99 protein-coding genes (1 of these 99 running past the window's edge) are annotated in these 115343 nt (G+C 59.1%); 58 read left to right on the top strand and 41 right to left on the bottom strand.

What is annotated here, in order from left to right:
* Positions 1-1805, top strand: partial view of a histidine kinase N-terminal 7TM domain-containing protein gene (locus ACYBHZ_RS16160; RefSeq protein ID WP_460275324.1) — the 3' portion only. It extends 13 nt beyond the left edge of the window; the window shows 1805 of its 1818 coding nt (coding positions 14-1818); its start codon lies off the left edge, out of view; the stop codon is at positions 1803-1805.
* A gap of 125 nt (positions 1806-1930) precedes the next feature.
* Here the strand turns inward: ACYBHZ_RS16160 and ACYBHZ_RS16155 are convergent, their stop codons facing one another.
* Positions 1931-2314, bottom strand: a complete 384-nt coding sequence (locus ACYBHZ_RS16155; RefSeq protein ID WP_460275323.1) for a response regulator — start codon at positions 2312-2314, stop codon at positions 1931-1933.
* Positions 2315-2570: 256 nt separating this feature from the next.
* Between ACYBHZ_RS16155 and ACYBHZ_RS16150 the strand changes: the two genes are divergently transcribed.
* Together ACYBHZ_RS16150 and ACYBHZ_RS16145 are read left to right on the top strand one after the other, a co-directional pair.
* Positions 2571-3557, top strand: coding sequence for a response regulator (locus ACYBHZ_RS16150; RefSeq protein ID WP_460275322.1), 987 nt, complete (start codon positions 2571-2573; stop codon positions 3555-3557).
* Positions 3558-3609: 52 nt separating this feature from the next.
* The gene (locus tag ACYBHZ_RS16145) at positions 3610-3969 is read left to right on the top strand and encodes an Hpt domain-containing protein (RefSeq protein WP_460275321.1); all 360 of its coding nucleotides are present in this window, start codon (positions 3610-3612) and stop codon (positions 3967-3969) included.
* Positions 3970-4027: 58 nt separating this feature from the next.
* Here the strand turns inward: ACYBHZ_RS16145 and ACYBHZ_RS16140 are convergent, their stop codons facing one another.
* Both ACYBHZ_RS16140 and ACYBHZ_RS16135 read right to left on the bottom strand, forming a co-directional pair.
* Positions 4028-5125, bottom strand: coding sequence for a sensor histidine kinase (locus ACYBHZ_RS16140; protein WP_460275320.1), 1098 nt, complete (start codon positions 5123-5125; stop codon positions 4028-4030).
* Between the two features lie 164 nt (positions 5126-5289).
* Positions 5290-8148 (bottom strand): sensor histidine kinase, encoded by a 2859-nt coding sequence (locus ACYBHZ_RS16135; protein ID WP_460275319.1) that lies wholly within the window; start codon positions 8146-8148, stop codon positions 5290-5292.
* Between the two features lie 1191 nt (positions 8149-9339).
* On the opposite strand from ACYBHZ_RS16135, the gene ACYBHZ_RS16130 reads away from it, so the two are divergent.
* From ACYBHZ_RS16130 to ACYBHZ_RS16100, 7 genes are all read left to right on the top strand, one after another.
* Positions 9340-11061, top strand: coding sequence for a dynamin family protein (locus ACYBHZ_RS16130; RefSeq protein ID WP_460275318.1), 1722 nt, complete (start codon positions 9340-9342; stop codon positions 11059-11061).
* Positions 11062-11224: 163 nt separating this feature from the next.
* A complete protein-coding gene (locus ACYBHZ_RS16125; RefSeq protein WP_460275317.1) occupies positions 11225-13411 on the top strand; it encodes a dynamin family protein in 2187 nt (728 codons plus the stop codon).
* A 27-nt stretch (positions 13412-13438) separates the two neighbouring features.
* Positions 13439-14596, top strand: coding sequence for a dynamin family protein (locus tag ACYBHZ_RS16120; protein WP_460275316.1), 1158 nt, complete (start codon positions 13439-13441; stop codon positions 14594-14596).
* Entirely contained in the window at positions 14583-14987 is a 405-nt protein-coding gene (locus tag ACYBHZ_RS16115) for a hypothetical protein (protein WP_460275315.1), read from the top strand. Before ACYBHZ_RS16120 ends, ACYBHZ_RS16115 begins: the two co-directional genes overlap by 14 nt.
* Before the next feature lie 142 nt (positions 14988-15129).
* Complete coding sequence (locus ACYBHZ_RS16110) at positions 15130-15834, top strand: hypothetical protein (protein WP_460275314.1); 705 nt, start codon at positions 15130-15132, stop codon at positions 15832-15834.
* 24 nt (positions 15835-15858) lie between these two features.
* Complete coding sequence (locus tag ACYBHZ_RS16105; protein WP_460275313.1) at positions 15859-16956, top strand: ATP-binding cassette domain-containing protein; 1098 nt, start codon at positions 15859-15861, stop codon at positions 16954-16956.
* Positions 16957-16978: 22 nt separating this feature from the next.
* Positions 16979-17497, top strand: coding sequence for a protein-tyrosine phosphatase family protein (locus tag ACYBHZ_RS16100; RefSeq protein WP_460275312.1), 519 nt, complete (start codon positions 16979-16981; stop codon positions 17495-17497).
* A gap of 95 nt (positions 17498-17592) precedes the next feature.
* Here ACYBHZ_RS16100 and ACYBHZ_RS16095 read toward each other — a convergent pair whose 3' ends face one another.
* From ACYBHZ_RS16095 to ACYBHZ_RS16060, 8 genes are all read right to left on the bottom strand, one after another.
* Positions 17593-18762: a M20 aminoacylase family protein gene (locus ACYBHZ_RS16095; protein WP_460275311.1), complete on the bottom strand. Its 1170-nt coding sequence runs from the start codon at positions 18760-18762 to the stop codon at positions 17593-17595.
* 1 nt (position 18763) lies between these two features.
* Complete coding sequence (locus ACYBHZ_RS16090; RefSeq protein WP_460275310.1) at positions 18764-19273, bottom strand: L-2-amino-thiazoline-4-carboxylic acid hydrolase; 510 nt, start codon at positions 19271-19273, stop codon at positions 18764-18766.
* Complete coding sequence (locus ACYBHZ_RS16085; RefSeq protein ID WP_460275309.1) at positions 19270-20568, bottom strand: NAD(P)/FAD-dependent oxidoreductase; 1299 nt, start codon at positions 20566-20568, stop codon at positions 19270-19272. Before ACYBHZ_RS16085 ends, ACYBHZ_RS16090 begins: the two co-directional genes overlap by 4 nt.
* Positions 20568-22193 carry an aminotransferase class V-fold PLP-dependent enzyme gene (locus tag ACYBHZ_RS16080; protein ID WP_460275308.1) on the bottom strand — a complete coding sequence of 542 codons (1626 nt, stop codon included), beginning with the start codon at positions 22191-22193 and terminating at the stop codon, positions 20568-20570. The genes ACYBHZ_RS16085 and ACYBHZ_RS16080 overlap by 1 nt, the downstream gene beginning before the upstream one ends.
* A gap of 9 nt (positions 22194-22202) precedes the next feature.
* Entirely contained in the window at positions 22203-23849 is a 1647-nt protein-coding gene (locus ACYBHZ_RS16075; protein ID WP_460275307.1) for an ABC transporter ATP-binding protein, read from the bottom strand.
* Positions 23846-24721 (bottom strand): ABC transporter permease, encoded by an 876-nt coding sequence (locus tag ACYBHZ_RS16070; protein ID WP_460275306.1) that lies wholly within the window; start codon positions 24719-24721, stop codon positions 23846-23848. Before ACYBHZ_RS16070 ends, ACYBHZ_RS16075 begins: the two co-directional genes overlap by 4 nt.
* On the bottom strand, positions 24718-25707 hold the full coding sequence (locus tag ACYBHZ_RS16065) for an ABC transporter permease (RefSeq protein WP_460275305.1): 990 nt from the start codon (positions 25705-25707) through the stop codon (positions 24718-24720). The genes ACYBHZ_RS16070 and ACYBHZ_RS16065 overlap by 4 nt, the downstream gene beginning before the upstream one ends.
* 89 nt (positions 25708-25796) lie before the next feature.
* The gene (locus ACYBHZ_RS16060; protein WP_460275304.1) at positions 25797-27392 is read right to left on the bottom strand and encodes an ABC transporter substrate-binding protein; all 1596 of its coding nucleotides are present in this window, start codon (positions 27390-27392) and stop codon (positions 25797-25799) included.
* A gap of 197 nt (positions 27393-27589) precedes the next feature.
* On the opposite strand from ACYBHZ_RS16060, the gene ACYBHZ_RS16055 reads away from it, so the two are divergent.
* The 10 genes from ACYBHZ_RS16055 (at position 27590) to ACYBHZ_RS16010 (ending at position 43173) form a co-directional block, all read left to right on the top strand.
* Positions 27590-28300, top strand: a complete 711-nt coding sequence (locus ACYBHZ_RS16055; protein ID WP_460275303.1) for an SDR family oxidoreductase — start codon at positions 27590-27592, stop codon at positions 28298-28300.
* Positions 28301-28319: 19 nt separating this feature from the next.
* Entirely contained in the window at positions 28320-29180 is an 861-nt protein-coding gene (locus tag ACYBHZ_RS16050; protein ID WP_460275302.1) for a VOC family protein, read from the top strand.
* Positions 29177-29689, top strand: coding sequence for an Lrp/AsnC family transcriptional regulator (locus tag ACYBHZ_RS16045; protein WP_460275301.1), 513 nt, complete (start codon positions 29177-29179; stop codon positions 29687-29689). The genes ACYBHZ_RS16050 and ACYBHZ_RS16045 overlap by 4 nt, the downstream gene beginning before the upstream one ends.
* Positions 29690-30121: 432 nt before the next feature.
* Entirely contained in the window at positions 30122-32512 is a 2391-nt protein-coding gene (locus ACYBHZ_RS16040) for a glycogen/starch/alpha-glucan phosphorylase (protein WP_460275300.1), read from the top strand.
* Between the two features lie 66 nt (positions 32513-32578).
* Positions 32579-34783: a 1,4-alpha-glucan branching protein GlgB gene (gene glgB, locus ACYBHZ_RS16035; protein WP_460275299.1), complete on the top strand. Its 2205-nt coding sequence runs from the start codon at positions 32579-32581 to the stop codon at positions 34781-34783.
* Positions 34784-34844: 61 nt separating this feature from the next.
* Positions 34845-36107: a glucose-1-phosphate adenylyltransferase gene (glgC, locus tag ACYBHZ_RS16030; RefSeq protein ID WP_460275298.1), complete on the top strand. Its 1263-nt coding sequence runs from the start codon at positions 34845-34847 to the stop codon at positions 36105-36107.
* 11 nt (positions 36108-36118) lie between these two features.
* A complete protein-coding gene (glgA, locus tag ACYBHZ_RS16025) occupies positions 36119-37582 on the top strand; it encodes a glycogen synthase GlgA (RefSeq protein WP_460275297.1) in 1464 nt (487 codons plus the stop codon).
* Positions 37579-39669 (top strand): glycogen debranching protein GlgX, encoded by a 2091-nt coding sequence (gene glgX, locus ACYBHZ_RS16020; protein WP_460275296.1) that lies wholly within the window; start codon positions 37579-37581, stop codon positions 39667-39669. Before glgA ends, glgX begins: the two co-directional genes overlap by 4 nt.
* Positions 39662-41524 carry a 4-alpha-glucanotransferase gene (malQ, locus tag ACYBHZ_RS16015; protein WP_460275295.1) on the top strand — a complete coding sequence of 621 codons (1863 nt, stop codon included), beginning with the start codon at positions 39662-39664 and terminating at the stop codon, positions 41522-41524. Before glgX ends, malQ begins: the two co-directional genes overlap by 8 nt.
* A gap of 17 nt (positions 41525-41541) precedes the next feature.
* On the top strand, positions 41542-43173 hold the full coding sequence (locus ACYBHZ_RS16010; protein WP_460275294.1) for an alpha-D-glucose phosphate-specific phosphoglucomutase: 1632 nt from the start codon (positions 41542-41544) through the stop codon (positions 43171-43173).
* Positions 43174-43280: 107 nt separating this feature from the next.
* Here the strand turns inward: ACYBHZ_RS16010 and ACYBHZ_RS16005 are convergent, their stop codons facing one another.
* Positions 43281-44570, bottom strand: a complete 1290-nt coding sequence (locus tag ACYBHZ_RS16005; RefSeq protein ID WP_460275293.1) for an Nramp family divalent metal transporter — start codon at positions 44568-44570, stop codon at positions 43281-43283.
* Between the two features lie 152 nt (positions 44571-44722).
* On the opposite strand from ACYBHZ_RS16005, the gene mntR reads away from it, so the two are divergent.
* Positions 44723-45166 (top strand): manganese-binding transcriptional regulator MntR, encoded by a 444-nt coding sequence (gene mntR / locus ACYBHZ_RS16000; protein ID WP_460275407.1) that lies wholly within the window; start codon positions 44723-44725, stop codon positions 45164-45166.
* 83 nt (positions 45167-45249) lie between these two features.
* Here the strand turns inward: mntR and ACYBHZ_RS15995 are convergent, their stop codons facing one another.
* Entirely contained in the window at positions 45250-48357 is a 3108-nt protein-coding gene (locus tag ACYBHZ_RS15995; RefSeq protein WP_460275292.1) for an efflux RND transporter permease subunit, read from the bottom strand.
* A gap of 20 nt (positions 48358-48377) precedes the next feature.
* Positions 48378-49541: an efflux RND transporter periplasmic adaptor subunit gene (locus ACYBHZ_RS15990; RefSeq protein ID WP_460275291.1), complete on the bottom strand. Its 1164-nt coding sequence runs from the start codon at positions 49539-49541 to the stop codon at positions 48378-48380.
* Between the two features lie 195 nt (positions 49542-49736).
* Between ACYBHZ_RS15990 and ACYBHZ_RS15985 the strand changes: the two genes are divergently transcribed.
* The 3 genes from ACYBHZ_RS15985 to eutC all read left to right on the top strand — a co-directional run bounded on the left by ACYBHZ_RS15985 (position 49737) and on the right by eutC (position 52701).
* A complete protein-coding gene (locus ACYBHZ_RS15985; protein ID WP_460275290.1) occupies positions 49737-50456 on the top strand; it encodes a TetR/AcrR family transcriptional regulator in 720 nt (239 codons plus the stop codon).
* Positions 50457-50560: 104 nt separating this feature from the next.
* On the top strand, positions 50561-51943 hold the full coding sequence (locus ACYBHZ_RS15980; protein ID WP_460275289.1) for an ethanolamine ammonia-lyase subunit EutB: 1383 nt from the start codon (positions 50561-50563) through the stop codon (positions 51941-51943).
* Positions 51940-52701 (top strand): ethanolamine ammonia-lyase subunit EutC, encoded by a 762-nt coding sequence (gene eutC, locus ACYBHZ_RS15975; protein WP_460275288.1) that lies wholly within the window; start codon positions 51940-51942, stop codon positions 52699-52701. Before ACYBHZ_RS15980 ends, eutC begins: the two co-directional genes overlap by 4 nt.
* Before the next feature lie 31 nt (positions 52702-52732).
* Here the strand turns inward: eutC and ACYBHZ_RS15970 are convergent, their stop codons facing one another.
* A complete protein-coding gene (locus ACYBHZ_RS15970; RefSeq protein ID WP_460275287.1) occupies positions 52733-54106 on the bottom strand; it encodes an aminotransferase family protein in 1374 nt (457 codons plus the stop codon).
* Positions 54107-54299: 193 nt separating this feature from the next.
* On the opposite strand from ACYBHZ_RS15970, the gene ACYBHZ_RS15965 reads away from it, so the two are divergent.
* Together ACYBHZ_RS15965 and ACYBHZ_RS15960 are read left to right on the top strand one after the other, a co-directional pair.
* Positions 54300-55790, top strand: coding sequence for an aldehyde dehydrogenase family protein (locus ACYBHZ_RS15965; RefSeq protein ID WP_460275286.1), 1491 nt, complete (start codon positions 54300-54302; stop codon positions 55788-55790).
* Positions 55791-55910: 120 nt separating this feature from the next.
* Positions 55911-56711, top strand: coding sequence for a PhzF family phenazine biosynthesis protein (locus tag ACYBHZ_RS15960; RefSeq protein WP_460275285.1), 801 nt, complete (start codon positions 55911-55913; stop codon positions 56709-56711).
* 159 nt (positions 56712-56870) lie between these two features.
* Here the strand turns inward: ACYBHZ_RS15960 and ACYBHZ_RS15955 are convergent, their stop codons facing one another.
* The gene (locus tag ACYBHZ_RS15955) at positions 56871-58355 is read right to left on the bottom strand and encodes an aminotransferase-like domain-containing protein (RefSeq protein ID WP_460275284.1); all 1485 of its coding nucleotides are present in this window, start codon (positions 58353-58355) and stop codon (positions 56871-56873) included.
* A 288-nt stretch (positions 58356-58643) separates the two neighbouring features.
* On the opposite strand from ACYBHZ_RS15955, the gene ACYBHZ_RS15950 reads away from it, so the two are divergent.
* The 4 genes from ACYBHZ_RS15950 (at position 58644) to ACYBHZ_RS15935 (ending at position 63052) form a co-directional block, all read left to right on the top strand.
* Positions 58644-59777 (top strand): extracellular solute-binding protein, encoded by a 1134-nt coding sequence (locus ACYBHZ_RS15950; protein WP_460275283.1) that lies wholly within the window; start codon positions 58644-58646, stop codon positions 59775-59777.
* A gap of 70 nt (positions 59778-59847) precedes the next feature.
* Positions 59848-60951 carry an ABC transporter ATP-binding protein gene (locus ACYBHZ_RS15945; RefSeq protein ID WP_460275282.1) on the top strand — a complete coding sequence of 368 codons (1104 nt, stop codon included), beginning with the start codon at positions 59848-59850 and terminating at the stop codon, positions 60949-60951.
* Complete coding sequence (locus tag ACYBHZ_RS15940; RefSeq protein WP_460275281.1) at positions 60948-61871, top strand: ABC transporter permease; 924 nt, start codon at positions 60948-60950, stop codon at positions 61869-61871. The genes ACYBHZ_RS15945 and ACYBHZ_RS15940 overlap by 4 nt, the downstream gene beginning before the upstream one ends.
* A complete protein-coding gene (locus tag ACYBHZ_RS15935; RefSeq protein ID WP_460275280.1) occupies positions 61868-63052 on the top strand; it encodes an ABC transporter permease in 1185 nt (394 codons plus the stop codon). Before ACYBHZ_RS15940 ends, ACYBHZ_RS15935 begins: the two co-directional genes overlap by 4 nt.
* 188 nt (positions 63053-63240) lie before the next feature.
* Here ACYBHZ_RS15935 and ACYBHZ_RS15930 read toward each other — a convergent pair whose 3' ends face one another.
* The 9 genes from ACYBHZ_RS15930 to ACYBHZ_RS15890 form a co-directional block, all read right to left on the bottom strand.
* Positions 63241-64029 carry a creatininase family protein gene (locus tag ACYBHZ_RS15930; protein ID WP_460275279.1) on the bottom strand — a complete coding sequence of 263 codons (789 nt, stop codon included), beginning with the start codon at positions 64027-64029 and terminating at the stop codon, positions 63241-63243.
* Positions 64026-64952, bottom strand: a complete 927-nt coding sequence (locus tag ACYBHZ_RS15925; RefSeq protein WP_460275278.1) for an isopenicillin N synthase family dioxygenase — start codon at positions 64950-64952, stop codon at positions 64026-64028. Before ACYBHZ_RS15925 ends, ACYBHZ_RS15930 begins: the two co-directional genes overlap by 4 nt.
* Before the next feature lie 3 nt (positions 64953-64955).
* Positions 64956-65576: an NAD(P)H-dependent oxidoreductase gene (locus ACYBHZ_RS15920; protein WP_460275277.1), complete on the bottom strand. Its 621-nt coding sequence runs from the start codon at positions 65574-65576 to the stop codon at positions 64956-64958.
* 196 nt (positions 65577-65772) lie between these two features.
* A complete protein-coding gene (locus tag ACYBHZ_RS15915) occupies positions 65773-66363 on the bottom strand; it encodes an NAD(P)H-dependent oxidoreductase (protein ID WP_460275276.1) in 591 nt (196 codons plus the stop codon).
* Positions 66360-67781, bottom strand: a complete 1422-nt coding sequence (locus tag ACYBHZ_RS15910; protein ID WP_460275275.1) for an FAD-binding oxidoreductase — start codon at positions 67779-67781, stop codon at positions 66360-66362. The genes ACYBHZ_RS15915 and ACYBHZ_RS15910 overlap by 4 nt, the downstream gene beginning before the upstream one ends.
* A 4-nt stretch (positions 67782-67785) precedes the next feature.
* A complete protein-coding gene (locus ACYBHZ_RS15905) occupies positions 67786-69060 on the bottom strand; it encodes a cytosine deaminase (protein WP_460275274.1) in 1275 nt (424 codons plus the stop codon).
* Positions 69061-69068: 8 nt separating this feature from the next.
* Positions 69069-69923: an ABC transporter permease gene (locus ACYBHZ_RS15900; protein ID WP_460275273.1), complete on the bottom strand. Its 855-nt coding sequence runs from the start codon at positions 69921-69923 to the stop codon at positions 69069-69071.
* Positions 69920-70699, bottom strand: a complete 780-nt coding sequence (locus tag ACYBHZ_RS15895) for an ABC transporter ATP-binding protein (protein ID WP_460275406.1) — start codon at positions 70697-70699, stop codon at positions 69920-69922. The genes ACYBHZ_RS15900 and ACYBHZ_RS15895 overlap by 4 nt, the downstream gene beginning before the upstream one ends.
* Positions 70700-70795: 96 nt before the next feature.
* Complete coding sequence (locus tag ACYBHZ_RS15890) at positions 70796-71791, bottom strand: ABC transporter substrate-binding protein (RefSeq protein ID WP_460275272.1); 996 nt, start codon at positions 71789-71791, stop codon at positions 70796-70798.
* A gap of 254 nt (positions 71792-72045) precedes the next feature.
* Between ACYBHZ_RS15890 and ACYBHZ_RS15885 the strand changes: the two genes are divergently transcribed.
* On the top strand, positions 72046-72441 hold the full coding sequence (locus ACYBHZ_RS15885) for a RidA family protein (protein ID WP_460275270.1): 396 nt from the start codon (positions 72046-72048) through the stop codon (positions 72439-72441).
* Positions 72442-72489: 48 nt separating this feature from the next.
* On the opposite strand, the gene ACYBHZ_RS15880 is transcribed toward ACYBHZ_RS15885, so the two are convergent.
* The 3 genes from ACYBHZ_RS15880 to ACYBHZ_RS15870 all read right to left on the bottom strand — a co-directional run bounded on the left by ACYBHZ_RS15880 (position 72490) and on the right by ACYBHZ_RS15870 (position 74361).
* A complete protein-coding gene (locus ACYBHZ_RS15880) occupies positions 72490-73431 on the bottom strand; it encodes a PHP domain-containing protein (RefSeq protein ID WP_460275269.1) in 942 nt (313 codons plus the stop codon).
* Positions 73432-73563: 132 nt separating this feature from the next.
* Positions 73564-74193 carry a nucleotide-binding protein gene (locus ACYBHZ_RS15875; protein ID WP_460275268.1) on the bottom strand — a complete coding sequence of 210 codons (630 nt, stop codon included), beginning with the start codon at positions 74191-74193 and terminating at the stop codon, positions 73564-73566.
* 3 nt (positions 74194-74196) lie between these two features.
* Entirely contained in the window at positions 74197-74361 is a 165-nt protein-coding gene (locus ACYBHZ_RS15870) for a hypothetical protein (protein WP_460275267.1), read from the bottom strand.
* 279 nt (positions 74362-74640) lie between these two features.
* Here ACYBHZ_RS15870 and ACYBHZ_RS15865 point away from each other — a divergent pair, with 279 nt between their 5' ends.
* The 3 genes from ACYBHZ_RS15865 to ACYBHZ_RS15855 all read left to right on the top strand — a co-directional run bounded on the left by ACYBHZ_RS15865 (position 74641) and on the right by ACYBHZ_RS15855 (position 77462).
* Positions 74641-75594 (top strand): 2-hydroxyacid dehydrogenase, encoded by a 954-nt coding sequence (locus ACYBHZ_RS15865; protein WP_460275266.1) that lies wholly within the window; start codon positions 74641-74643, stop codon positions 75592-75594.
* 181 nt (positions 75595-75775) lie between these two features.
* Complete coding sequence (locus tag ACYBHZ_RS15860; RefSeq protein WP_460275265.1) at positions 75776-76987, top strand: MFS transporter; 1212 nt, start codon at positions 75776-75778, stop codon at positions 76985-76987.
* Between the two features lie 193 nt (positions 76988-77180).
* Positions 77181-77462, top strand: coding sequence for a hypothetical protein (locus ACYBHZ_RS15855; RefSeq protein WP_460275264.1), 282 nt, complete (start codon positions 77181-77183; stop codon positions 77460-77462).
* Positions 77463-77558: 96 nt separating this feature from the next.
* Here ACYBHZ_RS15855 and ACYBHZ_RS15850 read toward each other — a convergent pair whose 3' ends face one another.
* The 5 genes from ACYBHZ_RS15850 to ACYBHZ_RS15830 form a co-directional block, all read right to left on the bottom strand.
* A complete protein-coding gene (locus tag ACYBHZ_RS15850; RefSeq protein WP_460275263.1) occupies positions 77559-78230 on the bottom strand; it encodes a L,D-transpeptidase in 672 nt (223 codons plus the stop codon).
* A gap of 139 nt (positions 78231-78369) precedes the next feature.
* The gene (locus ACYBHZ_RS15845; RefSeq protein ID WP_460275262.1) at positions 78370-78750 is read right to left on the bottom strand and encodes a helix-turn-helix domain-containing protein; all 381 of its coding nucleotides are present in this window, start codon (positions 78748-78750) and stop codon (positions 78370-78372) included.
* Entirely contained in the window at positions 78747-79040 is a 294-nt protein-coding gene (locus tag ACYBHZ_RS15840) for a type II toxin-antitoxin system HigB family toxin (RefSeq protein ID WP_460275261.1), read from the bottom strand. Before ACYBHZ_RS15840 ends, ACYBHZ_RS15845 begins: the two co-directional genes overlap by 4 nt.
* A 137-nt stretch (positions 79041-79177) precedes the next feature.
* A complete protein-coding gene (nifJ, locus tag ACYBHZ_RS15835; RefSeq protein ID WP_460275260.1) occupies positions 79178-82795 on the bottom strand; it encodes a pyruvate:ferredoxin (flavodoxin) oxidoreductase in 3618 nt (1205 codons plus the stop codon).
* Positions 82788-84446 carry an NAD(P)-binding protein gene (locus ACYBHZ_RS15830; RefSeq protein WP_460275259.1) on the bottom strand — a complete coding sequence of 553 codons (1659 nt, stop codon included), beginning with the start codon at positions 84444-84446 and terminating at the stop codon, positions 82788-82790. The genes nifJ and ACYBHZ_RS15830 overlap by 8 nt, the downstream gene beginning before the upstream one ends.
* A gap of 305 nt (positions 84447-84751) precedes the next feature.
* On the opposite strand from ACYBHZ_RS15830, the gene ACYBHZ_RS15825 reads away from it, so the two are divergent.
* The 15 genes from ACYBHZ_RS15825 to ACYBHZ_RS15755 all read left to right on the top strand — a co-directional run bounded on the left by ACYBHZ_RS15825 (position 84752) and on the right by ACYBHZ_RS15755 (position 98627).
* Positions 84752-85438: a TetR/AcrR family transcriptional regulator gene (locus ACYBHZ_RS15825; protein WP_460275258.1), complete on the top strand. Its 687-nt coding sequence runs from the start codon at positions 84752-84754 to the stop codon at positions 85436-85438.
* Positions 85431-86399 (top strand): HlyD family secretion protein, encoded by a 969-nt coding sequence (locus ACYBHZ_RS15820; protein WP_460275257.1) that lies wholly within the window; start codon positions 85431-85433, stop codon positions 86397-86399. The genes ACYBHZ_RS15825 and ACYBHZ_RS15820 overlap by 8 nt, the downstream gene beginning before the upstream one ends.
* A gap of 15 nt (positions 86400-86414) precedes the next feature.
* Positions 86415-87359 (top strand): ABC transporter ATP-binding protein, encoded by a 945-nt coding sequence (locus tag ACYBHZ_RS15815; protein WP_460275256.1) that lies wholly within the window; start codon positions 86415-86417, stop codon positions 87357-87359.
* Complete coding sequence (locus ACYBHZ_RS15810; protein WP_460275255.1) at positions 87356-88501, top strand: ABC transporter permease; 1146 nt, start codon at positions 87356-87358, stop codon at positions 88499-88501. Before ACYBHZ_RS15815 ends, ACYBHZ_RS15810 begins: the two co-directional genes overlap by 4 nt.
* 199 nt (positions 88502-88700) lie before the next feature.
* On the top strand, positions 88701-89954 hold the full coding sequence (locus ACYBHZ_RS15805; RefSeq protein ID WP_460275254.1) for an imelysin family protein: 1254 nt from the start codon (positions 88701-88703) through the stop codon (positions 89952-89954).
* A 103-nt stretch (positions 89955-90057) separates the two neighbouring features.
* Entirely contained in the window at positions 90058-90297 is a 240-nt protein-coding gene (locus ACYBHZ_RS15800; protein WP_460275405.1) for a (2Fe-2S)-binding protein, read from the top strand.
* A gap of 4 nt (positions 90298-90301) precedes the next feature.
* Positions 90302-90787, top strand: a complete 486-nt coding sequence (gene bfr / locus ACYBHZ_RS15795) for a bacterioferritin (protein WP_460275253.1) — start codon at positions 90302-90304, stop codon at positions 90785-90787.
* A gap of 10 nt (positions 90788-90797) precedes the next feature.
* Complete coding sequence (locus ACYBHZ_RS15790) at positions 90798-92345, top strand: di-heme oxidoreductase family protein (protein WP_460275252.1); 1548 nt, start codon at positions 90798-90800, stop codon at positions 92343-92345.
* Positions 92346-92356: 11 nt separating this feature from the next.
* Positions 92357-93373 (top strand): imelysin family protein, encoded by a 1017-nt coding sequence (locus ACYBHZ_RS15785; protein ID WP_460275251.1) that lies wholly within the window; start codon positions 92357-92359, stop codon positions 93371-93373.
* A gap of 48 nt (positions 93374-93421) precedes the next feature.
* Complete coding sequence (locus ACYBHZ_RS15780; RefSeq protein WP_460275250.1) at positions 93422-94513, top strand: DUF1513 domain-containing protein; 1092 nt, start codon at positions 93422-93424, stop codon at positions 94511-94513.
* 326 nt (positions 94514-94839) lie between these two features.
* Positions 94840-95463: an ATP-dependent Clp protease proteolytic subunit gene (locus tag ACYBHZ_RS15775; protein WP_460275249.1), complete on the top strand. Its 624-nt coding sequence runs from the start codon at positions 94840-94842 to the stop codon at positions 95461-95463.
* Between the two features lie 303 nt (positions 95464-95766).
* On the top strand, positions 95767-97035 hold the full coding sequence (gene clpX / locus ACYBHZ_RS15770; RefSeq protein ID WP_460275248.1) for an ATP-dependent Clp protease ATP-binding subunit ClpX: 1269 nt from the start codon (positions 95767-95769) through the stop codon (positions 97033-97035).
* A gap of 187 nt (positions 97036-97222) precedes the next feature.
* Entirely contained in the window at positions 97223-97606 is a 384-nt protein-coding gene (locus ACYBHZ_RS15765; RefSeq protein WP_460275247.1) for an NADH:ubiquinone oxidoreductase subunit NDUFA12, read from the top strand.
* Positions 97606-98067, top strand: coding sequence for an outer membrane lipid asymmetry maintenance protein MlaD (mlaD, locus tag ACYBHZ_RS15760; protein ID WP_460275404.1), 462 nt, complete (start codon positions 97606-97608; stop codon positions 98065-98067). The genes ACYBHZ_RS15765 and mlaD overlap by 1 nt, the downstream gene beginning before the upstream one ends.
* The gene (locus ACYBHZ_RS15755; protein WP_460275246.1) at positions 98064-98627 is read left to right on the top strand and encodes a DUF2155 domain-containing protein; all 564 of its coding nucleotides are present in this window, start codon (positions 98064-98066) and stop codon (positions 98625-98627) included. Before mlaD ends, ACYBHZ_RS15755 begins: the two co-directional genes overlap by 4 nt.
* Here ACYBHZ_RS15755 and aat read toward each other — a convergent pair.
* From aat to accB, 3 genes are all read right to left on the bottom strand, one after another.
* The gene (gene aat, locus ACYBHZ_RS15750) at positions 98590-99228 is read right to left on the bottom strand and encodes a leucyl/phenylalanyl-tRNA--protein transferase (RefSeq protein ID WP_460275245.1); all 639 of its coding nucleotides are present in this window, start codon (positions 99226-99228) and stop codon (positions 98590-98592) included. The two genes, ACYBHZ_RS15755 and aat, sit on opposite strands and share 38 nt — an antisense overlap.
* A 77-nt stretch (positions 99229-99305) precedes the next feature.
* Entirely contained in the window at positions 99306-100652 is a 1347-nt protein-coding gene (gene accC, locus ACYBHZ_RS15745; protein ID WP_460275244.1) for an acetyl-CoA carboxylase biotin carboxylase subunit, read from the bottom strand.
* A gap of 11 nt (positions 100653-100663) precedes the next feature.
* A complete protein-coding gene (accB, locus tag ACYBHZ_RS15740; protein ID WP_460275243.1) occupies positions 100664-101152 on the bottom strand; it encodes an acetyl-CoA carboxylase biotin carboxyl carrier protein in 489 nt (162 codons plus the stop codon).
* Positions 101153-101451: 299 nt separating this feature from the next.
* Here accB and ACYBHZ_RS15735 point away from each other — a divergent pair, with 299 nt between their 5' ends.
* Positions 101452-102789: an NAD(P)-dependent oxidoreductase gene (locus ACYBHZ_RS15735; protein ID WP_460275242.1), complete on the top strand. Its 1338-nt coding sequence runs from the start codon at positions 101452-101454 to the stop codon at positions 102787-102789.
* A 3-nt stretch (positions 102790-102792) separates the two neighbouring features.
* Positions 102793-104094, top strand: coding sequence for an NAD-dependent dihydropyrimidine dehydrogenase subunit PreA (gene preA / locus ACYBHZ_RS15730; protein ID WP_460275241.1), 1302 nt, complete (start codon positions 102793-102795; stop codon positions 104092-104094).
* Between the two features lie 202 nt (positions 104095-104296).
* Here preA and ACYBHZ_RS15725 read toward each other — a convergent pair whose 3' ends face one another.
* Positions 104297-104902 carry a hypothetical protein gene (locus tag ACYBHZ_RS15725; RefSeq protein WP_460275240.1) on the bottom strand — a complete coding sequence of 202 codons (606 nt, stop codon included), beginning with the start codon at positions 104900-104902 and terminating at the stop codon, positions 104297-104299.
* Positions 104903-105019: 117 nt separating this feature from the next.
* Entirely contained in the window at positions 105020-105640 is a 621-nt protein-coding gene (locus ACYBHZ_RS15720; protein ID WP_460275239.1) for a TetR family transcriptional regulator C-terminal domain-containing protein, read from the bottom strand.
* A 424-nt stretch (positions 105641-106064) separates the two neighbouring features.
* Between ACYBHZ_RS15720 and ACYBHZ_RS15715 the strand changes: the two genes are divergently transcribed.
* The 7 genes from ACYBHZ_RS15715 to ACYBHZ_RS15685 all read left to right on the top strand — a co-directional run bounded on the left by ACYBHZ_RS15715 (position 106065) and on the right by ACYBHZ_RS15685 (position 112934).
* Positions 106065-107312, top strand: a complete 1248-nt coding sequence (locus ACYBHZ_RS15715) for a Zn-dependent hydrolase (protein ID WP_460275238.1) — start codon at positions 106065-106067, stop codon at positions 107310-107312.
* A gap of 72 nt (positions 107313-107384) precedes the next feature.
* Complete coding sequence (hydA, locus tag ACYBHZ_RS15710; protein ID WP_460275237.1) at positions 107385-108836, top strand: dihydropyrimidinase; 1452 nt, start codon at positions 107385-107387, stop codon at positions 108834-108836.
* Positions 108837-108935: 99 nt separating this feature from the next.
* On the top strand, positions 108936-109712 hold the full coding sequence (locus ACYBHZ_RS15705) for an ABC transporter ATP-binding protein (protein WP_460275236.1): 777 nt from the start codon (positions 108936-108938) through the stop codon (positions 109710-109712).
* Positions 109713-109803: 91 nt separating this feature from the next.
* Entirely contained in the window at positions 109804-110244 is a 441-nt protein-coding gene (locus ACYBHZ_RS15700; protein ID WP_460275235.1) for a GNAT family N-acetyltransferase, read from the top strand.
* Positions 110241-111110, top strand: a complete 870-nt coding sequence (locus ACYBHZ_RS15695; protein ID WP_460275234.1) for an ABC transporter permease — start codon at positions 110241-110243, stop codon at positions 111108-111110. Before ACYBHZ_RS15700 ends, ACYBHZ_RS15695 begins: the two co-directional genes overlap by 4 nt.
* Positions 111107-111883 (top strand): ABC transporter permease, encoded by a 777-nt coding sequence (locus ACYBHZ_RS15690; RefSeq protein ID WP_460275233.1) that lies wholly within the window; start codon positions 111107-111109, stop codon positions 111881-111883. The genes ACYBHZ_RS15695 and ACYBHZ_RS15690 overlap by 4 nt, the downstream gene beginning before the upstream one ends.
* 67 nt (positions 111884-111950) lie before the next feature.
* Entirely contained in the window at positions 111951-112934 is a 984-nt protein-coding gene (locus tag ACYBHZ_RS15685) for an ABC transporter substrate-binding protein (protein WP_460275232.1), read from the top strand.
* A 92-nt stretch (positions 112935-113026) separates the two neighbouring features.
* Here ACYBHZ_RS15685 and ACYBHZ_RS15680 read toward each other — a convergent pair whose 3' ends face one another.
* The 3 genes from ACYBHZ_RS15680 to ACYBHZ_RS15670 form a co-directional block, all read right to left on the bottom strand.
* On the bottom strand, positions 113027-113662 hold the full coding sequence (locus tag ACYBHZ_RS15680) for a PRC-barrel domain-containing protein (protein WP_460275231.1): 636 nt from the start codon (positions 113660-113662) through the stop codon (positions 113027-113029).
* Positions 113663-113800: 138 nt separating this feature from the next.
* Positions 113801-114679 (bottom strand): GNAT family N-acetyltransferase, encoded by an 879-nt coding sequence (locus ACYBHZ_RS15675; RefSeq protein WP_460275230.1) that lies wholly within the window; start codon positions 114677-114679, stop codon positions 113801-113803.
* A gap of 307 nt (positions 114680-114986) precedes the next feature.
* Positions 114987-115343 (bottom strand): AMP-binding enzyme (locus tag ACYBHZ_RS15670; protein ID WP_460275229.1); only part of this gene is annotated, 357 nt, incomplete at its 5' end.

The raw sequence follows: 115343 nt of genomic DNA, 5'->3' as shown, positions 1-115343 counted from the left end.
TGAACTTAGAAGTAAACATCGCTTCAGGAACCGCCGCAGCACTTTGGGTGGTTTGTGCTCTTGTTTTGGTCTCGGTTGTGCGGAACAACCGTTTCGCAGGCAAGCCTGCGTTCGTCCTGACGCTAGCCTCTATGCTGTGGTGGCTGTTCACAGTTACCCTTGATTTGGCTTCGCATGGAGAGGCTTGTAAAATCGCGTGGTCCTTGGCCGCCTGGCCAGGGATTACCTTGTTGCCGATCGCATGGGCCTTCTTTGTACTCGACTACACGATGAACGCGCACCGGGGCTACAAATGGATCAGGCTGCTGCTTTATATCGGTCTGCCCAGCATGGCCGGTCTCATTGCCTTGAGCAATGGGCAGACGCATCTTCTCTATGGAACCGGCACACATCTGGTCGTGGAGGGAGAGCACTCTTACGTTGAGTTCGAGCATGGTCCGCTGTTCTATGCGGTCGCCGCAGGCCTTTATGTCTTTGTCGTCTGTGCGATTGGCGCGCTCACCTATGCTTTGTTCAAGGCGCAGAGCAATATTCACCCCTTTCTCGGTCTGCTGATCCTAATCACAGCTGCGCCTTTGGTGGGCAATCTTGCTTACATCGGATGGGGTTTCACCTTTTTCGGGTTCGACCCAACGCCGTTCTTGTTCACCGTGGCGCTTATTGCGTTGAGCTGGCTTCTATTGAACAACACAATGATGGATACGGAGGCCTTGGGGCGTAGCCTGTTGTTCTATGCCACGGATGATCCGGTGATCATCATGGACGCCGAAGGGCGTTTCTCGGGGGCGAACCCGGCTGCCTGCTCCGTGTTTGGTAAGAAGATTCCAAAATATGGAAGGTCGCTTGATCATCTGGAGAAAATCGGACCGATCCTGACCTCGTTTCGCGAGAAAGGCGAACTTGCAAATTGCGAGCCGCTCCGGCTTCAAGGCCGTGTTTTCGATATGCGCGTGTTGCCGATTGAAAGTCCAATTCGGTCGTCAAGCAATCTGCTGGGGTGGGCAATTTCGCTCGTGGACATTACGGAGCGTGAGCGTTCGGCTGAGGTGTTGCGAGATGCGGTGGCACATGCGGAGGCGGCCAATGTTGCGAAATCGCAGTTCCTTGCCATGATCAGTCATGAATTGCGCACCCCCATGACATCGGTGAAGGGCGGTCTGGATTTGGCGTTGCATGGTGCCGTGGGGGAAGTTAGCGCGCCCCTTCGAGATTTGCTGGTCATTGCGCAGAGAAACAGCCTCCGGCTGTTGAAACTGATCGACGACGTTCTCGATCTACAGAAGCTTGATCTCAGCACGATGAATATTGAAACGCATGTCCTTGATGCTGATGCGTTTCTGCATGACCTTGTCGAAGAATATGAGGCTTATGCTACGGAGGCGGAGGTTGAGCTCGCCATTGTCTCAGGAAGGGTCGATAAACAGATCAGTGGGGATTCTGACCGACTGAAGCAAGTTGTTGGAAACGTCGTGTCAAACGCCGTCAAATTCTCTCCCAAAGGGGGCTGTGTCGAATGCGCAATGCAAGTGACGGGGACGAACCTGCGCGTCTCAGTAAAAGACAGTGGGATCGGTATTCCGGAAGATGAGCAGCATCGGGTGTTCGGACGGTTTAGCCAAGTCGATGGCTCGACGTCTCGCGCGTCCGAAGGCTCTGGTCTTGGCATGCATATTGCCAAGCTCTTGATCGAGCGTATGGGCGGCGCGATCTCTTACGAGAGCGAGCTTGGCCGGGGCACGACATTCTATATCGACATACCGCTTGCGCCTGTTGAGGCGGAGATCGCCGCTCCTGCCGACGCTTGAAATCCGCCTTTGGCAGCTGTCGCGTAGGCTTTTGATGCCGTTGGTTTTAGAAGGAACGTAGAGGGCAGGGCACCTAAAACGCGTTTTCTAACCGCGCGCGCTCCCTCATGAGCCAATAGAAAAAGCTATTGGCATTTTTTCCAAATGTCCAAAAGCTGGTTGGGCAGTTCCATTGGCTCAAAGGGTTTGAGAATGACATCTTGCGCCCCGATGGCTTTGAAATGGCCGAAGTCGGCGCGCGATGTTTTCGCCGTCACGAACACGATCGGAACATCCGCAAACTGCTCCATCTCCCGGAGGTGCTGCAAGGTTTCGATTCCGTCCATGACGGGCATCATAACGTCCAGCAATACCATGTCGGGGGCTTGTGCCGGGGCATTGTCGACGGCTTCTTTTCCGCTGTTGAATTGTACAACCTCGAACCCGCCAACGAGTTCAAGAGACATCCGGGTGATCTCCCGAATATCCGGATCGTCTTCGACATGCATTATGCGGTGTAGTTCTTTCATACTGAGACCATATCTTGCGGAGCGTGACTGGCAAGCGAATTTGCACGTTTAAGATGATTTAGATGTTTGCGCTCACAATCTTTGAAAAAAAATATATCCAAGAAACAGACAAAAATCGCAAATCACACTTTTGCCACAATTTGACCCAATTTTGACGACGAATCTCTTCCTAAGGTTGAAAGATCGCCGTGGAAGGTTTCCACTCCGATAACAGTGTTCGGCCTTGGCCGTGACTAGAGCATGTTTGGAGACGTAAATGACATTGCTGGTTGTAGATGACGACCCGGGAATCTTGGATCTTATGGCCAACATTCTTGCCTCGATGGGGCATGAAGACGTCATGTATGCGCAGAGCGGCGAAGAGGCGTTGGACCTGATCAAGCAGGGGCAATACGACATTTCCACGATGTTCCTCGACATTCAGATGCCGGGTATGGACGGTGTGGAGCTTTGCGGCCGCATTCGCGCGATGTCCGAGCACCGCCGGACGCCGATCATCATGCTGACCGCGATGAAGGACAAGACTTACGTCGACGCGGCCTTCATGCGTGGTGCTACGGATTATTTGACCAAGCCGATCGATACCACGGAGCTCGTGGCGCGCCTGCGCGTCGCTCAGATGCTCTTTGCGGAACAGCAACGCTCCCAAGATGCGGTCCGTCGCGAAGAGAGCCTTCGCCTTGATATGAACGGGGCGCCGGATGACGACACGCATTTCGAATTCACGGATGCTGTGCCGATTTTCGATGTGCCGCGTGTGATCGGCAGCTTGGAGATGGAAAACTATCTGCACCGTCTGTCGCGCATTCAGCGCTTTATGTACGGCGCGATTGGGTTCCAAATTCAGAAGCCTGAGAGCCTCTATTCGCTGACGACCCCGCTTGAGTTCTACGGCATTTTGACGGATGTCGCGGAAGCGATTTTCGAGACGCTGCGTCGCTACGAGGCAATGATCGCCTATGTGGGGAGTGGCCAGTTTGTTGCGGTTCTTCCGCGCACCACCCAGCTGGATGCCGAAGATTTGGACCTGACGCTGGCGCTCACGCTACGCGAGTTTGGTCTGGTTGAGGGAGATACAGTTCCCTTCAATGTGTCTGTCAAAGTTGGCGAAATTGTCCGGATGTCGATGTTCGACTCCACGCCCCAAGCCCTGATTGCTCGCGCCATGGCAAAGACAGGGACTGAGGGACATTTTCCGGGAAAAGCGGAGAAAATCTTCGAAAAAGCTTCTATGATTGCTTAAGTCAGGGCAGAATTGGTCGGGAGTAGGGACCAATTCTTTTGCAGGAGAGATCATGAAGGACAACTCTGTATCCATCTTGGACATCCAGCAAAAACTTGCACAAACCATGCAGCATACGCGTCAGCGTTTTGTTGCTGATTTGTGTGTAAAGATTGATGAAATCGAAAAACTTCAAACTCAGATTGAAGAGAGTCCGAACGATGCAAAGGCGCTCGCGCGTTTGTCCTTTATAACCCATCGGTTCAGTGGGTTGGCGGCGACCGTTGGATTTTCTGAATTGGGCGACTGTGCCGCCCAGATCGAACTGGCTGTCGCAGACTTTGAGGTCTCAAAGCCGCAAACGCAGCCGATGACAGACCGCATCGAAATGCTTCTAGATCTTATGGAAGACGCAATCGTCGAAGCTTCTTGAGCGCGACTTTCAGCGGGCGGGTATCCCACGACACACGCGTCAGAGGCGTGCATTCTTCTCAGCTATGAGTTGGCAGCCCTATCCGGAAAACGGTGCCTATATCGGTTGCCGTTTCAAAGGAGATTGTGCCGTCCAGCTGTTCGACAAGCGTACGTACGATGTTCAGCCCAAGACCGGAGCTGCCGACACGGCGATCATTGCTCCAACTCGCTTTTGTAAAGCGCTCAAACAGGTTGTCTCTGAGTTCCTCAGGAATGCCCGCACCGTGATCGCGCACGAAAATCGCGGTATCCTTGCTTGTCTTTTGAGCCCAGATTTCAACGGATTTGCCGCGCTCAGATGCTTTCACGGCATTGGACAAGAGGTTGGACAAAATCTTGTTGAGTTGCGATGGGACGGTCAAAATTTGCAGGGCTGAATCCGTTGGGCGCATTTTGACGTCGACCCCATGATACGATCCATAGCCCTCATGTGTGGCAACAAGCCCTTCGAGCATCGGAGCAATCTCGATAACCTCGTTCTCAGGCTTTGGTCCCGTCTGAGCGCGCTCATTGAGATCCAGAATTTCCTGAATCAAATTGAGCATCCTGTCGCTATTGGCACCCGCGATGTTCAGTAGAGATTGCGTTTTTTCCGTGAGAGGGCCAACCAGGCCAGACTTCATCAGGTCAAGAGCTCCCTTGATGCTCGTCAAAGGCGTGCGTAGCTCGTGGGTGATAACGGAATTGACTTCTTTGCGAAGATATTCCGCACTTTCCTGATCAGTTTCGAGATGGAACATGGCCACGAAATAGGGCGTGCCGCTTTCATCTTGAGTGGCGAGGAGACGACCGGTCAGGCGCTTGCCTCCAAAGGCTGGATGGGTGCGGAAGTTTGCACTGCCACTTTGCTGAGCGACGTCCAAGGCGGCGCCTTCTGCCATAATGTCATGGAAAAAGCCACTGTCACACAACTGCGAGGCAGCAAAGTCAGGAGAGCCTGCTCCCAGCAATTCTCGGGCGGCCACATTCATATAATGCGGCTTCTCCATGGTGCGTTCAAAGACGAGCACGGCTTCTGCCATGCCATCCCATATCGCTTGCTGGAAACCCGAACGGGCTTGTGAAAAGGTCGCTGTTTCTTCTCCGAAAGAGAAAGCACCTTTGCCGTGTTTCAAGTAATACGCCATTCACCTGCACTCGCGGAACTCAACTGACTTACTTAGTCCAAATCAGCAATATGTCACAATGATTTCTTATCTCTTTATAAACATGCACATTAAAATCATCATGGCTATGTTTAATTCATGAACAAATTGTGTTCGTTTTCAGAGGCATGCAACTAAGGCGCGAGTTGAATCTCTTCTGTTTCGTCCCACAAGGGAAGGGCCAAGATCATTTTGGTACCTATGCCCAACTCGCTTTCAGCTTTGATCCATCCGTTTTGCAAGGCGGCCAAATCTTTACAGATTGCCAGGCCCAAGCCGACGCCTTGATTGCTCCGGGTGGAGCCTGAGACGGCCTGTGCGAAGCGGTCGAACACGATACCTATGCGGTCCTCGGAAATCCCGATACCGGTGTCTTGAATTTCAAAAATCGCCATATTGCCTTGGATGCGGTTGCTGACTGTGATGTGACCCTGATCGGTAAACTTGAACGCATTGCCCAAGATGTTGGTCAGAATTTGTCGGAAGCGAATTTCATCGGCGCGGATATCCGCCTCGGTGAGTTCGAGTTTTATCTCAAGGCCTTTCTCATCCGCCAATGTGTGCATCTGTTCGACCACGGATTGGATCACCTGCTTACTGTCGATGCGGTCGGGATTAATGCGCATAGTGTCCGCTTCGATGCGGGCCAGATCGAGCATGTCGTCGATCAGGAACTTGAGCTGCGTGCCTGACGATTGGATGCGCTGGGTGAAGCGGCTGATGTCCGCTTCGAAGCCTGTGAGGGCCGTCCTTATATGTTCTTGGTCGCCCTCATTTAGAGCCGCTTTGAGGGCCGCGTAACTGGGCAATTTCTCGAAATTTCCGACAAAGCTGTTGAACCCCAGCACAGCGGAAAGCGGTGTGCGTAATTCGTGGCTGATCACGTTGAGAAATTGCGTCTTAGCTTCGTCGGCCTGTTCTGCTTTGCGCAGAGCGGCGTAGAACTTCGTCACGTCTTCAGCCGTGCCAATATATCCCGTAAACGCCCCTTCGGCATCGAACAGGGGTTTTCCGCTGATCCGAACCCAGCTTAGTTCATCGGGGCGGAAGTTATAGCTATAGACAATATCTCTGAAGGGCTCATGCACAGCCATTTTTCGATGGAGCGCTTCAAGCGTTTCCTCTTGGCCATTCTCCTCGCTGGGCATGAATTCCTTGCGATATTTTCCGATAAAGATGCTTGGGTCGACCCCCATGGTGCGCTGGAAACCATCAGAGAGATAGGTGATGCGCATGTCGGCATCCTGTTCCCAGAACCATTCCGAGCTCAGATCTGCCACGTCCTGAAGGCGCGTTTCCGCCTCGTCGCGCTCCTGAAGGGCTGCACGCAACTCAGCGTTGGACTTCTCGATTTCATTTTGGTGGCGGCGCAGATCGGTGATTTCCACGCGGAACAACACAAGTCCGCCCTCCGAGGTTCTGCGCGTATAATACTGGAACCAGCGATTGCCAGCGTAGCACACCACCAATTCGGATGTTTCGTTCGCTACGGCCTCTGTGACCTTCTCGACATCATAAACACGTTCGCCACCAAGGTAGAGCGCGTCTGCAATCTTTACCCGCCGGGCGACGAGGTCTTGCAGGGAGCGGCCTTTAAAGAGGCCTCGCTGCATGCCGTCGAGCTTTTCTCCGGCAACTGTGTTGAACATCAGCAGGCGATCCGTGTTGTCGAACAACCAGAAGCCGACCGGAAGCGCGTTGATGGCGTCGTTGAGACGTTGTTCCGCAATTGTAGCCCGTTCCCGGCTACACTGGACTTCCGTGATGTCGTTCAAGATTGCGACGCGACCGCCGTCCGGCGTTTTATGCTCCAACAGTTGGAACCATGTGCCGTTGCTCATTGCGAGGGTGGTTGACCCTTTGGTTTTGTCGCGAGACAGTTGCTTTTCGAGCCAGGCTTCTTCGTTTCCGATCGCATCCGTGTAGAGGCCTTTCTTGAGGCCTGCGCGCAAAATGCTTTTCAGTGACGCGCCGGTAAAAATAGCTCCGGACGCGGTGCCATGAAGTTCAATGTATCGGCGGTTGCAGAGTTCGAGATTGTCATCTTCATCGAACATGACGAACCCGGTGGGGGCGGCGTTCAGAGCAGCCTGCAACTGCATCGCAGTGCGCCAATGGCGGCTTCTGAGCACATGGAGATAGCGTGCGAACAAAAGTGCCAGTATAGTTGCGAGCCCGATGGAGAGTTGAATAATGCTCAATGTCGCACGCGGCACGACGGCCGGAGCCTTCGGCGTCATTGTCAGGGACCACAATGTCGAGGGGAACGGCATGTCATAGGTGATTTGCGGCGTGTCTGCCGTCAGTTCACTGCCATACAAATGGACGTCCTCGCCGAAAGGCGCAGTCACGTGCAGTGAGATGTTATAGTCATCACTGAATTCGTTTAGTCCGACTTCTGCCAGAAACGGATCTGTTGCGAAGACGACAGATGCTACGCCAAAAAGTTCATTGGTGTCCTGCAATGGCGTCACTGGGTAGATCGGTTCGCGCACGATGAAGCCAGAATAGCCCTGAACCAGTGTGGTCGGGCCTTCTATGATCGTTTGGCCTGTCCGCTCCACCTCTTGCAAGACCGCGCGCTGCGCTGGCATTTTATTAAGATCGACGCCGAGAAGACCTTTGTTGTCATCGAAGGGATGCACATGGGTTATGATCGTTCCCTGAACGATCGCCATGTTCACCACGGATTCATCCTCGGTTTTGATGACGGAGCAAAGCGCGGTAAACTCTTCTTCCGTGATGTCTGGAGACAGGGAGACAGCGGCGGCAAGGCCGCGCGCGAACACGAGTTTCTTGTTTACAGATTGCTGGATGCGCGTCGCGAGCATGGATTGGGTGCGGTACAGGTCATTGGCCTGTTCTTCCTCCGCACGAATATAGGCGGTACGTGTCATGCCCATATAAATAAGGGCAAACATGCCGATAATCGATGCATAGGTGATCCCTTCGAGCAACGTGTTCATCGATTTGGCGCGGTTCTTATCGGGCATTCTGCGTCATCCTGCTCGCGTATGTATGGGTCACTCTTCTTTGAGAGCTGTTAGCTAGGTTTCATATACCGATTTTGAGGTGTCTGGGATAAAGATATGCTTGCGGGAGTGTACAGCTTGGGCGTGAGTTTCCATTTTGCAACGCTGTTGGTCAATGATCGCGCGCGAAGAGTGCTTGCGCTGTGAGGAGAGGTAAAACCGACAGCAGTCAGTACCAGGTGCGAGTATTACAGGGTGTGCGATATGTCGCAAGCGGGTGTTCATAAATGCGTGATTTGATGCGTGGATTGCACGTCAATATCATGAGGCCGTATGGCCAAAGAGGCGAGGTGCTTTCGCGCCGATCACGCCGTTCGCAACTGATCTGGAGGCTCATGTCATGCCAAAGCTCTCCAGTGGAGCGAAAAGTGGTCAGAGATTGATGCTTGATCATGCAGGAAGAACGGCTGACGGATGTGGAAAAAACGACGGTAGCGACGTGTTATTCTCGGGGCAGAATGCCGTGCGTTATGAGGTGCGCTTTACTCTGGTCGCTGCGGGGCCTGTTTGAAATGGCGCCCGCGCTTTGGAGCTATTTTCGTCAGTCTAGGATCAGGCCCCTCCGAAAGCCGTATGTTCCGCAGATTGCTAGGCTTTTGAAATCACTGAGAATGGCGACAGGTATGTGCATTGCGGATCCAAAAGCGAGGCCTTTGGCTGGGACAATGTTCATGCGTGTTAAAAAAATGACGGATTATGCGCGTATGGAAAACAAAAGCAAAGGAACCGGCGGTATAAAAATGACGCTTGAGGGCGGTCGTGTGTAAGGCGAAAGCATTTTTTATGTAGCTGAAGTGAAATGTTTTATTTCATTTTTTCGGGCCTGTGACGTTGGTGCTTGGAGCGTGTCATCAGATGACGCCTGCTATATCTATTGTTTATGTAAGACATACAAAACGTATTCTTTGGTCATATTTTTGCCCTTTCTCGCCTTCACAAAAGGTTAACTAGAATCAGGACCCTAAAGAATGGCGCGGTTGTGAGTGTTTGCGTTTTTGTTCACGACGCCATGCGACATCTGGAGCAACACGCGTGACTTCATCCTCTTCGGCAAAGCAGACCCAAGTTGTTTTTTCCGGCTCGTTCACGGCCTTGAAGACAATCAAAGATCAGCAAGAAGAAATCCGTTCTGTTCTCTCGGATATCTCGGGCATGTCAGATGCCTACGCCTCCCAAAAGGCACAGGAGACAATTGACCGGATCGAAAATTATCGCCCCAAAATCACTGTGTTCGGGCGCTCCGGCGTTGGTAAGACCTCGCTGGTGAATGCGCTTTCCGGGCGCCGTGATCTTTTGCCGACCGGCCCTGAGAAGGCGACCGCAGTTCCTGTGAATGTGTGTCTGAACCTGCGTGCGGCCAGCAAAGAATGCGCGGCGCGTATGAAATATTTCTCGCGCAAGGATTGGAACCGTCTGGCCCGGAGCACCGATCAGGTCGGTCACCGCAGCCGGCGCGAAGATCAGCGCTTCGCGGTCGAGAACATCATCAAGGAGATTGGCGAAGGTCGGAACCTTGACGCGATGCCGGAAGAGCGTTCTGAGGATCTCTTCCAGAGCCAGCGAGATCAAGACCTGCTCAATCTGATCCGCCTTCCACGGGATGAACAACAAGACAAACTGCCGATCGAGGCGGAGCTGTACCTGTCCGCACCTTGGGTGCCGGGACATCTCGTTTTGCTCGATACGCCCGGCCTGTCGAATGATCCGCTCGGCGAACGCCTCTCTGTGATGACGATGAGAAGTGCGCAAACGAGTGTGCTGATGCTCTCTGCCGATGAGTTGCTGACACCGATTGAGATTGCCTGTCTGAAAATTCTGCGCTCGCCGTCGCGTATGGTCTTTCTCTTTGTGAATGGGGAGCTTTCCCTGCCGCAGCAAGAGATCGAAGAGACGATCCGCGAGCAGCTTGAAGACGCTGGGCTCGATGGCGCGATGCCGGTCTTGTTCGGTCATGTTGGTCAGAAAACGAAGACTTCTGAGGCCGATGTGGACGCAGATGTCATGTTCGCCGTCACTCAGGCGATGCAGGATGAGACGGACAGCGGTTCCGATGGCGTCTCTGAGCTGGCGCAGGCACTGAGCGAGGATGTCGCAACACGGCAAGGCGAAAAGTTTATCGCCAACCTGATGCTGGACTGCAAAGCCATCCTGTCCGCAATGGAAGATGGCCGCGATGCAAAAGAGTCCGTGAAAGAGGTCGATTTCGTCGCGCTGGACACGTTCTTCGAGAATGCGTTCATGCGTCTGAAAGCGGATTTCGGTGCCGAAATCGAAGAACACCGGGCAGAGATGTCCGTTCTTGTGTCCGATTATACCGAGCGCTTTGCGCAATCGGCCGTCGAACACGCACTTGAGAAGGGCATGGGCAAAGACCGTTCTGTCATGCTTTTCAAACCCTTTGATCCTTTTTATGTCCGGCTGTCTGCTCTGACGGGGTGGTTCAATGCGGCGGTGCTTAAGAGCCTCAAAAATATCGCACGCAAGCTTGAGGGCGAACTTTCCGAGTTTATGGAAGGTGCGCTTAGCGCCAATGCGTGCTCGGTCGGCGTGGATGTGCCGTCCATCGCACCGCTGGGACGCTCTCAGGTGCGCGGAGAGGCTGTGACGGTGAATGTTCCGAAGTCCTGCTCCCGCCCTTGGCTGCTCAAGAAACAAAAGGAAAAACGCCTCAAGCGCTTTGTCGAAACCGAGACGCTCAAGTACATCCGGGAGATGACGAAGGGCCTAAGAGGAGAGGCTCTGCAAGTTGCCGTGAATGAGGCCGAGATTGCGCTCGATGCCATCCTTGAAGCGACGAAGGCCGACATTCTGAACCAAGTTGGTGCGGATTGGTCCGAATACGAAGATGTGTCTCAGGTCAGAGTGGCAGGGTGATCACCATGTCGTTTGCCGAGACAGAAAATCAAAAATGAAGATTTACAAAACCTCCCCCAACGAGCGGCAACACCGCCAACCACCATGCGTCCAAGTGAATACTCAACGCCTCGATGCCTGTGCATATTGTGGTTCTGAACCCCAAAAGGTCTAGGAAATAGTTATGTTTGAGATTGAGCCGATCGGGCAACAAACAGAAAAACGGACTGAAGACCTTGCTTCTTTGGCGTGTTCGGTGGCGCTGAAGAATGGCGAGGTCTCCGAATTCGACAATATCCTCGACAATGCCGTCAAAATTCTTGGTGAAGCGGTGACGACGGTGAGCGTTGTCGGTCAGGTCAAGTCGGGCAAAAGCTCGTTGATCAACGCTTTGTCGGGCTTGGGGGACTTCCTGCCGACCGAGGTCAACCCGTGGACCGCAGTGATCACGAACCTGCATTTTGGCCATCCGGGGAAACCGGAGAGCGGCGCTGTTTTCGAGCTTTTTAGCGAAGATGAATGGAAGCTCATGATCGAAGGCGATCAAGAGAGCCGTAAGCTTGCCGAGGAATTGCTGCCGGGGTTCAAATCCGAAGTGCTCGAACAGCAAATTCGGGACATGCAAGACAGCGCGCGTAAGCGGCTCGGTTCGCTCTATCATCTGCTGCTCGGCAAGAAGCACCGCTTCAACGATGTGACCCCGGAAATTCTCGAACGCTATGTGAGCGCGGGCTACGGCGACGATTCCGGCGATGAGAAAACGGCGGGTCGTTTTTCCGGCATCACCAAAAGTGCCGATGCTTTCCTGCCGGCTGGTGCCTTCCGTGTGCCTGTGACGCTTTCTGATACTCCGGGCATCAACGACCCGTTCCTGGTGCGAGACGCATTGACGACGGCCAGCTTCAAAGACGCGGATATCTTCATTTCGGCTATTTCGGTGCACCAGCCACTTGGTCCGGCAGATATCGCGCTGTTGAAAATGCTGGCGACGCATTCCACCAAAAAGACCATCGTCTATGTCAATCGCATCGACGAACTGGAAGATCCGTCCCTCGTTCAGAAAAATCTGATGCCGTCGCTTGAAAAGCGTTTGCGTGAAGAACTGAACAATCCGAACATCATCTTGATGGCTGGGAGTGCCTATTGGGGACGTTTGGCCGCTGTCGGCACGGACGAAGAGGTCGAAAAGGCGCTCGCGTCTCCGTCCTTCGAGGCGTTGAGTGCTGCGACAGGCACCGACAATGTCGAGGACGATCCGCGCGCGCGTCTCTACCGCGCATCTGGCATGCCGGAACTGGCACATTGTATTTCCGATCTGATCAGCACGGGGCCAGCCGATGTGGCCATTCGTAAAGCTGCGACCGAAATCTATGCGGCCTTCGATCTGCTGCTCAAAGTTCTGTATGAGCGCGCGGCGCGTGAAGGCCGTGGGTTGGTGGATGCAAGCGAAATCCCGAACATTATTGAGACGGAAAAAGAACGGATTGAGGAACGCGTCGAGCAGATCGATGCGGCTCTAACGGAACTCAAACGTATCCAATCAGATGCGCATACAGAAATTCTGAAGAACGGGGATGTGGTCAACGTGTCGATCCGGCACGCGATCAATGCGGCTGTAGGGGCCTTTGTGGACACCCAGACCAGCGAATTGCGCGAAGCCTTCCAAGTGGGTGAGGCAGAGGAATCGTGGCTAGTGAATATTGAGCCATTCTGCCGTCGTGTTGAGACGCAGGTTGCCAAGGCGTATCAGGTCGGTCGCGCGCAGGTGGATTTGACACTGGATCGCCACGCAGAACAAATGAACACGCGTATCGCCCCCATCGTCGGAGAAATGTCTCTTGCGGGGCTGCTGCAAAACTTGCCTTTCGATCTGATTTTTCCAAGTTTTAAACCGCGCACCCTATTGGTTGAGATGGAACTGAAAGTGGATCGGGGCTGGAAGTTCTGGCGCAAGAAAAGCATGACGGAAGAAGAAGCCTCCAGCCGGCTCAAGCGCTTGATTTCTGCGGAGGTCAGGGCCGCTGAGGAAGAGCTGCGCGCTACGGCGATTGATGCGATTGCCAAGCGCAATGCCGAGGGGATGCAGCGTCTGCAAAGCTTCCTGCACGGGGCTGCGGAGCTTTTGAATTCTGAAAAGAAAACGCTCCGCTCTGATCTTTACAACCTCAGCAACGGTGACGTCCGTGAAAAGGTGAAACAGATCTACGAAGATCGGAATGCGCGCGCAGAATGGTTTGCCGAATACGCGGATGAAATTGAAGTGGCAAAAGGCAATTTGATTGCCGGTTTCCCGGAAGTGACTCAGAACTCTTCATCTTCGAACGTGGATAAGGTTGCCAATGCGCGCGCGTTTGTGACGAACGAGACTTGATGTTTAAGAGTGATGGACAGTGTTCAGATGGTAAATGTTGTTCAACTGAACAAACCGGCGGAGGCGCGTGAGCCTGTCCGGGTTGCGGTTGTCGGTGAGTTCAATTCAGGAAAGTCAGCACTCACCAACCTGCTGCTGCGGCGTACGTTGCTTGAGAGTTCGATCGAGCCTTCGAACGTGCCGCCTCTGCATATCGATCTGCTCAACGCCAAGGCTTTGCCGGACAGCGTGTCTGCGTCGGGCGGGGTGACGTCGGACGACTGGGAACAGGTCTCAAAAATGCCGATCAGCGTTGCGCAGATGAAGACGACGGATCGGGTGTCGACGTTGGCGCCCGACGAGGACTTCGCGGATGTGATCTGGTCCGAGGTATCGGTCAGTGAAAACGGGACGCTGACGAAACTCGCGGCCCAAGCGATTGATGATGCAGATTTCATTATCTGGTGCACGATGGCGCAGCGCGCGTGGTGTCTCAGTGAAATTCACATCGTCGAAGGCATTCGCAAGGACATTCTGGACAAGTCCATCCTTGTCATTAACCGTGCCGATTATCTCGACGGCGAGGCACGTCGGAGTGTTTTGAACCGGGTCAGCGATCTGTCCGCCGAGTTTTTCCCTTTGGTGCTTCTGGTCGATGCCAGTGCCCGTGCCATCCGCGCCTCCTCGGACGATGCGGCTTGGGCGGCGTCGGGCGGTGCGCGGCTCTACGCCATTGTGCGCGAAACGATCAATGAACTGCGCCAAGAGAAATTGTCCAAGGCCATCCCCTTCCGGTCGAGCCAACCCAGTGTTGCCGAGGCACCTGTTGAACCGCCTGTGGAGCCGGCAGAACCGCAAGCGAAGCGCTTTGAAGACGTTGCCGGTTTGGCCGTTGGATGGTCCAATGAACTCAGCGAGATCAAAGACCTTTTCGCCGAAATTCCCGAGGTGGAGAAGGGGGCGCTCTACGCCGAAATCAAAAAACGTCTGGATCGGACACTCGGGGCGCTGCCTGAGGAAAGTGAGGCACAATGGCCTCTGGCGCGCACCTTCCGAAAGGCTCAAAACCTACTGGAGGTTCGCGTAGGGGAAGATTCTCTGGCTGTCGTGCTCGCTCTTGAGTTGCGCGACAGATTCAGCCTATCGCATCTCCCAAAACAATACGTACCGACTACTATGCAAAGGAACGCAAATGTCGCTCGATAAAGCTCTTCATGATGCAATGAAATCCATCCCTGAATGTCTTGCTGGCGGTTATGTTGACATGTCCTCGGGGCTGTTGCTGTCTGTCAAGACGTTGGACTCTCATCCGCAGGAAGTCCTGGATATGGTTGCGGCAGCGACAGCTGATTTGTTCGACGGTCCGACCGTCCGTCACATCGAGAACTCCTTCAACAAATCTCGCGGTGAGACGGCGGATAAGCACTACTACTTTCAGGAATTCCTGATCTTCTCGGAAAACCTGCTGCACGTGTTCATGCGCTCCAAGAAATATCCGCAGCACGCCATTTGCTTCGTCTGCAGCAAAAGCGCCAACGTCGGTATGGTTCTGGCGAAGTCGCGCATGGCAGCTGGCCCGCTCGCAGACGCGCTCTGAGCTTGATGGAAACAATCGAGCGGGGGCCTCAGGTGCCCGCTCATATCTCAATTGATGGGGTAAGATGACAACGCGTGTTGCTGTTCCTGATGTCCTGAGCCTTCCGGTTGGCGCTTCGGTGCGTCGGCAGATCGATGGCGCTTTGGCGACGGAAGAAAAATTCAAAGCACTCATGCAGTCGGCGTCGAGCGCAGTACTGCCGCAGATCATCTGGCTTGTTGAAGCGTCTGGCCGGATCGGTCTGATCGTGGCGAGGCAACGTGTGTTTGGCTTGCGATATGTTGATCCTGAAACGACGCCCGCACGAGAGAAAACAATTTTGGTTTCGAATAAGAATATGTCTGGTCTAGCGACAAAGCTGCGGGAGCAGATTACGAATTTTTTAAACAATTCCGGCGATTTGAAGCAGGAGTTTGAAGGTTTCGAAGACAACTTGAATGAGGATGCCGGGTTCTCCGTTGAGCTGATGTTGGCGCCGCGGAGCGAGGCTCAGGACGTCAGCGAAAAGATCGTTCCGATCGCGAAGGCGACGAAAATTCTCAAACCGACGCGAAGCGCTTATTCCCCTCTGCCTGAGAGAGCCCCCTCGGTGCGCTCAGCGCCCCCTCAAGATACGTCCACCGTTGCTCAAGACACGGTTGCTTCTCAGGAGAGCGTTGAGATCGAAGATCCTCAATTGGCGCTTCTGACCCATTTGCAAGGCAAGCTGGGGCAACGTCTCATCGCCGTCTGGAACCCGGTCGATCCGAACCATGAAGCCCTTGGCATCGTGATGGATGGCGAGACGACAGAGGTGGAGGAATTCCGCGCTGTGCTTCTCGGCCAGTTTATGCGCGGCAAATTTTAAGGTGCGACAGGGTCGTAAATTTTCATGACGGAAACCGCGATTGAACTGGTTGATCTGAACGTCCGCAGCCCGGAGAGAACGATCCTGTCAGGCGTTTCTCTCACCTTGCCATCGCGGGGCTTGGTCGGGCTGATCGGCCCGATGGGCAGCGGCAAGTCCACACTGTTCCGGTTTCTGTCCGGAGGTCTTGCCGAGCAGGGCCTGACGGCTGATTTCAAAGAAGCACGGTGTCACGGTCACCCCTATCACAGCGAGAACTGCGCCGCTCTGTTGGCGCAACGGCCACGGGAAGCCGCGGTGGATGCAGAAAGCTCCGCGCGCCTTGCCAAATTCCGTCTTCATCTTCTGAGCGAAGAACTCCAACAGTCAGGGCAGGTGCTTTGCGTTGATGAGCCGACAGCGGGGCTTTTGGAAGCCGACGCAGAAGCGGTTCTTACGGTGCTCTTGGAACTGGCGAAGGACCGGCTTGTTCTCATGGCGACGCACCAGATGAACTTGATTTCTCCCGAATGGCGACGGGTCATCTTACTCGGTGGTGGCCGGATTCTGGCCGATTGCGATACGGAGACCTTTCTGTCGGGCAAATCCGGCCCTGACGTCGAGCATTTTCGGCAGACACATGGCTTGGTGATCCCGCGGGAGGGCACAGAAATCCATGCGCTGGACCCGAAATTCCGCACCTTTCCGCATGGCCTTATAGAAGAACTTCTTCCTGCGGGGGATTGCGGTTGGATCATTCCGAACAAGTTCTGGTACGCCTCCGAGCCGAAATGCTCTTGCTGCATTTGGCAGGCCGATACGGAGTTTCAGCTTTCGGATCAATGTCTGAAGCGGACTGGCGCGGATGCTCAATGGGGGTCGCTGGGGCTGGCGAATGAAGAGACCGTTATCAAGATGGCCAAGGATATCGTCGATGTTCTGGCAGAAGGTCGAACGGTTCTACTGCGAACGATGCGACAGAGCGATGCTGCGTTGCGCTTGCTTGGTGCCTTGTTCATCTGCCTTGGGGTCGCACCCGATAAAGCGGGTGCAGCCCTTGCCCGGAAGAGCAAATTGACGGACTTTGGGCTCGAACAATTCCTCTGGGATCTTGATCTCCGCCTCGCGTTGGAACTCAATTAAAAAATACATTAGGGAAACCAAGATGTTTGGAAATTATCCACGTCCAACATATTTGTCGTCGTATTACGGACCGCGCGGGTTCGAATGGCTGGAGCCGGGTCTTTTGGCAGGCTGTCCGCAACCGGGGTTGCTCGAAGAACCCCGACGCGACATGGAGGCGCTCGCCCGTGTCGGAATCAAGGTGCTCGTGACCCTGACCTCCGAAAAGGAACCGGCGCGGGACATCATCGAAGGGTTCGGGATGAAGAGCATCTATCTGCCGATTGATGACCAGTGCGCGCCGACTTCTGAGGACGCTTTGGCGCTCTGCGAAGACGTTGCCGGGCATCTGAAACAGGGGCACCCGACATCGTTTCACTGCCGGGCCGGGAAGGGCCGGACAGGGACTTTGCTTGCGAGCATGTTGATCTGGCATGGGATGGAGAACGAAGAAGCGATCCGTGTGACGCGCCGCCAGAACCCTGTGTGGATCGAAAGTGAGGCGCAGATGGAGTTTCTCAAGAACATCCGCTGGAACGACGCGGCGGCTCTCTCCGAGTAATGCTTTGAGCGTCGAAGGATGTACGGCGCGGTATAGAAAAGCGGCCCAGACGTAACGTCGGGCCGCTTTCTTTGTTTTAGGGGAGAGCTTTAGTCTCAGGAGAGCGGCAGGCGCTGACGCACCAGCGTGGTCCAATAGGAACTGCCCCAAGCGATCACATCGTCGTTGAAATCGTATTTCGGGTGATGGAGCGCAGCAGAAGGGCCGTTGCCGATATTGATCATCGCACCGGGCACCTCGTTGAGCATGAAAGAGAAATCCTCGCCACCAAGGGTTTGAGGCATGTCGAGGTGAACGCTCTCGACACCAGCGACCTCTTGCGCGGCTTTCGCGGCCAGTTCGGTTTCGTGGTCATGGTTCACGGTCACAGGATAGTGGCGGATATATTCGGTTTTGCCGACGCCGCCAAAAGCCGCCGCGATATTGGCAACCATCTCGGTGAGGCGCTCTTCGATCATGTCACGCACGCCTTCGCGGAGTGTCCGAACGGTGCCGGTCATCGTCACGTCTTGGGGAATGACGTTAAACGCATTGCCCGCCTGAATGGTGCAGAGCGAAATCACCGCGCTGTCGATGGGGTCCATGTTGCGGGAAGTGAGGGTCTGCACCGCCTGCAACAAAGCGCCTGCGATCGGCAGAGGATCAATCGTCTGCTCAGGCCGCGCCGCGTGGCCACCGCGCCCGGTGATGGTGATTTTGACCTCATCGACCGAGCCCATGATCGGGCCGGAATTGATCGTGAACTGCCCGACCGGAAGGTTCGGGCGGTTGTGCATGCCGTAGACCTCATTGCAGGGCCAGCGGGTAAACAGCCCGTCTTCGATCATCGCCCGCGCCCCTGCACCGCCTTCTTCGGCAGGCTGGAAGATCACGATCACTGTGCCGTCAAACGCCCGGCTTTCGGCCAGATGACGCGCCGCACCCAAAAGCATGGTGGTGTGCCCGTCATGACCACAGGCGTGCATTTTGCCCGGCACTTGCGAGGCGTAGGGCTTGCCGGTTTCCTCGATGATGGGCAGCGCATCCATATCGGCGCGCAGGCCGATCATGCGGCCCGACGTATTGCTCTGGCCTTTGATCACGCCGACGACACCGGTTTTGCCGATGCCCTCATAGACCTCGTCAACGCCAGCGGCACGAAGCGCCTCGGCCACCTTCTGCGCGGTGCGGTTGACGTCATACAAAAGCTCGGGGTTCATATGCAGATCGCGGCGGAACTCCGTCAGCTCAGTGACCTGTTTGGCGACCCAATTCTCGACAGCCATCTCAGGCCTCCTTCTTCATTCTATAACGGAAATCGCAGTGGCTTGCGCCTTTCATGATCGTCTGGGTCCGGGTCATTTCGATCTCCGGGTTGTAGCCGATGCAGAAATCGCCGTCGCGGTTACAGGACAGAAGGTGGCCGATATCGCCCAGCCCCATCTCCTGATACATCTCCGCGTACCGGCATTTCACCACGTTGAAATCCATCTTTTCTTCGGACATCTCGATGGTCTCAATTCTGAGCGCATCCTCGCGGGTCCAGTTCGGCTGGATCGCGGCGAAATCTGTGAGGTCGGGCACATGGCCCAGTTCTTCGGCCAGCATCGCGCCCTGTTCAATGGCGGATTTCGACACGGCGGCGTCCAGCACGGCTTCCGCTTCTTCACGCCCGGAACGCTCGGTAATCACGTCGAAAACATGCTTGAGGATCATCGCCTCGATTTTGCGGCGCAGCAGGATCGGGATGTCGTTGAGGTCCATACCTTTGGCATCTGCCATGGGTGTCTCCGTCATAGGTTGATTTCCTTATGGTCCTGACGTTTGAGCCAGGCGAGATAGGTGGGGGCAAAGCGGCGCACAAAGCCGTGCACCGGGAAAGGATGTGGCTCGGTCACGGGCAGGGCAAGTTCGTCCTCGGGCTGGCCGGTCGCGGCGCGGGCCAGTTCGCGGCCCAAAGAGGTGCCAAGCGCCACACCGCGTCCGTTACAGCCGATCCAGGCCCAGCCATCCGGGCCAAGTTTATGGACGCGCGGGAAACGGTCCCAGTTCATCCCGATGTAACCAGACCAGACATGGGTCATTTCCGGCACGCCCAACTCGGGGAAGGCCTCCGCAAGGTTCTTCGCGGCTTTCTTGCGCACACGGTTGGCAACGTCAAACGAGCCCATCACGGCCCCCCCGGTGATCAGACGGTTGCGCGCATCATAGCGGAAGAACCGCAGATCGCCGCGCGTGTCTGACACCGCCTGACGGCCCGGCAGGATTTTTTGGCGCAGGTTGTCGCCCACTGGCTCTGTCGCCATTTGCCAGCTCAGCACCGGCACGACGGAACGCGCGATGCGGGGTGCAAGGCGTGGGGCAAGCTCGCCGGTGTAGGCGTTGCTGGCCATGATCAGAGCGCGGGCCTTGAGCGTGCCATTGGGGGTCTTGAGCACCCATTCATTGCCAACCCGCTCGAAGGAGGTGACGGGGCTTTCCTCATGGATCACAGCGCCCAGATGCTCCGCCACTCGCGCCATTTCGCGTGCGAGTGCGAGCGGATTGATATGGCCGCCCGTGGGGTTGTACATGCCGCCGTACCAGAAATCGGTGCCGAGAAGATCGGCACATTCCTGAGCGTTTTTAAGCTCTGCGGGGAATCCGTGGCGTGACCATGCCTCCACACGTTTCGCAGAGAGTTTCACACGACCGGGGCTATGTGCGGGTTGGAACCAGCCGTTCTGTTCGGCCTCTGCCTGCATGTCAAACTCGCGCACGAGATCGAACAGCACATCGCCCGAATTGCCGATGAGTTTGACCATCCGTTTGCCCGCATCGCCATAGCGCGACACCCAAACGTCCGGTTCGGCGGAGGTCAGGATCGGAATGACCTGACCATTGTTGCGTCCTGACGCGCCCCATCCGGCGGCCTTGCCCTCAAGCACCGTCACCGCACGGCCGCGTTTGCGGGCTTCAATGGCGGCGGACAGCCCGGTGAACCCCGCGCCAATGATGGCGACATCCGTTTCTTCCACGCCCGAGAGGGGGGCAGAGAGCGGACGTTCCGGCGCGGTAGCAGCCCAGAGGGATTTGGGAAATTCGACAGACATCATGCAGCCCCTTCAGTGGTCAATCCTGTCACTTCCTGCGGCAGCCAGAACCAACGCAGAGTTTCCTCCTCCGCCGAAAGTTCCGGTCCCGAGGCGCAGGTCATGCCTTTCGCGCCTTCGGCCAAATCCTTGGCCTGCGCAAGGCAGGTGGCGAAATCAGGCACGGTTTCTTCTGCTGCGCCCTGCGCGTGCCAAAGCGTGGAAAGCGCGGGCGGGCAGGTGTCTTCAAATGTTGGCGTGGCGCGCCAGATGCCCTCAACCGCGTCGAGGCGGTAATAGGACAGCATGTCGAGACCATGTTCGGCCACGAACCGGATCGCGGTGGCGATCTTGTCCACGTCTTCGTCGTCAAAGAACCAGTTCACACCAAAGCGCGCCCAGCCGGGGCGGAACACAGAATGGCCGTGTGTGACGGCAGCTTCATGACGGGCGCTTTTGCTCAAATCGATGTCCAGAAGCGCATGACCATAAGGCCCGGCGCAGGAACAGCCGCCACGGGCCTGAATGCCAAAGAGATCGTTGAGCAGCGCCACGACATAGTTGTGGTGCAAAAGCTTGCCCTGGACGCGCAGATTGAACGAGAAAATCCCGAGGCGCGGCACGTTGGACGGCCCCAAAAGCTCCATCCCCGGAATGGCGCGCAGGGCGTCTTCCATCCGGCGGGTCAGGACGGTTTCGCGGGCCTCGACACGGGCCTCGTCCATATCGCGTTTGAGCTGCATCACCATGCCCGCGCGGATGTTGTCGACGATGGCGGGCGTGCCGCCTTCTTCGCGGTGTTCCGGGTCCGTGATGTAGCTATGTCCCTCGGAGGTTACATACCGGACCGTGCCGCCGCCGGACATTGTGGGACGGGCGGTGTCGAACAGGCTGCGCTCTGCAATCAGAAGGCCGGAGGCACCGGGGCCGCCGGGGAATTTGTGCGGGGAGAGCACGGCAGCATCGATGCGGTCTCCTGCACCTTCCGAGGTTTCCGCCAGTTCCACCGGCATATAGGGCGCGGCGGCGGCGAAATCGGCGACGCAGAAGGCGTTATGGGCATGAAGGAGACGGGCCACCGCGCGCAGATCGGTGCGCACGCCGGTCACATTGGAGGCGGCAGAGAACGCGCCGATTTTGAGCGCGATGCCGTCATGCGACTTAAGCTCACGTTCAAGCGTTTCAAGGCAGATCGTGCCCGCCGCATTCAAGGGAATACGGACAAGCTCCGCCCCGCTTTCCCGCCACGGCAGATCGTTGGAGTGGTGCTCATAGGGGCCGACAAAGACGACACCTTCAGAGAGGCCTTTCATCGCGAAGGCCCGCACCAGCTTGTCCACCGCACCGGTCGCGCCGGATCCGGTGAAGATCACCGCGTGGTTTTCATCCGCATCGACCGCCGTGCGCACCGCCTCGCGCGCCATCTCGCGCAGCTGGGTGGTGCGACGCCCCACGAAAGAAGTCTCCGTATGAGTGTTGCCGTAATAGGGCAGCACATGGGTGCGGATCGCGTCCTCGATAAACCCGAGCGCGCGGCCAGAGGCGACATAATCGGCATAGATCAGGGCGCGGGGCCCGAAGGGGCCGGACATGGCCGCCCCTTCACCGATCAAAGCGCTGCGGATATCTTTAAATTCCAGTGACATAGTAAAACCTCAGGCGGCGTCCGTGTGCAGCGACGGGGGTGTCCAGTCGCGGCCCGGAATGGAAGAAAGCAAGTTCTGCGTGTAAGGGTGCTGCGGATTGGCGAAGACCTCGGCGGTCAGGCCGCTTTCCACAATCTCACCCTTTTGCATGACGATGATCCGGTCGCAGAGCTGAGCGGCGACACGAAGATCGTGGGTCACAAACAGCAAGGAGAGGTTAAGCCGGTCGCGCAGGTCTGCGAGCAGCTTCAACACCTGCGCCTGCACCGACACGTCCAGCGCGGAGACGGGTTCGTCGGCGACGATCACCTTCGGCTCCATCGCAAGCGCGCGGGCGATGCCGATGCGCTGACGCTGACCGCCGGAGAACTCATGCGGGAAGCGGTTGGCGGCCGCAGGGGACAGTTCGACCAATTCCAAGAGTTTCTTGGCGTCTTCGCGGGCCTTTTTCGGGTCGGCACCGTGCACGATGGGGCCTTGCGCAATCAGATCGACCACGCGTTTTCGGGGATTGAGCGAGGCCATCGGGTCTTGGAACACCATTTGGATGTGCTGGCGCAGGGCGCGCAATTCTTTCGGCGTGGCGGCCAGAAGATCGGTTCCGTCCAGTTCGACAGAGCCTTGGTCGCATTCCAAAAGCCGGGTGACGATGCGCGAGACGGTGGTCTTGCCAGAGCCGCTTTCGCCGACGACCCCAAGGGTTTCGCCTTGGCGCAATTCAAAGGTGAGGTCTTTGACCGCGGTCACGGCCTTGCGCTTGCCAGACAAAAGCCCACCACGTGCGGCGAAGGTCTTTTTGAGTCCCGTGCCTTTGAGGACCACGGGGGCCTCGGAGGCGGCTTTCACCGGCGGCGGGGTCAGGGCAGGGACGGCCCCGATCAACGCCTTGGTGTAGGGGTGCTGAGGGTGGTTCAGAACGGCATCGGTGGTGCCGCTTTCGACCAGCTCGCCGCGACAGAGCACCGCGACCTTATCGGCAATCTCCGCCACCACGCCAAAGTCGTGGGTGATGAAGAGAACGCCGGCGCCTTCTTCTTCCTGCAACTCGCGAATGAGTTTGAGGATTTGAAGCTGGGTCGTCACATCAAGCGCCGTGGTGGGCTCGTCCGCGATGATCAGTTTCGGCGAGAGCACCAAGGACATGGCGATCATCACGCGTTGACGCTGGCCGCCGGAGATTTGATGCGGATAGGCGTTATAGGCCGAGGCGGGTTCGGGGATGTGCACGCGCTCCAACATCTCAAGCGCGCGGGCTTTGCGCTCCGTTTTATTCATCTTTGTGTGGAGGCGCAGCACCTCGTCGATTTGCCAGCCGACAGTTTTCTGCGGGTTGAGCGCGGTCATCGGTTCCTGGAAGATCATCGAAATATCCGCGCCACGCAGCTTGCGCATCTCGGCATCCGATTTGCCGCGCAACTCTTCGCCCATGAACCGGATCGCACCACTGGTGACGCGCACATGCGGTTCGGGCAGAAGGCCCATGATGGCCCCCGCGCAGAGCGATTTACCCGAGCCACTTTCGCCGACCAGACAAACGATTTCGCCCGCGTTTATGGTCAGGTCTAGGCCTTCGAGAGCATAGGGACGATCCGCGCCCTTGGGCAGGGAGATCTCAAGCTTGCACAGGTCGAGAACGGGAGGAGGTGTCTTGGTCATTTCTTCTGCCTCGGATTGAGCGCATCGTTGAGCCCTTCGCCCAGAAGCGAGAAGGACAGCACAGTGAGGATGATCGCGACGCCGGGGATCACGGCGCAATAGGGGGCGGAGCGCAGCACGGCGCGGCCTTGGCCAATCATGTTGCCCCAACTCGCATAGTTCGGGTCGCCCAGTGCGAGGAACGCGAGAGCGCTTTCCATCAGGATCGACAGTGCCATAATCACAGACGCGTAAACCACGATCGGCGGCAAAGCATTGGGGAGGATTTCGCGGAAAATGATCGAGGTGTTCGACACGCCCAAATTGCGGGCGGCGTCTACGAATTCACGGTTTCTGAGCGACATGAACTCGGCACGCACCATGCGGGCGGGGGCGGTCCAGCTCACGATGCCAATGGCCAGCGTGATCCATTCGATCTTGGAGCCCATGATGGCGACGAGCGTCAGCAAGAGGACAAAGTTCGGGATGGTTTGAAAGGCCTCGGTGATGCGCATCAGCACGTCATCGACCCAGCCGCCGAAGTAGCCTGCCAAAGCGCCGATCACGACGCCGATGACGATGGCGACGAGGGTTGCGACCACACCGATCAGGAGCGAGATGCGGGCACCATAGAAGACGCCGGAGAGCACATCGCGGCCCAACTGGTCGGTGCCCAAAGGCGTGGACCAATTGACGAAGGGCGGCGTCAAAGGTTCGCCTGCACGACGCAGCGGATCACCGGGATCAATGATGCCAGCGGTCAAAGCCATGAGCACAACGAGAGCGAAGAGGAACAGGCCAAGCAGAGCGGCACGGTTGCGTTTGTAGCGACGCCAGAACATGACGTAACGCGGCGGCTCGGGCGGGGCGATTTCGGTATCGGCGAGGGTCATGAGAGTTCGATCCGGCTGTCGAGACGTGCGTAGAGCAGGTCGGTGAGAAAGTTGACGACGACAACGATGATGGCGCAGAGGAAGATGATGCCCATCAGGGTGTTCATGTCGCGCTGCACGACGGACTGGTAGGCCAACTGGCCGAGCCCCGGCAGGGTGAAGATGGTTTCAACGACGATGGAGCCGCCGAGGACCGTGGAGAATTGCAGGCCCAGAAGCGTGACCACCGGCAGAAGCGCGTTGCGCATGATGTGGTGGGTCATCAGGCGGCCTTCGCGAGCGCCTTTGGCGCGGGCGGTGCGGACATAGTCGAGATCGGCCACTTCCATCACGGAGGCGCGCATCAAGCGCAGGTAGAAGGCCAGATAGATCAGCGACAGCGCGGCGGTCGGCATGATGAGGTGGCGCACCACGTCCCAGACGTGATCCCAGCCGGTGTAAAAACCGGCGATGGTTTTGATCCCGCCAACCGGAAGCCAACCGAGTTTCACGGAGAAGACCAGCATCAGCATGAGCGAAAGGAAGAAGGACGGCGTGGCGTAGAACACGAGGCCGAGGATGGAGATCAGGTTGTCCGTCGCGGAATAGGCGCGGCGTGCGGCGATGGCACCAAGGATGATCCCTGCGGTGAAGGCGATGCTCAGAGAGGAGGCCATCAGCATCAGCGTGGTGCCGAGACGTTCCATGAGGACGGTCGAGACCGGTTGTTCATAGACGAAGGACCAGCCGAAATCGAAGGACGCCAGTTTGACCATATAGCGCCAGAGCTGAACCCAGATCGGCTGATCAAGGCCGTATTCTGCGCGCAACCGCGCGATGAAGGCGGCGTCGGCCCCGCCCATGTCTCCGACCAGTGCGTCGACCGTATCGCCGGGCGCGAGTTTGAGCAGAAGAAAAGTGCCGATCATGATCAGGATGATCACGGGGATGGCCTGAACGAGACGCCGAAGCGCGTAGGCCAGGATCGGAGGCATGTGCAGTGTCATTGTCTTTGGATCCTTCGGGATCGTGTGCAAGGAGGGCAGGAAGGGAAAAGGGCGGGCGCGAGGGGAGGCGCGCCCGCCAGAGTGTCAGATCAGTGTTCGATCCACAGATCATACCAGCTCGAGGAGTTCCACCGCGGCGTGTTGTGGTGGTTGTGGAGCTTGTTTGAGGTCACGGAGATGAACGGATGTTCGATCGCGAATATCACCGGCAGTTCGGCCATCTCACGCGCTTGGATCTCGTGATACATCTCTGCACGTTTCTCGACATCGAGCTCGGAAGCCGCAGCGTCGATCATCGCGTCCATTTCCTCGTCTTTCCAGCCGAACTGGTTGGACCAAGGGGTGCCTTCCGGTTGGCCGGAACGGAGCCAAACCATGGTGGAGACAGCAGGGTCGGACCGGAACTGGTGCCAGCCGTTGGCCGTGTCGAAATCGTGGTCACGGTAAACGCCGTTCAGGAAGCCCGGTGCATCGTTGGTCAGGATCTCGACGTCGATGCCGATCTCTTTCATCGCTTGGGCGTAATATTCGGCCCAAAGCTGGGTGTATTCGCCCCAAGGCGCCGGACGGTGACGCAGGTGGAAGCGGTAGCCATCATCTTGAACCGGGTAGCCAGCCTCGTCGAGCATCTTCTTGGCGAGTTCCGGATCGTAATCATAGGTCGGAACATCGTCGGTATAGTTGATGCCGCCAGCGCTCGGGATCGGACCGCGGCCCGGTTTCGCAAAACCATGCATGATGGTCTTGATCGCATAGTCGATGTCGAGGCCGTGATACATCGCCTGACGCACTTTCAGATCGGCGAGGATCGGATTGCGGTGGTTGAACTCGACGGTCGAGTGGGCGACGTTGTTTTCATAGCCCATGGTGCCGACAGAGAAACGGTCGTCCTTGCTGAAACGATCGACATCGGCCATGGAGACGCCGATGAAGCCGGATTCCTGCACTTCGCCAGCTTCAAGTGCGGCGGCGGCGGCGGATTTGTCCTTGATGAAACGCCAGACAACGCGGTCGAGGTAGGGATACCCCTCGCGCCAGTAGTCTTCGTTTTTCTCGGCCATCACGTACTGACCGCGTTCGTATTCGACGAATTTGAACGGGCCGGTGCCGACGGGGGCAGTGTTGTACGGGTTCTTGAGAATGTCGGTGCCTTCATAGAGGTGTTTCGGCACCGGGTGACCCAGATCGGGCATGGCGGCAACGAAAAGCTCAAGCGGCATCGGCTTGGAGTAGTTGAACACTGCGGTGTGCGGATCCGGGCAGTCGACGCTTTCGAGGTTGGCCTGAAGCGCGGAAGAATAGTTCAGCAGCTCTTTCCACAGTTCGATGGCGGAGAAGGCCACGTCGTCACAGGTGAAGGGCTCGCCGTCGTGCCATTTGACGCCTTCACGCAGTTTCAGCGTGATGGTTTTGCCATCCTCAGAGCCGGACCATTCGGTCGCCAGAATGGGCTCGTAGCCCTCATAGCTCTTGTCGATCAGCGGTTCCATGATCTTACCGGTGATGTTGTACACGCCGGTGGAGGCGCGTAGACCCGGATTGAGGATGCGTTGTTCCGAAATCATATGAATGACGACAGTGCCGCCCTTCTGGACTTCTTCTTGCGTGCTGGCCGCGAATGCGGCAGAGCTGATGGCTCCGGTCATGGCGAGTGTCAGTCCCGCCTTTTTTAACGTAAAAGTCATATTTTTAAGTTCTCCCGGTCGATTGGTTGCCCTCTAAAGGGTGAGTGCGGTCTTGTTGCTGTTTTACCTGACGTCACAGCATGGTGAGCGTCAACATAAAAAACCAACATTTAAGGCAAGATTGGAAAAAATTTCTATACTCAGCCTAAAAATTGGTTCAGTCTTCTCTCAGGGATGAAATCAATGGGACAAAACATATGGCAAAATGCGCATGGATTACCGGGGCGGGCTCCGGAATCGGGGCGGCGATGGCACTGGGATTTGCGGAAGCGGGCTATCGCGTCGCTTTGACGGCTCGCAATCGCGACAGCTTGGAGCGAGTCGCGGCTGATTTCCCATCTCAGGACGACGTGTTGATCGTGCCTGGCGACATTACGGATCGCGCTGGCATGGCTGAAGCGGCGCAAGACATTGCGGATTGGGCAGGCGGGCTCCATGTGCTTTGTAACAATGCGGGTCTCAATATCCCGAAGCGCACATGGGCCGATCTCGACTGGGAAAGCTGGGATCAGGTGGTCGATGTCAACATTACGGGCGCGCTCAATGTTATTGCGGCCTGTCTGCCGATCATGCGTGCGCAACAAGACGGTGTGATGATCCACACATCAAGCTGGGCAGGTCGGTTCCATTCCTCGGTAAGTGGCGCGATCTATGGCGCTTCGAAACACGCCCTGTCCGACCTGTCGCTCAGCCTCAATGATGAAGAGGGCAAAAATGGTATTCGCTCGACCGCACTTTGCCCGGCCGAAGTCGCTACGCCCTTGCTTGCCAAACGCCCGGGGTTCGATGCGGAGAAAATGGCCGCGATGATTCAACCCGAAGACATGGCAAAAACCGCGCTTTTCGTCGCCGAGATGCAGCCCGGCATCAGTCTGCCGGAAATTGTTCTGGCCCCTGTCCGCAAATAACCCCTCTGGAGATTTTGAAATGACCCATCCCGTGAAAGGCATCGACCATTGCTTTGCGCTCGTCGATGATCTTGATGCCGCCGCCGCGCAATATAAAGCGCTTGGCTTTACTCTCTCGCCGCGCGGTACGCATTCCGCCGCCAAGGGGACCGCGAATTACACCATTATGTTCCCGGATGACTATTTCGAGTTGCTGGGCATTCTGACGCCGACAGAGCAGAACGTCAGCCGCCGCGAGATGTTGGCGTCCAAAGGGCAGGGGCTGCATGCAATCGCCTGCCGGATCGATACGGCAGAAGGGGCGGCCAAGGCGCTCTCGGAACTTGGGATCACGACGCAGGGTCTTGGAAGTTTTTCCCGCCCGGTGCCTCTGCCCGATGGGTCGGAAGGGATTGCAGCCTTCTCGACCGTGGCCTTTACGCCGGAGGAAACGCCGTTTGGCACGGTGTTTATGTGCCAGCATAAGACACGCGAGACCGTCTGGGTGCCGGAGCTGCTGGAACATGCCAATACGGCCTGCGGCCTCGATGCCATCCTCGCGATCTCTGAGACGCCGGAAGACGACGCAAAAGGCTTTGCCCGGCTCTGGGCTGCTGGCGCTGTAAGCACGGAGGACGGGTTTACAACGGTGACGACAGGCTCGAATTCCGCCCCGCTCATTCTGGCGACGGCGGAACGTATGGCGGCGGCTTACCCCGAGTTTGATCTCGGTGCGACGGCGCAGGACGCCTTTACCGTTCTGCGCGTGAAGGTGAAGAGCCTTGATGCGGTAAAAGATTTCCTTGCAGATGTGAATGTGAGCATGTGCGAGACCACTTCCGGCCTCGCCGTCGGCCCCGAATTTTCAGCAGGTGTAATTATGGAGTTTGTATCAACATGACAGAAGCCCGTCCTCGCAAGACCGGGTCGAAGCCGATTGAAAGCATTACTTTCGACGAGATCGATCAACGCATTCTCGAAATTCTGCAAAACGATAGCGAAACGCCGATGCAGGCGATCTCCGAGGCTGTCGGGCTGTCTGCCAATCCCTGTTGGCGGCGGATCAAGCGGATGGAAGAAGCTGGGGTCATCAAAAAGCGCGTGGCTTTGGTGGATCAGACCCGTGCCAACGTGCCTTTGACGGTGTTTATCGGCGTGAGCACCTCTCGGCATGAAATCGACTGGCTGAACAAGTTTCGGGAGCTGATCGACGAAATTCCCGAGGTTGTTGAGGCGTATCGTCTGACGGGCACAGTGGATTACATTCTCAAAGTCGTCACGCCCGACATGGCCACTTACGACGCGGTGTATAAGCAAATGATCCAAAAGCTTGAATTCAGTCAGGTCAATTCGATGATCTCGATGGAAGAACTGAAGTTCACCACAGCGATTCCGACCAGCTATCTGTGATCTGTGGGGAGGGCGAAGGCTCTCCCCGCTTATTATTTGATCCTGATTTAACCCCGCGCGACGTGTCGCTGCGGGAGTTTTTTACCTCTCACTTCGGGGCGGCCGTGACGGGGGACAAGGCGCTGAAGCGGTGCTTTTTCGCCGTCATCGTGAAGACATCAGGTGTTGCACAAAACTGTCATGCTTCGCCTTTAAAGCCTGTTCTTGAAAGTTTCAGCAAGCGAGGGGCCGCAAGAGGGCAATGGTTGCGCTCACAAGAATGTACTGCGTAAAACACTGGCATATTTCGCTCTTTTCGGGCTAGGAATGCTGCAGTGCAGCCATAATTTTGGGCTGTGCCTTGCCATAGGGATTCATAGAGTTTTAGCTGAATATGTATGATCTCCCTTTGTCATTAGTCCGATCCTCCCTCTAGTTTCCATAAGGTGACCCATGGCGCGAAAAGCCCGCACATCCTCCGAGTTCCGTGATGCTCTTCTCAAGCATCTCACTTACACCATGGGCAAAGATCCGGAGCATGCTCAGTTTTTCGACTGGCGGATGGCGCTGTCGCACGCAATTCGCGACCGGATGGTGGATCACTGGGTGGCCTCGACGCGCAAGACCTATGAGCGGGACGGCAAGCGGGTCTATTACCTCTCGATGGAATTCCTGATCGGGCGTCTTTTGGAAGACGGGATCGTCAATCTCGAAATGGTCGAAGAGGTCAAGGACGCGCTTGAAAGCTTTGGCATGGATATGCGCACGATCCTCGATGACGAACCGGATGCCGCGCTGGGCAATGGTGGGCTTGGTCGTCTGGCGGCCTGTTTCCTCGACAGTCTCTCCACCATCGGCTGTCCGGCTATGGGCTATGGCATTCGCTATGAGAATGGTCTGTTCAAACAGAGCTTTGTCGACGGGCGCCAGATGGAAAGTCCGGAGACCTGGCTACAGGAGCCGCACCCATGGGAGTTCGAGCGCCCCGAAGTGCGCTTCACCCTCGGGTTTGGCGGCGATGTGATTTACGAGAATGGCAAGACGCTCTGGCGTCCGGCGGAGCTTATTCAGGCGGAGGCGTTCGACACGCCGATCATCGGCTGGAAAGGCAAATGGGCCAACACGCTGCGGCTCTGGGCCGGGCGCGCTGTCGATCCGTTCGATCTTGGCCTGTTCAACTCCGGCGATTTTGCCGCTGCCGCCGAGCATGAGGCGCTGGCGCGGACGATTTCGCGCGTGCTTTACCCGGAAGACAGCAACGAGGCGGGCAAGGAACTGCGTCTCAAACAGGAGTTCTTCTTCTCCGCCGCGTCGATCCGCGACATCCTGCGCCGTTTTGACAGCAATCATGACAACATTCGCGATCTGCCGAACAAGGTCGCCATTCAGCTCAACGACACGCACCCGGCCATCGCCGGTCCGGAACTGCTCCGCATTCTGCATGACGAGCGCGGATTGTCCTTCGATGACTCGCTTGAGATCGTGCATGGCTGCATGAATTACACCAACCACACGCTTCTGCCTGAGGCCTTGGAACGTTGGGACGAACGGCTCTTCGGTCGCCTGCTGCCGCGCCATTTGGACATCATCAACCGCATCGATGACGCTCATTACAAAGCCAACCCGCATCGCACCCTGTCGGCCCGTTCGGACGGGCAGGTTAAAATGGGGGAGCTGTCTTTCATCGTCGCCAACCGTGTGAACGGCGTGTCTGCGCTGCACTCCGACCTGATGAAAAAGACCGTGTTCAAGGAATTGCACGAGCTGCACCCGGACCGGATCGTCAACGAGACCAATGGCGTCACCCCGCGCCGCTGGCTGCACAATTGCAACCCGGCGCTGTCTTCGCTGATCACCGACACGATCGGCGATGGCTGGGTCGATGATCTCGAACAATTGGAGAAACTTGAGCCTTCGATCAAGAAGAAATCCTGGATCAAACAGTTCGAAGCGGTCAAGGCGGACAACAAAAAGGCGCTGGTCGATTACGTGGCGCAGACGCATGGCGTGAAACTCAATGCCGACGCGATGTTCGATGTGCAGATCAAGCGCATGCATGAATACAAGCGCCAGCACCTCAATATCCTTGAGGCCATCGCGCATTGGCAGGAGATCAAAGACAATCCAAATGCCAACTGGACGCCGCGGGTGAAAATCTTCGCGGGCAAGGCGGCGCAGGGCTATCACTTCGCGAAGGACATCATTCGGCTGATCAACGATGTGTCGAAAGTCGTGAATGCCGATGCCGCGACGCGTGATTATCTGCAGGTCATTTTCCTGCCGAACTACAATGTCTCGCTGGCGGAGCGGCTGATCCCGGCCGCTGATCTGTCGGAACAAATTTCGACCGCAGGCAAGGAAGCCTCCGGCACGGGCAATATGAAATTCGCCCTCAACGGCGCGCTGACCGTCGGCACGCTCGATGGGGCGAACGTGGAAATCCGGGAACATGTCGGCGAGGAAAATTTCTTCCTCTTCGGGATGCTCGCCGATGAGGTGATGCAACGCCGGATGATTCCCGATCACGCGCAACAGGCAATCAACGCCGATCCGCGCCTCGGACGGGCGCTTCACGCCCTGCGCGACGGGACATTCTGCCCCGAAGATCCGGGCCGCTATGCGCATATCGCCGATAATTTGACATGGTCGGATTATTTCTTGGTCTGCTCAGACTTCACCGATTACTGGCGCGCCCAGCGTGAGGTCGATGCCGCCTATCAAAATCCGGAAAAATGGGCCGAAATGGCGGCTTTGAACGTCGCGCGATCGGGCTGGTTCTCCTCTGATCGCACAATTCGCGGTTATATGTGCGATATTTGGGGAGCTAAGAGCCTTCTTGCCTAAAAATCAAAGAGTTGATCAGGTCATAGAATCTCCTAAGCTCAGCCCAACCAAAGGAAAATCGCCCACATGCCCTCGCTGATTGAGAATGACTTCGCAGACCCCAAGGTGCTGACCCAGATCTGCGAGGGGCGCTATGACGATCCCTTCGCCATTCTCGGTCCGCACAAGATTGGTCGCGTGCGTCACGTCACGGTCTACGATCCGGGTGCGGAGGAAATGACGGCTCTGAGCGGTGGTAAACGCTATCCGCTCGGCCGGGTCGAAGGCTTCAAAGGCCTGTTCCACGGCAAGGTGTCGGGCACCAAACCCTATACCTGCGAAGGCAAGAGCGGCACGGAGCTTTGGACCGTCGATGATCCGTATCGTTTCGGTCCGGTTCTGGGCGAGATTGACGAATACCTTCTGGGCGAGGGCACCCATCACCACATCTGGAAGGCTTTGGGGGCGCATGTGATCGAGCATGAGGGCACCAAGGGCACGCATTTCGCGGTCTGGGCTCCGAATGCACGTCGGGTGTCTCTGGTTGGCGATTTCAACGCTTGGGACGGGCGGCGGCATGTGATGCGCCGTCGCGGCGCGACAGGTGTCTGGGAAATCTTCATGCCCGCTCTTGGCGAGGGCACGGCCTACAAGTTCGAAATTCTCGGCGCTTATGGCAATATTCACCTCAAGGCCGACCCGGTCGGTTTCGGCTCGGAACATCCGCCGCAGACCGCCTCCGTCGTGCGCGACATTACCGGCTATGGCTGGGGCGACAAAGCTTGGCTCGATACGCGCGAGAAATTGCAGGGCCGCGATCAGCCGATTTCGATCTACGAGGTGCAGCTTGGCTCTTGGCGTCACAAGGAAGACGAAAAGGGCGGGACGCGCCCGATTTCCTACAAGGAAGCCGCTGTCGAGCTTGTGGCATATGCCAAGGACATGGGCTTTACCCATATCGAACTGATGCCGATCTCCGAGTATCCGTTCGATGGCTCTTGGGGCTATCAGCCGATCGGTCTTTATGCGCCGACGATCCGCTTTGGCCCGCCGCATGAGTTCCGCGATCTGGTGAACGCGGCGCATGAGGCGGGACTCGGGGTTCTTGTGGACTGGGTGCCGGGGCATTTCCCGACGGACACCCATGGCCTCGCGCATTTCGATGGGACCGCACTCTATGAGCATGCCGATCCGCGCGAGGGGTTCCATCAGGACTGGAACACGCTGATCTACAACTACGGTCGCCACGAGGTCTCTAACTTCCTGACCTCGAACGCGCTCTATTGGCTCGAAGAATACCATATCGACGGGCTGCGCGTGGATGCTGTGGCCTCGATGATCTACCGCGATTATTCGCGCGAGGAAGGCCAGTGGATCCCCAATGTGATGGGGGGGCGCGAGAACCTTGAGGCCATCGCGATGCTTCAGAACATGAACACGCTGGCTTACGGCGAGATGCCGGGGGTGATGACCGTGGCCGAGGAAAGCACGGCCTATGCCGGTGTCTCTGCGCCGGTCGATAAGGGCGGTTTGGGCTTTGGCTTCAAATGGAACATGGGCTGGATGAACGACACGTTGGACTACATGTCCCGCGAGCCGATCCACCGCAAATACCACCACCACCAGATGACCTTTGGTCTGCACTACGCCTTCTCGGAGAATTTCATCCTGCCGATCAGCCATGACGAAGTGGTGCATGGCAAGTGTTCGATGCTCTCGAAAATGCCGGGCAATGAGTGGGAGAAATTCGCCAACCTGCGGGCCTATTACGGCTTTATGTGGGGCCATCCGGGCAAGAAGCTTTTGTTCATGGGACAAGAGTTTGGCCAATGGCAGGAGTGGAACCACGAGACGGAAATCGACTGGACCTGTCTCGTGTACACTATGCACGAGGGTGTTCAGCGCCTCGTGCGCGATCTTAACATGCTGTATCGCGAAACACCGGCGCTTTACGCCAAGGATTGCGAAGGCGACGGGTTCCAATGGATCGAGGCCAATGACGCTGAGGCATCGGTCTATGCCTGGGTTCGTCGTGGCCAGCCGGGTGACCCGGAAGTGGTCGTGGTCTGTAACTTCACCCCGGTGGAGCGGATGGGCTACAAACTTGGTTTCCCGTCGGAAGGCAAGTGGATCGAAGCGCTTAACAGTGATGCGGAGTGTTATGGCGGCGGCGGTCGCGGCAATCTGGGGGCGGCTCAGGCCAAGGCGGATGCCTGGCAGGGTCAGCCCGCTGCTGCTGTGATCACCCTGCCTCCGCTTTCGACTATGATTTTCATTAAAGACGACGCGTGATCGGAGGGCGGTCCTCCCGTGAGGGGGAAGGATCGCAGAGAACGCAGGAGAGAGGACAGAGATGCCACATACGAGGAACAGACTTGCGCCGCGCACAATGGCGTTCGTGCTGGCCGGCGGGCGCGGCTCGCGGCTGAAGGAATTGACCAACGATCGTGTGAAACCGGCCGTCTATTTCGGCGGCAAAAACCGGATTGTTGATTTTGCTCTCTCGAATGCATTGAACTCCGGTATCCGCAAAATGGCGATTGCGACGCAGTACAAGGCGCACTCCCTGATCCGCCACATCCAGCGCGGCTGGACCTTCTTTCGGGCGGAGCGCAACGAATTCCTCGACATTCTGCCAGCCTCGCAGCGTTATGAGGAAAGCACGTGGTATCGTGGCACCGCCGACGCCGTGGCGCAGAACATCGATATCATCGACAGCTATGACGTCGATTACATCCTGATCCTTGCGGGCGATCACATCTATAAGATGGATTACGAGATCATGATCCGCCAGCACGTGGACACCAACGCGGATGTCACCATCGGGTGCCTGACGGTGGATCGCAAAGAGGCGGCGGCTTTCGGGGTCATGGGCGTTGATGAAAGCGACCGGATCACCTCGTTCCTCGAAAAACCAGCCGATCCCCCCGCTATTCCGGGCGAACCGAACAAAGCGCTCGCCTCGATGGGCATCTATGTCTTCAACTGGAAATTCCTGCGCGAACGCCTGCTCGAAGATATGGAAGACCCGACCTCTTCGCACGATTTCGGCAATGACCTGATCCCGGAACTGGTGAAAAAGGGTAAGGCGCAGGCGCATCGGTTCACCGACAGCTGTGTCCGTCATCCCGATGCCGATGCCTATTGGCGCGATGTGGGGACGATTGACGCCTATTGGAAGGCCAATATCGATTTGACGGATTTCACCCCGGAGCTCGATCTTTGGGATCGCGAATGGCCGATTTGGACGTATTCCGAACTGACGCCGCCCGCCAAATTCATCCACGACCGACCGGACCGTCGGGGCTCCGCTGTGAGTTCTATGGTCTCCGGGGGCTGTATCATCTCCGGGACGGAAATCCGTGAAAGCTTGCTCTTCACCCATGTGACGACGAACTCCTATTCATCGTTGGAGCGCGCTGTGGTGCTGCCCAAGGCCAATATCGCCCGCCATTGCAGTCTGAAAAACGTGGTCATCGACCGCGGCGTGCAGGTGCCTGAAGGCCTCGTTGTCGGCGAGGATCCCGAGGTGGATGCCCGCTGGTTCCGGGTTTCTCCGGGTGGTGTAACCCTGATCACTCAGGATATGCTGGACAGGCGAGCACAAGGAATATGAGGAATACGTCTATGATCAAGGTTCTTTCGGTCACTTCGGAATGCGTACCGTTGATCAAGACCGGGGGCCTTGCCGATGTGGCAGGCTCTCTGCCGTCCGCTCTGGCCCCGCATGGGGTCGAGATGCGCACTCTGCTGCCCGGCTACCGTCAGGTGCTTGCCGCACAGCCCGACGCGGAGACTGTGTTCGAGGTCTGGGACTTGTTTGGCGGGTTCGCCCGCATCCGGCGTGGCACGCTGGGGGAGGGCAAAGAGGCCTCGCCGCTCTATATCCTCGACGCGCCGCATCTCTTTGACCGGGAGGGCAAGCCCTATAACGGTCCCGATGGCCATGATTGGTGGGACAATCCCCAGCGCTTTGCCGCGCTGTCTCTGGCCGCCGCGATGATCGCCGCGCACGGGATCGAACAATGGCACCCTGACGCGTTGCACCTGCATGATTGGCAGGCGGGTCTGACACCGATCTACCTGCGCGAATTGGGCGCGGCGGAGCGGGTCAAAACCCTGATGACCATCCACAACATCGCGTTCCAGGGCTGCTATGGCCAGGATATGATCCAAACCCTCGGCTTGCCGCCGCAGGGCTTTACTGAGAGCGGGTTTGAGTATTGGGGACAGGTCTCGACACTCAAGGCCGGGATCATGGCCTCGACCAAGGTCTCCACCGTGTCGCCGACCTATGCGCGCGAATTGATGGACGGTGCTTTCGGCATGGGGATGGAGGGTGTTCTCGCCTCCCGTGGCGCCGATTTCACTGGTATTCTGAATGGGATCGATCTCGATCTGTGGAAGCCCGGTTACAAATCGCCCAAGGGCAAGGAAAAGTTCAAAGCGGCCCTGCGCGAAGAATTGCACTTGCCGGAGAGCGACGGTCCGCTCTGTGTCGTGATCTCGCGCCTGACAGGGCAGAAAGGTTTCGACCTTTTGCTTGAAGCGTTGCCGACGCTGATTGAGCGCGGTGGGCAACTGGCGCTTCTGGGCTCAGGGGAGGGCTATTTTGAGAGCGCCTTCCGTGATGCCGCGATGAAATATGCGGGGGTCTCCGTGCGGATCGGTTATGACGAGGCCTTCGCCCGTCGCCTGATCGAAGGTGGCGACGCCATCCTCGTGCCGTCGCGTTTCGAGCCCTGTGGCCTGACGCAGCTGTACGGCTTGCGTTTTGGCACCATTCCGCTCGTATCCCTGACCGGCGGTCTCGCGGACACGATCATTCAGGCCAACCCGGCCGCTTTGTCGGCAGAGGTGGCGACCGGGCTGCAATTCACGCCGATCACCACCGAAGCTCTGAAAATGGCGATCAACCGCATGTGCGATCTCTTCGCCAAGCCGAAGCTTTGGCAGAAGATGATGAAGAACGCGATGGCGCAGCCTGTGGGCTGGGATACGTCTGCGGCGGCCTATGCTGATCTGTTCAAAGAGATGGTGGCCGGAGATCCTGAGACAGAAGTAGAGACTGAGGCGGACGCAGACGCATGAGTTCTCTGACGATCCTTGGCGGTCATGCCGCGCCCCTCGGGGCCACGTTCGATGGGGAAGGCGTCAATTTTGCCGTTTTCTCCGAACATGCCCGCCGGATCACGCTTTGCCTCTTTTCCCCGGATGGCCGGACGGAAACGCATCGGATCGACCTGCCGGAACGCGATGGCGATGTCTGGCACGGCTATGTGCCGGGGCTGCGTCCCGGACAGATGTACGGGTTGCGTGCCGATGGTCCCTATGCACCGCATGAGGGGCATCGTTTCAATTACAACAAGCTGCTGCTTGATCCCTATGCCAAACGGTTGACCAAGCATCCGGACTGGCATGATGCGCTGATGGGCTACCGCGTCGGGCATGCGGACGTGGATCTGTCTTTCGACCGTCGCGACAGCGCGCGCTATATGCCGCGCTGCGTGGTCGAGGATGTGTTGTTCGCTTGGGGGCGGGACAAGCCGCCGCGCCGTCCGACCTCGCAATCGGTGATCTACGAGGCCCATGTGAAAGGCATGACACAACTGCACCCGAATGTGCAGCACAAGGGCAAATTCCTCGGCCTCGCTTCCGACGCGATCCTCGATCACCTTGTGAAACTCGGCGTCACGGCGATTGAACTTTTACCAGCGCAAGCCTTTCTCAATGATCGTTTTCTCATCGAGAAAAATCTGGTGAACTATTGGGGGTACCAGACCCTTGGCTTTTTTGCGCCCGATCCGCGCTACCTCGCGCATGATCAGATTGCCGAGTTCCAGCACATGGTCGCGCGTCTGCATTCCGCCAATATCGAAGTGATCATGGATGTGGTCTACAACCACTCCTGCGAGGGCAATGAACTTGGCCCGACGCTGTCCTTCCGTGGCCTTGACAATCGCAGCTACTACCGTCTCGCCGACGATCCGCGCTATTACATCAACGACACCGGCACCGGGAATACGCTCAACATCGATCACCCGATGGTGCTCCGCATGGTGCTCGACAGCCTCAGGTACTGGGTCGAGGAGATGCATGTCGATGGCTTCCGGTTTGATCTTTGCACCACGCTCGGACGCACGCCCACGGGCTTTGACCGGGGCGCGAGCTTCTTTGATGCGATCCGCCAAGACCCTGTGTTGACCAAAGTGAAACTGATCGCGGAACCGTGGGACATCGGCCCCGGCGGGTATCGTGTTGGGGGCTTCCCGCCGCCCTTCCTTGAATGGAACGACAAATTCCGCGACGGTATCCGGCGCTTCTGGCGCGGTGATGCAGGCCATGTGGCGGTGCTCGCCGACCGGATCACCGGATCGGCGCTGCAATTCGACCATTCTGGTCGCCCGGCCACCACTTCCGTCAATTTCGTCACCGCCCATGACGGGTTCACCCTCATGGATGTGGTCAGCTATTCGCAGAAACACAATGAGGCCAATGGCGAGGACAACCGCGATGGCCACAATGACAACGCGTCGAGCAACATGGGCGTCGAAGGCCCGAGCGACGATGCTGATATCATCGCGGCCCGGGCGCAGCGACGGCGCAACCTTTTGGCGACGGTGATGTTCTCGCAAGGCACGCCGATGCTTCTGGCGGGCGACGAGCTTGGCAACAGCCAGATGGGCAACAACAACGCTTATTGTCAGGACAATGAGATCGGCTGGATCGATTGGTCCGACTATGACGCGGATTTCCTCGACTTCGTCCGTCGCCTGATCGCCTTCCGGCGCGAACACCCGATCCTGCGGCAAAAGCGTTTCTTGCATGCGCGCGAACGGATCGTTGATGGGCTCGAAGACCTGTTCTGGTGGCGGCCCGACGGGCGGCCGATGCAGGATCACGACTGGGGCGCGCCCGATCTCAAGACGCTTTGCGTCGAGATGCGGATCGCCTCCGGTACGCCGGTCTATGCGCAACGCGAAGAGGCGCTGTTCCTGATTTTCAACCGCGGCAACGATATCGAGGTCAAACTGCCGAACTGTGCCGAGGGACGGCGCTGGCGGCTCTGGATTGACACGGGGCGGCCGGAGATCGACGGCAAGGTGATGACGAAACCCACGGTGTTTGCTGGCGGGGAAACGACGCTGGTTCTGGAGCTGGAGGCTTACAATGACTGATTTACGGCTCCAGCTTGCCTACGAGCGCGGCATCTACGCGGATTACTACGACCAGATGGGTGTGCATCACGAGACCACGGTCGAGACGGCGGTTGCCTTGCTCGCGGCGATGGGGATCGAGGCCGCGACCGAAGAGGAGGCGCGCCTCCATCTCGAACAGGGCGACGGGGTTTTGCCATGGGATGTGGTCTGCGAGGCGGACACTGCGCCATGGGTCGATATTGGCGACGCCAAGTGGGAACTGATCCTGGAGAGCGGCGAGATGATCGAGGGGCAGGGCGCTCAACTCCCGGAACTGCCTTTGGGTATTCACAAGCTCATCGCTTCGCTGCCACACGGGCCGCAGCGCATCACGCTTTTGGCCGCCCCCGCGCATATCCCTCTGCCGGAGCGTGGCTGGGGCATGACCGTACCGCTCTACGCGCTCGCGGAAAAGGGCATCGGCAGCTACGATGATCTCATGCCTTTGGTGCAAAGCCTTGGTGCGAAAGGCGCGGGGTTTGTCGGTATGAACCCGGTCCATGCCGGTTTTCCCTCAGAACCGGGCATGTTCAGCCCTTATTCTCCGTCGCATCGTCGCCGTCTCAATGTGGCCTATCTGGCTACGGCGACTGGGCGGGGGGGCAGACTTGTAGGGTATAAGAATGCTGTGAGAAATCGGTTGCGTCGTCTGCGCCAGACGTTTGATGCGAAACCGCCAGCTCCCGCGTTTCTTGCTTATGTGGCATCTGAAGGTCCGGCGCTCGAAACCTTTGCCCTGCATCAGGCTTTGTCTGAGCGTCATGGCCCGTTCTGGGGCGATTGGCCGGAAGAGTTCCAAGACCCCGAAAGCGAGGCCTGTGTGGCCGCGCGCTCGGAGTTGAGGGAAGAAATCCTGTTCTGGTCCTGGCTGCAATGGAAAGCCGAGGAGGCTCTGAGTGAGGTGCAGGAAGAGGCGAAAGCCTCCGGCATGGCGCATGGTATCTATCTCGATCTTGCGGTCGGCACCCATCCGCATGGCGCGGAAACATGGGAGGATCGCGAGGTTTTCGCTCTGGGCGCATCTCTCGGCGCGCCGCCCGACGCGTTTTCCGCAGAGGGGCAGAACTGGGGCCTTGCGCCGTTCAATCCGATCACGCTGCGGGACCGCTCCTATGCGCCTCTCGCGGAAACCTTTGCCCGTCAGCTCCGCGTGTCCGGGATGCTGCGGATCGATCACATCCTCGGCTTTGAGCGCACCTTCTGGGTGCCGCAGGACGCGCCGGGGTCTTACGTTGCCATGCCGCGGGATGCGATGTTGGCCGTGGCCCGGATCGAGGCCGTACGGAACGGCGGCATCATCGTTGGTGAAGATCTCGGCAATATTCCCGACGGTCTGCGCGAGGCCTTGAGCACCTCTGGTGTGCTGGGCTGTCGCGTCGCGATGTTCGAGCGCTGGAATTGGGACGATCCCGAGTTCAAAGCGCCGGAGGCCTATGACGAAGCGGCGCTGGCGTCGTTCTCCACCCATGACCTGCCCACATGGCTGGGCTGGCGCGCGGGGGCGGAGATCGCGGCGCGCAAGGACACAGGCAGCATCGATGCCGCGCAGATGGCCGAGGGCATGGCGCATCGTGTGCGTGAAGTCGAAGCCTTCGACAGACTTCTGCCGGGCACAGACCAGGATGATCTGCACGAATTTCTGGCCCGCACCCCCTCGCGACTTGTCGCGGTGCAAGCCGAGGTGATTCTTGATATGGTGGACCAGCAAAACCTGCCGGGCACCACCGACGAGTACCCCAACTGGCGCATTCGCCTGCCGGGCGGGGGTGAGGCTTTGGCCTCCCATGAGAAACTTGAGCGCGTTGCACAGATTATGCGCCGAAACGACCGATGAGAGAGGAAGACGACACGATGACCCGCACTGTGGTTGCTACGACACCGATTGAAGGCCAAAAACCCGGCACCTCGGGCTTGCGCAAAAAGACCCCTGTCTTCATGCAACCGCACTATTTGGAGAATTTCGTCCAATCGATCTTCAACGCCACCGGTGGCGCAGAGGGGAAGACCTATGTGCTGGGCGGTGATGGACGCTATTTCAACGACCGGGCGGCGCAGGTGATCCTGCGTATGGCAGCGGCCAACGGCGCGAAAAAGGTCATCGTCGGCGTGAACGCTCTGCTTTCGACACCTGCCGCCTCGAACCTCATCCGCAAACGCAAGACCGATGGCGGCATCATCATGTCAGCCTCCCACAATCCGGGCGGTCCGACCGAGGATTTCGGGGTCAAGTTCAACAGCGAGAATGGCGGGCCGGCTCCGGAAGGCGTAACCAACCGGATTTACGATGAGACGCAGGGTCTCAGCGAGTATTTCATCTGCGAAAGCCATGATCCGGATCTCTCCGAACCCGGTGTGACCACGCTTTACGGCATGGAGATCGAGGTCGTGGACCCGGTCGCGGATTACCATCTGATGATGGAAGAGATTTTCGACTTCGAGGCGATCCGTGCGCTGTTTGCCTCCGGCTTCACGATGCGGTTTGACGCCATGCACGCGGTCACCGGCCCCTACGCCAAAGCGATCCTCGAAGGCTCCCTCGGCGCGCCGGAAGGGACAGTGCTCAACGCAGTGCCGTCCCCTGATTTCGGTGGTGGTCACCCAGACCCGAACCCGATCTGGGCCAAGCCGCTCATGGACCTTATGTTCTCCGGCGATGCCCCCGATTTCGGTGCGGCGTCTGACGGTGACGGGGATCGCAACATGATCGTGGGCAAGAACGCCTATGTCACCCCCTCCGACAGCCTCGCCGTGCTGGCCGCCAATGCCACTCTGGTGCCGGGCTATAAGGACGGTCTGAAAGGCGTTGCGCGCTCCATGCCGACGTCTCGGGCGCTGGATCGTGTGGCCGATGCGCTTGGCATCGGCTGTTATGAAACTCCGACCGGCTGGAAATTCTTCGGCAACCTCTTGGACGCGGGCCGCGCGACGCTCTGCGGTGAAGAGAGCGCGGGCACCGGCTCTGACCACGTGCGTGAGAAAGACGGGCTTTGGGCCGTGCTCTTCTGGCTCAACGTCTTGGCGGCGCGCGAGCAGAGCGTGGCGGAGATCATGGCCGATCACTGGGCCAAATATGGGCGCAACTACTATTCGCGCCACGATTTCGAAGCGGTGGACAGCGATGCGGCCAACGGTCTGATGCAGGCGCTGCGCACCCGCCTGCCGAACCTGCCGGGTCGTGAGGTCGAGGGCATGGTGATCGAGGCGGCGGACGAGTTCGCTTATGACGATCCCGTCGACGGGTCTCGCTCCGAAGGGCAGGGCATCCGTATCATGTTCAATGGCGGCGGACGGATCGTGTTCCGCCTGTCTGGGACCGGAACCGAGGGGGCGACGCTCCGGGTTTATCTTGAGAAAGTGGAAACCAATGCGGCAGCGCTTCAGGACAACCCGCAGAATGCGCTTTCCGGCATTGCGGCGGCGGCCGACAGCCTTGCGGAAATCCGCGGGCGCACCGGGCGCAACGCGCCTGATGTCATCACCTGAGCGCAATGCGCTCGACGTCATTACCCGAGCGCAATGCGCCTGATGTCATCATCTAATTCGAATGACTTGAAATGAAAAAGGCCGGGAATTTCCCCGGCCTTTTGCGTTTACCCCTCAAGGAAGGGGATCGGGATGCCGAAGGCTCCGGCCAAGAGGATGAAGTTCAGGCTCAAAACCGCAATCGCCCCGAGAATGGCGAGCATGCGGATCAGCGGCGACACCGCGAACACGCCCATGATGTCCTTGCGGGCGACAAAGATGATCAGCGCGATCATAGGCACGGGCAAGGCTATGGAGAGAATCACCTGCGACACCACAAGGGCCTGCGTTGCGTTGATGCCCATGGCGACCACGATGAAGGCCGGGACCATGGTGATCAGGCGGCGAAGCCAGATCGGGATGCGGATGTGGAGAAAACCTTGCATGATCATCTGGCCCGCCATGGTCCCGACGACCGAGGAGGACACACCTGAAGCAATGAGAGACGTGAGGAAGATCGCCGCCGCCGCACCGCCCAAGAGGGGCGTCAGCGTGTGATAAGCGGTCTCGATCTCTGACACCTCAGAGTGGCCTTGGTGAAAGGCGCTCGCGGCCATCATCACCATCGCCATATTGACCATGCCTGCGACGGCGAGGGCCAGAACGACTTCGGTGTTGGAAAAACTCACGAGTTTGCGCCGGTCATTGTCATCGCGCGGGGCCGCGCGGGACTGGGTCAGGCCGGAGTGCAGATAGATCGCATGCGGCATGACCGTTGCCCCGATGATACCCACGGCGATGGTCAAAGCTGCCGTGTCGGGCAGGTCGGGGGTGATGAGGCCGAGCCCCGTGGATTGCCAGTCAATCGGCGCGATCAGGATTTCGGCGAGATAACACAGGCCGATCACCCCGACCAAAGCGCCGATGATAAGCTCCATAGGGCGGAACCCGTGGCCTTCGAACAGCAGGATTCCATAGGTCACGATGGCGGTGATCGCCATGCCGACGATCAGTGGCAGATTGAACAGAAGCGACAGACCGATGGCGCCGCCGAGAAACTCGGCAAGGTCGGTGGCCATCGCGGCAATCTCGCTGACGAACCACATGACAAGGACCACAGGTTTCGAGAAGTGATCGCGCGACAGTTCGGCAAGGTTCTTGCCCGTGACGATGCCAAGCCGGGCGGAAAGCGCCTGAAACAGCATGGCGATGAGGTTGGCGAGAAGCACGACCCAGAGGAGCGTGTAGCCATAGCCAGCCCCTGCCTGAATGTTGGTCGCGTAATTGCCGGGATCCATATAGGCGACGGAAGCGATGATGGCGGGACCGGCAAAGAGCAGGCGGGCGCGCAGCCCGTGGCGTTCGCCGCGAAGGACGGCGGCAATGCCTGTGCGGGTGGTGTTGGTCAGATCGAGCATTGGGGAAGGACTGCTCCGGTTTGGTCGCACGTGGCGACTCGGTATAATGACTTTTGTTTGATTTATAGCCATTGCTATATTTCTTGCAAAACACAAATTATTGTGCAGGTATGTTTTAACGGTCTTGCTGGCACCGGGATCGTAGTTTGACTATATCTTCGGCAAAAAAGGAGGCGCGCATGACGGACATGGAGGGGCAGGCCCCCGAACGCTTTGCCCGCGCGCGCGAGGCGCAATCGGTCGCCTTGCTCGAAGATTATGTTGAAATGATTGGCGATTTGATCGCGGAACTGGGGGAGGCGCGGGTCGCCGATATCGCCGAGCGCATGGGGGTCGCCCAACCGACTGCCACCAAAGCCGTGGCCCGTCTCAAACGCGAAGGCCTTGCGACATCGCGGCCCTATCGCGGAGTGTTTCTCACGGAGGAGGGCGCCGATCTCGCGGACCGTGTGCGGGCGCGTCATCGCACCGTGGTGGCGCTTTTGGTCGCGGTCGGGGTGCCTGAGGACGTTGCGGAACTTGATGCGGAAGGCATCGAGCATCACGTCTCGGACGAGGCGCTGGCGGCCTTTGAGGTGTTCTTGAAAACCCGCTGAGAGGATCAGCGCATCTGATACGAAAAATACGAAAAAGGCCGGGCAATACGACGCCCGGCCTTTTCTGTTTTATGTGAGGCGGATCAGGCCGCTTTCTTTTTGCGACCGAAGAGTTTGTAGATGATCACAAAGAACAGCGGCACGAAGAGAATGCCGAGAACGGTCCCGGTGATGGTCCCGCCGAGAACAGCAGCGCCCACGGCGGTCCGACCACCGGCACCCGCGCCATGCGACAGCACCAGAGGCACAACGCCGAGCGAGAAGGCCATGGAGGTCATGACGATCGGGCGGAAACGCTGTTTCGCAGCAGTCAGTACGGCCTCAATGATGTCTTTGCCTGCATCCACCTGTTCGCGGGCAAACTCGACGATCAGAATGGCGTTTTTCCCGGTCAGACCGATCACGGTCAGAAGACCCACTTGGAAGAACACACCGTTCTGGAAGCCGAAGTGCCATGCGGTGAACAGCGTCCCGAGAATACCGACCGGCATGACAAGCATGACGGAGATCGGGATCGCCCAGCTCTCATAAAGTGCTGCGAGACAGAAGAAGATCGCCGCCAGAGAGAGCAGGTAGAGCATCGGCGCTTGCGAACCGCTTTCGCGTTCCTCAAGCGACAGGCCGGTCCATGCGACGGAGTACCCGCCCGGGATCTGGCTGACGATTTTTTCGATCTCGGCCATGGCTTCACCGGTGGAGATACCTGCAGCGGGGGAGCCTTGGATCTGCATTGAGGGTGTGCCGTTGTAGCGGTTCAGGCCCTGCGGACCGTTTTCCCACCGGGCGGTGGTGAATTCGGAGAAGGGCACCAGTTCACCCGACGAGTTGCGCACCCGCCATTTTTGCAAATCGGCAGGCGTGGCCCGGCTTTCCGGTTCGCCTTGGACATAGACGCGTTTGGTGCGGCCATTGTCGTTGAAGTCGTTGACGTAGGAGCCAGCCATCGCGATGGACAGCGTGGTGCCGACATCATCCGGATCAATCCCCATCGCCCCGGCAGCACGCCAGTCGATGTCGAGTTTGAACTGGGTCGCGTCCTCAAGACCTGACGGGCGCACAGATGCGATCAGCGGGCTTTGCGAGGCCATGCCCAAAAGCATGTTACGCGCTTCCAGAAGCTGCTCGTGAGTTTGGCCAGCCTGCGCCTGCAGGTAGAAGTCAAAGCCGGAGACGTTGCCAAGCTCGATCACCGCAGGCGGCACGATCGGGAAAGCCATGGCTTCCTTGATCCCCATGAAGGCCGGGAAAGCGCGGCCCGCGATGGCTTGCACCGATTGCGCAGGAGAGGGGCGTTCGTCCCAGTCCTTCATTCTCACAAAGGCCAGACCGTTGTTCTGCCCGGCCCCGGCAAAGGAGAAGCCCACGACCGAGAACACGCCATCCACGCTATCGCTTTCATTCGCGGTGAAGTACTCGCGGATTTGTGTGTTGGCGGCTTGGGTGTTGGAGGCTGTGGAACCCGCCGGACCTTGAACGAGGGTCATCATGATGCCCTGATCTTCATCGGGCAAGAACCCGGTCGGGGTTTGCATGAAGAGCCACACGATGCCGCCGCCCATCAGGGCATAGATCGCCAGCATCCGAATCGGACGACGCACGATATAGCCAACCGTGCCGCCATAGCCGCCGGACAGCTTTTCGAACGCGCGGTTGAACCAGCCGAACGGCCCGCGACGGACGTGATTGACATCCTTGGCGCGCAGGATCGTTGCACAAAGCGCAGGCGTCAGGGTCAGAGCCACAATAACGGACAACAGCATGGCCGAGACGATGGTGACGGAGAACTGACGGTAGATCACGCCGGTAGAGCCGCCGAAGAAGGCCATCGGCACGAACACGGCAGAGAGCACCAGAGCGATCCCGATCAGGGCGCCGGTGATCTGGTCCATGGATTTGCGCGTCGCTTCGCGCGGGCTGAGCCCTTCTTCTTCCATAATTCGCTCGACGTTCTCCACCACGACGATGGCGTCATCGACCAAGAGACCGATGGCCAGCACAAGAGCGAGCATCGTGAGCACGTTGATCGTAAAGCCAAAGGCCGCGAGGATCGCGAACGTCCCCATGATGACGACCGGAACCGCAAGCGTCGGAATAAGCGTCGCCCGGATATTTTGCAGGAACAGAAGCATCACGAAGAACACCAGAACGATGGCTTCCATCAGCGTTTTCTGCACCTCGTGGATCGAGATTTCGATGAACGGCGTGGTGTCGTATGGGATGATGTAGGTCATGCCTTCGGGGAAGTATTGGGCATAATTCTCGACAAGGGTACGCACCCGTTTCGACGTCTCAAGCGCGTTTGCGCCCGGCGCGAGCTGGATCGCCATGCCGGAGGCTGGCTGGCCATTGTATTCGGAGATGATCGAATAATCCTGTGCGCCGACTTCAACCTTTGCGACATCTTCCAGAAGCACCAGCCCGCCGTCGGATTCCGAGCGCAGAATGATGTTGCGGAAGTCGTCCGGCGTTTTCAGCAGGGATTGCGCCGAGATCGTGGCGGTGAAAGCTTGTCCGTCAGGGGCCGGGAGCGAGCCGAAAGACCCAGCCGAAATTTGCGCGTTGTAGCCGGAGACAGCCGACACCACGTCAGAGGGTGTCATATCAAAAGCGGCAAGTTTCGACGGATCGAGCCAGACCCGCATGGCGTATTTCGCACCGAAAACCTGCGTGCCGCCCACGCCTTCAATTCGGCTGAACGGGTCAACAAGATAGGTGTTGAGATAATCGGCGAGGTCGGATTGGTCCATGCTGCCATTCTCGGAGATCACGCCGATCACCATGAGGTAGCCAGAGGAGCTTTTCTGAACCGTCACACCCTGCTGTTGCACGGCCTCGGGCAAAAGCGCCGTGGCCTGGGACAGCTTGTTCTGTACTTGCACTTGCGCGATGTCCGGGTCGGTCCCCGTGGCGAAGGTCAGCGTGATAGACGCCGCCCCGGCTGAGGTCGAGGAAGAGGACATGTAGCGCATGCCGTCTAGCCCGGTCATCTGTTGTTCGATGACCTGCGTGACGGTGTTTGCGACAGTCTCAGCCGAAGCGCCGGGGTAGGTGGTGCGGATCGACACCGAGGGAGGCGCGATCTCGGGGTATTGCGCCACCGGCAGAGTGAAGATCGACAATAGGCCGATCCCCATGATCAAGATGGAAATCACCCATGCGAAGACCGGGCGGTCGATGAAAAAGCGAGCCATTCAATTGGTCCTTTCGCCGCTCAGTTGTTGGCCGGAGCCGCTTGGGCCGGGGCGTCAGCCCCTTGCTCTTGCGGTGTCACCGTGGCGCCAGCAGCCGTTTTTTGCAAACCGGCGACAATCACACGGTCGCCGGCAGCAACGCCGCCCGTGACCACCCAGTTGGCGCCCTGATCGCTGACCACGTCGAGGATGCGCTGTTCCACAACATTGTCGGAGTTGACCACCAGAGTCATCGGGCGACCGCGACGGTCGCGTGTCACCGCTTCCTGCGGCACAAGGAGGGCACCGGGAACAATCCCTTGCGGCATCTCAACCTGGACATACATGCCCGGCAGCAGGAAGTGGTCAGGGTTCGGGAAAGAGAGGCGCAGCGCGATCGTTCCGGTGTCTTCGTTCACATAGGGTTCGGCGGCGGACAGCTCGCCCTTGAACTCATAGGTGCTGCCGTCGGTCAGCGTGAGCGAGACAGTCTGGCCGATCTCTTCGGAGAATTCCGCATCGCTCCCCATACGGCGCCAGCGCAACATGTCCGCTGCGGATTGCGTCACGTCCACATAGACCGGGTCGAGCGAGCGGATTGTCGTCAGCGCGGTGGATTGCCCGGACGTCACGAGCGCCCCCTGCGTCACTTCACTGAAGCCGATGGAGCCGGAGATCGGGGCGAGCACCTTGGTGCGTTCAAGGTCGATGTTGGCCGACAGCAGGTTTGCTTCCGCAACTTTCACAGCGGCCTCGGCGGAATCGCGATCAGCGATGGCGCTGTCGAGGTTTTGCTGGGCGACAACATTGCGCGTTTTAAGCTCTTGCTGACGGTTGTATTCGATCTCAGCTGATTTCATCGCTGCTTTCGCTTGTGCGAGGCTCGCCTCGGCAGCAGCTTTCGCTGCTTCATAGGTTGCCGCGTCGATCTGGTAGAGCGGATCGCCCTCCGTGACCATGCTGCCTTCCTCGAAGAGGCGCTTTTGAATGATGCCACCAACCTGCGGGCGGACTTCTGCCTCGGCAGATGCGGCGACGCGACCGGGCAGCGGGCTGCTCATGGTTACGTCGCCAGCGCTCAGCGTGACCACGGTGACAGCGGTGGGAGGCGGTGCGTTTTGGGCCAGTGCAGGCTGGCTTGCCATCAGGGCAAGCGCGAGAAGTGCAGCGGTCCGGCGAGGCAGGACAGGGCGTGGGCTGGGCATTGAAGTCTCCGGCAAAACAGACCCCGGACCGGAGTGGTCGGGGAGAGGGGTTTTGTTGGCGCAAGGCGCGGTGGTTCGAGCAAGTTCCGGTCGTGTGCGTAGGAACATGGCTTGAATTTTGATTAAAGAAACCCGATAGTTTTGTAAAGCGCGCGGGATGTGCGCATTCGATCATGGAGTTGTGGACCTTCGCAGATGACCAAAAATGAGGCAGATAAGTTGAGCGGTGCCCCGAGCGTCGTCTCGGAGGCCGCATCACAAGAGGATTCCCGGCGTCGACGCGGGCGTCCGGTTCAGATGGATTTCTCCGACCGGGAAGCGGTAATCTTGGATTCGACCCATGATCTGATGATGGAGCATGGCTTTGATCGGGTGACCATGGCGGCCATCGCCCGGCGCGCCGGGATGTCCAAACGCACGCTCTATGCGCATTTTGAAAGTCAGGAAGAATTGCTTGGCCGCGTCATTTCGCGAGTAAGCGCGACGATGTTTCAGCCTGTGCCCGAAGAGGAGCAGAACAGACCCTTTGACGAACGTCTGGACTTGCTGCTGACCTTTAACAAGCCGCCGGTGTCTGGCCGACAAAAGCTTGAATTCCTGCGTACAATCGTCGCGCGGGCACAGACCTATCCAGCGCTCGCGCGCGGCTTGGTGTATAATGGGCGTGGCCGCCTGACCGGCTATGTCTGCGATGAGATTCTGCGCGAGATCGCGGCAGGGCGACTTAAACTCGCGCCGGAGCAGGCTGAACTCTCCGCCGATCTTCTGGTTAGCATGGCCTTCGGTGATCCTCTGGCGTGTTTGCTTGATCCAGATTTTGCGGAACCGACTCCTGACATGCTGGCCGAGCGTCGCAAGCTTGCAATCCGATTGTTCCTCGAAGGCTGTGCTGCGAAAATGGGCGAGGGCGCCTGATTTGCAGGCAGGGCGCAGCAGTCCGGCTCGCGAATGTCGAAAATTCGGGCCTTCACCACGTGCCACGCTAAGGTCGCCTGACACGACACGAACAGGACCGCAACATGTCTGCCTACAGATGCACGCTCGGAGGTGAGCTGTTTCAATTTTCCTCCCTCGCGGAGGTGATGGCCAAGGCCACACCCGCCCGTTCGGGGGACGCTTTGGCCGGGTTGATTGCCGAGAGCGATGTGGAGCGTGTGGCGGCGCAGAGCGTTCTCGCCGATCTGCCTTTGAAGGCCTTCCTCGAAGAGCTTTTGATTCCCTATGAAGACGATGAGGTCACACGCCTGATCGTCGACAGTCACGACGCCGCAGCCTTCGCGCCGATCTCGCATATGACTGTCGGGCAGTTCCGTGACTGGCTCCTCTCCGATGTGGCGACCACTGCAGCGCTCAAGGCGCTCGCCCCCGGCCTCATGCCGGAAATGGCGGCGGCTGTGTCCAAACTCATGCGCAATCGTGACCTGATCGCTGTGGCGCGCAAAATCACCGTGGTGACGGCGTTTCGCTCGACCTTGGGGCTCGAAGGCCGCATTGGTTCCCGACTGCAGCCCAACCATCCGCAGGACGACTTGAAAGGCATCGTCGCCTCGACCCTCGACGGCTTGTCCTATGCGGTGGGGGACGCGGTGATCGGCATCAATCCGGCGACCGACAACATCCCAACCGCGATGACGCTGATCTCCATGCTCGATGATCTGCGCGCCCGTTACGACATTCCCACGCAAAGCTGTGTGCTGACCCATGTGACCAACTCGATCGAGATCATCAATCGCGGTGCGCCGCTCGATCTTGTGTTCCAGTCCGTCGCGGGGACCGAGGCGGCGAATGAAGGGTTTGGCGTCACCCTGTCGATCCTCAAGGAATCCCATGAGGCGGCCCTGTCGCTGAACCGTGGTACGGTCGGCAGGAACGTGATGTATTTCGAAACCGGGCAGGGCTCCGCGCTCTCCGCCGACGCCCACCACGGGGTCGACCAGCAAACCGTCGAGGCCCGCGCCTACGCCGTGTGCCGCGCTTTCGATCCGCTGATCGTCAACACGGTCGTGGGCTTCATCGGGCCGGAATATCTTTATGACGGCAAGGAGATCATCCGCGCCGGGCTTGAGGATGTGTTCTGCGGCAAGCTCCTCGGCCTTCCGATGGGTTGCGACGTCTGTTACACCAACCATGCCGAGGCGGATCAGAACGACATGGACGTTCTGATGACGCTTCTCGCCAACGCCCGCGCCCAATTCCTGATCGGCGTGCCGGGGGCGGACGACATCATGTTGAATTACCAAAGCCTTTCCTTCCACGACATCGCTTACCTGCGCAATTCTCTGGGCCTCAAGGCGGCGCCGGAGTTCGAGGCTTGGCTTGAAGCGATGGGCCTTGTGAATGAGGCCGGACATCTTCTCGACAGCAGCGCCGGCGCGCAGCGGCTTTTGGAGGCGGCGCAATGAGTGATGTGGTGAACGACAAATGGGCCAAACTGCGCGCGGCAACCCCGGCGCGCATCGGATTGGGGCGCAACGGGGCGGGGCTGCCGACCGGGGCCAATCTGGAGTTCCAGTTCGCCCATGCCCGCGCGCGCGACGCGGTGCATTCTGCGCTCGATCTCGATGCGCTGGAAACCGAGCTGTCGTCGTTTGAGGTGATCCGCGTCGCCTCTGCTGCGTCTGATCGTGCCAGCTACCTGCGCCGCCCGGATCTTGGCCGCAAACTCGCGGCGGGCGAGGCTGACAAGCTCAATGCCCGGACGCCCTGCGATGTCGCCTTTGTCATCGCCGATGGCCTGTCCTCCGCCGCCGTGCAGGCCCATGCCGCCGCCGTGGTTCACGCCGCCAGCGCCAAGCTCGAAGGTCTGACCCTCGGTCCCGTCGTCGTCGCCACCCAAGCTCGTGTTGCCATCGGGGATGAAATCGGCGCGACTTTGGGCGCGCGTCTGGTCGTGCTCTTGGTCGGTGAGCGTCCCGGCCTGACCGTCGCCGACAGTCTCGGTGCCTATCTGACCTATGGCCCTCGACCGGGGCTCAAGGACAGCGCCCGCAACTGTCTTTCGAACATTCACGGCAAGGGTGGCATGTCCTATGAGCAGGCGGCGGGCAAGATCGCTTGGCTTACTCGTGAGGCCCTTAAACGTGGGCTCACGGGCACCGGCCTCAAAGAAGAAAGCGGGGCACTAGAACAAGAAAACGCCCCGCTGATCGACGGGGCGTAATCCAAACTTTTCAAACTGTTGTGGTGCGATCTTACATCGCAGCCGCAACCGTGGTCAGCGCATTGTCGACGGCGGTCAGGATCTCGTCGATGTCATCGGCGGTGGAGATCAGTGCGGGCGAGAAGCACAGCGTGTTGTTGAAGCCCGGCAGCGAACGCATGGTCGCGCCGATGATCACACCTTGCTTGTCGCACTCGGCGACCACAGCCTGCACCAGTTTCTCGGCGAGCGGTTCTTTGGTGTTGCGATCGGCCACAAGCTCCGCCCCGCAGAACAGGCCCAGACCGCGCGTGTTGCCGATCAGTTCGTGCTTGTCTTCGAGGGCGGCTAGACCGTCCAGAAGACGTTTGCCCATCACCTTGGTGTTGTCGAGAAGGCCCTCTTCCTCGATGATCGCCACGTTCTCAAGCGCGGCCGCCGGACCGCCGGTGCAGCCGCCGAACGTGGAGATGTCGCGGAAGTGGTTCAGCGGGTCTTCCGGCGCGTCTTTGAACATGTCGAACACGCGATCCGTAGTGAGCATCACGGCGATGGCCGCATAACCGGAGGCGACGCCTTTGGCGGTGGTCACGAAATCCGGTTCGATGCCGTAGTTCTGATAGCCGAACCACTCGCCCGTCCGGCCCATGCCGCAGACCACTTCGTCGATGTGCAGGAGGATGTCGTATTTCTTGCAGATTTCCTGCACCTTCTCCCAGTACCCTTTCGGCGGGGTGATCACGCCGCCGCCAGCGGTCACCGGCTCAAGGCAGAGTGCGCCCACGGTGTCCGGGCCTTCGCGCAGGATGATCTCTTCGATCGCTTCCGCTGCGCGCTCGCCGTAATTCTCGACATCCCACTGTTTGCGGTACTCAAGGCAGTGCGGCACTTCGACGAAGCCGGGCACGAAGGGGCCGTAGTGGGTGGCGCGTTGCTGCTGGCCGCACGCGGAGAGCGTGGCCACGGTGGTGCCGTGATAATCGCGGTCGCGGTAGAGGATTTTCGACTTCTTGCCGCCGTGCCGCTGCGCCGAAATCTGGCGCACCATTTTGAAAACCTTTTCATTGGCTTCCGATCCGGAGTTGCAGTAATACATGCGGCTCAGACCCGGTGTTTTCGAGGTCAGAACTTCAGAGAATTTCGCGGCCGGGATGGAGCCTGCGGAGCCCGCGAAATAGTTCATTTTGATGAGCTGATCGCGCACGGCATTGGCGATACGTTCCCGGCCATAGCCGACGTTCACCGTCCAGACCCCGCCGGACACGGCATCGAGAAACTCGCGCCCGTTCTGGTCCCAAACCCGCAAGCCTTTGCCCTCGACGATGATACGCGGGTCACGGCTTTCAAGCAGCTGGTGTTGGAACATGTGGTGCCAAACGTGGGCGCGATCGGCCTCGATGATGGCGGTGAGATCATTGTCGTGCATTGCAGGAGACTCCAGTATTTCCGTTTGAGTAAAGCACCGCATCCTTGCGAGGCCTATAGGGCCAGTGCTTTTGTTTTATCGGGCCAGAACTTTTTTATATCATATGGTCAAAAAATGAGCGCAATTTTCTGGACTCATTCTTTTGAAATGCTGGTGCCTTTGCGGCGAGGCGTTTTCGGGCAATGGATGCCTCATGACCTATGCACATTCCCTCCCCACCGACCCGCAGGCCGCCATCGCGGCCTATCGCAACCTCAACCTCGTGGGCGGGGCGCGTGTGCCTGTTGCCGCTGGCCTCGATGTTCTGAATCCGGCGACCGGCGCGCTGCTCGGCTCGGCGGCGGCGTCGGGTCCGGCGGAGACGGATGCGGCGGTACAGGCGGCGAAAGCGGCGGGGGCGGCATGGGCCGCGATCCCGGCGCGCGAGCGTGGCAAACGTGTCGCCGCTGCGGGACGCGCTCTGACGGAGAATTTCGAACTGGTGGCGCAGGTGCTGGCCCGCGAGACCGGCAAGGCGATCCGCACCGAATGTCGCGGCGAGGTGAAGACCTCCGCCGATATCCTTGAATTCTATGGCGGTTTGGGCTCCGAGCTGAAAGGGGAGACGATCCCGTTCAGCCCGCGCATGTTGACCATGACCACCCGCGAGCCTCTCGGCGTCGTTGCCGCCATCGTGCCGTGGAACGTGCCTCTGGTTCTGATGATGCTCAAGATCGCCCCCGCTTTGGTGGCGGGCAACACGGTCGTGGTGAAAGCCTCCGAGGACGCGCCCTTCGCGACCTATCTGGCGGCTGAGATTGTGATGCAATTCCTGCCTGAGGGCGTTTTGAACGTGATCAACGGCGACGGCGCGAACTGTGGCGCGGCGCTGACGGCGCATCCTGACGTGGCGAAAATCACCTTTACGGGCTCCGAGGAAGTTGGCGAGATCGTCTACAAGGCGGGGGCCGAGCGCATCGTGCCGGTCTCTCTGGAACTCGGCGGCAAATCCCCGATGATCGTCTGCGCGGATGCGAAGCTCTCAAAAGCCGTCCCCGGTGCCATCGCGGGCATGCGTTTCACCCGTCAGGGCCAAAGCTGCACCGCGTCGTCCCGCATCTATGTCCACGAAAGCCTCTATGACGATTTCCTTGCCGCGCTTTTGGCCGATCTGAATGCCCTCAAGATTGGCGATCCGCTCGACGAGACGACCGACATCGGCACGATTATCAACGCCAAACAGGCGAAGGTGGTGTCCGATTACGTCGCTAAGGCCGAAGCAACCGCCGGCGCGAAGGTGATCCGTTGCGGAGAGATGCCCGAGGATGGCGCGCTCTCGCCCGATCTCTTCGCCATGCCGACGCTCTTGCTCGACCTGCCCGAAGATCACCCCTGTCTGCGTGATGAGATTTTCGGCCCGGTCGCCGCGATCCAGAAATGGTCCGACTATGAGGACGTAATCGCCAAGGCCAATGACAGCCGCTACGGCCTCGCCGCGTCGGTCTGGACAGAAGATCTCTCCACCGCCCTCGACGCCACCTCGCGCCTCAATGCGGGCTATGTGCAGGTGAACCAGAACCTCACGATCCAACCCAACGTGTCTTACGGCGGGTTCGGGCGTTCGGGGCTGGGCAAAGAGGCGTCGCTGGAGGCCATGCTCGCGCATTTCACCCGCTCGAAGACGATTGTGATCGCGATGGATTGAGGGGGAGGCTAGGTTGGGCGACATGAGCAGACAGCGGCGGAAGTCGGCTTTGAGCCCATTGCCGCCGGTCGGCGACTTCCTCTATACATCGAAAATCCGTTCTCAACTTCAGGTTTCCCCATGCGCATGTATCAGGTCGATGCCTTCACCGATCAGCTTTTCGCTGGCAATCCCGCCGCCGTTTTGGTGCTTGAGGACTGGCTTTCTGATGATCTGATGCTGGCCATCACGCAGGAGAACAATCTGGCCGAGACTGCCTTTGTCAAACCTCGCCAAGATGGCGCATGGGATTTGCGCTGGTTCGCCCCTGCACATGAGGTGGATTTCTGTGGGCATGCCACTTTGGCAACGGCGCATATCCTGTTCACGCAGCAGGGTGCCGATTCCGATCTAATATTTCATACCCGTGTAGGCGAACTCAGGGTATCGAAAGAGGCGCGGAGTTACCGCCTCGATATTCCCCGCTTGGCCCCCGAAGCCATCGAGAGCCTGCCGTTTGAAATTGCGGATATTTTCTCAGTGCCCTTCGTTGGTATGTTCCGGAACTTCGAGAACATCTTCGTTGACCTTGGCAGTGCCGAGGCTGTCCGGAACTTCGTGCCCGATCTGGCCGCAATTTCTAGGCTAGGCTCTGTCGGCTTGGTCGTAACAGGGGTAGATGCTGACGATGCTCCGGCAGATTTTGTCTCGCGTTATTTCGCACCCGGCGCGGGTATTCCCGAAGATCCAGTCAGCGGGTCCATCCATGCAACGCTTGTGCCCTATTGGGCTGCAAAGCTGGGGCGGGACAGGCTGATGGGCTTTCAGGCTTCGGCGCGTGGTGGGTGGCTGGACTGCGAGTTGACCGAGCAGAGAGTGTTTCTGTCAGGCAACGCCGTCACGTTCATGGAAGCTACTATTCTCATCCCTCGGGCGGTCTGATCCGAAAGGCGGCTTCAGTCCCGCAAAGCAGTCCTTCATCCTCCACTACATCACAGCTCAGGGTCTCGCGGTGCATCGATAACACGGCCCTTCGAATTGGGCCGACCCATGCCCGACAAAAGTCCGACAGATGTCCGACGCTTTGCCGACAGCCGAAATTTAGCTTTTCGGCCCCTCGCGGACCGTTTCAATCGCCGCATTCAGCTCCGCAATGCCGGGCGCGATCTTGTCGAGATCAATCGCCCCGAACCCAAGTCTGAGGCGATTGCGCGGCGCATTTTCGCGCAGGTAATGCGGCGTGCCGTCCTCGACCAGAACACCCCGTGTTTCGGCCTCGGTCTTGACCGCACCAGCGTCCAGATCATCGGGCAGGGTGATCCAGACACCCGATCCGCCCGTGGTCATTGTCATCTCGCAGCCCGGCAATTGCCGGTCGATCTCGCGCAGCATCACCCGCCATTTTTCCGCCATTCCCCGGCGGTGGCGGCGGATATGCGCGTCGTAATGGCCTTCGGAGAGAAACAGCGCCATCGCCCGTTGCGCCAGCGCGGAAGGGTGGCGATACATCAACCGCCGGAGCACCCGAAGTTCGCGGATGATCTCGGGATCGGCAGCGATGAAGCCGAGGCGGATGCCGGGAAACAGCGGCTTTGTCAGCGATCCGACATGGATCACGCGTCCCGTACCGTCGAGCGCTTTGAGCGTCGGATGCTGAGCGCCGACGAAGTTCAGTTCGTGCTCATAATCATCTTCGAGAATGAGGAAATCCTGTTTCGAGGCGGCTTCCAAAAGCGCCAACCGCCGCTCCATCGGCATGGTGATATTGGTCGGGCTTTGGTGCCCCGGCGTGACATAGACCATATCGGCCCCGCTCAAATTCGGTCCGGATTTAAAGCCTTTGCGGTCCACGGGCGAGGGGATGACCGTCGCGCCTTGCGCTGTGAAAATGTTGCGGGCGTCGACATAGCCGGGGTCTTCGACGTGAATGACGCGCCCCGGCGCGAGGCAAAGCTCGGCCACCATCCAGATCGCGTTTTGCGCGCCGACGGTGATCAGAAGCTCATCCGGTCCGGCCCGAAACCCGCGCTGCGGTAACACGCGGCGGGAGATTTGTTCCAGAAGCAAAGGATCGTCGCTATCAACCAGATCGTCGGCCCATGTGCCGACATGGCGTGAGGTGCCCGCGCGGCGCAAACAATCGCGCCAGCGCGCGACCGAGGTCTCGTCGCGGCCGACCTGACCGTAGATGAACGGGTAGGGAAACTGCCGCCAGTCGGGGCGTTTGGCGATGTTGAGCTGTTCGGTGAACCGGCGGGGCAGAAAACGTGAGACGTCGGGAAGCGTGCCTTCGCCGATCTGGCGGCGCGGCGGCGCGACGTTGAGTTTCTCGCGCACGAAGTTTTCGTCGATGAAATACCCGCGCCGGGGTTTGGCGGTGATGAACCCATCCTGATGCAGGCGTTCGTAGACGATGGTGATCGTGTTGCGCGACACTTTGAGCGTCTTGGCGAAATCGCGCGAGGAGGGCAGCGGATCGACCGGCGAGAGCGCGCCATCGAGGATTGCCTGAATGAGGCGTTCCTGAATCTGATGTTGCAGCGAAGCGCTCTGATCAAAGGGCTGTTCGAAATAGCGATCCAACATGGTTCTCTCTCATGAATTCCGGGCATGAATTCCGGCGTCTCAGCGGCGGCCATCGAGGCCGTTTCGATCCTGTCCGGTTCCTGCCCGGATACGGGCATAGCGCTCGCCTGAACGCCACTCTATTGTGCAGCACGAAAGGCGACAGAGGGAATCCCCCTCTGGCACCATAATTAGGGTCTTCTGGCTCTAAAATGTGACAAACAGCGCCCCCTAGGCTTTTGCAGGCGCGGCATGGGCCTTAGTCCGGGCTGCGACGACACAAAAACAAACACGTTCACGGGGAGTGACATGACGACATTCAAATCCAATAAAGGCCTGAAGCGCCGTTCTTTTCTGAAAGGGACCGCAACGGTTCTCGGCGGTCTGGCCGCACCGGCCGTGGTAAGCCGTCAGGCGCTGGCATCTTCGGGCGAGATCAACGTGATGATGTGGTCCGACTATCTGCCGGAGAGCTTCGTGTCGGCGTTCGAGGGTTCCACGGGGATCAAACTGAACTTCACCGGTATCGGCTCCAATGAAGAGATCATCAACAAGCTGAAAGCCACGAATGGCGAAGGCTTCGACATCGTGTCGCCGACCGTCAACCGCAACCTTCTGTGGGCTGAGCTTGGCCTGCTGCAACCGTTCGACATGACCAAGATCGACATCACCAAGGTCAACCCGGCCATGGCTCTGGGCGAGAAGCACTGGGACTTCGGTGGTTGCTGCTGGGTGCCGCATATCTGGGGCACCGAAGGGGTTGCCTGGCGCACCGACATGTTCACCCCGGCGGGCGAGTTCCCGTCCTATTACGACATCTGGGACGATGCCAACGCAGGCAAAACCATGGGCCGTGGTCACTCCATGCTGCTGGGCCTTGGCCTCGGTATGGAACGTCTCGGTATGCTGGAGCCGGGCTCCATGTGGGCGGCTTATGAGACGCCTGAGAAAATGACCGAGGTCTGGACCAAGGTTGTCGAGCACGCGATTGAAAAGAAAGGCAATATCAAGCTGATCTGGAACGACGCCGACACCCAGAAGAACGGTCTTCTGAACGAAGGTGTCATCGTTGGTCAAACTTGGGATGGTCCGCCGATCGCTCTGAAAAACGAGGGCGAGCCGGTCATGTACCGCGCGCCGATCGAAGGCGCGATGGCTTGGGTTGACGGCATGGCGATGCCGACCGGCGCGAAAAACATCGAACAGGTCTATGCCTTCATCGACGCTTGCTACAACCCGGAGTGGGCTGGTGAAGCGATCAAGACGCATGGCTACAACTCTCCGGTTCTGGGCGCAGACGCCTACGGCGGCGAAATCTATGCCAAGAACTTCGCCGACGCCTATCCGGGCGACGCTTTGGCGAACCTGAACGCATGGCCGGCCGAGGCGCCGTGGTACTCGGAAATGCGCACCGAGTTCACCAACAAGTTCCTCTCAGCCTAATCCCGATCAGGCCCCGCCGTGCTGACGTGCGGGGCCTTTTCATATCCAGATCATCAAAACGAGAGGCAACATGCCCGACACCCTCCCAGATCGCTCCGTCCTCCTCGACCATGTCACGATCCGCTTCGGCAATTTCACCGCTGTGGACAACGCAAATCTCAAAATCAATTCCGGCGAATTCTTTTCCTTCCTCGGTCCGTCCGGCTGCGGCAAAACCACCATGCTGCGCTGTATCTCCGGCTTCTCCGAGCCGACCGAAGGCAAGGTTCTGATCGGCGGCAGGGATATGGCCGGTGTCGGCCCGAACAAACGCCCGACCGCGCTGATTTTCCAGCATCTCGCGCTCTTCCCGCTGATGACCGTGGCCGAGAACATCGCCTTCCCTCTGGAAGTGCGGGGCGTGTCGAAGAAAGAGCGTCGCAAGAAAGCGGACGAGCTTTTGGAGATGATCGCGCTGCCGGGGATTGGCGACAAGAAACCGGGCGAGCTGTCGGGCGGTCAGAAACAGCGCGTTGCGATTGCACGCGCTTTGGCGGTGGAGCCGGATATTCTTCTGTTGGACGAACCTCTCTCCGCGCTCGATCTCAAGCTGCGCCAGCACATGCGCACGGAGTTGCGTGCGATCCAGAAACAGGTCGGCGTGACCTTCATTTACATCACCCACGATCAGGGCGAGGCATTGACCATGTCGGACCGTGTGGCGGTGATGAGCCGTGGCGTGATCGAACAGGTGGGCGAGCCGGATCGCATCTACAACCGTCCGCGCTCCGCTTTCGTGGCGTCTTTCGTGGGCGAGAACAATGCGTTGCAGGGCGTCATCAAGGGCCAGTCCGGCGAGACGGCGGCGCTTGAGACCCCGATGGGCACGTTTGAGGCCCGTGTCGGCGGTGGGCGCAAATATAAGGCTGGCGATGAAGCTCTGCTCTTCGTGCGCCCCGAACAGCTTATTCCCGGCGCGGCCGAGAACGCGTTCCAAGCGACCCTCGCACGTCAGGAGTTCGAAGGCGCGACCAACCATGTCTTCGCCAAAGCCGGAGAAAGCGAATTGCGCATCTCTATGGTGAATGCAGGTCTCGCAGGCAGCCTTCCCGGGCAGGGCGAAAGCCTGTCTCTGGGCTTTGCGCCGATGAACGGCACCATCCTTCCGGTCGGGCATATGGCGTCTGAATCATGAAACAGTTGAAACTTGCCTACACCACCTTGCTCGCCAAACACGGCATGGGCGCGGCGCTCTTTATCGCCATCGCGGTGACGCTTTGGGTCGTCGTGTTCATCACCCTGCCGCAGCTTTCGATGCTGGATTATTCCTTCCGCTTCAACCTGCCCGCCGATCAGCTCGGCACCGAGGCGGATCACTACACGCTGGAGCAATACCGCAGCTTTTTCTTCAATAACGATGGCTCGGTGAACACGCTCGACATCATGATCCTTGTGCGCACGCTGATCGCGGCGCTGATCGTGACGGCGATTGATGTGATCATCTGCTATCCCATCGCCTATATCCTCGCGCATGGGGCCAAGGGCGTTGCGGCCCGTCTCATGGTGATCGGGCTGATCATTCCCTATTGGATCAACGAAATCCTTCGGGCCTTTGCGTTCCGTGTGCTGTTCGGATCGACGGGCGTGGTGAACACTTGGGGGATGCAGCTTGGTCTTTGGGATACGCCGGTGGATTTCATTCGGGCCGATGTGGCGCTCTATTGCGGGCTGGCCTATGCGTACATCCTTCTGATGATCTTCCCAATTTACAACGCAGTTGAAGCGCTAGATCACACGCAGGTCGAAGCCGCCCGCGACATGGGCGCGCCCCTGTGGCGGGTGCATTGGCGCGTTGTTCTGCCGATGGCAAAACCGGGCATCGCCTCTGGTGCAACTATGGTCTTCATGCTGACCGCCGGGGCGCTGGCTGCGCCGCAAATCTTGGGCGGGCCGTCGTCTCTGTGGTTCACGCAGGTGATTTATCAATGGTTCAATGAAAGCTCGAACTGGCCCAGAGGCTCGGCCTATGCCGTGGTGCTTCTGGTCACCTGTATCAGCTTCGTGCTTCTGATGATGCGCGTGTTCAAGGTCTCCGTCGGGGAGATCGGCAAATGAACAGGAATACACTTTTCGGCGGCGCTTACGCGATCGCGTTCTTCTCCTTCCTGTTCGGTCCCCTGATCATCATGGCGGCCACTGCGTTCAACTCGTCGAAATTCCCGCGCGTTGCGCCTTGGGAATGCTTTACGACCAATTGGTTCGGCGAGCTGTTCGGCAATGCCCGCCTGATGGAAGGCTTGCTGAACTCCGTGATCATCGGGGTTGGCGTGGTGGCCTTGGCCGTGCCCATCGGGTTGGCGGGGGCCTTGGCGCTCTCGGAGCTGCCCTCCAAGCTCCGCTCGATGCTCTACACGGTGCTGATCCTGCCGATCCTGATCCCGGGTGTGGTGCTCGGTATTTCGACCATCGTTCTGTGGGGGCAAATCTCGCGCGGGATGGGGGCGGGATTCCTCTATAACGGGTATTTCCTGACCATCGTCGGTCAGATCACCTTTATCTCCGCCTATGCCATGCTGGTCTTCATCGCGCGTCTTCAGCGTTTCGATGCGACCCAGACGGAAGCGGCGCTGGATCTGGGGGCGACGCCGGGGCAGGCGTTTCGCAAGATCCTTCTCCCGTTCATGGCGCCTGCGATTGGCTCTGCGGCTTTCATCACGCTTCTGGCGTCTTTCGAGAACTACAACACCACCGTGTTCACGGTTCTTTCGGAAAGCACCTTCACCACGGCGCTGGCCTCCAAGGTGCGCCTTGGGACCGATCCGTCTCTGTCGGCTTTGGCGGTGATCATCATCACGATCACTCTGGTCGGGGCTTTGACCAATGAGGCCTATCAACGCCGCAAAGAGGCAGAATCCGGTGGCCGCGCTTCGCGTTCGCCGCTCTATGTGAACCCGGTGACACGGGCGCTGACCCATCCGGGCGTGGTCTTTGCCATCCTCGTCGCGGTGATCGGTGGGATTTCCTATGCGGGCTCGCGTCATGACAGTTCTGTCTGTGAATCTGCAATCTTGCAGGAAAAACTCGACCGTCAGGAAGCGCTGCGCGCCGAGCAACGCAAGAAGATCGAAGCGCAGGAGGCGGAGCAGGGCGTGACCGTGCCGAAACCCGACAGCGCTTTTGGCGGTGCTTTTGGAGGCGTGGGGGGCAGCGCTCCGGCACCGGCTCCGAAAGCGGAAAGCCCCTCGGCTTTCGGTGGGGCGTTCGGCGGGATTACCGCGCCGAAAACTGAGGAATGAGAAAGGGGGCCAATTGGCCCCCTTTTTCTTCGCCCGAATAGCACCGCAGGTGCCGGGCGAGCGCCTGCCCGTTCCGGCGGGCTGGCGCTTTTCGGCGTCTGACGTCGTCTCAATGGACTACGGATTTGGCTGGCATAAACTGCACTGCTCAAAGGTTGGCGCGCCACCCCACGGGCAGGCGCTCGCCCTCACTCCGGGATCGTCCGAGCGTAGCCTGCCGTTGAGAGATCGCGAAACTTTTTCAGCATGTCGACAAAACCCGCCACCTGATGCGCACAGGTCGCAGCACCCTTTTCAGCCGTTGCCAGATGCGCCTCGCCCACGGTGCCTTTCGGGTTCAGGTCTTTCGACACCCACGCAAGGTTCACCGGCCCAATCGGAGAGATCGGTGCGGTCTCTGCGGTGGAGCGGAAGTCCTCGGCCTTGGTCATATCCACCAGATGCGGTTTGAAATGCAGCATTAGAGAGGTCTCAAGATCACCGCCGTGGATGCCGTAGCTGCTTTCCTGCGCGCTATACATGCCCTCCGGCTTGCCGAAATTGCCCCATTGGCATTTCACGACCAACATTCCCGCCTGCACGCGCAATTCGCGGCCCAGAATGGAGATCAGATCAAGGTTGCCGCCGTGGGAATTGACGATCACCATCTTCTTGAGACCGGCGCGGGCCACGGAAAGCCCGATCTCGGTCCAGGCGTCGAGCGCGGTTTTGGCCGTATAGGTCAGCGTGCCCTTGGCGTGGATGTGTTCATTCGATTTCCCGACCGCCTGAACCGGAAGGATCAGGATCGTCACATCCTCAGGGCAGGTGGCGCGGAGTTGGGCCAACATGCCTTCGTTAATATAGGTGTCCACGCCCACCGGCAGATGCGGGCCGTGTTGTTCCACGGCGGCGGTCGGCAGGATGACGATGGTTTTTTCAGGATCGAAATCGGCGAATTCCGTGGTGCGGAACTCGGCCCAATCAAAGCGTCTCATTTCACTTCCTTCGGTGTGTAGGTCGCATCCAGTCGCGACCGCAGATAATCAGCCCCGCTGACCGCCGGGTATTTCGGCGCGCCGGTGCCGGGCAGGGCGTCGATGACGCTGTCCGGGTTCGGGTCGAGGAAAAAGGCGATGGAGCGGCGGGCCTGTTTCGGAGGCAGCACCCGGTGCGGGGTCGAGACGTAAATGTCATTCGACCAACGCATCAGGCAATCGCCGATATTGACGACATAAGCGCCGGGCATATGCGGGACATCGATCCAATCGCCCCCACGCGGTTTGACCTGAAGCCCGCCGACACCATCCGTCATCAGCATTGTGACCGAGCCGTAATCCGTATGCGCCCCCGCGCCGATGCCTTCTCCATCCGGGGCCGCCGGGTAGGAGAGGACGCGCAAGGTCGCCATTGGTTCGGTGAAATGCGGCGGGAAGTAGCCTTCGGGCAGGTCCAGATCCATCTCGAACGCGCGGTGAAGCGCGACGGAGAGATGCAGAACGGCGTCGTAGTAATCGAGCATCGTGTCGCGAAACCCGTCGACCTCGGGCCAGACATTGACGCCGCGAAACGGTTCGCCCGCAATGACGCGCGGATCATCGGCGGGCAGGTCGAACCCGACGTTGAAGGCTTCCTTGCGGTCCATCTGGCCGGATTTTTCGTCCAGTGCCTCGGAACCCTGACAGGCCCAGCCGCGGTTGTGCGGGTTGTTGCGGATATCGATCTTGGATTTTTCCGCAATCGGACGGGCGAAGAATTCGTCGCCCTTGGCAAAGACGTCCGCAATCAGGTCTTCGGGGATGCCATGACCTTTGATGAGGAAAAAACCGGTGTCGCGACAGGCGTGGCCGAGGTCTTTGACAAAGCCCTCCACGTCCGAGCCGGAGGCGAAGCGTTGCCAGTTGAGAACAGGAATTTCCATGTTTTACGATCCTTTCGGCAGAGGGGCACCAATCAACCGGTCGAGCCGTTTTTGCACCTTTGTAAGGTGTTTGGCACGGCTCTCAGGTGTCGAGCTGTCCATCAGGAAATGCGCGGCGAATGCGGTTTTGCAGCGTTTGGCGAGGATCACCCGCAGCCCGCGCATCAACGTGCGTTTGCCCGGCGCGCCGACGAAGAACGTCAGCCAGCGAGAGGCCCCGCAGGTGGTGAAGACGCCAAGCTTCTTGATATGGGTGAGACCCGGTTTGATATCATCGCCGAAGTTTTCCGGCATGATGAAGGCCACGCCCGAAACCATCGAGCGGTCCAGCCAGCCCTTGAGCATCGCCGGAAGGCCATACCACCAGGTCGGATAGATGAAGATCAGGCTGTCGCACCATTCAAGATCGGTGCAATCGCGGTCCACCAGCGCGCGGTTTTCCGGGACGTTCTCGTAAATCTCGTGCTCATGCGCGGAGAGCACGGGATCGAAGCCTTCTGCATAGAGATCGCGGAGCCGATATTCGACCCCCGCGTTCTCAAGCCGCGACATCACAAGGTCTTTGATCCCGTGATTGAACGAGGTGTCGCGCGGGTGACAATAAACGACGAGGGCGCGTTTCATGAATGAAGCTCCCCTGCGCGGAATAAAGGCCGCAGGCCGCCGCGCGATCGCCTGACTTGCCCGAGGGCAGGCGATTTTGCGACGTCGCAATCATGCGTGTGAGACGCCCGGATTTGGCTGGCATAAAGCACGCCAGTCAGAGGTTGGTTCGCCCGCCCCAGGTCAGACGACCGTGCGGCGTCTTGGAAGGTCTGCATCACATCGCCTCCATCTCACGCCGCACCTTTTCGAGATGCGCTTTGAGCTTCGGCTCCTCGTTGCGGTTCATGTCGTAGCAGGCGATGTATTTCTTCTTCGGCATGCCGCAAGCGTACCACACTGCGCGGGTGACGCATTTGCGGGGCGGATCGGCATTCATCATGGCGCGCCAGCGGGTGCCGCCATAGGTGGTGCAGGCGTAGAGCTTCTTGATGTTGGTGAGGCCCGGGCGGACCTTGCCGTCGATCAGCTTAAACGACACACCCGGCAGGAAAATCCGGTCGAGAAAGCCCTTGAGGATGGCCGGATAGCCAAAGTTCCACACCGGGAAGACCATGACCAGCGCATCGGCGGCCTGAAGCCGCTCGACATAGTCGCGCACCGGTTCGATATTCTCCGGCTCATCGTGATAGCCCCGGCGCCCTTCGGTGGTCAGGACCGGCTGGAAGCCTTCGGCGTTGAGGTCGCAATCATCGACCTCCCAGCCCGATTTTTTCAGGGTCTCCACGACCACCTCATGCACCGCCGCGTTGAAGGACTCAGAACAGGGGTGGGCGTAGAGGACAAGGACGCGTCCTTTGCTGCTCATTGTGCACCTTCGCTTTCCGGCTTCGGCAGGATTTTTGCGTAGGAATACATATCCGCATAATCGAAGTCCGGCTCGTCCCAAGCGATCATCTTGCCGGGGTTCAGAAGACCTTTCGGGTCCGCCTCGCGTTTGAAGTCGAGCTGGCGTTTGTCGGTGGACTGACGACCGCCTTCTTCAAGCGTGTAACGGTGCGGGTTGAAGATCATGCAATCCATCGCCTCGTGTTTGGCGACCAGATCGTCGAGCTGCGCCTTGTCTTTCGGGAAGACGATCGGCAGGCCCGCGAAGGACAGGCCCGCGCCCTCGCGCATCACTTCGAGGTGCATGTAAAGATCGTCTTTGAAGGTCTCGTAGGCGGTCATGATCTTCTCAATGTCATTGCCGTAACGGACTTGGAGATAGGTCAGGTCTTTCTCGAACTTGAGCGCACGCAAAGTGGTGTGGTTCCAGCCATATTCAAAGACCGGCCCCGGATGGCGGTCCCATTGCACGTCGTCAGAACGGTAGATGACTTCGCCGCCTTCAAAGCGATCGAGAAGCGTCTGGAACCCTGCCATGGAATGCGGGGCGACCATGACGCCACAGAGGTGATCGTTTTCGGTCACGTGTTTCTTGACGCGTTGGAAGTATTTGTAGGCGATGGGGGCGGCGTAGACCGAGGCGAGTTTGATCAGGATGCCCGGCTCAGCGGTCAGTTGGCCGGCGAATTCGGTGGCGGCGCGGAAGGTGTCAAAGCGCACGAACATCTCGACCCACTCATAGGCGGGTGCGAGCGGCATTTCGATCTCGGTGATGATGCCGTTGGTGCCATAGGCGTGGGAGACGCGGTGCAGTTCTTCGCCGGTGAATTCGAGCGCGCGGGGCTCGGCTTCCATGGTGATCACACGCAGACGGTCAATGTTGCCGAGATCGCGCAGCGCGCCCCAGTTGGCGGAACCGACCCCGCCGGAGCCGCCCGCGATGAAGCCGCCAAGCGAGGCCTGCGAATAGGTCGAGGGGAACATGCGCAGCTCTTGACCGGATTTCTCTTTCAGCTCGGCATCCATCTCCTTGATGATGATGCCCGGCTCAGCCACGACATAGCCCGCGCCGATTTCCTTGATCTTGTTCATCCCGGTGAGGTGCATGACGCAACCACCGGCCAAAGGCATCGCCTGACCGTAGTTGCCCGTGCCACCGCCACGGCAGGTGACCGGGACGTCATGTTTATAGCAGGTCTTGAGAACCTCGATGACCTCTTCCTCAGATTTCGGGTTCACCACGAAATCGGCTTGAAGATGGTCCATCTCGGCCTTCAGAACCGGGGAGTACCAAAAGAAGTCCCGCGATTTGTTGCGGACGGTGGCGGGGTTTTCTTCGATTTCCAGATGGGAAAGCTCGGCCTTACAGGCGGCGACGTTCGGTTTCATATCGGACATGGGATCAGCTCACGATTGCATCGAGTTCAGAGTAGGACGGCAGGGTGCGGTCGATGGGATCTCCGTCCCTGAGGACGACCCTGTCGGATTGCGGGCGGGCGAAAAGTTCGGTCCAGCCGCGTGCGTTGCAGATGACCAGATCGGCGGGAGCGCCTTCGGTCAAAGTCGGTGTGTCAAAACCACAGGCCTTCGCCGGGTTGGAGAGGAACGCCTGCACCCAAGGCTCGTCCGTGTGATCGAGATGGCAAATCCGGGTCGCCTCGCGCATCACTTCGATCATGTCCAAATCGCCATAGGCGTAGAACGGATCGCGTGTGTTGTCAGAGGCAAAGGACACGTTGACCCCTGCCGCGTTCAGCTCATGCGCCATGGTCACGCCCCGCCAGCGCGGCGTGCGGCCTTTGTAGCGGTCCTGCAGATACATGTTGCACATCGGCAGGGAGACGACGTTGAGACCGGCCTTGGCGACCAGCGCGATGATCTCTTCCGCGACCTCATCGGGCATGACGGAGATCGAGCAGCAATGGCCGACCGTGACGTTGTTCTTGAAGCCAAGCTCAAGCACCGTCTCGGCGATGGTGCGCAGCGTGTCGGAGGTGGGATCATCCGTCTCGTCAACGTGGAAATCCACGTCGAGATCGTAAAGCATCGCGTAATGGAAGAAATCGAGCAGACGCTCTTTCAGGTCCGGCACCGGGTAGGTGACCGAGCCGAGGATTTGCCCTGCATCAGCCACGATTTTCGCGATCGCGGGGAAGTCGCCCTGATCTTTGAAAATCTTGTCGATGGCGACGAGACAGGACGCTTGCAGATCGATCTTTCCGGCCCATTTCTCTTGCATCCGTTTGACCACGCCAAAAGAGGAGGAGGCGAGATCATCGAGGCTGTCGATATGGGTGCGGATGGCTTTCGTACCATGCGCATAGGCGCAGCGCATCGCGAAATCCATACGGGCCTCGACGTCCTTGGCCGTCCAGTTGGCATGGTCCGCGCGCACCGTTTCCAATGCGCCCATGAAGGTGCCGTCAGGATTGCTGGCGCGGGGCCATGTGTGACCCTTGTCGAGATGGGTGTGCATATCGACAAAGGCCGGGAAGACCATGGCCCCCTTCATGTCGATCACGGTTTCGGCCGGTTGCCCAGCGTCCGTTTGCGTGATCTTTCCGTCTTTGATCGTGAGATCGGTTTTGATGAGGTCGCCGGGCTGGCCGATGAGGCAGGCCGGGACCGTGACATTTCGAAGTGTCTTCGCGCCGCTGGGCAGAACGCAAAAGCTCATATAAGTCCTTATGACTCCCGTTTGATTGCACTTTCGTGCCATTTGTGCAGCAACATGTGGCTGAGAAGCGAGGCTGCGGTGAAGATCACGACCCCTGTGGCCGCGATCAGAAGAAGCGCCGCGAACATGCGCGGAATGTTGAGGCGATAGCCCGCCTCTAGAATGCGGAAAGCAAGTCCGGAGCCGATGCCCCCGGTGCCGGCGACATATTCGGCGACCACGGCCCCGATCAGGGACAGGCCACCAGCGATGCGCAGGCCACCAAGGAAATAGGGCAGAGCCGTCGGCAGTTGCAAGTAACGAAGACGCTGCCAGCGCGTCGCGCCGTAAATCTTGTAGAGATCGCGCAGGTTATGATCGGTCGAATTGAGGCCGAGCGTGGTGTTCGAGAGGATCGGGAAGAAGGCCACGATCCAAGCGCAGAGCAGAAGCCCCGCCAGACGGCTGTCGACATAGATGAAGATCAGCGGCGCGATAGAGACCACCGGCGTCACCTGCAAGATGACCGCGAAGGGATAGAAGGACATCTCGAAATAGCGCGACTGGGTGAACAGGATCGCAAGCCCCACGCCGCCGATCACAGCGACCGCAAGCGCCGCCAGAGTGATTTTGAGCGTCACCATAAGTGCGGAGGACAGCATCCCCCAGTCCTTGAACAGGGTCTCAAGCACGAGCCCCGGTCCGGGCAGAATATAGTGCGGGATATCGTTCCAGACGACCACCCGATCCCAGAGGAAAACAGCCAAGGCGATTACCACCACGGGCAGAACCCATTTCGCGATCCGCTCGCGTTTCTGGGCACGGGCGTAGCGGAGTTCTTCTTCATCGACCACAGGGGCCGTGTTCATATCGGTCGTGCTCATGCCGAAGCCCTCGCGCCATGTTCGTTCATTGCCGCATGCAGCGCCTCGGAGGCTTTGCGGCAGAGGTCTGCATATTCTGCCGAGGTGCGGAATTCTTCGGTGCGCGGGTAGGGCGCATCGACGGTGACCTCGGAAGACACGCGGCCCGGACGCGCCGCCATGACGACGATGCGGTCCGACAGGAAGACGGATTCAAACACAGAGTGGGTCACGAAAATCACCGTGCATTTGAGCTTCTCGCGCAGTTCCAGAAGGTCGTTGTTCAATTTGTGACGGGTGATCTCGTCGAGCGCCGCAAAGGGCTCGTCCATCAGGATCAGCCGCGGTTCGGTCACCAGAGCGCGGGCGATCGACACCCGCATCTTCATGCCGCCGGACAATTCGCGCGGGTAGCTTTTCTGGAATTTCTCCAGACCCACCATCTTGAGCGCCCACATGATCTCGTCTTGCACGTCGCGGATGGATTTGCCGCGCAGACGGAAGGGCAGCCAGACGTTCTGCTCAACCGTCGCCCAAGGCATCAGGGTCGGTTCCTGGAACACCACGCCCAGATCGCCGGTCTTCATGCCGCCGTCCCACGTAATATGACCGGAGGTTGGGCGCATCAGCCCGGAAATCAGTCGCAGGGCCGTGGATTTGCCGCAGCCCGACGGACCCAGAAGCGAAATGAAATCGCCTTGGTTCACGGTCAGGTTCATATCCTTGAGCGCTACGACATTGCCGTTGAAAACCTTGTCCACATTGGACATGTCCAACAGCTTTTCGCGCTGGCCCATGGGGGGAATGGAGGTGGGAGGGGTCATGTGCGTCTTTCGCGTCTTGGTCGGCGGGGGCGGAAAATGCCGCCCCCACGAGTGTCGTAAGACAGGGCCTTATTTCAGGTCCATGCCAACTTTTTCGTTGGTGAAGTCCAGCGTGTAGGCGGCGGAGTAATCCAGACCGGCTTCGATCACGCCCGCGTCGACCATCTTGTCGTAGAAGTCTTTGATCTTCTCATCGGTCATCGCACCGATGCCGAGCTCAAGCGCGTCGCCGCTGTCGACGATGCCTTCGGATTTCATTTTCTCGATGGCGTAGTCGATCTTATCTTGGGTCATGTCGGGGTTGTCCGCCATGATCATCTCGTTCGCAGCCGAGTTGTCATTGTAGAGGTAGTTGTACCAGCCTTTAGCGGAGCCATCGACGAAACACTTCACGGCTTCGGGGCTTTCGTCGATGGTCTTTTGCATCGTCTCGATGGTGGTCGCATAGGTCGAATAGCCGGCGTCCGCGATCAGGAAGACGTCGGGGGTAAAACCGCCCTCTTTCTCGATCACATAGGGCTCCGACGACAGGAACCCCTGCATGGATTTTGTCTCATCGGCGAGGAAGGGCGCCGGGTTGAACGTGTAGGGCTCGCGCTGTTCGATGGTGAAGCCGTAAGCGGCGATCATCCACTGATAGTAGGAGGCAAAACCGTTGTCGCCGATCAAAAGCGTGGTTTTCTTCAGGTCTTCGAAGGTCTCGGCAACGCCCGGGTGGGCAATGATGACCTGCGGGTGTTTCTGGAAAGTGGCGGCCACGGCCACGACCGGGATGCCTTCTTTCGCGGCGTTGAACGCCTGCAGAAGGTCGCCGCCCATGTGGAACTGGATCTTGTCCGCCATCATCAGCGCGCGGTTGTTGACCTGCGGTCCGCCCGGCTGAATGGTCACGTCAAGACCGCATGCGGCGTAGGTGCCATCGGCCACGGCTTGGTAATAGCCGCCGTGCTCGGCCTGAGCCAGCCAGTTGGTGCCGAAGGATACCGGCGTGAGGTCCGCTGCGAGGGCTGCGGTCGAGGTGGTCGCGGCAAGGGCAAGCCCCGCGAGGACGCGATTCATGGTCATGTAAATTCTCCGTGGGTGAAATTCCGCAGACCACGTTAGCGATCAGTTGAGGGGAGACGCACCGGGTGGCGTTGGGGGAAATTGCATACAATCCGCATATGCCTAAATTGCGTGCGATTTTCTGGCCATGTGGTCAAATTTAGAGCGATAGGCGGGAGTATCGCATCCGGGATTGTACACAATAGGGGCGCCTTCCGCTCCGAAGTGGCATGACAAATTGCGAAAAGCGAATCTCAAAGCAAAGGCCTGCGCTCATGACCACCCCCCTCACCCCCGCCTCCATCGCTGCCCCTTTCGGGGCCTATAATCATGGCGTCATGGGGCCTGCGGGCGGGCGGGTCATCGTGACCTCAGGTCAGCTTGGTCTCGCTCCTGACGGAAGTTGCCCCGAAGGGGTTAAAGCACAGGCAGAGCAATGTTTTGCCAATATCGACGCCATTCTGGCCGAGGCGGGCGCGGGGCGTGACTGTGTGCTGCGGGTGAGCGCTTTCGTGACGCGCCGCGAAGATTTCCCGACCTATATGGCGGTGCGCGATGCATGGCTCGAAGAGGTGGCCGTGAAACCGGCTTCGACTTTGGTGATCGTCACCGGGTTCACCCGCGAAGAGTTCAAGGTCGAGGTGGAAGTCACCGCAGTTGCGCCGGCCTAAGCACGGTTGCGGTTCAACCTTCATATCTGCCTGAATTTTGAGCGCGTTTTAGGATTTGCCCACGAAGCCGGGGTTCGAGATCGGGTTGGACCATGCCCGTTTGCCCGCGCGGTCGATCACGGTGACGCGCAGCCAAGGGCTGTTGTAAAGCCGGGGAAGCGGCACCTCGGCGCGGGTCATGCTGTCGCCGTGCACGGCGGTTGCGGCGGTCCCGTGACCCTGCACGATGACCGAAGAGACGGCGCTGCTTTCGACGATGACGCTGCCTTTGCTGGCCTCAACGTGGCGCAGTTCGGGGCCTTGGGAGCTGTAGAAATCGCCGCGCTTGAGCGCTTCCAGCAGCGCGTCCGGCGTTAGGTCTTCGGCTTTCACCATCACCCAGCCACCAAAATGGTCGGGCTCGGTGAAATGCGCATCGTCCGTGGCGATCAGGCTCAGGTCGCGCCCTTCAGACAAAAGCAGATCAGCATAAAACGCCCCGTCGGCCCGGTCACAGCCCATGGCGCAGCCGTGGTTGTAAATCTCGACCGCATGGGCCGCCTCGATGGAGCGCGCATCTGATAGGCTCATGCCTGACCATTGTGGGTGCGCGACGGCGACGAAAGCCCCCGCGTCGCGTGCGCGGCGTGCAATCTCCGGCCCGGTTTCCTGATCCTCGACAGGCAGGAAGCCCGGAGAGTTCGAAGGCTCGAAATCTGTGGGTAGACCGACCGCAAGAATATGCCAAAGCTCGCCGTTTTCCATCGCCCCGGAATGCAATTCAGCGCCCAGAAGGGTGGTGAAGCCAGTCTCCCGATACGGCAGTGTGTCGGCCAGCGGATAGCTATACATACCGATGAAATGATCGGTCAGTGCAATGAAATCATAGCCTTCCGCCTTGTAACGACGGCAGACCTCGGCGGGGTCCAGACAACCATCGGACAGCGTCGAATGCGTATGCAGGTTGCCGCGCCAGAAACGGCCGGGGGCGGTAAAGGCGGTGGGGATCATGGCAGGCTCCGTACTCAGTCAGGTCGATGTCCGGGCGGTCTAGTGCCCGGCCATGACATATGCGTGACAGATTGGCCGCATGCTGTCAGCCATCGATCATGGAGCCAGAGGTAGGAAAACTTGGGGGCAGGTTCAGAGCTTCACGCCGAGCCGTTTGAGTACGGGTTTCCACTGCTCTTTCATCGGCTGATATTTCGCCTGAGACTGATCAAAAATCGATAGGCCTTCGCGGGCCAGATCAATGTAAGCCGCGCGCTCCGAAATCATCGTCGCAAGCTCTTGCCCGTTGGCTTCGAGAAACTCCTTGAGCAGGCGCCCGTCCTTGCGGCGCGGGTCGATACGCGAGCCGATAGGGATGATGTCCACCTTTTCTTTGCGGATGCGTTTCAGATCGCTCAGGGATTTGAGGAAACGCTTGACTGCCAGCTCATCGAACATGGAGGCCATGATCGGCGTGATCATAACGTCGGCGTCTTTGAGAAGCACCTTGGCGGCATCGCTTTCAAGCCCTGCGCCGCTGTCGATCACCAGCCATTCGGTCTTTTTCGGCACCGAAGGCTGCGCGTTTTCGGACCAGTTCAAAACCGGGATATGGGCGGCATAGGCCGACCGCCGTTTGCCCCACATGCGCGCGGATTGCTGCGGGTCTGCATCGGCGATGGTCACGCGCTTGCCATTGGCTCGGAGAGCGGCTGCCAATGTGATTGCCGTCATCGTTTTGCCCGAACCGCCCTTGCTGTTGGCAACGAGAAGCGTTTTCACGGGTTACGATCCTTTCTTGGAATTCTTTTTTAAAAACTTGCGGATATGGTCGCGCAACTCGCGAGAGGCGGAGGTGTCCATGTCTTCGCACAAGGCCACGAACGCATCGCGGTCTTCCTTTGGCAGCCGAATAATAAGTGAACTGTCTTTTTTGTTTTTTGGAGCCATGATCATCCCCTTCATGCCTATACGGTGTATATACATGTGAGAGGTGAGGTCAAGGGATGGGGGCGGGAAACTTGCCTCGTTTACGTATGGGCATTGGCGTGCTCGTGATGTGATGCTTGTGTGTTTTTGCGCCGCTTTAGATCATGCGTGTCATATTTTTCGCGCAACTTACGCGGCTTTGGTTTTCTTATGCGGAAGGATCGCTTAGGAAAAATGCAACACCCGCGTTTTGCGGCCAAGTTTGCGCCCAAGTTTGCATCCTGAGAGGAGAGGCTGATCATGACCCACCCCGCCATTCTTATTTCCGCCCCGTATTTTTCCGATGACGAAAAAGCCCGGATCGAGGCGGTCGGCTCTGCGGTTTTGGCGGGCACGCCCGAGGCACGCGCGGCGATGTCGGATGAGGCGCGGGCGGCGGTGAAAGCCATTGCCAACAAGGGGCACAAGCCGATCGATGGGGCGACCATGGATCTGTTTCCGAACCTCGGGATAATCTCGCAATTCGGCGTGGGCTATGACGCCATCGACGTGGCTGCGGCGACAGCGCGCGGGATCAAAGTCACGAACACGCCCGACGTGCTCAACGAGGATGTGGCGGACCTTGCTTTGGCGATGATGCTGGCGTGGTCGCGTGAGATCGTCAAAGGCGATGCCTGGGTGCGGTATGGCACGTGGAAATCCGGTAAGGAATTGCCTTTGAACAGAAAAATGTCAGGTGCCGCCGTCGGGATCGCGGGCATGGGCCGGATCGGGCGCGCCATCGCGGATCGCTGCGCAGGCTTTGGCATGGAGGTGCATTACACCTCGCGCAGCGCCAAGGACACGCCGGAGGGATGGACCTATCACGGCGAGGATGTGGTGTCTCTGGCGCGTGCCGTGGAGTGGATGGTCGTCGCTGTCGTGGGCGGCGACAAAACCAAGGGATACCTGTCGCGTGAGGCGATTGAAGCGCTCGGCGCGCGCGGGGTGGTGATCAACATCGCCCGTGGCACCTGTATCGATGAAGAGGCGCTGATCGAGGCGTTGGAAACCGGTAAAATCGCAGGCGCTGCCCTCGACGTGTTCTACAATGAACCGCATGTGGACCCGCGCCTCATCGCGCTGCCCAACGTGCTTTTGCAGCCGCATCAGGCCTCCTCGACCGTGGAAACCCGCCGCGACATGTCGATTGCACAATGCGCCAACCTCATCGCGTTTTTTGAGGGCAAACCGCTGCCGACCCCGGTGAATTGACCCTGTCGGCAAAGCGTCGGACTTTTGTCGGATTATTGTCGGGCCGGGATGGGGGCTGTTGTGGTGTTGCGTTTTACAGTGTTGTCACGCGTTGCGCTTTAGGGGCAGGTTTGCGGATTTTTTGCCATTGATTTGTGATGCCTGAACTTACTTTTAGAAACATACCCTCTTTGGAGCTGCTATGACTTCCTCCTCAACTGTCCAGACCGTTAGCGTCCAGAAACGTCTGCCTATTCCTATCACAGTCTGGATGCTGGGTTTTGTAAGTCTACTGATGGACGTCTCCTCTGAGATGATTAACGCGCTCCTCCCGCTCTATCTTGCGGGCGGTCTGGGAGCGTCAGCCTTAGCGATTGGTTTCATTGAGGGCTTGTCAGTCGCGGTCGCCACCATGACCAAATTCCTATCTGGCGTGCTGGCCGATATCAGCAAGCGGGCAAAGCCGCTGGCGGTTCTAGGTTACGGGCTGGGGGCGCTGTCTCGCTTTGTTTTTCCCTGGGCTATTAGTTTGGACCAGATCGTTCTAGCGAAAGCCATGGATAGGGTAGGCAAAGGTATTCGTGGCACGCCGCGCGACGCACTGGTTGCCGCTGTGAGCCCGCCGGAGATCCGTGGGGCGAGCTTCGGGTTGCGGAAGTCGCTCGACGCCATCGGTGGTTTCCTGGGGCCGCTCGTTGCGGTGGGGGCAATGATCCTGCTCGCTGGAGACATTCAGGCGGTATTCTTGGTCGCGGTTATACCCGCAGCGCTCTGCATGTTCGTACTGATCTTCTTTGTGAAAGAACCAGCGGAAAACTACCCGATGAAGCGCGGTGACTTCCGGCTTTCTGATGCACTCAGGCTCAATCGTTCAGTCTGGGCCGTGATCGGCTTAGCCTCGATAATTATGCTGGCCCGGTTTAGTGAGGCTTTCGTGCTACTGAAGGGGCTTGAGGCGGGTTTCAGACCCTCATGGGTTCCGCTGTCGCTCATTATCATGCACGCCGCCTACGCCCTAACGGCGTTTCCTGTGGGGAGGGTGTCGGACCGGGTGGGAACGTTAGGCCTACTCATCTGGAGCCTTGGGTTCCTCATTGCTGGGCATCTGACGCTCGCGTTCGCTGCGACTGTATGGGGTTATGTGCTCGGGACCGTCTTTTGGGGGTTGCACATGGGGTTTTCGCAAGGATTGCTGGGCACAATGATTGCTTCCGCGACGCCGGACCATCTTAAGGGGAGCGCCTTTGGCACTTTCAATCTTGTGACCGGCTTGGTTGTACTTCTGGGAAATACGCTCGCCGGGTGGCTCTGGCAAAACGAAGGATCCGCAACACCCTTTCTCGTTGGAGCCGGCATTTCGATCATCGCGATGCTGTCGATCGCTGTGCGACAATTCTATGTGAACCGCGTCTGACCAAAAGGACTGCGTCGATGTTGGATACAAAGCTGGCCCTAACCGCACAAAGTTGATACACCTGACACCTCCATACTCCCAATTTCCCCACTCTGGCGTTTCGGTCACGCTCACGGGAAAGTTTCTGAGGGTCGTTTTCCTGTGCAAAAATACAGGGTAAGAGGGGGTAAGGACTGCGAAAGGATACCTTCGGATGAAATACGCTCTGGTGCTGACTGGACTTCTGACCCTGGCGGGCTGCGCTGCGCCGATGCCGAAAACCACCGAAGACGGTTATTTGATGGAGGTGCCGGAGAGTGTCATTGCATTGGCCGATCCGACACAGAACCTTTCCGCCGTGCAGCTGAACCCGGCGGACGGCTGCTATTGGTACAAGCACGACGGTCCGGTCGAGACCACGCTTTTGCCGCTGCGCGCGACCGATGGGCGTGTGATCTGTGCTCAGGTGCAGGAACCGCTTGAAACGGCGATGTGATCTGCGCCTCTGGTCGGTGTTACGAGACAAGTGTTTAGATACAAAAAGACGGCGGAGTGATCCGCCGTCTTTTTGCTTTGGGTCTGGCCTTTGGTATCAGCTTTCCGCCGTCACATAATGTTCGGCCGGGTAGAGATGCGCGGTCGCGCCGACTTCAGCACGCTCATAGAGGTCGATGACATGGGCCATGACCATGCGCACGCAGCCGGAGCTGGCGCGGGTGCCGATGGAACGCGGGTAGGGGGTGCCATGGATGCGCAGATAGGTGTCGCGGTTGCCGACATAAAGGTAGAGCGCGCGCGAGCCGAGGGCGTTCTGCGGGCCCGGATCCATACCATCGGCGAATTGTGCGTAAATCTCCGGCTCCCGTTTGATCATGTTCGCGGTCGGCGTCCAGGTCGGCCATTTCGCCTTGCGTTTGATTTTGTAGGTGCCGGGGGTGTAGAGCCCGTCGCGCCCGATCGCCACGCCGTAGCGCATCGCGGTCCCACCTTCTTCAATGAGGTAGAGATAGCGCGCCACGGCATCGACATGGATATCGCCGGGGGTGAGGCCGTAATTGGCTTCGACCCGTTGCGGCAGGAAACGGCTGTGAAGACCCCAGGGGTTCGAGGTTTCTAGGTTGAAATTTGCCGGAGTGACCTCCGCGTCCCAAGCATCCCAATCGCTTTTGGTTGCGGCCATGGCGGGGGAGCCGACCACCGTGCCAAGCGCTGTCGCAGAAAACAGCGCGGTGGAGGTCTGGATGAAATGGCGGCGTGTCAACATGGCTCGGTCCCTTTAAAGACAGCATACAGGCGCGGAAGAGCAGCTTTCCGCTTAGGTCCATACCTAGGGGAAACCCGCCGGAACGCAAGTTGTTCCGAGGGAAGTGTCCGAAATGTGTGGGGAGTGTGGTAAGAGGTGCTCAAACATCCAGATGGTATGGCTGAATCAGCGTGTCAGAAGGAATTTTCCATGCGGCATGGATTTTACGGATCATATCGAGGGACAGCCTGCGTTTGCGCGACATCACTTCGCTTGCACGAGGACGCGAACCTAGGACGTGCCCAAGCTCAGTGATGTTCTTGTGGGTTTCTTCCATGTAGAAAAAAAGTGCGTCGACCGGGTCGGGAGTCTCGATGGCGTGATGGCGATCCTCATAGCTTTCGATCAGGTCGGTGAGGACATCGAAGCGGTCGGCCTCCGCTGTTCCCGGCGCGGGCGGCGTGACGAAATAGGCCTCGATCTCAGAGAGGGCCCATGTCAGATCGTCTTCGGTTCTGATCGGTCGAATATTCTCCATCATATCTCTCCGGGGTCGATTGCGTCATAGTCTTCATGTGTTCCGACGAATTTGATCAGGACGCGATAATAGGGTGCGTATACGACATAGGCGACGACACGGTAGTCATTGCCTTTGACGTTAAAGACGATCCGGTCCCCGACTTTATCCGCCGAGTTGAAACTATTTCTGACATCGGCAAAATTCTCCCATTGTGCGGCTAGCACATGGTCATACCAGATCGTCAAAGGTTTCTCGGCCCGTGGGTGTTTGGCCCAAAATTCGCGTAATGTACGTTTCGACAGAACTCTCATGGCTTTGAGTAGTTCCCATTATGGGAATTGTCAAGAATAATTCCCATAGTGGGAATTGGTCGCCGCAAAGGAAAGCGCCCGGACCGAAATGGACCGGGCGTTGTCTTCGGGTGGTGTCTCTGGGGGCTGTCTGAGGATCAGAACGATCCCGTGCCCATCACGCGGCTCGGGTCCGGACCTTTTTCCATCTCGGCAAATTCCTCGTAAGTGCGGTATTTGTCGAGAATGCCGTCCTGTGCCATTTCCAGAAGCTCGGCGGCTTCCTCGGGCCGCGTCTGGGTGAGCTGGCGATAGCGCAGCTCGCCGTAGGCGTAGTCTTTGAACGGCAGGGTCGGGCGCGGGCTGTCGAGCATGAAGGGGGGCGTGCCCGATCCATGCAGCGCCGGGTCATAGCGCAGGAGCGGCCAATAGCCGGATTTCACCGCTTTTTGCTGTTGGTTCAGACCTTTGCGCATGTCGATCCCGTGGGCGATGCAATGCGAGTAAGCGAGGATGATCGAGGGGCCGTCCCAAGCTTCGGCCTCGCGGAAGGCGCGGAGCGTTTGCTGCGGGTTGGCGCCCAGAGCGACCTGCGCCACATAGACATTGCCGTAAGCGATGGCTTGCAGCGCCATGTCCTTGCGGTTGGTGCGTTTGCCTGCTGCGGCGAATTTGGCGATGGCGCCCAGAGGCGTGGCTTTGGAGGCCTGACCGCCGGTGTTCGAATAGACTTCGGTGTCCATCACAAGGATGTTGACGTTGCGGCCGGAGGCGAGGACGTGATCGAGCCCGCCGTAACCGATGTCATAGGCCCAGCCATCGCCGCCCACGAGCCAGATCGCGCGTTTGACGAGGTGGTCAGAGAGCGAGAGAAGGTGTTCGATGTCTTCTGTCCGTGGGAGGGCGAGGAGTTTGGTTTTCAAAAGCCCCACGCGTTCGCGCTGGGTGCGGATCTCGGATTCGCGGATCTGCGGCGCGGTGAGGATTTCATTGACCAAATCTTCGCCGACCTCCGGTGCGAGGCGTTTGAGAATGTCTTTCGCCAGTGCGGTCTGTTTGTCGGCAGCAAGGCGGAAACCGAGGCCAAACTCGGCATTGTCCTCAAAGAGCGAATTGGCCCAGGCCGGGCCGCGCCCTTCGGCGTTTTTCGTCCAGGGGGTGACTGGCAGGTTGCCGCCGTAGATCGACGAGCAGCCGGTGGCGTTGGCGACCATAAGCCGGTCGCCGAACAGCTGGCTGAGGAGTTTGACATAGGGTGTCTCACCACAGCCCGCGCAGGCACCGGGGAATTCGAACAGCGGCTCTAGGAACTGAACCCCGCGCACGTTCGCAAAGTCCACGCGTGAGCGGTCGTTGACGGGCAGGCTTTCAAAGAAGGCGATGTTTTCGCGCTCTTTCTCCGGCAGGTCTTCCTTGAGGTGCAGGTTGATGGCTTTGTGGCTTGGATCGTCTTCCGAGATCGCCGGGCAGGCCTCGACGCAGAGACCGCAGCCGGTGCAGTCCTCAAGGTAGAACTCCAAGGCGAACTCGGCATTCGGATAGCCGCGCGCGTTGACCGGAGCGGATTTGAAGCCTTCTGGTGCGTTTGCGAGCAAGTCTTCGTCGAAATACTTCGCGCGGATGACGGAATGCGGGCAGACAAAGGAGCATTGACCGCATTGGATGCATTCGTCCGCGATCCAGACCGGCACTTCGTCGGCCACGTTGCGTTTTTCCCAAGCGGCGGTGCCGGAGGGGAAGGTGCCATCGACGGGCAGGGCGGAGACAGGGATGTCGTCGCCGATGCCCTCCATCATCTTGGCGGTCACGTCTTTGACAAAGCTCGGCGCATCGTCGGAAACGAGCGATGGGCGCTCAATGACGCTTGTCGGCGCGGCAGGAACCGGAATTTCGTGCAAGCCAGCCAGAGCACCATCGACGGCGGCGAAGTTTTTCTCGACCACCTCGCGGCCTTTTTTCGAATAGGTCTTCTCGATCGCGTATTTGATTTTCGCGATGGCCTCCTCGCGCGGTAGGACGCCGGAAAGGGCGAAGAAACAGGTTTGAAGGATCGTGTTGGTGCGCCCGCCAAGGCCCAATTCGCGCGCGGCGGCGGTGGCGTCGATGGTATAGAACTTAAGGCCCTTGTCGATGATCCCCTGCTGCACGGAACGCGGCAGTCGATCCCATGTCGCCTCCGCCCCATAGGGCGAGTTCAACAGGAAGGTCGCGCCGGGTTTTGCCAGCTTCAACACGTCCATTTTCATCAGGAAATGGAATTGGTGACAGGCGACGAAATTGGCGGAGGTGATGAGATAAGGCGTATCAATCGGCTCCGGGCCGAACCGCAGATGGCTTTCCGTCACAGCGCCCGATTTGTGGCTATCGTAGACAAAGTAGCCCTGCGCATAGTGATCCGGCTCGGCGGCGATGATTTTCACGGAGTTCTTGTTCGCGCCGACTGTGCCGTCTGCGCCAAGACCGTAGAACACCGCGCGCACGACGCTGTCTTTCTCGATGTCATAGGACGGATCGACCTTCAGCGAGGTGAAGGAGACGTCATCATGGATACCGACGGTGAAATTGGTTTTCGGTTTCTCTTTGGACAGGTTGTCGAACACCGCCTTGGCCTGCGCCGGGGTGAAGTCTTTGGACGACAAGCCATAGCGCCCGCCGATCACGCGCGGCATCGTGGCGCGGTCGCCTGTGGCGACGGCTTCGGCAAGGGCGGAGACCACGTCGAGATAGAGCGGCTCGCCCGTGGTGCCCGGCTCTTTCGAACGGTCGAGCACGGCGATTTTCTCAACCGTGTCCGGGAGGACGGAGAAGAGATGCTTGGCCGAAAATGGCCGGTAGAGCCGCACCGTGATCAGACCGATTTTCTCGCCTTTCGCGACCAAATCCTCGACCGTTGCGCGGATCACGTCGACGCCGGAGCCCATGGCGAAGACCACTCGGGTCGCGTCCGGCGCGCCGGTGTAGTCGAACGGTCGATATGTGCGGCCGGTCATCTGGCCAAGCTTCATCATCTCTTCATCGACGATGTCCGGCACAGCGGCGTAGAACGGGTTGGCGGCTTCGCGGGATTGGAAGAACACGTCGGGGTTTTGCGCAGTGCCGCGGATGAACGGGTTTTCCGGCGACAGGGCGCGTTTGCGATGCGCGCGCACCAGATCGTCGTCGATCATCGCGCGGATTTGGCTGTCCGGGATCAGCGAGAGCGTGTTGACCTCGTGCGAGGTGCGGAAGCCGTCGAAGAAATGGATGAACGGGATGCGGGCCTTCAGCGTTGCGGCATGGGCGACGAGCGCCAAGTCATGCGCTTCCTGCACGGAGGCGGCGGCGAGCATGGCAAACCCCGTCGAGCGCGCGGCCATGACATCGGCATGATCGCCGAAGATCGACAGGGCGTGGGTTGCAAGAGAGCGCGCTGCGACGTGGAAGACCGTCGGGGTCAGTTCGCCCGCTATCTTGAACATATTGGGCAGCATTAGCATGAGGCCCTGCGAGGCGGTGAAGGTCGTGGTCAGAGCGCCCGCTTGCAAAGAGCCGTGCACGGTGCCTGCCGCACCGCCCTCGGATTGCATCTCCTGAATGACGGGCACATCGCCCCAGATGTTTTTGACGCCCTGAGCCGTCCAATCATCCGCGAGCTCCGCCATCGGAGAGGAGGGGGTGATCGGGTAGATCGAACAGACTTCGTTCACCCGGTAAGCGACATGGGCCACGGCGGCGTTGCCGTCCATCGTGGCTTGAACGGGCGTGTTGGAGGCGGGGCTGTTGGCGTGGTCAAGCATGGGAGACCTCCGGGATCATTTCGAGTGCGTGGCAGGGGCATTGATCGAAGCAGGACTGGCAGCCCGTGCATTTTGCCGGGTCGATCTCATAACCCTGACCGGTCCCGAGTTTGGTGATCGCATCCTCGGGGCAGGCGGCATAGCAGTTGTCACATTCATAGCACGTGCCGCAGGAATAGCAGCGCGAGGCCTCATAGCGGGCTTCTTTTTCCGACAGGCCACTCAGGACCTCGTCGAAACCTTCCCGTTTGCTGGTCGCCAGCGCGGCTTGTTCTTTCGGGTCCACGTCTGAATAAACCGGCAGGTGCAGCATGTCGGCGGTGACAAGCGCGGGTGGTTCGGAGGCGACATAGGTCGTGCCTGCGAGCCAAGCGTCGATGTGACGGGCGGCCAGTTTGCCATGGCCGGTGGCGATGGTGACGGATTGCTGGTCGGGAACCATGTCGCCGCCCGCAAAAACGCCTTCGCAACCGGTCATGCGGTTATCGCCGACCTCGACCGTGCCGTTCCAAGAGAACTCCAAGCCGGGGACGGATTTGAGGAAGGTGCTGTCTGTTTCCTGACCCAGCGCGAGAACCACGGCGTCGGCGGTCAACGTGTCATATTCACCGGTTGGATGGGCGCGGCCATCCTCGCCGATTTCCATGCGCTCGACTTTCAGCTCATCGCCGTCGATCTCTTTGATCGTGGTGAGCCATTTGATCTTGACGCCCTCGGCCATGGCCTCGTCGGCCTCGAACTCATGGGCGGGCATGTGCTCGCGGTCGCGGCGGTAGACGATCAGGGTTTCCGTTGCGCCAAGCCGTTTGGCGGTGCGCGCGGCATCCATCGCGGTGTTGCCGCCGCCATAGACCACAACGCGGCGGCCCAGAAGCGGGGCGTCGCCTTTGGAGGTGTCAGAGAGAAGGTTCACAGCGTCGAGGATTTTCGGCGCTTCTTTCGCCGGGATATCAACGTGTTTGCCCGCGCCCGCGCCGATGGCGAGGTAGACGGCGTGGAACCCACCGTCGGTTTTTTCGGCCATCAGGTCAGTGACCTTGTGGTTCAGGGTGATCTTGACGCCCAAGGCTTCGATCCGGGCCACATCCTGTGCCAGCTCTTCGCGCGGCATGCGGTAAGCGGGGATGCCGAAATGCATCATGCCGCCTGCGACGGGCCCGGCCTCGCGGATTTCGACGTCATGACCGAGGCGGGCGAGGTGATAGGCGCAGGACAGACCGGAGGGACCTGCACCAACGACCAGCACCTTTTTGCCCGACGGCGGGTTCACCGCTTTGAATTGCCAGCCTTGTTCATTTGCCATGTCGCCCAAGAACCGCTCAATCGCGTGGATGGAGACGGAGGCATCGACCTCGCCCCGGTTGCAGCCGCCTTCGCAGGGGTGGTAGCACACACGGCCATGTACAGCGGGCATTGGGTTTTGCGCGGTGAGAATATCCCAAGCCCTGCGGTAATTGCCTGCGGTTGCCTCAGCCAGCCATTCGCGGATGTTCTCTCCCGCCGGGCAGGCTGCCGCGCAGGGCGGGGTGAGGGTCACATATTGCGGGATTTGGCTGCGGATCGGACCGGTGCCCGTGGTCTTTGTCTGATCGACGAGCGGTGTGAAATCGGCGCGTTTGGTGCCGGGTTTCTTCTCGGCGTTCTGGGTCATGGCTGGGCCTTTATATATCTTGGCGCTTGGCGTGAAAGACTTGCGTATTTTGGAGCAGAATTACGGGGTTGGGCCCCCGAGGCGTTGATATATATCAATCGTCGCATGGGTTTCGTTCCGGTCGCAACTCTATGATTTTCTCAGGCTTTCTCTTGAAACGAAATGTCGCATCCAATGTGCATCTTTTAGGCGCTGCGCATGAAACTTGCGTGACGCGCTGCGATTGGGATCGGTCTTTACTTTTGAGTTGAGTTTTAATAAATGACTGGTCAGTTATTTAATTCATCGCGACTCGGGAGGCGACCATGACGGGGCAGGATGAGAGGGGCACGGCCCCGAAATTCCGGCGTCGCAAGGAGGCGCGGCCGGAGGAATTGCTCGACGCGGCGCTCGACCTTTTCACGGAGCAAGGCTTTGATCGCACGACGGTCGAACAGATCGCGCGGCGGGCTGGGGTCTCGAAAGGCGTCCTCTATCTCTACTTCTCCTCGAAAGACGCGGTGATCGAAGCGCTGGTGGAACGCGCGGTCGGCCCCATCGTGGGGGAGGTTGTGGCACAGATCGAAGGCTATCGCGGCGATCCGCGCGACTTGCTCAAACGCTTTGTGCCGCTCTTTGCCGCGCGGGTCTCCGATCCCCGCATTCTCGCGGTGCCCAAACTTGTGGTGCGGGAAGCCGCGACGCATCCGAAGCTGGCTCAAATCTACCGCGAAAGAGTGATCGGACGCGCCGTTCCAGCGCTCACAGAACTGTTCCGGCAGGGCGTTGAGGGCGGCTATATCCGTCGGGTGGACCCCGAAATGGTGGTGCGCTCCTTGCTTGGGCCGGTGTTCATGCATGTGCTGCTGGCGGATGTGTTCGATATCCTGCCCGAAGGCGGAACGCCCGAGGATATCGGCATCGCGCGGCTGCTCGAAACCCATCTGACCGTGTTGTTCGCGGGGCTCGCGCCTGAGGCTCCCGCATCTGAACAGGAGGCCTCTCATGGCTGATCTTCCAAGCTGGATCGTCTCTGCGATCGCTGCGATTTACCCCGGTTTCAACGCGCCGCCCGCACATGTCTATGACGGCTATATCGAAGGTGAGTTCACCTATGCGGCCCCGGCCTACGCAGGTCGGATCGAGGAGATTGGCGTCACGGAAGGCGATCAGGTCGCCAAGGGCGCGTTGTTGTTTTCACTCGAAAGCGATCAGACCCGCGCGGCGCTCAGAGCGGCGCAGGCGCAACTGGCGGAGGCCGAGGCGACGCTGGAGAACCTCTCGACCGGCTCGCGGGACGCCGAGGTCGCCGTGACGCGGGCGTCTCTGGATCAGGCGCGCGTGGCGCTTGGGATTGCGCAGACCCGGCTGGAGCGCGGCAAGGCGCTTCTGGCCAAAGGTGCGACGACGCAAGCCGGGGTGGATGATTTGCAGGCCTCGGTGGATGAGGCGCAGGCCGCTGTCGTGCAGCTTGAGGCGGAATTGACGGTGGCCGAACTACCGGCTCGCGATGCCGAGCGGCGCGCAGCCGAGGCGGCAGTGGAGGCGGCTCGGGCGCAGGTCGATCTGGCGCGCTCGGATTTCGAGGACAGCATGATCTATGCGCCTGTCACGGGGCAGGTCGAAAAGGTGTTCTATGAGGTCGGCGAAGTGGCTTCGTCCGGCACGCCGGTGGTGTCGATCCTGCCGCCCGATCAGATGACGGCGCTGTTCTTTGTGCCTGAAAGCGAGCGGGCGGATCTGTCACCTGGCGGGACCGTGGAGGTTTCCTGCGATGGCTGCGCAGACGACCTGACGGCCAAGATCACCCGACTTGCCTCCGATCCGCAATACACCCCGCCAATCCTCTACACGAGCGATCAGCGCGGGCGTCTTGTCTACCGTGTCGAGGCGGAGGTGATCGACCCGGACGGGGTGCAGCCGGGGCAGCCGATCACGGTCGATGCGCGCGGTGCCGTGTCCGGTCAAAAGTGAGCGCAGGAGTGAGCCATGTCGCGTGATCTTGCCATTTCGGTCAAAGGGCTGACCAAGATTTTCGGCGACCGGAAGGTCGTGGACGGGTTCGATATGGAGGTCGAGAAGGGGACAATCTATGGCTTTCTCGGGCCGAACGGGTCGGGAAAGACCACGACGATCCGCATGATGTGCGGGCTTTTGACGCCGGACGGGGGCGAGGGCACTTGTTTGGGCCTCGACATCGTGCGGGACAGCCGGTCGATCAAAAAGCGCGTCGGCTATATGACCCAGAAATTCTCGCTCTACGAAGATCTGACCATTGCCGAAAACCTCGATTTCGTGGCGCGGATGTTCGGGATGAAGAACCGCAAGGCCATTGTCGCTGAGGCGGTGCGCGATCTCGGACTTGAGGGGCGCGCCGGGCAACTGGCGGGAACGCTCTCGGGCGGTTGGAAACAGAGGCTCGCACTGGCGGCCTGCATGATCCACAATCCCGATCTTTTGCTCCTCGATGAACCGACAGCGGGCGTGGACCCGAAGGCGCGGCGTGATTTCTGGGATGAAATCCGGCGGCTCGCGGCGCGGGGCGTCACGGTTCTGGTCTCGACCCACTACATGGACGAGGCGGTGCAATGTGACCACATCGCCTATATCGCCTATGGCAAGAAACTGATCGACGGTGCGGCACAGGACATTCCCGGCCAGATTGGCCTCTCGACCTTTGTCGCCACCGGCCCGGACCTGACCGCGTTGGAAGATCGGCTTGAGGTCGAAGACGGTGCGGGGCAGGTGATCCGCTTTGGTGCGGAACTTCATGTCTCCGGCACGGATCGCGCTGCGCTTGTGGCGCTTGCTGAGCGGGAACGGGCGCACGGCAGTCATGAGTGGGTGGAAAAACGCGCGGGGCTGGAAGAGGCGTTCATCTATCTCATGGCCGGTGCGAAGGACAATTTCGGAGTGCAGGAGGGCGTGCAATGAGCCGCAAACGCGATGTCTTTTCCGTCGCGCGCTTCCTTGGTGTTCTTATGAAAGAGTTCATCCAGATGAAGCGCGACCGCGTGACCTTCGGTATGATGATCGGCATTCCGGTGATGCAGCTTCTGCTCTTCGGCTATGCCATCGACACCGATCCGCACAACCTGCCGACCTTGGTCGAGGTGGCGGATGAAAGCCCGATGGTGCGGAGCCTGACAGCGGCCATGGACACATCGGACTATTTCGATTTCATTGGCATCGTGACCTCGGAAACCGAGGGCGAAGAGGCGCTCAAAGACGGGACGGCCACGGTGGTTCTGACCGTGCCGCCGCAGTTCGAACGCGACATGATCCGGGGGCTGACGCCGGAGCTGTTGTTGACCGTCGATGCCTCCGACCCTGTGGCCGCCTCCGGCGCAATCGGGGCGATGAGCGGGGTGATGGAGACGGCGATGGCGCAGAGCCTGTCAGGGCCCCTCGCTTCCTCCGCCAGCTCCGATGCGCCCTTCGATCTGATCGTGCACCGGGCCTATAACCCTGAGCAGAAAACCTCGACCAATATCGTCCCGGGGCTTTTGGCGATCATCCTCGCGATGACGATGGTTTTGATCACAGCCGTGGCCATTGTGCGCGAGAGCGAGAAGGGCACGATGGAAAGCCTGATTGCGACGCCGGTTTTGGCGTCCGAAGTGATGCTGGGTAAGATTTTACCATATGTGCTCGTCGGCTATGTGCAGACGCTTGTGTTTCTTGTGGCCGCACGCGCGCTGTTTGATGTGCCGTTCACCGGTTCCTTCCTGACGTTCTTTCTGGGCTTCAACCTCTATATCATCGCCAATCTCGCCATCGGTTTTCTCGTCTCGACGCTGGCGCGCACCCAGATGCAGGCCATGCAGCTGTCGTTCTTCACCATCCTGCCCACCGTGCTTCTGTCCGGCTTCATGTTCCCCTTCGCGGCGATGCCGGGTTGGGCACAGGCGCTCGGCACGGCGATTCCCGCGACGCATTTCCTGCGGCTCGTGCGCAAGGTCATGTTGAAGGGGGCGGGGTTTGCCGAGGTGGCGACGAATATGCTGGCGATTGCGGTGATCCTTGTGTTGGTGGTGGCGGTCGCTTTGAAGCGTTATCGTCAGTCGCTTGATTAATAATAAACAATCATCCTGCCTGATGCGCTTTCGGGGCGTGCGTCACTCACGTTTCATATTCCTATCAAAACAATCAGGATTGACTTATCTGATCAAAGAAGTCAGATAATTCCGGAGTGCGTGATAAAACACGCGGATCTGAATACAGTTCGGCTGCGCAAGGGGGCGTGTTCGGACGCGAAAATAGGGACGATACTTGATGAAACGTATGATGACGGCCATGATCGCCGCCGCTCTGCCCGCCACCGCCTTCGCCGGCGAAGCTGAAGTGGTGACCAACTACGCCAACATTGCTGAAGCCACCTATGGCGACGCGCTGATCAAGGCGAAAGAGCTGGATGCCGCCATCGAGGCCTTCGTGACCGCACCGTCCGACGAGACGCTGACCATCGCCAAAACCGCGTGGATTGCTGCGCGTGTGCCTTACCAACAGACCGAGGTCTATCGTTTCGGCAATGCCATTGTCGATGATTGGGAAGGCAAAGTGAACGCTTGGCCGCTCGACGAAGGTTTGATCGACTACGTGGATGGCTCCTACGGCGGCGCGACCGATGAGAACCCGCTGGCTGTTCTGAACGTCATCGCCAACCCGAAATTCGAAATCTCCGGCGAGGAAATCGACGCCACCGAGATCACGCCGGAGCTTCTGGCCGACACGCTGCATGAGGCGGATGAGGTCGAAGCCAACGTCGCAACCGGCTACCACGCCATCGAATTCCTGCTCTGGGGCCAAGACCTTCATGGCACGGAGCATGGCGCAGGTGAGCGGTCCTACACGGATTACCTCTCCGGCGACGACTGCACCGGCGGCAACTGCGATCGCCGCGCCGCCTACCTGACCGCTGCGACCAAGCTTCTGGTGTCTGATTTGGAATGGATGACTGCACAATGGGCCGAAGGCGGCGAAGCGCGTGAGGCCGTGGTCTCCGATCCGGCGGCTGGCATCACCGCGATGCTGACCGGTATGGGCTCTCTGTCTTATGGTGAGCAGGCGGGCGAGCGTATGAAGCTCGGTCTTATGCTGAACGACCCGGAAGAAGAACACGATTGCTTCTCCGACAACACCTACAACTCGCATTACTACGACGGCATGGGCATCCATAACGTCTATTTCGGTCGTTACACCCGGATCGACGGTACGCAGGTGTCTGGCGAGAGCCTCGAAAGCCTTGTTGCATCCAAAGACGATGCGCTGGCAGGTGATATCGCGTCGGCTGTAAACAAGACCATGGCCGAACTGGGCGAAATCAAAGCCGCTGCCGAAGCCGGTTTCTCCTATGACCAGATGCTGGGCCGTGGCAACGAAGCCGGGGAAGAGCTGATCATGTCCGCCGTGAATGCGCTGGTCGACCAGACCCGCGAGTTTGAGCGTGCTGTGACGCTGCTGACCGGCTCCGAGATCGAAGTTGAAGGCTCCGACAGTCTCGACAACCCGGAAGCTGTCTTCCAGTAAATCTTGGCAGACAGGCCGGGGGACCTCCTTCCGGCCTGTTCCTTTCAAGGCAGGGGCAAACACCTGTCGAGCAGTGCTTATGCCACAGTCACCGGAGGTTCACATGATCGTCTGTTCCTGCAATTCCATCTCTGACCGCGATGTTCATGCCGCGATCGACTGGATGCGGGCCGCTGACCCGGAAACGATCATCACGCCGGGCAAGATTTACCACGCTTTGGGCAAAAAGCCCGATTGTGGTGGCTGTATGTCGCTTTTCCTTTCCACCATGCGTCAAAATGATAACCTTGAGGTGCCTGCCGAACTGCGCGGGCTTAAGGAACACCGCATGAAGAGAGGATAATCCCATGAAAGGCGACGCAAAGGTCATCGAGTACCTGAACGCAGCACTCCGGTCCGAGCTGACCGCTGTATCCCAATACTGGCTGCATTTCCGACTTCAGGCAGACTGGGGTCTGGCCAAGATGGCGAAGAAGTCGCGCGAGGAAAGCATCGAAGAGATGAACCACGCCGACAAGCTGATTGATCGGATCATCTTCCTCGAAGGCCATCCGAATCTTCAGAAACTCGATCCGCTCCGGATCGGTGAAACCCCGAAAGAAACGCTCGAGGCGGATCTCGCTGGCGAGCATGACGCGCTGACGCTGTACAATGAGGCGCGCAGCTACTGCGAATCTGTCGGTGACCATGTGTCGAAATCGCTTTTCGAAGAGCTGATTGCCGACGAGGAAGGCCATGTTGATTTTCTCGAAACCCAGCTCGATCTCTACAACCGTCTTGGCGAGCAAGGCTATGCGCTGCTTAACGCGGCCTCTATGGACGAAGCCGAGTAAGACGGCTGCCATGCTGGTCCTGTCCCTTTCGGGGCAGGGCGCTTTGGCACAAACCCTCCCGACATCTGATCCGCATCTGTCCTCTGTGTCGCGCACGGAGGCTGAGCGTGCGCGCGTGGCGGCTGTGACTGCGCCCACGACGGCATTCGAGGCGGCGGAAGCGTTTGAACGCAATCAGGGCGGGGCGGGCACGGTGACCGATCCGGGCGATGACACGGCCTTTTCCCTGCCGCCGAGCACACTGCCGTTTGACGACAAGCTGGATTTCGAGCTGGGCAATGCGCTGTTTGCCAAGCTCTGGGTCTCCTCTCCCTCTTCGACAAAGGCTTCCGACGGGCTGGGGCCGCTGTACAATGCGCGCTCCTGTCAGCGCTGCCATGTCAATGATGGGCGCGGCCATCCGCCGGAGGGGGCGGAGGATGATCGAACTTCTATGTTCCTGCGCCTCTCGGTGCCTGCGGGCGATGCGCCTTTGACCGAGTTGGAACGCTACCTTGCTGCGCTTGACGGCGAGGCTGCGACGGAACGCAGCCGTCCGGTGCCGGGCTATGGCTCCCAGTTGCAGGACTTGTCGCTCGCCGGTTTCACGCCCGAGGGTCGGATGGAGATGTCCTATGAGGAAATTCCCGTTGCGCTTTCAGGCGGTGAGGAAGTCTCGCTCCGCAAGCCTTTGTACACGATATCAAATCCCGGTTTCGGTGCGCTGCCGGACGATGTGCAGATTTCGCCGCGTGTGGCGAACCAGATGATCGGCCTTGGCCTTCTTGAGGCGATCCCGGCGGAAGATATCCTCGCCAATGCCGATCCTGAAGATGCGGACGGGGACGGGGACGGGGACGGGATCTCCGGGCGTCCGAACCTTGTCTGGTCTCTGCGTTACGAGCAGGTGATGCTCGGGCGGTTCGGCTGGAAGGCTGGGGAGCCGACGGTGGAGGAGCAATCGGCCTCCGCGTTTCACAGCGATATCGGCATCTCCTCTCCGCTCTTTCCGCAGCCCTCTGGCGACTGCACAGTGGAGCAGGCGGCCTGTCTCTCAGCGCCCAATGGGGCCGGGGATGTGCGTGGCGATGAGATCGACGAGACCGGAATGGACCTTGTGACCTTCTATGCCCGCAATCTCGCTGTCCCCGCACGCCGGGACGTGGATGATCCCGAAGTCCTGCGCGGTAAGGCGCTGTTCTATGACACCGGCTGCGCCTCCTGTCATACACCAAAATTTGTGACCGCCCGTTTGGATGGGGCGAAGAGTGCGCCGCAGTCTTTTCAGTTGATCTGGCCCTACACGGATCTGCTTCTGCATGACATGGGCGAAGGTCTCGCCGACAACCGTCCCGAGCACCGGGCTACCGGGCGCGAATGGCGCACCGCACCTTTGTGGGGGATCGGTTTGACGGCGCGCGTCTCAGGGCATACCACCTACCTGCATGATGGACGGGCGCGGAACCTTCTTGAAGCGGTTCTCTGGCATGGGGGCGAGGCGCAAGCCGCGCGTGACGCCGTGACGGAGATGCCGCCTGAAGATCGGGCCGCCCTGATCCGTTTTATCGAAAGCCTCTGAAGGACCATTCCATGCGCACGCTGACTGCCCTTTGTTTCCTCCCTCTTGCGCTTGCGTCTCCGCTGGCCGCCGATCCGCTGAGTGACGCGCTGGACCGAGCGGTGAATGAACACACGGTGCCTGCGGTGAAAGCCTTTGCTGCGGCAACGGCAGAGCTGGACGCGGCGGCGGGGGGCTCCTGTATGCCTGAGGCCGTGAAACCCGCCTATAATGCGGCGTTTGACGCGTGGATGGGGCTACAACATTTGCATATGGGGCCGGTCGAAGCGAACGGGCGCATCCTCGCCATCGCGTTCTGGCCGGATAAAAAGGGCATGATCCCGCGTACATTGGGAAGCTACATCGCAGACGAAGACCCGGTGATCGAAGACCCAGAAGAATTCGCCACGGCCTCCATCGCTGTGCGTGGCCTGTTTGCGCTGGAATACATGCTCTATGACGATCAGTTCGACGCCTATTCTGACGGCAGCTATGCTTGTCATTTGGTGCAGGCCATTGCGCATGATCTGGACCGTATGGGCGGCGCGATCGAGACGGAATGGACGGAGCCTGATGGTTTTGCCGAGACGCTCCTGATGGCGGGGGAGGCACCGCATCCGCTGTACCTGACAAAGACCGAGAGCGTGCAAGCGCTTTACACCATGCTCACCACATCGCTGCAAAACACCCGTGATCAACGCATCGGGCGGCCCATCGGCACGTTCGAGAAACCCCGTCCGGGCCGCGCCGAAGCGCGGCGCTCCGAGCGCTCGGAGCGTAACGTGGTTCTGCAACTCGAAGCCGCCCGCGATCTGGCGCGTAAACTCGCGCCGGGGGAGCTGCCTCTCTCTGAGGCGGCTTTCGAGAAAACCATCGCGCTGGCGGAAGATCTGAACGATCCGTCCTTTGAAGGCGCGGGCGACCCGATGGGGCGGCTGAAGATCGAGATCATCGGCCAGAACATCACCACCATTCTCGGCCATCTGGCCAACGAGGTCGGCTTGCCGCTTGGCGTGTCTGCCGGATTTAACGCCTCCGACGGCGACTGAGCCGTCGCGCGTATCACTCAAGAACAAAAAGATACTGGATAACAGACTATGACTTCACGCCGTACTTTCCTCAAAGCTGCGCTTGCAGCCACCGTTGTGCCGCGCCTGAGTTGGGCCGATGCGGGCTCTCCCGCCTTTCTCGGTGCCGCCAAGGACGCTTCCGGCGACTATGCGCTTTACGGCCTCGACGCACAGGCGCAAATCCTGTTCCGCGCGCCGCTTCCGGCCCGCGGCCATGCCGCCGCCGCCCATCCGCTCAAGCCCGAGGCCGTGGCGTTCGCCCGCCGTCCCGGCACTTTCGCTGTGGTGGTGAACTGCGCCACCGGGCGGATCACCCACCGGCTCGATGCGCCCGAGGGGCGGCATTTTATGGGGCATGGTTTGTTCGTGGAAAACGGCGATCTGCTTTTGACGCCGGAGAACAATTACGCCGATAAAAAAGGCGTGCTGGGCATCTGGGATCGTCGGCTGAATTACAAGCGCGTGGGGGAAGTCGCGGCCCACGGCATCGGGCCGCATGACGTCAAACAGCTGTCCGACGGCACGTTGGTCGTCGCCAATGGCGGGATTTTCACTCATCCGGACATTGGCGAAGGGCGTCAGAAGCTCAACATCGAGGAGATGGAGCCGTCGCTGGTCTATCTTTCCCGGGATTACACGCTGGTCGAGAAACATGTGCTGGCCCCTGAGTTGCACAAGAACTCGATCCGCCACCTGTCGCTTGCGCCGGATGAGCAGGTCGCATTTGCGATGCAATGGGAAGGCGACGAGATGGATCTCGTGCCGCTTCTGGGCCTGCACCGGCGCGGCGAAGAGGTGGTTCTGGCCGAGGCCGACATGGGTGAGCAATATGCGATGAAAGCTTATGCGGGCTCCGTTTCGCATTCCGGTGATGGCTCCGAGGTCGCGATCAGCTCGCCGCGTGGCGGGCGAATTCACCGGTTCGCGGCGGATGGCACTTTCCTTGGCGCAGTGGTGCGTGGGGATGTCTGTGGGCTTGCGCCGATGGGCGATGGTTATCTCGGCTCCGACGGCTTCGGCGCGCTGCTGGCGATGAAGGAAGATATGCGGCCTTTGAACGCGGTGCCGGGGCTGGCGTGGGACAACCACCTCGTGGCGCTTCCGGAGCTTGCGGCATAAGGTTCTTCTCCGGCGTGTCTCGATGGGGAGGCGCGCCGGACCGTACAACTTTCAAAAATTTTGTCTAAATTTGAGGCAAAGCGGCAACACCGGATGCAAGGCAATATGCTTGGTCGTGTTTCTGCGCTAAAGTTCGGGGTGTAACACGCTGTTTTTAAATGAATCAGCAAGGTCGTCAGGGCGATCCGCGCTTGTCGCTGTGCGGAAAAGGCGCAAGCCGGTCAGCGCTCAACGCGCAGGCGCTCTTGCAGCCCCCCCGGTCCAATACTAAGACTCGGGTAACACTTACGAGCTAACACATCAGTTGATACAACAGGCAGGGCCCGATGAAAGATCCGATTGATACCTATATGAACACCCTCGTTCCCATGGTGGTCGAACAGACGAGCCGTGGCGAGCGCGCCTACGACATCTTCTCGCGCCTGCTCAAAGAGCGCATCATCTTCCTGAACGGCCCGGTGCATGACGGCATGTCCTCGCTGATCTGCGCCCAGCTTCTCTTCCTCGAAGCGGAAAACCCGAAGAAAGAGATCGCCATGTACATCAACAGCCCGGGCGGTGTCGTGACCTCCGGTCTCTCGATCTACGACACGATGCAATACATCCGTCCGAAGGTCTCGACCCTCGTCATGGGGCAGGCGGCCTCCATGGGCTCGCTCTTGCTGACCGCCGGGGAAAAAGGCATGCGCTTCTCGCTGCCGAACTCCCGCGTCATGGTGCACCAACCGTCCGGTGGCTATCAGGGCCAGGCGACCGACATCATGATCCACGCGCAGGAAACCCAGAAACTCAAAGATCGTTTGAACCAGATCTACGTGAAACACACGGGTCAGGACATGAAGACGGTTGTGGACGCTCTGGAACGCGACAACTTCATGTCGCCGGAAGATGCGAAAGAGTTCGGTCTGATCGACGAGATCGTCGAAAGCCGCGCTCCGCTGGAAGATTGATCTAAGGATTGATCTCCTGTCTGCGGCGGGGCTTGTGACCGCCGCGGGCCAAAACCGGAGGAGGTTGGCTTTTTGGGCATGTGGGCGAAAGAGATTTTGCCATTGTACCCGAAAAATCGCTGTCCTACACTTCCGGGGACGCAAAAGGATTTGCGCCAAGAGAGGCCGGGAGATTTCTCGGGGATGTTCATTTGGTGCGAAGCGGTTCGGTGAGGGCCGAAAACCGACACATGATACAATCGTCCGGACATGTTCGGGCGGAAAGGCAACGTTAGAGGGTCCGTGAGGGCTCAGGGGAATGTGATGAGCAATTCATCCAGTGGCGACAGCAAAAACACGCTTTACTGCTCTTTCTGCGGCAAGAGCCAGCATGAGGTGCGCAAGCTGATTGCGGGGCCGACCGTTTTCATCTGTGATGAATGTGTCGAACTTTGCATGGACATCATCCGTGAGGAGACCAAGACATCCGGTCTGAAATCCTCCGAGGGCGTGCCTTCGCCGAAAGAAATCTGTCAGGTTCTGGACGATTACGTGATCGGTCAGGCGACCGCGAAACGCGTGCTGTCTGTTGCTGTGCACAACCACTACAAACGTCTCAACCACGCCGCCAAGGGCGCGGGGGATATCGAGCTTGCGAAGTCGAACATCCTGCTGATCGGCCCGACCGGTTGCGGTAAAACCCTTCTGGCGCAAACGCTTGCTCGTATTCTCGATGTGCCGTTTACGATGGCGGACGCGACCACCCTGACCGAGGCCGGTTATGTGGGCGAAGATGTCGAAAACATCATTCTCAAACTGCTTCAGGCCTCCGAATACAATGTCGAACGCGCGCAGCGCGGCATCGTCTATATCGACGAGGTCGACAAGATCACCCGCAAGTCCGACAATCCTTCGATCACTCGCGACGTGTCGGGCGAGGGCGTGCAGCAGGCGCTACTGAAAATCATGGAAGGCACTGTCGCCTCCGTGCCGCCGCAGGGCGGGCGCAAACATCCGCAGCAGGAATTCCTGCAAGTGGACACGACGAACATCCTGTTCATCTGTGGTGGCGCTTTTGCTGGTCTCGACCGGATCATCGCGCAGCGCAACAAAGGCACGGCCATGGGCTTTGGTGCCGATGTGAAGAACGACGATGATCGCGGCGTGGGCGAGCTGTTCAAAGAGCTTGAGCCCGAGGATCTGCTGAAATTCGGTCTGATCCCGGAATTCGTCGGTCGTCTTCCGGTACTCGCAACGCTTGAAGATCTTGATGAAGACGCGCTTGTCACCATCCTGACCGAGCCGAAAAACGCGCTGGTGAAACAGTATCAGCGCCTGTTCGAGCTTGAAGACACCAAGCTGAGCTTTACTGAAGAGGCGCTGTCGGCCATCGCCAAACGCGCGATCGAGCGTAAAACCGGTGCACGGGGCCTGCGCTCCATCCTTGAAGACATCCTGCTCGACACGATGTTCGAGCTGCCGGGCATGGACAATGTCTCCGAGGTCGTTGTGAACGAAGAGGCCGTTGGCTCTGACGCGAAGCCGTTGATGATCTTCTCCGAAGGGAAAGCCAAGGAAGCGACGGCGTCCTGATCCTCAGCACTTCGGTGCGCCCATGATCGGAAACTGAAAAGATTGCAGTCCCCGCCCTGATCGGCGGGGTTTTGCTTTGCGGCGGGGCGGGCGTTCAAATCCCCGTTTGCCCGGTGCTGCCCTCTGGACCTTGTCGTGCGGATGGTCCATAGAAAGAACCAAGCGAAATTCGAAAGGTGACGACGTCATGGGGATTTTGAACACGGCACTGCGGTCTCTCATCTGGTGGAAAGATGGGACCATCGGCACCCAACTTTTCACATGGCGCCACGGCGTTAAAGTTGGCGAAGACGCGCAGGGCAACAAGTTCTACCGCAACGAGGCGGATACTCGCCGCTGGGTCGTCTACAATGGCGATATCGAAGCCACGCGTGTCAGCCCTGACTGGCATGGCTGGCTGCATCACACTTTCGCAAACCATCCGGGTCACGAACCGCTCGACCACAAGCCTTGGGAAAAGGAACATGTGGAAAACCTGACCGGTACGCCCGCCGCCTATGCCCCCGCAGGGTCCATCCGTCGCGCGCATCCGGTGGAGCGCAGTGACTACGAGGCATGGCAGCCCGAATAATGGCGGAGAATCCGACAGAGGTCGCCGTCGGCGCAGGTGTGATCGCTCTTGCGCTTGGCTTTCTGGTTTACACCGGACAGGTCACCGGCATCGGGGCCTCTGCGCCCGACCATTACCAACTGACCGCCTCCTTCCGCTCTGCCGAAGGGATTTCGACCGGCACCGACGTGCGTTTGGCCGGGGTCAAGGTTGGCACGGTCACGGGGCTTGATCTCAACCACGACACGTTCCGCGCAGAGGCAAATCTGACGCTCGATGGCGATGTGCTGTTGCCGGATGACACCGCGGCGATGATTTCTTCCGAAGGCCTTCTGGGCGGAAACTTTGTCGAACTTGTGCCGGGCGGCTCGATGTTCAATTTCGAAGACGGTCAGGTGATCGCCGACACGCAAGGCTCGGTCAGCCTGATCAACCTTCTGCTGAAATTCGTCACAGGAAGTGACGACAGGAGCACTGAATGATCCGTTCCGTGATGATCTTGACGGCAGCGCTTTCTGCGCTGAGCCTGCCTGCCGTGGCGCAGGACACCGGTTTCGATGACGATCTCGAAACAGGGCTCGACCAGATTACGATCACGCCGCTCGACGAGAACACCAATGTCGGTGGCTTTGGCGCTGGCGGTCTGTCGCTTGAGGATTTGCAAAACCTGCCGAACAGTGGTTTTCAGCAGGAGTTGCAGGACATCACCACAGAAGTGCAGGAAAAGGTCGTTGACGCGACCGGCGGGACCGTGCGGGCGCTCGATAAGCTCACCGGCAAGGTCGAGGATTTGGCGCTGGCAAAAGGCGAGACCCAGACCTTTGGTCGAATTGCCGTCACACTGGATGATTGCCGCTATCCTGAGAACAACCCGTCAGGCGATGCTTACGCCTATCTCATTGTGCGGACCGAGGACGAAGAGGGGGCGGTGTTTTCTGGTTGGATGATGGCGTCGAGCCCGGCTCTGAACGCGATGGATCATCCGCGTTACGACATCTGGCCGCTCACTTGCGCACTTCCGACAGAACAAGCTCAGGAGTGAGCGGACGGTCCAGTGCTGTGATATCGGCCTGTGTTTCCAAAGCTTTGCGCAGCAGCGCGTGATACTGAACACGGGGGATTTCGATCCCGCCGAGACTGGCAAGATGCTCGGTCAGGAATTGCGTGTCGAACAGTGTGAACCCCGTGAGGCGCAAGCGTGCCACGAGATAGGACAGCGCCATTTTCGAAGCATTCGTGACGCGTGAAAACATGCTTTCCCCGAAGAACGCTGTGCCCAGAGCCAGCCCGTAGGTGCCGCCGACAAGACGATCTTCCTCCCAAACCTCAATGGAATGACCGAACCCCATCTCATGCAATTGGCCATAGAGATCAAAGATCGTGTCGTTGATCCAGGTTTCCTCCCGGTCGGCGCAGCCCTCCATCACCCCCATGAAATCGCGGTCGAGTGTGACGCTGTAGCGCTCCTGCCGGATCACGCGCGCGAGTGAGCGGGAGATATGAAACCCGTCCAGAGGAATGATGCCGCGTTCGCGGGGATCGACCCAGAACAGGCTGTCATCATCCCGGCTTTCCGCCATCGGAAAGACGCCGTTGGCATAGGCTTGCAGGATCAGTTCCGGGGTGAGTTCGACGTGGTTCATGGGGCGACTTTGGCGCTGTTCTCGGCAAAAGAAAAGGCCGCCTGAAAAGGCGGCCTTTGTCTGTGATGTCAAAGGGCTTAGCCGAACTGGGCGGCGAGCCATTTTTCCAGCCAGTGGATGTTGTAATCCCCGGTCTGGATGTCCTTGTCTTGCAGCAGCGCATGGAACAGCGGCACCGTGGTGTCCACCCCGTCGATGATCAGTTCGCCAAGCGCACGGTCGAGACGTGCCAACGCTTCGTCGCGGTCGCGGCCATGGACGATCAGCTTGCCGATCAGGCTGTCGTAATAGGGCGGGATGGAGTAGCCGGCGTAGAGCGCCGAGTCCATCCGCACACCAAGACCGCCGGGCGCGTGGTACTGCGTCACCTTGCCGGGGCAGGGTGCGAAGTTCGGCAGGCGTTCTGCGTTGATCCGCACTTCGATGGCGTGGCCGTCGATCGTGAGATCGTCTTGCGAGAAGGACAGTTTTTCGCCGGACGCGACGCGAATCTGTTCACGCACGAGATCCTGACCAAAGATCGCCTCGGTCACCGGGTGTTCCACCTGAAGGCGGGTGTTCATTTCGATGAAATAGAACTCGCCGTCCTCATAGAGGAATTCGATGGTGCCCGCGCCGCGATAGCCCATTTCGCCAATCGCCTTGGCGCAGATGCCGCCGATGCGGGCGCGTTCTTCCGGGCTGATGCAGGGGCCGGGGGCCTCTTCAAACACCTTCTGGTGACGTCGCTGAAGCGAGCAGTCGCGCTCACCAAGGTGCACGCCGCCGCCTTGGCCGTCGCCGAACACCTGCACCTCGATGTGACGCGGCTTCTGGAGATATTTCTCCATGTAGACCTCGTCATTGCCGAAGGCGGCTTTTGCTTCGGAGCGAGCGGTGCGGAAAGCGACTTCAAGCTCGGCTTCCGACAGGGCGACCTTCATGCCGCGACCACCGCCACCAGCGGTGGCTTTGATGATGACCGGATAGCCCATCTCGGCTGCGGTCTTCTTGGCGGTTTCCACGTCCGGCACACCGCCTTTGGAACCGGGCACCACCGGGATGCCGAGTTTTTCTGCGGTGTCTTTCGCGGTGATCTTGTCGCCCATCTGACGGATATGTTCCGCAGACGGTCCGATGAAGGTCAGGCCGTGATCTTCCACGATCTGCACGAAAGCGGCGTTTTCCGACAGGAAGCCGTAGCCCGGGTGGATCGCCTGCGCGCCGGTGATTTCACAGGCGGCGATGATCGCCGGGAAGGACAGGTAGGATTGAGCCGAGGAATTCGGGCCGATGCAGACCGCTTCGTCGGCCATGCGCACGTGCATGGCGTCGGCGTCGGCGGTGGAGTGCACGGCAACCGATTTGATGCCCATCTCGCGACAGGCGCGGATCACCCGGAGGGCAATCTCGCCACGGTTGGCAATGAGGATTTTATCGAACATCGGGAGGCCCCTTATTCGATGATCATCAAGGGGGCGCCGAATTCGACCGGTTGGCCGTCATCCACGAGAATGCGCTTCACGGTCCCGGATTTCGGTGCCGGGATGTGGTTCATGGTCTTCATCGCTTCGACGATGAGAAGGGTCTGACCTTCGGAGACCTGATCGCCGATCTTCACGAACGCGGCAGCGCCGGGTTCCGGGGAGAGATAGGCGGTGCCCACCATCGGGGAGGCAACTGCGTTCGGATCCTCGGCAGGATCGGGGGTGTTCGCTGCGACCGGAGCGGCAGCAGGTGCTGCGGCTGCGGGGGCGGCTGCGACCGGTGCCGGTGCGGCGACGGTTTGCACCACTTGTTGCGGAGCTGCGCGGCTCACACGGACATTCAGGCTGTCGTTGTCGCCATATTCGCGCATGACTTCGAGTTCGGTGAGTTCATTTGCGCTGAGGAGTTCTGCAAGCGCCTGGATGAAAGCCACGTCGGCGTCGTTTTGCTTTGTCATATGTTCCACTCGGGTTATGGCCCGCCCGGCTGTCATTTTCGTCGATGGGCCCGGGCTGATTTGTCTTCTGTCCCACGTATATAGGCGCTGTGACGTTGCGTGAAAACCCGATTTCCGGCGTTCCGACCTCTCGGATGCGGGGAACCCTGCCCATGATTTGGGCGGTTGCGCATTATTATGTGGCATAGCGTTGCGGGAAAGTTCGAAAATGACCGACTCTTAAATTTTACCGCTTGATAAAAAATGATCTCCTGCCACGCTGAATCACAAGACAAGCCAGCCAACAGGGAGCAAGCTTCATGTCCAACACGCCGTTGACGTTCGGGATTCAGGCCGGACGCCTGCCAGCGGAGAGCTATCAGGCGCAGTTTTCCGATCTGCACCCGGTGCTCGCTCACCACGAGGCGCTGGTGGCCGCTGATCGCTGCTACTTCTGTCACGATGCCCCGTGCATGACCGCCTGTCCGACCTCGATCGATGTGCCGTTGTTCATCCGCCAGATACTGACGGGCACGCCGGAAGCGGCGGCAAAGACCATTCTGGAGCAGAACATTCTGGGTGGCATGTGCGCCCGTGTCTGTCCGACGGAGACCCTTTGCGAAGAGGTCTGCGTGCGCGAAGTCGCCGAAGGCAAGCCGGTGGAGATCGGCCGTCTGCAACGCTACGCCACCGATGCGTTGATGGCGCAAGGTGTCCATCCGTTCGCGCGCGAAGAGCCGACCGGCAAGACCGTCGCCGTTGTGGGGGCGGGGCCTGCGGGCCTGTCTGCGGCGCATCGTCTGGCGCTGAAGGGCCATGACGTTGTGATGTTCGATGCGCGTCCGAAATCCGGGGGGCTGAACGAATATGGCATCGCCTCCTACAAGGCGCCGGAGGGCTATGCCCAGAAAGAGATCGATTGGTTGATGCAGATCGGCGGAATTACGGTCGAGACGGGCAAAAAGCTCGGCGACGGGCTGACACTGGACAGCCTCAAGTCCGAGTATGACGCGGTGTTCCTCGCCATTGGTCTGGCCGGCGTCAACGCGCTGCGCGCAGAGGGTGAAGATAAGAACAACGTGGTGGACGCCGTCGATTTCATCGCGGAGCTGCGTCAGGCCGATGATCTGTCGAAACTTCCCATTGGGCGAAGTGTTGTGGTGATCGGTGGCGGCATGACCGCCGTGGACGCCGCCGTTCAGGCGAAACTTTTGGGCGCGCAGAACGTCTCTATGGTCTATCGCCGGGGCCGCGCGCGCATGTCCGCCTCTGCGTATGAACAGGATCTCGCGACCTCGAAGGGCGTGCAGATTTTCTACAACGCCGCCCCCGTTGCGGTGTATGGCAACGGCACCGTGGCCGAGGTTGAGTTCGAATATACGTCGGAAGAGGGCGGCAGCCTGAAGGGCACCGGCGAGACCTTCCGCCTGCCTGCCGATCAGGTGTTCAAGGCCATCGGCCAGACCCTCGACGGTGCGCCTGAGGGGATCGATATCACCGGCGGTAAGATCGCGGTGGATGCCGTTGGGCGGACCTCGATTGAGGGCGTCTGGGCCGGGGGCGACTGCGCCTCGGGCGGCGAAGACCTGACCGTGACGGCGGTGGCCGAGGGCCGCGATGCCGCAGAAGACATCCACGCCAAGCTGATGGAGGGCTGAGCCATGGCCGATCTGACAAGCACTTTTTGTGGCATCAAAAGCCCGAACCCGTTCTGGCTGGCCTCCGCGCCGCCGACCGACAAGGAATATAACGTCCGCCGCGCTTTTGAGGCCGGTTGGGGCGGTGTGGTCTGGAAAACACTGGGCGAGGAGGGGCCGCCTGTCGTGAATGTCAACGGGCCGCGATACGGCGCCATTCACGGCGCGGATCGTCGTCTTCTCGGGCTCAACAACATCGAACTGATCACAGACCGCCCGCTTGAAGTGAACCTCGAAGAGATGACGCGGGTGAAAAAGGACTACCCGGACCGCGCGCTGATCGCCTCCGTTATGGTGCCCTGCGACGCTGAGAGCTGGAAAACCATCATTCCGCGTATTGCAGAGACCGGTTGTGACGGGTTCGAGCTGAACTTCGGCTGTCCGCATGGCATGGCAGAGCGCGGCATGGGTTCCGCCGTGGGGCAGGTGCCGGACTATATCGAGATGGTGACGCGCTGGTGCAAGGAGACGACCGACCTTCCGGTGATCATCAAACTGACGCCGAACATCACCAATATTCTCTACCCGGCCGAGGCCGCTCTGCGGGGCGGGGCGGATGCTGTGAGCCTGATCAATACGATCAACTCGATCACCTCCGTGAACCTCGACAGCTTTAGCCCGGAGCCGATGATCGACGGCAAAGGCACGCATGGCGGCTATTGTGGCCCGGCGGTGAAACCCATCGCTTTGAATATGGTGGCCGAGATCGCGCGCAATCCGGAGACGGCGTCCCTGCCGATTTCGGGCATCGGCGGCGTGACCACATGGCGCGATGCGGCGGAGTTCCTCGCGCTTGGTGCCTCAAACGTGCAGGTCTGCACGGCGGCGATGACCTACGGGTTCAAGATCGTGCAGGAGATGATTTCCGGCCTCTGCCAGTACATGGATGAGAAGGGCTTTACCTCTGTCGACCAGATTTCCCGCCGTGCGGTGCCGAATGTCACCGATTGGCAATATCTCAACCTGAACCATGTCACCAAGGCGGTGATCGATCAGGACGAGTGTATCAAATGCGGACGTTGCTATGCGGCCTGTGAAGATACGTCCCACCAAGCCATCGAGATGAGTGCGGATCGTGTTTTCACCGTGAAGGATGACGAATGCGTTGCCTGTAATCTCTGCGTCAATGTCTGTCCGGTCGAAGACTGTATCACCATGAAAACGCTTGAAAAGGGTGAGCTGGACGAGCGCACGGGTCGGAAGGTCGGCGACTATGCCAACTGGACGACGCATCCGAACAATGTGGCGGCGTGTTCGGCGGAATAATCTTAGCGCGCGGTGGGGAACCTGCCGCGCGATTATAGACAAATGTTTTGGCCCCGAGGCAGCAATCGCTGTCGGGTGTGCTTTGAACACAAAGACTTACTGGACCCCGTGCTTGATCCCTTGGCGCGGGGTACTTTTTATTCAGCGCTTTGCTGCGTAGTGAGATGGTGTGCGATGGGTCATTCTTGAGCCATCGGGGGCACTAGCCTTCATATGGTGTTGGCAGCACCGCCGCAGGTCCGGCAACGCGGGCCTCCGGGCCTTGGTCCTCGGACACAGCCGCATTGATCGGCGCATTGATCGCCGCGCTGTCTTCCGCGTCGCGTTCTGAGGTCGTCGAACTGTCGCTCAAAGCCTCTGTCGGCTTGGGCACTGGTTCGTTCGCGTGACGCGAGGCGGTCGTCGCCGGAGCGATTGCGGCCTCGTCCGTGCTTTGGCTCCGTTTTGCGGCCAGTTCAGCGATGGTGTTGCGCAGGTCAAGTTCGACTTCGAGTACGGAGGCTTGAAACGCCGGTGTCGGACCGACGAGAATATCGTCGGGCAGATCGGGGTCATACGCCGTATGTGCGCTCTGATCTTCGGACATGGATGTCCTGCGCGCCGACGTGGCAGACGCCTCGTCAGTGGTTCGCTCATAGGAGAGTTTGGTGCCGTTCTGGCCGGGAAGCTCGTTCCCTTTCGTATATGTCGCCGTTCCATTCAGCGCGGTTTTCGCGACCTGGGGAACGGCAGGTTCCGGCGGATCAGGAGGTTGCCGGAAGGCAAATCCACCTCCACCGAAAGACGGCACGCCCGTTAAATTGGTCATGCTCAAGCTCCTTGTTCCAGGAGCCCCCACCATCCTTCTTTATAATAGGGTATGGTATCCCAAGTGTTAACGGCACCTGGGGTTTTGGTGTTTTTTGTGTCTTTGGTTAACGTCGTCTCAGGTCGGGGTGAGCATCCGGCGGAACAGCGTATCAAGATGCGCGCGGGCGTCTTCGAAATGGCTGTCACCTTCAGGATGCAGGATGCCACGGATCTGTGCGTCGAAATCGGCGTAATGCTGCGTCGTGGCCCAGATCGAGAAGAGCAGATGCGTCGGGTCGACCGGCGCGATGCGCCCGGTGGAGACCCAACCCTCAATCACCTTGGATTTCTCTTCGACCAGATATTTCAGTTCGCCCTCGATCTTGTCCATGATGTTGGGCGCGCCCTGAACGATCTCATTGGCAAACAGGCGGCTCTCACGGGGATATTCCCGCGCCATCTCCAGTTTGCGGAGCACATAGGCCATGATCTCTTCGACAGGCTCGCCCTCGGCCTGCATTTTGCGCAGGGGATCGAGCCAGGTCTGCATCAAACCATCGATCAACTCGCGGTGTATGGCGACTTTCGAAGGGAAATAATAAAGCAGGTTCGGTTTTGAGAGCCCCGCCGCCTTGGCGATCTGGTCGAGAGTCGAGCCTCTGAAACCATGTTGGGAAAAGACGTCCAAAGCGGCTTCCAGAATGGTTTCCGTGTTCTTTTTCTGGATTCTCGTCCGTGGTTGGCGTCGCGGAGCCATGCGTTACCGTCCCTTTTTATGAGTTATTATTGCTATGAGTTAGCGCATCACGTTTTCTAAAAAAAGCGTCAAAGCACAAAATTTGGTGCCTGTGACCTGCTCGGTGTGTCCTGCTTGCACTGTACACAGAGGTGCAGGCTGCCTGTGAAGATATCATTCCAATTTATTTATGGTATCGTCTGCGCACAGTTTTCAGGTTCCGATCTCCAAACCGGAGACTCACTTCAAGACATTCGATGGTTTTGCGCCTTTGCCCCGAGGTGAGCGGTCTATCAATGGTGACTTCTGTGACGTTTCTGCTTATTTTTTATTCAAAGGATCAGGAATTCGGCGAAACCCGATAGTGCCATGGAAAATTCTTTGCAATCTTGGAAGTGGGGCAGCCAATGTATTGACCAAATGGTCAATATCTCAGGAGGGTCCTATGGGCACCGATCACAATCTTAAAATCAACTCCGAACGTCTTTGGGACAGCTTGATGGAGATGGCAAAGATCGGGCCGGGCATCGCCGGAGGGTGTAATCGCCAGACTTTGACCGACGAAGACGCAGATGGCCGCAAACTGTTCCAGACATGGTGTGAAGACGCGGGTATGACCATGGGGGTCGATGCTATGGGCACGATGTTCATGACTCGCGAAGGCACCGATCCGGAAGCACTGCCGGTCTATGTTGGCTCCCACCTCGACACCCAGCCGACGGGCGGGAAATACGACGGTGTTCTGGGTGTTCTGGGCGCGCTGGAAACCGTGCGGACGATGAATGATCTTGGCATCAAGACGAAACACCCGATCGTTGTGACCAACTGGGCCAACGAAGAGGGCGCACGTTTTGCACCGGCGATGCTGGCCTCCGGTGTCTTTGCTGGCAAGCACACGATGGATTACGCCTATGCGCGGACCGACCTCGAAGGCAAAACCTACGGTGAGGAACTGGAACGCATCGGTTGGAAAGGCGACGAGGAGGTCGGCGCCCGCAAGATGCACGCCTATTATGAGCTGCATATCGAGCAGGGGCCGATCCTTGAGGCCGAAGGCAAAGACATCGGTGTTGTGACCCATTGTCAGGGTTTGTGGTGGCTCGAATTTACGCTCACGGGCAAAGAGGCGCATACCGGTTCCACCCCGATGGCGATGCGCACCAATGCGGGTCTGGCCTTTGGCCGTATCCTTGAGATGGTGCAGGACGTGGCGATGGATCACCAACCGAATGCCGTGGGCGGTGTCGGTCAGGTGCAATTCTCCCCGAACTCCCGCAACGTGCTGCCGGGCACCGTGGTCTTTACGGTCGATATCCGCACGCCGGACCTCGAAAAACTCAACAAGATGCGCGCGATCATCGAAGAACGTGCTGCCAAGATTTGCGACGAGATCGATGTGGGTTGTTCCGTGGAAGCCGTGGGTCACTTCGATCCGGTGACTTTCACGCCAGAGCTCGTCTCCAATGTGCGCAATGCGGCGGAAAAACTGGGCTATTCGCACATGGATATCGTCTCCGGCGCGGGCCACGACGCCTGCTGGGCTGCCGCTGTTGCGCCGACGACGATGGTCATGTGCCCCTGTGTCGATGGTCTGTCGCACAACGAGGCCGAAGAGATCACGCCGGACTGGGCGGCTGCGGGCACAGATGTTCTGTTGCACGCGGTGCTTGAAACCGCTGAGATTGTCGAGTGAGTATTTGAGCTAAGAAGAAGCAGAGACGCGCCGGGAGACCGGCGCGCCGCTTTTGCCAACAAGGAGAGACTTATGAGCAAGGTGATCAAGGGCGGTACGGTTGTGACCGCGGATCTGACCTACAAGGCAGACGTGAAAATCGAAGACGGCAAAATCGTTGAGATCGGGCCGGACCTGACGGGCGACGAAATTCTCGACGCGACCGGCTGCTTTATCATGCCCGGCGGGATCGACCCGCACACCCACCTTGAGATGCCTTTCATGGGCACCCATTCCTCGGATGATTTCTACGCAGGCACCCGCGCGGCATTGGCCGGGGGCACCACGATGGTCATCGACTTCGCGCTGCCTGATCCGGGGCAATCCCTGCTCGATGCAATCAAGGTCTGGGACAACAAATCCGCCCGCGCTTGCTGCGATTATTCCTTCCACATGGCGATCACCTGGTGGTCCGAGCAGGTCTTCGACGAGATGAAGACCGTGACCGAGAAGGGCATCAACACGTTCAAACACTTCATGGCCTACAAAGGCTCTCTGATGGTGAACGACGATGAGATGTTCGCCTCCTTCAAACGCTGCGCCGAATTGGGCGCAACGCCGCTGGTCCACGCTGAGAACGGCGATCTTGTGGCTGAAATGACTGCGAAGCTTCTGGCTGAGGGCAACACCGGGCCGGAGGCGCATGCCTATTCCCGCCCGTCGCAGGTCGAAGGCGAAGCCACCAACCGCGCGATCATGATCGCCGACATGGCGGGCGCGCCGCTCTATGTGGTGCACACCTCTTGCGAGGAAGCCCACGAAGCCATTCGCCGCGCCAAGATGAACGGCAAGCGCGTCTGGGGTGAACCGTTGATCCAGCACCTCGTGCTCGATGAGTCTGAGTATTTCAACGAGGACTGGGACCACGCCGCACGCCGTGTGATGTCGCCCCCGTTCCGCAACAAAAAGCACCAAGACAGCCTCTGGGCGGGTCTTGCCTCCGGGACGCTGTCCTGCGTCGCGACCGACCACTGTGCCTTCACCACCGAGCAGAAACGCTACGGCGTTGGCGACTTCTCGAAAATCCCGAACGGGACGGGTGGGCTTGAGGACCGCATGCCGGTGCTCTGGACCAAAGGCGTCGAAACCGGACGGATCACGATGAATGAGTTTGTGGCCGTAACCTCCACGAATATCGCGAAAATCCTGAACTGCTACCCGCAGAAAGGCGCGATTTTGGTGGGTTCGGATGCCGATATCGTCGTGATGGACCCGTCCATGTCGAAAACCATCGAAGCGGAAACGCAGGCCTCCTCCATCGATTACAACGTCTTCGAGGGGGTCGAGGTCACCGCGCTGCCGCGCTATGTTCTGACCCGCGGCTATGTGGCGGTGGACAACGGGGAGTTGAAGGCCAAGGAAGGTCACGGCGCGTTCGTCGCCCGCGACCCGAACGCCACGGTGAACACGGCGCTCTCCAAATGGAAAGAGCTGACCGCGCCGCGTCCGGTCGAGCGAGCGGGCATTCCGGTAACAGGGGTCTGATCTAGGCAGATAAGTTTGGGGCAGGGCCGCTGAACGGCCCGCTCTGTTTTAAGGGGACAGTTCGGGATAAAGCCCGGCAAGAACAAAGACATAAGCCAAATGAAAAAGCCAGTGATTGACGCACAGGGTGTGGACCTGACGTTCCAGACGAACGATGGTCCGGTGCATGCGTTGAAAGATGTGAACCTCCAGATCGACAAGGGGGATTTCGTGTCCTTCATCGGCCCGTCGGGTTGCGGTAAAACGACATTCCTGCGCTGTATCGCCGGGCTTGAAACGCCGACGGGCGGCAAGCTCACGGTCAACGGGCTGAGCCCGGATGAGGCCCGCAAGGCGCGCGCTTACGGCTATGTCTTCCAAGCGGCGGGGCTTTACCCTTGGCGCACGATTGCGGGCAATATCAAACTGCCGTTGGAAATCATGGATTTCCCGAAGCAGGATATGGACAAACGCGTCGAGAAAGTGCTCGATCTCGTGGACCTCAAAGGCTTCGGCAAGAAGTTCCCCTGGCAGCTTTCCGGCGGCATGCAGCAGCGGGCCTCCATCGCTCGCGCACTGGCGTTTGACGCGGAAATTCTTCTTATGGATGAACCCTTTGGCGCGCTGGATGAGATTGTCCGCGACAAGTTGAACGAAGAGGTTCTCAAGCTCTGGGCGCGCACCAATAAGACCATCGGTTTCGTGACGCACTCGATCCCCGAGGCTGTATATCTATCGACGAAAATCGTCGTCATGAGCCCGCGTCCGGGCCGGATCACCGATGTGATCGAGAGCACGCTGCCGAAAGAGCGCCCGCTTGAAATTCGCGACAGCGAGGAGTTTATCAAAATCGCCCACCGTGTCCGTGAGGGCCTCAGAGCGGGGCATGGGGAATGAAGGTGATTTCGGTGAAAACCGCTGTCGGCAAAGTGTCGGACTTGCGTCGGACTTTTGTCGGGCACGCGGCAGCTGATCTGCGAGGCCGCCTATGAGCACGCAGATCAGAGAAGCCACCCGCGACGATATTCTCGACATGGCGAAAATCGTCGTGGCTTGGGAGCGCGAAACCTCGTGGATGCCGGAAGGCACGTCGGAAGACATGATCGTCGGGCTGATGGACGAAATGTTCGACTCCCGCGAAATGTATGTCGTGACGGACGCAGTCTCTGGGCAAGTCGAAGGCTATATGTCAGTCGATCCTATGGCGCAGAAACTCGGTGCGATTTATTTGCAAAAGACCGGGCAGGGTCACGGCAAGGCGCTGATTGATCGGGCCAAGGAGGGACGGGAGTTCCTTTGGCTGCAAACGCACCAGCCGAACGTGGCGGCGCATCGGTTTTACGAGCGTGAGGGATTTGCGATCACCGATGAGCTGTCGCCGGAAGCTCCGGGCGAACCTGCTCAATATCGTATGGAGTGGCGCGCATGAATAAGATCATCCCCATTCTCACCGTCCTCGCGGTTCTGGTCGTCGTCTGGTACGGCGCTGCGATCAAGATGAACAGCACATGGACCTATGATCAGGCCGAGCGCGCAGGCACCGAGGTGACATTTGGCGCGTTGGTGTCTGATACCATGTCCCAATCGCGCCCGCTTTTGCCTGCGCCGCATCAGATTGTCTCGGAGCTTTGGAAAACCACGGTTCAAAAGAAGATCACCTCAAAACGCTCGATGGTCTATCAAGGCTCGATCACGCTAAAGACCACGCTTCTCGGCTTTGGTTTCGGCATCGTGATCGGCATCGTGCTGGCGACGATCATCGTGCTGAGCCGGGTGGGGCGCTTGACGCTCATGCCTTGGGCGATCATTTCGCAAACCATTCCGATTGTGGCGCTTGCGCCGATCATCGTGGTGCTGTCGAACGCGGCCGGGACCGGCACGCTGATGGTGCCCAAAGCGATCATCGCGGCTTACCTCAGCTTCTACCCGGTCATGGTGTCGATGGTGAAAGGCCTGCAAAGTCCCGATCATATGCAGCTTGACCTGTTGCGCACCTATGGCGCGTCGCAAAGCGAAGTGTTCTGGAAGCTCCGTCTGCCGTCTTCGATGCCGTATTTCTTCGCCTCGTTGAAAGTCTCCGTCGCGGCGGCCTTTGTCGGTGCCGTGGTGGCCGAGCTGTCCACCTCCGCGATTGCCGGTCTTGGCGCGCGGATGCTGATCGGCTCGCAGTTCGGCGAACCGATGATCATGTGGGCGGCGCTCTTCGCGGCGGCGATCCTCGCGGCTATTCTGATTTTCCTCGTCGGCAGCTTTGAAAAGCTGGCCCGGCACCTGATGGGAGGGCGCACCGCATGAGCCGTCCGGATACGACATTCGAAAAAATCGCGTGGCCGGTGGGCTTTGGTCTCGCTGTGCTGGTCCTTTGGGAAGTCATCGTGCGGGTGTTTGGCATCTCTCCGGCGATCCTGCCCCCGCCCACGGCGATTGCCGCAGCGATGGCGCGTTCGGGCCCGATCCTTTGGGTGGACTGGGTGCAGACCGTGGTGAAAGGCGCGCTCAACGGGCTCTGGATGGGCACTTTGGCCGCTCTGATCGTGGCGCTGATCATCGATCGGTTCGACTTCCTGAAGCGCGGGCTTTTGCCGGTGGCGAACTTCTTCGCCGCACTGCCCATCGTAGGCCTCGCGCCGATCATGGTGATGTGGTTCGGGTTCGACTGGCAGTCCAAAGCCGCTGTGGTCGCCGTGATGGTGTTCTTCCCGATGCTGGTGAACATTCTCGGCGGTCTCGCCGCCGTCGACCCGATGCATCGTGACCTGATGCGGACCTATGCCGCCTCGCATGTGCAGACTCTGCACAAGCTGCGCGGTCCGGCCGCTCTGCCGTTCCTGTTCAACGGTTTGAAAATCGCAACGTCTCTGGCGCTGATCGGGGCGATTGTTGCTGAATATTTTGGCTCTCCGATCCGGGGCATGGGCTTTCGCATCACGACAGAGATGGGACGCTTGGCAACGGATATGGTTTGGGCTGAGATTGTGGTGTCCGCAGTGACCGGCACGGCGCTTTACGGCATCGTGGCGGGCATCGAAAAACGGGTGACCTTTTGGCACCCCTCACAACGCGGGTGATCTCGCGCAATCAAAGGCACGAGGGGGAATACCTCGGCCATTTCGACAACTTGGAGGTTGTAAGACTATGAAGAAGTTCCTGACGAGCGCTGCCGCTCTTGCCACGATGGCGTCCGGTGCGTTTGCCGCAGACGATGTGACGCTGCAGCTCAAATGGGTGACCCAAGCTCAGTTCGCCGGCTATTACGTCGCGTTGGAAAAAGGGTTCTATGAGGAGGAAGACCTGAACGTGACGATCAAACCGGGCGGCCCCGATGTGGCTCCGGTTCAGGTTCTCCTGGGCGGCGGCGCCGATGTCATGGTCGACTGGATGCCCTCCGCTCTGGCTGCCCGTGAAAACGGTGCGCCAGTGGTGAACATCGCACAGCCCTACAAATCGTCGGGCATGATGCTGACCTGTCTGAAAGAAACCGGCATCACCGGTCCGGAAGACTTCCCGGGCAAAACGCTTGGCGTTTGGTTCTACGGCAACGAATATCCGTTCCTGTCCTGGATGGGCAAGCTCGGCATCCCGACCGACGGCTCCGAGGGCGGCGTGACCGTTCTCAAACAGGGCTTCAACGTCGATCCACTGTTGCAAAAGCAAGCCGCCTGTATCTCCACCATGACCTACAACGAATACTGGCAGGTCATCGATGCTGGCATTTCCGCCGACGATCTGATCACCTTCAAATATGAAGATCAGGGCGTTGCGACCCTCGAAGATGGTCTCTACGTGCTCGAAGACAGCCTGTCTGATGAGGCGTTCAAAGACAAAATGGTGCGTTTCGTGAAGGCCTCCATGGAAGGCTGGAAATATGCCGAGGAGAACCCGACCGAAGCTGCAGAGATCGTGCTTGAGTACGATGAAACCGGCGCGCAGACCATGAAGCACCAAGAGCGTATGATGACCGAGGTTGCCAAGCTGACCGCTGGCTCCAACGGTGCTTTGGATGTGGCGGACTACGATCGCACCGTGGCATCGCTGCTGTCCGGTGGCTCCGATCCGGTGATCACCAAGGAGCCGGAAGGCGCCTACACGCTGGAAATCACCGACGCTGCGCTCAAATAAACGCTTGATCATGTGAAGAAAAATACCCCCGCCCGGAGGACCGTCCGGGCGGGGTTTTATGCGCGAAGGGGGGGCTTATTTTGCGTGAAGCCTTACGACTGCATCGCCTGTTCCAGCGTCATCTCACCGTCCACCTCATTGTAGGCGGAGACATCAACGTCCGGCATGGCCTCAAGTTCGGTTTTGGTGACCCCTTCGATCATCACGGTGCTGTCGTCGACCATGGCAAATTCATCAACCGGCACCAGCACATCGTGTTCTGCGATGCCGAGGAAGCCGCCCATTCCGACCACGGCCATGGTGTCGCCCTCGGCGGTGACGATTGCGTCAATCTCACCCACATCAGATCCATCGTCCGACAGGACCTTGGTCCCGGTGATTTCGGTCACGGTCTCGTCGCCAAAGGTCGTGAGCGCGTCGGCCAGTTTTTCGGCGCCGGATTTGGTCGCATCCCAAGCGTCAGAGGCTGCATCTCCTGCGGCCTCGGCCATGTCAGATGCACCGTCCTTGGTCTCTTGCCAAATCTCAGAGCCGGTGTCTTCCGCCGTTTCAACACCATTTTCAATGTCGGCGCCAAGCGTGCTGTCCGCCTCTGTACTCTGCTCGATGGTGACGCCGTCAGAGGTGACATCGGCCTCCGTCTGGGTCGAGATTTCAGCCAATGCCGGCGTGGCCAGCAAGGTGATCGCGGCTGCAGTGGTCATCAGTTTCTGCGTCAGGGTCTTCATTGTATTCTCCTCTCAATCATGCGTTTGCATGTGGTATGGAGAGACAATGAACGGGGGCGGCTCATTGTTCCGTAAAAATATTTGAAAAGCGCGCCTTCTTTTTGTTTATTTTTTAAATACAGTTGATTAGCGTATCATTTACATCAAGGCTGCGGGGGAGAGAACGCGGGCTGTTGCCCCGGTGCGGAGCTTGAAACGCGCCAAATTCGGCGCGCGGCGTGTGTCGATTGTACCGAGATCAAGCCGCCTGATGCCCTCAAGTTTCAGCCGTTTGATTGCCTCCCAAAGGATCAGATTATGCGCATTCACCGCCCGTCCGCGCGGACCGGTGTGGCCGATCTGATACGTGGCGGAATTTCCATGCAGGATGAACAGCATGAACGCGTCATCCGCCTCGAAAAGCCGAAGGGATTTCGGCGCAACATCCTGAATCGCCAAGGCAAACTCTGGAGGGAGGCCGCGATAGCGCCGCTGCACCTGTTGATGTTTCTCCAACATGAGGTAAGGGCGCAGAACCGAGGGGGATGGCGCGAGTCGGATCACGCGCAGTTCCGATTTTTCGGCCTTTTTCAGAGCGTTGCGCCATTTTCCATTGAGGCTGAGCCGCATGTCGGACAGGTTCGGGCGCAGGTCAAGCTCGACCACTTCCGGCGGGGCGGAGAGGCCAAGGTGGCCAAGCGAGCCGCGCAGGCGCTGATCCGGGCTCATGAACTTCACCCCCAAGGGTAGGGCGCGGCGCAGGTCTTTCACGACACTGCGCTGGGTCTCCGTTCCCGGTGCCGCGGTGAAAAACAGGGGGCCTCGTAGAGCGACACTGACATGGAGGCCCATAAAGGGGCGCAATACCATCTGCGCTAGAGCGACCGGGGTGCTGCGCTCATAGATGCAGAGCCGGCGGGCATCACGTCCGATCCGCTTCGCCGCCTCGCCATACAGCCATCGCTGAGAGAGCGGGGCCTCAACCGCATCGGCTAGCTCCTCCCACACAGACTCATCTATGATCTCACGTGTTTCCATGACTGATGCTGCGCAGATGAAAGTTAACTTTCTCTTTTCATCTGCGGACGACGTCGCGAAATTTCTGTGGATAGACCGGGATTGCGACAATTTTAATGAATTGTCGGGGTCGCACGCATCGGAATTAAGCGTTTCGAAAGGATTTGCGTGCAGGTTTTGACGGCGATGTTTTGTCGTGCTGGTCACATAAGGAGTAATGAGGGGAGGTTATTGCAAAATGAAAGGCCGCCCACAGGGGGCGACCTTTGCGATATTGTTACAGATGTTCGTTTGGGGCGCTAAGTTCAGGGTTCGAACTTTTTGGGCTTTACCCATTCGCGCTGTACATCGAATTGCTGATCAACTCCTCGACGACAGCGGGTTCGGCGAGGGTTGAGATATCGCCGAGGGAGCCAGTGTCGTTCTCGGCGATTTTACGCAGGATGCGGCGCATGATTTTGCCAGAGCGGGTTTTCGGCAGACCGGGCGCCCATTGGATGAAGTCCGGCTTGGCGATCGGGCCGATCTCGGTGCGGACCCATTTTTCGAGTTCCTTGCGCAGGTCCTCGGAAGGCTCCACGTCGTTCATGAGCGTGACATAGGCGTAGATGCCTTGGCCCTTGAGCTCATGCGGCATGCCGACCACGGCGGCTTCGGCGACCTTGGCGTGGGCGACGAGGGCAGA

It is taken from the genome of Celeribacter sp. ULVN23_4 (assembly GCF_054788345.1).
Note: the sequence above shows the minus strand (reverse complement) of the source record. Positions and strands in the feature narration are given on the sequence as shown.

Coding starts and splice junctions, on each gene's coding strand:
- ACYBHZ_RS16155 (WP_460275323.1), bottom strand. CDS start 2,314: ATGAAAGAACTACACCGCATAATGCATGTCGAAGACGATCCGGATATT.
- ACYBHZ_RS16150 (WP_460275322.1), top strand. CDS start 2,571: ATGACATTGCTGGTTGTAGATGACGACCCGGGAATCTTGGATCTTATG.
- ACYBHZ_RS16145 (WP_460275321.1), top strand. CDS start 3,610: ATGAAGGACAACTCTGTATCCATCTTGGACATCCAGCAAAAACTTGCA.
- ACYBHZ_RS16135 (WP_460275319.1), bottom strand. CDS start 8,148: ATGCCCGATAAGAACCGCGCCAAATCGATGAACACGTTGCTCGAAGGG.
- ACYBHZ_RS16130 (WP_460275318.1), top strand. CDS start 9,340: ATGTCAGATGCCTACGCCTCCCAAAAGGCACAGGAGACAATTGACCGG.
- ACYBHZ_RS16125 (WP_460275317.1), top strand. CDS start 11,225: ATGTTTGAGATTGAGCCGATCGGGCAACAAACAGAAAAACGGACTGAA.
- ACYBHZ_RS16120 (WP_460275316.1), top strand. CDS start 13,439: ATGGTAAATGTTGTTCAACTGAACAAACCGGCGGAGGCGCGTGAGCCT.
- ACYBHZ_RS16115 (WP_460275315.1), top strand. CDS start 14,583: ATGTCGCTCGATAAAGCTCTTCATGATGCAATGAAATCCATCCCTGAA.
- ACYBHZ_RS16105 (WP_460275313.1), top strand. CDS start 15,859: ATGACGGAAACCGCGATTGAACTGGTTGATCTGAACGTCCGCAGCCCG.
- ACYBHZ_RS16100 (WP_460275312.1), top strand. CDS start 16,979: ATGTTTGGAAATTATCCACGTCCAACATATTTGTCGTCGTATTACGGA.
- ACYBHZ_RS16095 (WP_460275311.1), bottom strand. CDS start 18,762: ATGGCTGTCGAGAATTGGGTCGCCAAACAGGTCACTGAGCTGACGGAG.
- ACYBHZ_RS16090 (WP_460275310.1), bottom strand. CDS start 19,273: ATGACGGAGACACCCATGGCAGATGCCAAAGGTATGGACCTCAACGAC.
- ACYBHZ_RS16085 (WP_460275309.1), bottom strand. CDS start 20,568: ATGTCTGTCGAATTTCCCAAATCCCTCTGGGCTGCTACCGCGCCGGAA.
- ACYBHZ_RS16080 (WP_460275308.1), bottom strand. CDS start 22,193: ATGTCACTGGAATTTAAAGATATCCGCAGCGCTTTGATCGGTGAAGGG.
- ACYBHZ_RS16075 (WP_460275307.1), bottom strand. CDS start 23,849: ATGACCAAGACACCTCCTCCCGTTCTCGACCTGTGCAAGCTTGAGATC.
- ACYBHZ_RS16070 (WP_460275306.1), bottom strand. CDS start 24,721: ATGACCCTCGCCGATACCGAAATCGCCCCGCCCGAGCCGCCGCGTTAC.
- ACYBHZ_RS16065 (WP_460275305.1), bottom strand. CDS start 25,707: ATGACACTGCACATGCCTCCGATCCTGGCCTACGCGCTTCGGCGTCTC.
- ACYBHZ_RS16060 (WP_460275304.1), bottom strand. CDS start 27,392: ATGACTTTTACGTTAAAAAAGGCGGGACTGACACTCGCCATGACCGGA.
- ACYBHZ_RS16055 (WP_460275303.1), top strand. CDS start 27,590: ATGGCAAAATGCGCATGGATTACCGGGGCGGGCTCCGGAATCGGGGCG.
- ACYBHZ_RS16050 (WP_460275302.1), top strand. CDS start 28,320: ATGACCCATCCCGTGAAAGGCATCGACCATTGCTTTGCGCTCGTCGAT.
- ACYBHZ_RS16045 (WP_460275301.1), top strand. CDS start 29,177: ATGACAGAAGCCCGTCCTCGCAAGACCGGGTCGAAGCCGATTGAAAGC.
- ACYBHZ_RS16040 (WP_460275300.1), top strand. CDS start 30,122: ATGGCGCGAAAAGCCCGCACATCCTCCGAGTTCCGTGATGCTCTTCTC.
- glgB (WP_460275299.1), top strand. CDS start 32,579: ATGCCCTCGCTGATTGAGAATGACTTCGCAGACCCCAAGGTGCTGACC.
- glgC (WP_460275298.1), top strand. CDS start 34,845: ATGCCACATACGAGGAACAGACTTGCGCCGCGCACAATGGCGTTCGTG.
- glgA (WP_460275297.1), top strand. CDS start 36,119: ATGATCAAGGTTCTTTCGGTCACTTCGGAATGCGTACCGTTGATCAAG.
- glgX (WP_460275296.1), top strand. CDS start 37,579: ATGAGTTCTCTGACGATCCTTGGCGGTCATGCCGCGCCCCTCGGGGCC.
- malQ (WP_460275295.1), top strand. CDS start 39,662: ATGACTGATTTACGGCTCCAGCTTGCCTACGAGCGCGGCATCTACGCG.
- ACYBHZ_RS16010 (WP_460275294.1), top strand. CDS start 41,542: ATGACCCGCACTGTGGTTGCTACGACACCGATTGAAGGCCAAAAACCC.
- ACYBHZ_RS16005 (WP_460275293.1), bottom strand. CDS start 44,570: ATGCTCGATCTGACCAACACCACCCGCACAGGCATTGCCGCCGTCCTT.
- ACYBHZ_RS15995 (WP_460275292.1), bottom strand. CDS start 48,357: ATGGCTCGCTTTTTCATCGACCGCCCGGTCTTCGCATGGGTGATTTCC.
- ACYBHZ_RS15990 (WP_460275291.1), bottom strand. CDS start 49,541: ATGCCCAGCCCACGCCCTGTCCTGCCTCGCCGGACCGCTGCACTTCTC.
- ACYBHZ_RS15985 (WP_460275290.1), top strand. CDS start 49,737: ATGACCAAAAATGAGGCAGATAAGTTGAGCGGTGCCCCGAGCGTCGTC.
- ACYBHZ_RS15980 (WP_460275289.1), top strand. CDS start 50,561: ATGTCTGCCTACAGATGCACGCTCGGAGGTGAGCTGTTTCAATTTTCC.
- eutC (WP_460275288.1), top strand. CDS start 51,940: ATGAGTGATGTGGTGAACGACAAATGGGCCAAACTGCGCGCGGCAACC.
- ACYBHZ_RS15970 (WP_460275287.1), bottom strand. CDS start 54,106: ATGCACGACAATGATCTCACCGCCATCATCGAGGCCGATCGCGCCCAC.
- ACYBHZ_RS15965 (WP_460275286.1), top strand. CDS start 54,300: ATGACCTATGCACATTCCCTCCCCACCGACCCGCAGGCCGCCATCGCG.
- ACYBHZ_RS15960 (WP_460275285.1), top strand. CDS start 55,911: ATGCGCATGTATCAGGTCGATGCCTTCACCGATCAGCTTTTCGCTGGC.
- ACYBHZ_RS15955 (WP_460275284.1), bottom strand. CDS start 58,355: ATGTTGGATCGCTATTTCGAACAGCCCTTTGATCAGAGCGCTTCGCTG.
- ACYBHZ_RS15950 (WP_460275283.1), top strand. CDS start 58,644: ATGACGACATTCAAATCCAATAAAGGCCTGAAGCGCCGTTCTTTTCTG.
- ACYBHZ_RS15945 (WP_460275282.1), top strand. CDS start 59,848: ATGCCCGACACCCTCCCAGATCGCTCCGTCCTCCTCGACCATGTCACG.
- ACYBHZ_RS15940 (WP_460275281.1), top strand. CDS start 60,948: ATGAAACAGTTGAAACTTGCCTACACCACCTTGCTCGCCAAACACGGC.
- ACYBHZ_RS15935 (WP_460275280.1), top strand. CDS start 61,868: ATGAACAGGAATACACTTTTCGGCGGCGCTTACGCGATCGCGTTCTTC.
- ACYBHZ_RS15930 (WP_460275279.1), bottom strand. CDS start 64,029: ATGAGACGCTTTGATTGGGCCGAGTTCCGCACCACGGAATTCGCCGAT.
- ACYBHZ_RS15925 (WP_460275278.1), bottom strand. CDS start 64,952: ATGGAAATTCCTGTTCTCAACTGGCAACGCTTCGCCTCCGGCTCGGAC.
- ACYBHZ_RS15920 (WP_460275277.1), bottom strand. CDS start 65,576: ATGAAACGCGCCCTCGTCGTTTATTGTCACCCGCGCGACACCTCGTTC.
- ACYBHZ_RS15915 (WP_460275276.1), bottom strand. CDS start 66,363: ATGAGCAGCAAAGGACGCGTCCTTGTCCTCTACGCCCACCCCTGTTCT.
- ACYBHZ_RS15910 (WP_460275275.1), bottom strand. CDS start 67,781: ATGTCCGATATGAAACCGAACGTCGCCGCCTGTAAGGCCGAGCTTTCC.
- ACYBHZ_RS15905 (WP_460275274.1), bottom strand. CDS start 69,060: ATGAGCTTTTGCGTTCTGCCCAGCGGCGCGAAGACACTTCGAAATGTC.
- ACYBHZ_RS15900 (WP_460275273.1), bottom strand. CDS start 69,923: ATGAGCACGACCGATATGAACACGGCCCCTGTGGTCGATGAAGAAGAA.
- ACYBHZ_RS15895 (WP_460275406.1), bottom strand. CDS start 70,699: ATGGGCCAGCGCGAAAAGCTGTTGGACATGTCCAATGTGGACAAGGTT.
- ACYBHZ_RS15890 (WP_460275272.1), bottom strand. CDS start 71,791: ATGACCATGAATCGCGTCCTCGCGGGGCTTGCCCTTGCCGCGACCACC.
- ACYBHZ_RS15885 (WP_460275270.1), top strand. CDS start 72,046: ATGACCACCCCCCTCACCCCCGCCTCCATCGCTGCCCCTTTCGGGGCC.
- ACYBHZ_RS15880 (WP_460275269.1), bottom strand. CDS start 73,431: ATGATCCCCACCGCCTTTACCGCCCCCGGCCGTTTCTGGCGCGGCAAC.
- ACYBHZ_RS15870 (WP_460275267.1), bottom strand. CDS start 74,361: ATGGCTCCAAAAAACAAAAAAGACAGTTCACTTATTATTCGGCTGCCA.
- ACYBHZ_RS15865 (WP_460275266.1), top strand. CDS start 74,641: ATGACCCACCCCGCCATTCTTATTTCCGCCCCGTATTTTTCCGATGAC.
- ACYBHZ_RS15860 (WP_460275265.1), top strand. CDS start 75,776: ATGACTTCCTCCTCAACTGTCCAGACCGTTAGCGTCCAGAAACGTCTG.
- ACYBHZ_RS15855 (WP_460275264.1), top strand. CDS start 77,181: ATGAAATACGCTCTGGTGCTGACTGGACTTCTGACCCTGGCGGGCTGC.
- ACYBHZ_RS15850 (WP_460275263.1), bottom strand. CDS start 78,230: ATGTTGACACGCCGCCATTTCATCCAGACCTCCACCGCGCTGTTTTCT.
- ACYBHZ_RS15845 (WP_460275262.1), bottom strand. CDS start 78,750: ATGATGGAGAATATTCGACCGATCAGAACCGAAGACGATCTGACATGG.
- ACYBHZ_RS15840 (WP_460275261.1), bottom strand. CDS start 79,040: ATGAGAGTTCTGTCGAAACGTACATTACGCGAATTTTGGGCCAAACAC.
- nifJ (WP_460275260.1), bottom strand. CDS start 82,795: ATGCTTGACCACGCCAACAGCCCCGCCTCCAACACGCCCGTTCAAGCC.
- ACYBHZ_RS15830 (WP_460275259.1), bottom strand. CDS start 84,446: ATGACCCAGAACGCCGAGAAGAAACCCGGCACCAAACGCGCCGATTTC.
- ACYBHZ_RS15825 (WP_460275258.1), top strand. CDS start 84,752: ATGACGGGGCAGGATGAGAGGGGCACGGCCCCGAAATTCCGGCGTCGC.
- ACYBHZ_RS15820 (WP_460275257.1), top strand. CDS start 85,431: ATGGCTGATCTTCCAAGCTGGATCGTCTCTGCGATCGCTGCGATTTAC.
- ACYBHZ_RS15815 (WP_460275256.1), top strand. CDS start 86,415: ATGTCGCGTGATCTTGCCATTTCGGTCAAAGGGCTGACCAAGATTTTC.
- ACYBHZ_RS15810 (WP_460275255.1), top strand. CDS start 87,356: ATGAGCCGCAAACGCGATGTCTTTTCCGTCGCGCGCTTCCTTGGTGTT.
- ACYBHZ_RS15805 (WP_460275254.1), top strand. CDS start 88,701: ATGAAACGTATGATGACGGCCATGATCGCCGCCGCTCTGCCCGCCACC.
- ACYBHZ_RS15800 (WP_460275405.1), top strand. CDS start 90,058: ATGATCGTCTGTTCCTGCAATTCCATCTCTGACCGCGATGTTCATGCC.
- bfr (WP_460275253.1), top strand. CDS start 90,302: ATGAAAGGCGACGCAAAGGTCATCGAGTACCTGAACGCAGCACTCCGG.
- ACYBHZ_RS15790 (WP_460275252.1), top strand. CDS start 90,798: ATGCTGGTCCTGTCCCTTTCGGGGCAGGGCGCTTTGGCACAAACCCTC.
- ACYBHZ_RS15785 (WP_460275251.1), top strand. CDS start 92,357: ATGCGCACGCTGACTGCCCTTTGTTTCCTCCCTCTTGCGCTTGCGTCT.
- ACYBHZ_RS15780 (WP_460275250.1), top strand. CDS start 93,422: ATGACTTCACGCCGTACTTTCCTCAAAGCTGCGCTTGCAGCCACCGTT.
- ACYBHZ_RS15775 (WP_460275249.1), top strand. CDS start 94,840: ATGAAAGATCCGATTGATACCTATATGAACACCCTCGTTCCCATGGTG.
- clpX (WP_460275248.1), top strand. CDS start 95,767: ATGAGCAATTCATCCAGTGGCGACAGCAAAAACACGCTTTACTGCTCT.
- ACYBHZ_RS15765 (WP_460275247.1), top strand. CDS start 97,223: ATGGGGATTTTGAACACGGCACTGCGGTCTCTCATCTGGTGGAAAGAT.
- mlaD (WP_460275404.1), top strand. CDS start 97,606: ATGGCGGAGAATCCGACAGAGGTCGCCGTCGGCGCAGGTGTGATCGCT.
- ACYBHZ_RS15755 (WP_460275246.1), top strand. CDS start 98,064: ATGATCCGTTCCGTGATGATCTTGACGGCAGCGCTTTCTGCGCTGAGC.
- aat (WP_460275245.1), bottom strand. CDS start 99,228: ATGAACCACGTCGAACTCACCCCGGAACTGATCCTGCAAGCCTATGCC.
- accC (WP_460275244.1), bottom strand. CDS start 100,652: ATGTTCGATAAAATCCTCATTGCCAACCGTGGCGAGATTGCCCTCCGG.
- accB (WP_460275243.1), bottom strand. CDS start 101,152: ATGACAAAGCAAAACGACGCCGACGTGGCTTTCATCCAGGCGCTTGCA.
- ACYBHZ_RS15735 (WP_460275242.1), top strand. CDS start 101,452: ATGTCCAACACGCCGTTGACGTTCGGGATTCAGGCCGGACGCCTGCCA.
- preA (WP_460275241.1), top strand. CDS start 102,793: ATGGCCGATCTGACAAGCACTTTTTGTGGCATCAAAAGCCCGAACCCG.
- ACYBHZ_RS15725 (WP_460275240.1), bottom strand. CDS start 104,902: ATGACCAATTTAACGGGCGTGCCGTCTTTCGGTGGAGGTGGATTTGCC.
- ACYBHZ_RS15720 (WP_460275239.1), bottom strand. CDS start 105,640: ATGGCTCCGCGACGCCAACCACGGACGAGAATCCAGAAAAAGAACACG.
- ACYBHZ_RS15715 (WP_460275238.1), top strand. CDS start 106,065: ATGGGCACCGATCACAATCTTAAAATCAACTCCGAACGTCTTTGGGAC.
- hydA (WP_460275237.1), top strand. CDS start 107,385: ATGAGCAAGGTGATCAAGGGCGGTACGGTTGTGACCGCGGATCTGACC.
- ACYBHZ_RS15705 (WP_460275236.1), top strand. CDS start 108,936: ATGAAAAAGCCAGTGATTGACGCACAGGGTGTGGACCTGACGTTCCAG.
- ACYBHZ_RS15700 (WP_460275235.1), top strand. CDS start 109,804: ATGAGCACGCAGATCAGAGAAGCCACCCGCGACGATATTCTCGACATG.
- ACYBHZ_RS15695 (WP_460275234.1), top strand. CDS start 110,241: ATGAATAAGATCATCCCCATTCTCACCGTCCTCGCGGTTCTGGTCGTC.
- ACYBHZ_RS15690 (WP_460275233.1), top strand. CDS start 111,107: ATGAGCCGTCCGGATACGACATTCGAAAAAATCGCGTGGCCGGTGGGC.
- ACYBHZ_RS15685 (WP_460275232.1), top strand. CDS start 111,951: ATGAAGAAGTTCCTGACGAGCGCTGCCGCTCTTGCCACGATGGCGTCC.
- ACYBHZ_RS15680 (WP_460275231.1), bottom strand. CDS start 113,662: ATGAAGACCCTGACGCAGAAACTGATGACCACTGCAGCCGCGATCACC.
- ACYBHZ_RS15675 (WP_460275230.1), bottom strand. CDS start 114,679: ATGGAAACACGTGAGATCATAGATGAGTCTGTGTGGGAGGAGCTAGCC.